The sequence below is a fragment of the Pseudoduganella ginsengisoli genome (genome assembly GCF_009720865.1).
Lineage (GTDB): Bacteria > Pseudomonadota > Gammaproteobacteria > Burkholderiales > Burkholderiaceae_D > Rugamonas > Rugamonas ginsengisoli.
On the sequence record NZ_WNLA01000011.1, the window covers coordinates 1 to 114470 of the forward strand.

The window sequence follows — 114470 nt, forward strand, 5'->3', positions numbered from 1 at the left end:
TCACCAGCAGGATGTCGGGATCAAGCGCCGGGCGCAGGCAGCGGTGCAGGCTGGTTTTGGTGAGCGGCCCGCGGCCGGTCACATAGTCCAGCGTGCGGCCGTTGCGGTCGCGCGCTACCAGGATGCACACTTGTTCATGTGAAATGCCGCGCCAGTGCGCCTTGCCGCCACGGCGGCGCGCCGGGCGCGTCAGGTGGCGCGATCCCTTCTGCGATTCCAGCAAGAACATTTCATCGGCCTCGGCAATGCCGTGCAGCAGCGGCGCGCGGTCGGTGCGGGGCAACGCCAGGAAACGGTGGCGCCAGCGGAAGCTGGCGCGGCAGCGGTAGCGCTGCAGGCCGCTCTCGCGGCCATGCCGGTACCAGCGCGTGGCATGGCAGCGCGGGCAGCACAGTTGCGGCTGGGCCGCCTGGTCAAGCAAACGCCCCACCGGCGGCTGCGGCGCCTCCAGCCCCAGGCAAGCCTGCACTTGCGCGCACTGGTGCGCCGTCAATGCCGATAGCTGCGTCAGCAATAATCCAAAGGCTTGCATTTCCATGATACGTCTCCAATCCCGGGATGTGATTCCTTGGACCGGACGCCGATGGGAAAGTTCCACGATTAACGCGGACAGAGCCTTTTGTTTTACAGTCGGCGCACAGACAACGTCAGGCGCCCATTGGCGGCCGACAGCGTGAAGCAATAATCGCCAGCTTGCTGCACGGATAACGTCATGTTTTCTCCCGCTATGCCGACCACATGCGGCGCGCTGTCGCCGACCGAGGCATCCATGCCGGTGCTGCCCAGATCCACTGTTTTCCAGTCTTCCGACGCCACCTTGAAGACATGGCTGCCAGCCGCCAGGGGCACCGTGACGGAATAGGCGCTGTTGCCGGCCGGCGCCAGCCTGGTGACGGCGCCCCAGTCATTCATGCTGCCCCGCAGATAAATCGGCACCGCATCAAGCGGCGGCAGGGGAGTCGCGGCCCGGATGGCGCGCACGGTCTTGCCTTTCTGCTCCAGCAACAGCGCCGTGGCGGCGCCATCGGCATTGCGCTCGAACGTCAATGCCAATGGCCGCGTATCTGCCATATAGCGGCCGGGGTGCGACGGATCCGGGAAGAGATGCAGCGGCGGCGCGCCGCCGGCCAGCGCCACGGACAATTGCGCCGCTTGCGCCTGCACGGTGAGGTGAACCGGTTTGCCTTTGGCGTCTGCGCCATGGTAATTGCCGCCATAGGCATCCTGCGTCACGTCGGCCTGCCATGCAGACGGTGGCGGCGCCTGGTCCGTGCGCCGGGCCGGCGTCTCGCTGCCCCGCTGGCGCAGCACGACGGACGTGATGCGTCCTCCCTCACGGATAAACGCGAATTCTGCGCCGGCGTCCGGCAGCGCATAACTATCCGTGGCATAGGGCGTCAGCGGGCTGAATGGCTGGCCTGTCAGGCGGCCATACAATCGTCCGTCCTGTTCCACGAACGTGAACGACATATTGCCGGCGGCGCGGTACACGCCCGCCAGTTGAGAGGGTGGCGTGGCCGTGACGCCGGCCTGCGCGGGCGGCAATGGATAGCGTTCCTCGTACAGCGCGTGCAATAACTGGTCCGGTCGCGCATCGGCATTCCCGGCCAGGACAATCAGCGCATCGCCGGTTTTTGGCGCGATAGTCCAGTTGCTGGCATAACCTCCCGTGCGGCCGTTATGGCTGTAGGTGCGGTGGCCTTCCGGGCCACGCATGAACACTGCGTAACCGATCTGGTCGCCGCCATACCGGCCCAGCGGCTGTAATACCCGTTCCGCTGCGGCGCCCAATGGACCATTGCGCCCCGCCAGCATGGCGCCGCTGAAGCGCAGCATGTCGGCCGTGGTGGAGTACAAGCCGCCTGCACTGTTGAAAACATATGAATTCCAATGCGCGGCGGGCCGCTGCTGCAGGTAGCCTGGCGCCAGCTTCCTTGAGCCGGCCGTCGCCAGCACAAACGTATTGTCCATGCCGAGCGGCTGCGTGATGCGTTCGCGCACCAGCGTGGCCCACGGTTTGTTATAGCGCTGCGCCAGCAATTCGCCCAGTACGGCAAAACCGGTATTGCTGTAGCGGGGTTCGCACGGCGCCGCCTGCGGCAGCCGCGTGCGCGCCAGCGCCGCCCATAACTTGGCGCGGGAATAAGCAGGGAAGGGGCGCGTCAGGTCGGGGCCCAGTTTCAGGTCGCCGGGGAATTCCGTCAGGCAGGCCGTATGCGTGAGCAGCTGCCGCAGCGTGATTGCCGCCACGGGTGAGGGTAACCGGGCCGGCAGCAGCGCTCCCAGCTTATCGTCCAGCGCCAAATCACCGTGTTCAACGGCTTGCGCCACCAGTAAGCCGGTAAACACCTTGCTGATCGAGCCAATTTCAAATGCGGCATCCGGTCCGGCGGGGCCGGCTGATCCATATGCCTCGGCGCCGTGGCGCAGCACTCCGACAGCGGCGCTGCCGGGCAGGTTCCCAAGCACATCGCGCGCCAGCTGATCGGGTGGCGTATCGAGGATGGGAGCTGCGCGTACCACGGAAGTGAGCAGCAAGGGAAGGACGGTCAGCAGAATGGGACGGCGCAAGTTGTTCTCCAGGGAAGCCTAGGAAGGATAGCTTAACTGAATTTTTATGCCGGTCAGTTCAGCAGGTGCATCGCTTGCATCGACGGGCCAATATCGACGTAGATGGCGACGGCAGTTTCCCCGTCAGCGCTGACCGGCGGACCCATGCGGCGGGTAACCACACCGGCGCGCTTGAGCATGCGTTCAATTGCGGTAGCAGTCACCGTGACATAGTGGGCAATGCCGTGTTCATGGCCGTAGCGGATGATTTCCTTGATGGACTGCATGGCCGCCTGCGAAAAACCAAACGCCTGTTCCCCACCGCTTTCGATTGCGAAGCGGCTCAATTCCCAGATGTGCGGATCTTGCGGCGCTGCCTGGCCATGCAGGTATTCAGGGAAGGTATCTTTCAGCATATATGGGCCGTCGGTCGGCAGCAGGCGCCAGCATCCCCGCACCACGCCCTGTTCACCCCGCATCAGCATGTAATACGGATCGATGGCATCGTAGCCGTCGATTTCCATGTCACCCAGGATAGGCACTTCCCAGCGCTTGCGGTCGCTGAAGACCTTGGCGCGCAACCGGTGCATGGCGAACAGGTCAGGCTTGGCGATGGCATTGCGGGCGGCGATTTCGACGGTCAATTGCATGGCTGGTCTCCTTTAGGTGTTGTGGTGTTGTTGGAGCCATTTTTATGCAATTCGCATAAGCGGGGTACTAGTAGTTTTGTTAGTGTCGTGTGTGCAAGTTACTAGTGTCGAGGCCCAACGCCGCCATCGAGGCCGCGATGTCGACGCGGATCGCCACCGCGGTCTCCACACCGACTTCCAGCGCCGGGCCGAAACGGCGCAACGCCACGCCGGCCCGTACCAGCATGCGTTCCACCGACGTGGTGGTCACGGTCACATATTCGCGGATGCCCTGCTGGTGGCCGAAGCGGATGATTTCACACACGGATTGCAGCGCCACGCCGGAAAAGCCAAAACCCGGCTGGCCGCCATTTTCCATCGCAAAGCGGCTCAATTCCCAGACGTCGGGCGCGCATGGCGCCGCTTCGCCATGCAGCAATTGCGGGAACGTATTTTTCAACATATACGGACCATCAGTCGGCAGCAGCCGCCAGCAGCCGCGCAGCAAGCCATCGGCTTCGCGCAACAGCATGTAATGCGGTTCGAGCGCGTCGTAGCCATCGATCTCCATCCCGCTCATGACGGGCACTTGCCAGCCCTTGCGGTCGCTGAACACCTTGGCGCGCAGGCGGTGCATGGCGTACAGGTCGGATTGAGGAAATGCTTTGCGGGGGGCGACTTGGACGGACAGTTGCATGGCGGCTCCGGGGTGTGGTGAACAATGGCGCCAAGTTTATGCATGCCGTATAAGCGGGCAACTAGCAGATCTGCTAGGTATCTGCGGCGCAACGGACTGCTAGTCTGAAAAAAGCCGCCATGCGAGTCATGGCTTTTTTTCACCTGTACGGATCGCCTATGAGCCGCATACCTTCATCATTTACATCGTTACCATTCCCCGACCAGCTGCGATGGCTGAGGCGCCACCAATGCGAAAACCAAACCGCATTCTGGTCGCGCTTTGGCGTGACGCAGCCACAAGGCAGCCGTTATGAGCAAGGCTGCGACATCCCCGAGCCGGTGGTATTGCTGTTGCGGCTGTACATCGGCATGCACATCAGCGACCGTGATTTGCTTGCGGTAGGGGCGCTTATCCGAAACGTCCACAGCTGTCAACTCCCAGCGCTGCGAGTAGTGGAGCGATGCGCGCATCTCTAGACTGCAATTGTCGATCTGTACCAACCAATCCGCAGTATCAACCACAGAATCTGGGAAAACGTTTATGAACGCACCGGCAAATACGATGCACCTGGCTCCTGCCGCCTCCGGCGCCGAGCCGCCTATCGATCCGCACATCTACCAGCCCCAGTCTGCGTATGTCCCATCGCGGGAATACCATGACTGCGCCACCGCACTGATGCCCGGCATGTGGCGTTTGCATGTCGGCAGTTTTTGGACGCAGTTGATTGGCCCGGGCAGCCGTCATCCGGTGCAAGGGTGGAAAATCCACATCTCGGCTACGCCATCTTCGGCCAAGCGCATCCTGAGCAAAGTCATGCCGGTCTGCCTGGCGCATCACGTCGAGTTCAAGTTTGCCAGCGATGAAAAGATTTTGCGCCAATTGCTGTCCAAGATATGCGGGCGCCAGTCGAGCGGTAAATTCATCACCATTTATCCGCACAGCGAAGCCATGTTCCGTCAGTTGCTCGAAGAACTCTACCCGCTGCTGAAGGATGAGACCGGGCCGTATGTGTTGTCAGACCGGCGCTACCTTGATTCGCAAGTGCTGCATTACCGCTATGGCGGCTTCACCGCACTGCCCGAAATGGATGTGAAAGGCACAGTCAAGCTGTGCATCCTGGATGAACACTACCAGTATATGGAAGACATCCGTGCGCCCCAGTTCCGCTTGCCATCGTTTGTCAACGATGCGCTGGCGCCGGCGGCGCCGGCCGCGCGCAACGGGGATACCCGCAAGACGGCAATATTCGGCGGCGAATACCGCATCAAGGGCGTGATCAAGCATTCCAACGCCGGCGGCGTCTACCTGGGGGAACAAATAGAGACCGGCGAGCCAGTCATCATCAAGGAAGCGCGTCCGTTCATCGGGATCGACAAGCATGGCGTGGATAACATTTGCCGGCTGCGCAAAGAGCATCGCATGTTGTCCAAAATCGCCGGCGAAGGCATTGCTCCCAAGGCGTACAAGCTGTTCCAGGAATGGCAGCATGTTTTTTATGCCCAGGAAATGGTGCCCGGCAAGACATTGCGCCAATGGACTGTCGCGAACAACCCGCTGATCCACAGTCACGCGGACGCGGAAAAGGTACGTGTGTGGCGCGGACAAGTCTTGCACATTGCCGCGCGGTTGATCGACATGGTGGCGATCCTGCACCGTCACAACATTGTATTCGGCGACCTGTCCGCCAATAACCTGATCATTGATGCTGATACGCTGGCACTGAATCTGATTGATTTCGAAGGAGCTTTTGAGCCTGGCGTTGACGCGCCGACCAATATGTTTACGCCGGGTTACGGGCGCATGTCGCGTATGGAGCGCGACCATATCAGCTTCGCGGATGACTACTACGCGTTGGGCAATATGCTGCTGGCGCTGGTGGCGCCCAATCCTACCGTCAACCAGATCAACGAAGACTTCGCGCGCGCCTACTTCGAAGATGTCCGTATCGCCAGCGGTTTGCCGCAAGCCTATGGCGATTGCATGCAGCATTTGCTGACCCGCGCCGATGCCGACCTGGCGCAATGCGCGGCGATGTTACGCGCTGTGGAATTGCCGGCTGTCGCAGGATGGTCGCTGGAACAGCTTGCAGCAGAGCCCGATATTGAGTTCTGCAGCGTGATGCTGAAGCAAATCTTCGATTACAACCAGAATGTCATGGATGTCAGCCAGAGCGCGCGCATGCTGCCGTCCGGCCCGAAAATGAACAACCCGCTGGCGCCTGACCGCGGCATGCTGGGTGTCGCTTATGCCTGGCACAAAGTACGTGGCGGCATTCCGCCTGAGTTCCGCGCATGGATCGAGCGCCACTGGCAGCCGTCGGCCGCCAGTCCGGGCATGTCCAATGGCCTGGCCGGCTCGGCCTGGATACTGTCGGAGCTGGGCATGGATAAACAGGCGCAAGCAGCAATGCAGGCGGCTGGCATGCACCGCCACTTGTTCGGCAACATGTCGCTGGGTTTTGGCGCCAGCGGATATGGGATGGCCAACCTCTACTTTTGGGAACGCACACGGGACCCGGCGTATCTGGTTCAGGCCCGCAAGATTGCCGACATCCTGTGTGATACGGCCATCACGCATGAGCATGGCGTGGCATGGGAGGATCCCTATGCAAGCCAGGGCGCGGCGGTCGGTCTCCAGCAAGGGGCCAGCGGCATTGCGCTGTTCCTGCTGTACGCCTGGTGCGCTACCCGCGAAGCCCGCTACCTGGAAACAGGGGAGCGTGGCCTGGCATTCGATCTGGCTTGTGGCCGCGAAGTGGGCGGTTCGCTGGGCTTCCCCCGCCGCTCCGGCGCCGGCTCGAGCATTTTGCTGCCTTACCTTGCGGAGGGGAGCGCCGGTGTCGGATGCGTGGTGCTGCGTTACTACGCCGTGACCGGCAACCATCGTTACCGGGATATCGCAGTGCGCATCAAGGCGGCGGTGGCGCAAAAGTACACGGTCGTGCCCGGCTTGCATGACGGTCTGGCTGGGCTGGGCGCCTTTTTACTCGATGCCGCTGAATTCCTGGACGACAAACACTGCCAGGCGCTGGCGCACCGCGTGGCGCAAGGGATCAAGTTATTCCGTATTGAACGGGATGGCGGGTGCATTTTCCCGGGCCTTGATGAAGGCAAGCTGATTACCGATTACGCGGAAGGCTCCGCCGGCATTGCCTTGTTCCTCCATCGTCTGCTGCACGGCGGCGGCAGTTTCGATTTCATGCTGGACAGCCTGCTTGCCGCCGGCGTGCGGGAGGGACAGTGATATGCACGATCAACCGGCATTGCAGGGCGGGCCCGCTGAAGGCGCCAGCCGCAGCGAAGATAAAGTGCGGCAGCTATACCGGCAGCAGGCGATCGATTTTCACCGTACTAAGCAATATGGCACGGTATTGTTGGCCAGTCCGCTGAGCCATCGTGTGCTGACTGGCGTCGGCGTGGCAATCGGTGCAGGCTTGCTGGCGTTTCTTGCATTGTTCAGCACTACGCGGAAAGCGCACTGCCAAGGGGTGCTGCGGCCTGATATCGGTGTGCTGGGAATCCAGTCAGGGAAAGGTGGTTTGATTGCCGAGCAGCGCGTGCGTGAGGGCCAGCAGGTGCGCCAGGGCGATGTCATGTTTGTCCTGACGTCCGAGCGGACTACCGGTGCGGTTGGTTCGACGGAATCGGTGGTCACCAAGCTGCTGCAAAGCCGCCACGAGAGCTATGCGCAGGAATTGGCGCAATCGGCACAGAGCCTGCAGCGGCGGCTGGCGTTGGCCAATCAGCGCAATGCCGACTTGCAAACGGAAGCTGCCCGCCTGGGCGACCAGGTCACGCTGCAGCAACAGCGTGTGACGCTGGCCGAACAAGCGTATAGCCGTTACCGCGACCTGCATGCCACCAGCTATATCTCTGCTGCGCAATTGCAGGATAAACAGGCCGAGTTGATCGATCAGCGCCAGCGCTTGGGAGATCTGCAGCGTTTGCACCTGGGGAAGCAGCGAGAAATAGCAGCCGCCCAGGCGGAATTGCTGGAACTGCGTGAGATGGAAGAGCGCGAGGCCAGGGGCTTGCAGCGCAATATGGCGTCGCTCGAGCAAGACCTGGCGGAAAACGAGGCGCGCCGTGAAATCATCGTGCGCGCGCCACAGGATGGCGTGGTGACGGCCATTGCCGCGAACCCGGGACAAACAGTGGGCGCTAACGCTGTGCTGGCATCACTGCTGCCGTCCGGCGCACGGCTGGAAGCTGAAATCTATGCGCCGTCCCGCTCGGTAGGATTCGTCAAGCCTGGCATGCCGGTCCTGTTGCGCTACCAGGCTTATCCGTACCAGAAATTTGGCCAGCATGCCGCGACGGTGCTGGATGTGACACACACGTCGGTGCCGCCGGAAGAACTGCCGTCGGGGATAGCCGCGGCAGGCAGGGGCGAACCCATGTACCGCATCCGTTTGAAGCTGGAACGCCAGGCTGTCACGGCCTATGGAAAAGAAGTGTCTCTGAAGTCGGGCATGTTGCTCGACGCCAGCATCATGCTGGAAAAGCGCCGCCTTTATGAATGGGTGCTGGAACCCTTGTTCAGTATCAGTGGCCGAGTATGAGCATCTGAAGTGGAGGCATGAACGTATGAATTTATTTCCCTTTCTGAATCTGTCATTCCTGCGGGAGCGGCAATTGCCTGTGCTGCTGCAGACCGAGTCCGCCGAGTGCGGCCTGGCCAGCCTGGGCATGATTGCCGGCTATTGGGGCTATGACGTGGACCTGGCCAGCTTGCGCCGGCGCTTTGCCATTTCCGTCAAGGGCGCTACGCTGCGCGGCGTGGTGGCGATTGCCGGCGGGATGGGGTTGCGCGCCCGCGCCTTGAAGCTGGAGATGCACAACCTGTCCGAATTGAAGCTGCCATGCATCTTGCATTGGAATATGAACCACTTCGTGGTGCTCAAGTCGGTGTCGCCGGCCCGTGCCGTCATCCATGACCCGGCCATCGGCGAGCGCTCGCTCCGCCTCGATGAATTCGCGAATTACTTTACCGGGGTGGCCCTGGAGCTGTCACCTGCCGATGGTTTTGAAAAGCGCGTGGAGAAGCAGCATTACTCGCTATTGTCATTGATGGGGCGCGTAACGGGCCTGAAAAGCGGCATGGCGCGGCTGGTGATACTTGGCCTTGCGCTGCAAGTCTGTGCGTTGATCGCGCCGTTTTACATGCAGTGGATCATCGACGAAGCATTGCTGGCGGCCGACTATGACATGACCACCGTGCTCGGTATTGGCTTTCTGTTGCTGGTCGTGGTGCAGACAGCGATTGGCGGCGTCCGGTCATGGATGACCACCGTGCTGTCGACGGACCTCAACTTCCAATGGCTGAGCAACGCGTTTACCCACCTCATGAAGTTGCCGCTGCCGTACTTCGAGAAGCGCAATACCGGTGACATTGTGTCGCGGTTTGGGTCGATCCAGACTATCCAGCGGCGCCTGACGACGCAATTTGTTGAAGGTGCGATTGATGGGGTACTGGTACTGGGCACACTGGGCATGATGCTGATGTACAGTGCCACGCTGGCCGGTGTCGCCGCCATTGCCGTATCGCTGTACCTGGCCTTGCGCTGGTCGATTTACCATGCGCTGAAAAATGCAACGGCGGAGCAGATCGTGCACTCCGCCAAACAACAGCAGCATTTCATGGAATCGGTGCGGGGCGTGCAAAGCGTGCGCCTGTTCGGCCGTGCCGACGAGCGCCGTGCCGGCTGGATGAACAAGCTGGCTGACCAGTTCAATGCCGAGCTGCGGGTTTCCCGCCTGTCGGTATCCTACGAGACGGCCAATACCCTGTTGTTCAGCGCCGAGCGGGTATTGGTGATCTGGCTGGCGGCTGTCCTTGTGCTCGACAATAAGCTGTCGGTCGGCATGCTGTTTGCCTTCATCAGCTACAAGGACCAGTTCAGCCAGCGGATGTCCAACATGATCGATAAATTATTCGAGTTCCGCATGCTGCATCTGCATGGTGAACGCGTGGCCGATATCGTCATGAGCGATGCGGAAGAAGATGCCGCCCTGGCGGAGGTTGACCCAGATACGATCGAGCCGGTGGTGGAAGTGCGTAACCTGTCATTCCGTTATGCCGACAGCGAGCCCTATATCCTGCAAGGTATGAACTTGCGCATCGAGGCTGGGCAATGCATTGCCATTACCGGTGCATCCGGCAGCGGCAAGACGACACTGATGAAACTGCTGCTGGGCCTACTGGAGCCGACCGAGGGCGAGATCCTGGTGGGGGGATTTGAGTTACGCAAACTGGGCATGTCCAATTATCGGACCCTGGTGGGAACGGTGATGCAGGACGATGGCCTGTTTGCCGGATCGGTCGCGGAGAATATCTGCTTCTTTTCCCCGACGCCGGACATGATGCGGATTCAAACCTGTGCCCGCCTTGCCGCCATCGAAAAAGACATCATGGCAATGCCGATGGCATATAACACCTTGGTGGGTGATATCGGCAGCGGCTTGTCCGGCGGCCAGAAACAGCGGATCTTGCTGGCGCGCGCGTTGTACAAGAATCCCAAGGTGCTGGTATTGGACGAAGCGACCAGCCACCTGGATGTGGCCAACGAGCGCGCTGTCAATGCGGCGATCAGGCAGGCGGCCCTGACCCGCATTATTGTGGCGCACAGGCCGGAAACAATCGCGATGGCGGAGCGCATCATTGTCATGGCCAAAGGCCAGGTCGCCAGCGATACGCTGTCGTCCGCATCGATGGAACGCCGTGCTTGATTGCGTGGTACAGCATTTTCCTCATTCACATTTATACAGGCATAAAAACATGAACAAAATGAATACCACCAATACACAGATGCAGGTGCTGGAATTGCACGAACTTGAGGCGGTCGAGGCGGGGATGGCCGCGGCCCTTTGGGGGGACATTGGACAGGGACAGGACGAACCTGGATGGAGCACGTTGAGTTTGCAATGCCAGGCGCAGCCATACCGTCACGACACGGCCATGTTCTTTGGCATCACGGCGCCTTTATAAAGCGCCTGCAGGACGCCGCTCCAGGCGCGGATCGGCAGCGCCTGCGAAGTCTTTCAACACCACCTTGCGGGAGTTCAGCTCCCGCAAATCATTTCTGCCGTATCAGTCACTTCACCGGCTTCACCGCATTGCCCTCCTGCTGGTTCACCTTCCATTTGCCGTTTGCTGTTGCGTGCCGTCTTGCCCGCTTAAATGGTGCTTGCGATTGCGTGACCGTGCCTGTCCAGGAACTGCGCTTTTATATGCGCGTTGCGCGGTGCTTGGGCGGGCTGCGTCAACTCTTAGTTCTACCAGTACCGCGGCGGTTTATGCAGGCATAGACTGCTTCTGTCGACACACAAAGTAGCGACATTCAACCACCAAAGGAGACGCATATGAAGAACGACATCAAAGTAGAAGACACCCAATCCAAAGTACTGGACCTGCAGGAGCTGGACAATGTGGACGGCGGCGCAGGCGATGCGGGCGAATTGGACTCGTGGAGCACCATGAGCCGGGACTGCCGCCAGCCTGCGCCCAATGAATGGAGCACCATGAGCTCCGGTTGCTAAGACAGGCTTTGCAGCTTGCTGAACCATTTTTTCTTTTGAAGGATTACACCATGAAAAACGACATCAAAGTAGAAGACACCCAATCCAAAGTGCTGGACCTGCAAGAGCTGGACAATGTGGACGGCGGGGCAGGCGATGCGGGCGAATTGGACGCATGGAGCACCATGAGCCGCGACTGCCGCGCGCCTGCGCCAAATGAATGGAGCACCATGAGCTCTGGTTGCTAAGACAGGCTCTGCAGCTTACTGAACGATTATTTCTTTTGAAGGATTACACCATGAAAAACGACATCAAAGTAGAAGACACCCAATCCAAAGTGCTGGACCTGCAAGAGCTGGACAATGTGGACGGCGGCGCAGGCGATGCGGGCGAGTTGGACTCGTGGAGCACCATGAGCCGCGACTGCCGCCAGCCTGCGCCAAATGAATGGAGCACCATGAGCTCCGGCTGCTGATAGTAGTCAGTGCGCTGGCTGCACGGAGTGCGGCCAGCGGCTGCAAAGGCTGCACCAGCTCCGGAATCGCACGGCGGTTCCGGAACATGATCAGGCTGGAACCACCACCCCCTGTTTGATTGCCTTCACCACCGCCTGCTGGCGCGTCTGCACGTCGAACTTGCGCATGATATTCGCCATGTGGAAGTTGATGGTGGCCTCGGAGCGCCCAAGTATGCGTGACACTTCCCACGACGATTTTCCCGCTGCAACCCACTTCAGGCATTCCAATTCTTTCCCGGTCAGCTGGACCGCTTGCTGTTTGTGCTCGGTCTGGGCAAATTTGCGCGATGACTCCACTGCGTAATCGCGCAGCAGCGACAGTGATGACAGCGCTTCCAAAGCATCGCCGTTAGCGGCATGATGGCGTCCCGACGCCACAAAACTCATGAGGCCGAATTCACCCTGGCTGCCATGGATCGGCAACGTGATGCCGGAGCGCAGGCCATAGCTGCAAGCCTGCTCATAAAATTCATTCTGGTCGTTGCCATGGAAGGTGGTAGGTTCCCAAATAATGGGCATGGTGCGCGACAGGCAATGGCCCACGGTTGGATCGACTGCATGCAGGCGCTGTGCATCGTAAGTGGCGCGCCACTGCTCCGGGTAGTTACTGACCAGGAAGGATGATTCGAGCGGCGTTGCGCGGTTGGGAACGATGCCGAACAGCGTGTGTTCGAAGCCAAGCTCCTGGCCGATGTCCAGCAGGGTGGTGCGCCATTCGGTGGCGGATTGCGCATTAAACAGTTCCAGCAAATTTTGTAAGCGGACCATTGTCAGTAGCAGGTATGTTGTGAATTTTTATGCAACACGCATAAAGTAGCAAAATAGTATGATTTGACGCAATGCAACTTTTGCACTTGTGCCGATTTGTTGAAAAAGTGTGAAATTTTTAATATGCCGCTCACAATTCTGGTTGTCGAAGATGAAGCTGCCATCGCGGATGGCATTACCTATGCGCTGCGGACGGAGGGGTATGTGCCCCGGCATGTGGCCTTGGGTGAAACGGCGCTGGACATCATGCGTGGCGCAGCGCCGCCGGATCTGGTGGTGCTCGATATCGGCTTGCCGGATATCTCCGGGCTGGACGTGTGCCGCCGTCTGCGCCAGTTTTCCGATGCGCCAGTGATTTTCCTGACGGCCCGCAGTGATGAAATCGATCGCATCGTCGGACTGGAAATCGGTGCCGACGACTATGTGACGAAACCCTTTTCTCCGCGCGAGCTGGTGGCGCGCGTCCGGGTGATCTTGCGCCGCTTAAATCCACCGCCACGCTTGCATGCAGCCGCCATCCCCGCCGGTTTCGAGTTGCGCGCGCAGGAAGCGCGCATCCTGTTCCGCGCCCAGTTGCTGGACCTGACCCGCTACGAATACCTGCTGTTGAAAACACTGATTGAACATCCGGGCCATGTGCTGTCGCGCGCGCAATTGATGGACCGCGTGTGGGCCGATGCGCCCGAAACCCTGGACCGCACGGTCGATGGCCATATCCGCTCGCTGCGGGCCAAATTGCGCGCCATCGATCCGGAGGCGGACCCGATCCAGACGCACCGGGGCATGGGCTACAGCGTCACCCCATGAAAATCGGCCTGCGCATCCTGCTGGGGTACTTCCTGATTGTCGGGCTGTCCGCCTGGTTCCTGCTGAATGTGGCTGTGGATGAAGTCAAGCCGGGCGTGCGGGCGTCGCAGGAAGATACGCTGGTCGATACCGCGCACCTGCTGGCGGAAATGGCGGCGCCCGACGTCAAGGGCGGCGCACTGACGGAAATCGCGCCCCGCATGCGCGAATATGCGCGGCGCAGCGTGACGGCGCGCATCAATGGCATCGCCAAGCAGCATCTTGACTACCGTGTCTACATTACCGATGCGCGGGGCATCGTGCTGTTCGATACCACCGGCGCGGATGTCGGCAAGGATTACTCGCGCTGGAATGATGTGTACCTGACCTTGCGCGGCAAGTATGGCGTGCGCAGCACCCGGTCTGACCCGAACAATGAAAACAGCACCGTCATGCACGTGGCGGCCCCCATCCTCGATCCTGCTGACCGCAGCCGCATTATCGGCGTGCTGACAGTGGCCAAGCCGAATGCCAGCGTGCAAGCGTTTATCGAGCGTGGCCAGCGCATCATCATGCGCTGGGGCATCGCCCTGCTCGTGCTGTCGCTGCTGGTGGGCATTGCATTCGCATGGTGGCTGGCGCGTGCACTGCGGCGCCTGATGGATTATGTGGCGGACGTGGAGGCGGGACGCAAGGCGGCGCTGCCGCGCCTGGGCAACAATGAAATCGCCACCCTGGGACAGGCGCTGGAAGCCATGCGCTCCAGGCTGGAGGGCAAGGAGTATGCGGAGCGGCTGATGCACACGCTGGCCCATGAATTGAAGTCGCCCATTGCCGCGATCCAGGTGTCCGCCGAGTTGTTGCAGGAGCCGATGCCGGATGGGGAGCGGCAGCGTTTCCTGGCCAATATCCTGGAGCAGAATACGCGCCAAAAGCAGTTGATCGACAAGTTGCTGGCCCTGGTGCGGGTGGAGCAGCAACAGCGGCTGGAGCAGGCGGCGCCGGTGGAGTTGCGGGCACTGTGCGCGGCGGTTGCCGGTGATTTCGCAGGCGCGCTGGCGGCGCGTGGCGTCAGGCTGGCAATGGGGGATGCGGGTGGCGATGGCGACGGCAAGGCCGGTTCCGGTCCTGGCCTTGACGCCGGCGCGGACGCAGTCCCGCTCGTGGTCGAAGGCGATGCGTTGCTGTTGCGCCAGGCGCTCGGCAACCTGCTGGATAATGCGATTGGTTTTGCGCCGGTAGGCAGTGTCATCCGCATCCTGCCGGAGCGGCGTGACGGGCAGGCGGTCATTGCGGTCTGTGACAGCGGGCCGGGCATTCCGGCCTATGCGCAAGAGCGCCTGTTCGAGCGATTCTATTCGCTGCCGCGCCCGGACGGGGCCAAGAGCACCGGGCTGGGCTTGCCTTTTGTGCGCGAAGTGGCGGCGCTGCATGGTGGCGAAGTCAAAGTCGCCAATGCACGTCGCGGCGGCTGCTGTGCGGAACTGGTGTTGCCATTGCCACTGGCGTTGTGACAAATACCGGCGCCACGCACACCACACATGCAGCACATTCAGCGCATACAGCCCACATCATCCCCGCACGCTGACTTTCTACACTGGCCGCATTGCAACCCGAGGAATGCGCCATGCAACTGTTTAAAAAAATTGGAATGATCATCGTGCTGATGCTGTTGCTCGGCGTCCCGCTGATGATGATTGAGAATACCGTGGCCAGCCGCATGTCTTACCGCCAGGAGGCAGTGGCCAGTATTGCCAGTGACTCCGTGGGCGAACAGACGGTGACGGGCCCCGTGCTGGTGGTGCCGTACACGGAAGAAGTGGATGTGCGTGAAACCACGGCGGAGGGCAAGGTCAAAATCACCACCAATACAGTGCAGCGCCATCACCTGGTGTTCCCGGATGATTTGCTGGTGACGGGCAGCATCGGTACGGAGCGCCGCCACCGGGGTATCCACGAAGTGCTGGTGTATAACGGCCAGCATCAGTTTTCCGGCAGTTTTGCGTTACCGGTGGAGGCGGACTTGCCGCGCGCCAAAGATGCGCGCGTGGCGGCCGGGCAGCCCTATCTGGCGTTGCCGATCGAGGATGTACGGGGATTGCGCGACATCCCGCAATTGCAATGGGCTGGCGCCACGGTGGAGTTTGCCCAGGATGCCCGCCTTGGCGCCTACAAGCGGGGCTTGCACGCAAAGCTGGGGCCGGCAGTGCTGGAAGGCGGCACGGCGTCGTTTGCGTTTGCGCTGAACCTGGCGGGCATGGAGCGCCTGTCGTTTATCCCGGTTGGCAAGAACAATGTCGTGACGTTGAAATCGGACTGGCCGCATCCTCAGTTCAATGGCCGCTTCCTGCCTGAAAAGCGGGAGATTTCCGATGCCGGCTTTGCCGCCACGTGGCGCGTGCCGTCGCTGGCGGCCAATGTGCGCCAGGAATTGCTGAACATGGCGGCCAACAATTGGGAAGGGCGCGCGGAGACTGCGGCTGCCACGGCGCAGGCCAATGGCGCCCCCGCCGCCAGTGCGCCGGACCGCTTTTCCGTCGCGCTGGCCGAGCCTGTGAATACGTACAGCCTGGCGGGGCGCGCCACCAAATATGGCTTGCTGTTCGTGGCGCTGACGTTTGCCGCCTTCTTCGTATTTGAAATTTTGAAAAGCTTGCCAATCCACCCCGTGCAGTACGCCCTGGTGGGCTTGTCGCTGGCGCTGTTCTTCCTGTTGCTGCTGGCGCTGTCTGAACACTTCCCGTTTGTCTTGGCGTATTGCGCGGCCAGCATCGGATGCATCGGATTGATCGGCTATTACCTGGCGCATGTGCTGTACAACCGCCGCCGCGGCTTTGCGTTCGGTGGCGCGCTGACCCTGTTGTATGGCGCGCTGTATGGCCTGCTTTGCTCGGAAGATAACGCTCTGGTAATGGGCGCCATCCTGTTGTTTGCCGTGCTGGCCGCCATCATGGTTGCGACCCGCAAGGTGGACTGGTACCAGCTGGGGAGCGGTACACAGGATGTGCAACCCGAAGCGCGGCAGCCATGATGCATGCCGGCGACCTGCTGATGCCGGCGCTGGCGGCCAGATGGCTTTCGGGGCCATACCCATTTGCCCCGGCAGGTGGCGGTGGCGCAGGCCGGCTTATTTGGCGGCAGGGGTGTCGGCTTGCGCCACTTTTGCTTCCTGCGGCAGGCGCTGGATCACCTTGCCCTCGTCATCGCGGAATTCCAGCGATGCCTTGCCATCCGGGCTGACCATCATCATGATGCGTGCACGGCCTTTGGCGTCGGCCAGGATCACGGCCGACGACTGGCCCCGGGTGCGGCCGACAAACATGCGGCTGGTTTGCTGGCCTCCCGCATCTTTCCATTTTTGCAGCAGGGCGTCTTTTTCCGGGCCGGGCGCGGCTTTTTCATAGGCTGCATACAGCGGCTCATAGTCGCGCGCCAGGCCCCGGTCATACACTTTCAGCCCGGTTTCCATCACGCCGCCGTTCTCATAGTGGCCCAGCGACAGTTGCTGGTCGCCGCCAAAACGGTCCATCGAGAAATGCATGCCCGATTGCGGCTTGCCTTTGTCATCGAGCTTGCCGTCGAAAATCAGGCCGCCGTTCTCATCGCCCGCCGTGTTATAGAAAATCAGGCCGGGCCGTTCACCCCGTCCGCTTGCCGCCATTTTGCCGTCGATGACAGGCAAGGGGAGGCGGTTCCGGTTGGCGATGACGATGTCTTTTTTGCCATCGGGCGTCACGATATTGATGCGCTCGACATCGATTTCCGTGAACTTGGCCGGCTGGTTGGCGGTGGTGGCGCCGGTCAGTGCAATCAGCGCCAAAGAGGCGCCGGCAGTGGCCAGCAAGCCTTTCAGCAAGCGGTTTTGACGGGTGAGCTGTGCGACCAGTTGCAGGTTCTCGTTGTGCATGGTGTCGGACCGATATGTGGTTGTGGAGCCGTCATCATGAAGTAATTATTGCAACGTTTCCCCTGTTAACTCTGCTAGTACCAACCGGCCAGGAAATTAATTGACATACCTCGTACAAAGCTGTTGCGTCAAGGGTCAAATCACAGTACACTAGCTGGCTTCGGTATGGAATCGTCTTTTTTGTTCATACCATTTTTAGTAGTTCAATAGACTCCACCCAATCGTAGGTGGAATTGGAGAAAATATGAGCCTTGGCCTCCTCGGTCGCAAGGTTGGTATGATGCGTATCTTCACCGATGACGGGGATTCGATTCCTGTCACCGTGCTGGACGTGTCGAACAACCGTGTTGCGCAAATCAAAACCCCTGAAGTTGACGGTTACTCCGCTGTTCAGGTTGTCTTCGGTCAGCGTCGCGCTTCCCGCGTGACTAAAGCAGCTGCCGGTCACTATGCTAAAGCTGGTGTTGAAGCTGGTACTCTGTTGAAAGAGTTCCGCGTTGACGCTGCTAAAGCCGCAGAATTGAAAGCTGGCGAAGTTATCGCTGCTTCGCTGTTCGAAGTTGGTCAAAAGATCGACGTTCAGGGCACGAGCATCGGTAAAGGCTACGCCGGTACCATCAAGCGCCACAACTTCGCTTCTGGCCGCCAAACCCACGGTAACTCGCGTTCGCACAACGTACCAGGCTCGATCGGTATGGCGCAGGACCCAGGCCGCGTGTTCCCAGGCAAGCGCATGACCGGTCACATGGGTGACGTTACTGTTACCACCCAGAACCTGGAAATCGCTCGTATCGACGCCGACCGTCAGCTGCTGCTGGTGAAAGGTGCCGTACCAGGCGCGAAAAACGGCCAAGTTGTCGTGTCGCCTGCTGTTAAAGTTAAAGCAAAGAAAGGGGCTTAATCGATGGAACTCAAGCTCCTGAATGCTCAAGGTCAAGCAGCCTCCAACGTTGCCGCCGCTGACACCGTCTTCGGCCGTGACTACAACGAAGCCCTGATCCACCAGATCGTGGTCGCCTACCAAGCCAATGCTCGCAGCGGCAACCGTAAGCAGAAAGACCGTGAAGAAGTTCACCACACGACCAAGAAGCCATGGCGCCAAAAAGGCACCGGCCGCGCACGTGCTGGTATGTCCTCGTCGCCACTGTGGCGCGGCGGTGGTCGCATCTTCCCGAACTCGCCTGACGAGAACTTCACCCATAAAGTGAACAAGAAGATGTACCGCGCAGGTCTGTGCTCGATCCTGTCCCAACTGGCCCGCGAAGAGCGCCTGGTTGTGATCGAAGATCTGGCGATCGAAGCGCCAAAGACCAAGCTGCTGTCGCAAAAGCTGAACGGCATGGGCCTGGACTCGGTGCTGATCATTGCCGAGAACATCGAAGAAAACCTGCTGCTGGCTTCCCGTAACCTGCCGAACGTGCTGGTTGTTGAGCCACGTCAAGCGGATCCAATGTCGCTGGTCTTCTACAAAAAGACCCTGGTCACCAAAGCGGCACTGGCCAAGATTGAGGAGATGCTGGCATGAGCGCAGTCATCAAACACAGCGAAGAGCGCCTGATGAAGGTGCTGGTAGCTCCGGTAATTTCCGAGAAAGCTACCATGGTCGCCGAGAAAAACGAGCAAATCGTTTTCAAGGTTCTGCCAGACGCAACCAAGCCAGAAATCAAAGCTGCCGTTGAACTGCTGTTCAAGGTAGAAGTGGCCTCGGTACAAACCGTGAACCGCGAAGGTAAAGTGAAGCGTTCCGGCCGTTTCGTCGGTCGCCGCAACCACACCAAGCGCGCTTTCGTGTGCCTGAAACCAGGCCAGGAAATCAATTTCACCGAGGAGGCTAAATAATGGCACTCGTTAAGATGAAGCCAACCTCCCCAGGCCGTCGCGGCATGGTGAAAGTGGTAAACAGCGACCTGTTCAAAGGCCGTCCGTTCGCCGCTCTGGTTGAAAAGAAATCGAAAACTGCTGGCCGTAACAACAACGGTCACATCACCACCCGCCACATCGGCGGTGGCCACAAGCATCACTACCGCGTGGTTGACTTCAAGCGCACCAAAGACGGTATTCCTGCGAAAGTGGAACGTATCGAATACGATCCAAACCGTACCGCGCACATCGCTCTGCTGTGCTACGCGGACGGCGAGCGCGCATACATCATCGCCCCGAAAGGCGTTGCTGTTGGCGACACGCTGCTGAACGGTTCGGAAGCGCCGATCAAACCAGGTAACTGCCTGCCTATCCGTAACATCCCAGTCGGCACCAACATCCACTGCGTGGAAATGTTGCCAGGCAAGGGTGCACAGATGGCTCGTACCGCTGGCGCCGTTGTGGTCCTGATGGCTCGCGAAGGTACTTACGCTCAGGTGCGTCTGCGCTCCGGCGAAGTGCGCCGCGTGCACATCGAGTGCCGCGCAACCGTGGGTGAAGTCGGCAATGCCGAACACAGCCTGCGTAAGATTGGTAAGGCCGGTGCAATGCGCTGGCGCGGTGTTCGCCCGACCGTTCGCGGTGTGGTGATGAACCCGATCGACCACCCGCACGGTGGTGGTGAAGGTCGTACCGCAGCTGGTCGTCACCCAGTATCGCCATGGGGCCAGCACACCAAGGGCAAGAAGACTCGCTCGAACAAGCGTACGTCTTCGATGATCGTTTCGCGCCGCGGCAAGAAATAAGGATAAACCATGACTCGTTCATTGAAAAAAGGGCCGTTCTGCGACGCCCATCTGGTGAAAAAAGTCGAAGCCGCTCAAGCGACCAAAGACAAAAAGCCAATTAAAACCTGGTCCCGTCGCTCGACGATCATGCCTGACTTCATCGGTCTGACCATTGCCGTGCACAACGGCAAGGTGCACGTGCCTGTGTACGTTTCCGAGAACATGGTTGGTCACAAGCTCGGCGAATTCGCGCTGACCCGTACCTTCAAGGGCCACGCTGCTGACAAAAAGGCTAAGAAATAATGGAAACCAAAGCAATCCTCAAAGGCGTGCGCCTGTCGGATCAAAAAGGCCGCCTGGTGGCTGACATGATCCGCGGCAAAAAGGTTGACGCTGCGCTGAACATCCTGCAGTTCAGCCCGAAAAAAGGCGCTGCGATCATCAAGAAAGTGCTGGAGTCGGCAATCGCCAACGCTGAGCACAATGATGGCGCGGATATCGACGAGCTGTTCGTGAAAACGATCTACGTCGAAAAGGGCCCAATCCTGAAGCGTTTCACCGCCCGTGCAAAAGGCCGCGGTGACCGCATCTCGAAACAATCCTGTCACGTGTACGTGACCGTCGGTAACTAAGGAGCCAAGATGGGTCAGAAAATTCATCCAACCGGTTTCCGTCTGGCAGTCACCCGTAACTGGGCCTCGCGCTGGTACGCTGGCAACGGCAATTTCGCTGCCATGCTGAACGAAGACCTGAAAGCACGTGCTTTCCTGAAGAAAAAACTGAAGAACGCCTCCGTTGGCCGCATCGTGATCGAGCGCCCAGCCAAGAACGCGCGCTTCACCGTGTACTCGTCCCGTCCGGGCGTTGTGATCGGTAAAAAAGGCGAAGACATCGAAGTGCTGAAGTCGTCGCTGTCGAAGATCATGGGCGTGCCTGTGCACGTGAACATCGAAGAAATCCGCAAGCCGGAAATCGATGCGCAACTGATCGCCGACTCGATCTCGCAACAGCTGGAAAAGCGTATTATGTTCCGCCGCGCCATGAAGCGCGCAATGCAGAACGCGATGCGCCTGGGCGCCCAAGGCATCAAGATCATGTCGTCGGGCCGTCTGAACGGCATCGAAATCGCACGTACCGAATGGTACCGTGAAGGCCGTGTGCCTCTGCACACCCTGCGCGCCGATATCGATTACGGCACCAGCGAAGCTGAAACCACCTACGGCATCATCGGTGTCAAGGTGTGGGTATACAAAGGTGACCGCAACGCCGCTGGCGAAGCACCGGTGATCGATACCCCGGCTGACGAGAAAAAACCACGCGGCCCACGCCGTGACGACGGCAAACCAGGCCGTGGTCCACGTCCAGGCCCAGGCGCCAAGCCAGGCGCGCCAGCTGCCCGCCGCGCTGCCAAGCCGGCCGCTGCTGAGAAAGCAGGAGAATAAACCATGCTGCAACCTAGCCGCAGGAAGTACCGTAAAGAGCAGAAAGGCCGTAACACCGGCATTTCGCACACCACCGGCACCAATGTGTCGTTTGGTGAGTTCGGCCTGAAAGCCGTGGCACGTGGCCGTATCACGGCCCGCCAGATCGAATCGGCACGTCGTGCCATGACCCGTCACATCAAACGTGGCGGCCGTATCTGGATCCGCGTGTTCCCGGACAAACCGATCTCGAACAAGCCAGCCGAAGTCCGTATGGGTAACGGTAAAGGTAATCCAGAGTACTACGTCGCTGAAATCCGTCCAGGCAAAGTCCTGTACGAAATGGACGGCGTCGCAGAAGAACTGGCACGCGAAGCGTTCCGCCTGGCTGCTGCCAAACTGCCTCTGGCAACCACCTTCGTGGTACGCCAGGTTGGCCAATAATAGGAGTGAAATATGAAAGCATCTGAACTCCGCGGCAAAGACCAGGCAGCTCTGCAAAAAGAGCTGGCCGATCTGCTGAAGGCCCAGTTTGGCCTGCGTATGCAAGTCGCTACGCAACAACTGAGCAACACTTCGCAGCTCAAGAAGGTACGCCGCGATATCGCGCGTGTAAAAACGGTCATGAATCAGAAGGAAGCCAAATGAACCAGCCAGTGAAACAGTCGCTGAAGCGCACGCTGATCGGTAAAGTGGTGTCCGACAAGATGGACAAGACCGTTACCGTTCTGATCGAACGTCACGTGAAGCACCCTCTGTACGGCAAGATCATTGTGCGTTCGGCTAAATACCACGCACACGACGAATCCAACCAAGTCAAAGCCGGTGATACGGTCGAGATCCAGGAAGGCCGTCCGATCTCCAAAACGAAGGCGTGGACGGTGACTCGTGTAGTGCAAGCTGCACAAATCGTTTAATTGAGATTGCCTCCCGGGCGCAAGCCTTGGGAGGCAGTTTCAATTAGTTCTTGCAGGCCCGCAGGTTTTATGTAATACTTGCGGGCTTCGTTCATGTATCGCCGCAAAGTGTCTCTCCGCAGACATGGATCGCGGTCAGTACTTGTATGAAGATCAAGCACCCAAACAGAGGCGGGCGGTAACGCATTGCCGATGGCGGGACCAAGACTGACCGAGAGGTCCATATTGTGTGGATTCTTCGGCTTAAGTTGGGAAAGAGAATACTATGATTCAAACTGAAAGCCGGCTCGAAGTAGCCGACAACACCGGTGCGAAAGAAGTTTTGTGCATCAAGGTGTTGGGCGGTTCCAAGCGCCGTTATGCTGGCATTGGCGACGTGATCAAAGTCACTGTGAAAGTGGCTCAACCACGTGGTCGTGTCAAAAAAGGTGAAATTTACAACGCCGTGGTTGTGCGTACCGCCAAAGGTGTGCGCCGCCAAGATGGTTCCCTGGTGAAGTTCGACGGCAACGCCGCTGTCCTGCTGAACAACAAGCTGGAGCCGATCGGTACCCGTATCTTCGGACCAGTAACGCGCGAACTGCGTACTGAGAAGTTCATGAAGATCGTGTCCCTGGCACCGGAAGTTCTGTAAGGAGTCAGCAATGGATAAGATTCGTAAAAACGACGAAGTCATCGTTTTGACCGGCAAAGACAAGGGCAAGCGCGGCACCGTGCTGCGTCGCGTAGACGCAGAGCACGTCGTGGTTGAAGGCGTCAACGTGGCCAAGAAGGCCGTTAAGCCGAACCCGATGACTGGTGTAACTGGCGGCATCGTTGACAAGACCATGCCTATTCACGTGTCCAACGTTGCTCTGTTCAACGCTGCGACCGGTAAGGCAGATCGCGTAGGCTTCAAAGATGTGGACGGCAAAAAAGTCCGCGTTTTCAAGTCGAACGGCGAAGTAGTGAAAGGGTAATAAGAAATGGCCCGTCTGCATGCAGTTTATAAAGACAAAATCGTTGCCGAACTGACCGAAAAATTCGGTTACAAGTCGGTAATGGAAGTGCCTCGCCTGACCAAAATCACCCTGAACATGGGTGTGGGCGAAGCCATCGCTGACAAGAAAGTCCTGGAACACGCTGTTGGCGATCTGACCAAGATCGCCGGCCAGAAGCCAGTGACCACCAAAGCGCGTAAAGCTATCGCAGGTTTCAAAATCCGCGAAGGTTACCCAATTGGTACCATGGTGACCCTGCGTGGCGCCCGTATGTACGAATTCCTGGACCGTTTCATCACCGTGGCCCTGCCACGCGTGCGTGACTTCCGTGGTGTTTCCGGCAAATCGTTTGATGGCCGCGGCAACTACAACATCGGTGTGAAAGAGCAGATCATCTTCCCTGAGATCGAGTACGACAAGATCGATGCGCTGCGTGGTATGAACATTTCGATCACCACCACCGCGAAGACCGACGAAGAAGCCAAAGCGCTGCTCGCCGCCTTTAAATTCCCGTTCAGGAACTAAGTAGATCATGGCAAAACTCGCACTGATTAACCGTGAACAGAAACGCGTTGACCTGGCAAACAAATTCGCTGCCAAGCGCGCCAATCTGAAGGCCATCATTGATGACCAGTCGAAGTCGGAAGAAGAGCGTTACGAAGCGCGCCTGAAACTGCAGGCCCTGCCACGTAACTCGAACCCAACCCGTCAGCGTAACCGTTGCGTCGTCACCGGCCGTCCACGTGGTACCTTCCGTAAATTCGGCCTGGGCCGTATCAAGCTCCGTGAATTCGCCATGCGTGGCGAGATCCCGGGTATGACCAAAGCCAGCTGGTAATAGGAGAATAAGCAATGAGTATGAGCGATCCTATCGCCGATATGCTGACCCGCATTCGCAACGCCCAAGGCGTGCAAAAAACGACCGTGGCCATGCCATCGTCGAAAGTCAAAGTAGCGATTGCCAACGTCCTGAAGGACGAGGGTTACATTGAAGATTTCGCTGTCGCCGTTGACGGTGGCAAGTCGGAACTGAAGATCGGTTTGAAATATTATGTAGGCCGTCCTGTCATCGAGCGTCTGGAGCGCGTATCGCGTCCAGGTCTGCGCGTGTACAAAGGCAAGGACGAAATCCCAACCGTGATGAACGGTCTGGGCGTTGCCATTGTGTCGACCCCGCAAGGCGTCATGACCGACCGCAAAGCACGCGCCAATGGCGTGGGCGGCGAAGTCATCTGCTACGTCGCGTAAGGAGCAATAATGTCTCGTGTAGCTAAAATGCCTATCGCTGTGCCAGCTGGCGCTGAAGTCGCCATCTCCGCGCAAGCGATCACCGTAAAAGGCCCGCTGGGCGTACTGACCCAGTCCCTGAACGGCCTGGTAAAAGTAGAAAACAACGCTGGCACCCTGACCTTCGACGTAGTGAACGATTCCCGTGAATCGAACGCCATGTCCGGCACGCTGCGCGCGCTGGTCAACAACATGGTTACCGGCGTGACCAAGGGCTTCGAGAAGAAGCTGTCCCTGGTTGGCGTGGGCTACAAAGCCCAGGCTCAAGGCGACAAGCTGAATCTGTCCCTGGGCTTCTCCCACCCAGTTGTACACGACATGCCAGCAGGCGTGAAGTGCGCAACCCCAACCCCGACCGAAATCGTGATCTCCGGTATCGATCGTCAAAAGGTTGGCCAGGTGGCTGCCGAAGTTCGTGCTTACCGCTCCCCTGAGCCATACAAAGGCAAGGGTGTCCGTTATGTGGACGAAGTGGTTAAGCTTAAAGAAACCAAGAAGAAGTAATTAGGGGCTGACGATGGATAAAAAAGAATCTCGTCTGCGCCGCGGACGTCAAACCCGTATCAAGATCGCGCAACTGGGCGTGAACCGCCTGTCGGTACACCGCACTAACCTGCACATTTACGCGAACCTGATCTCCCCGGAAGCCAAGGTACTGGTTTCGGCATCGACCGTGGAAGCGGAAGTACGTGCTGAACTGGCCGGCAAATCGGGCAAGGGCGGCAACGCCGCTGCCGCCGCTCTGGTTGGCAAGCGCGTAGCAGAAAAAGCACTGAAAGCAGGAATCACCGAAGTAGCGTTCGACCGCTCCGGTTTCCGTTACCACGGCCGCATCAAGGCGCTGGCAGAAGCCGCGCGTGAAGCTGGTCTGAAGTTCTAAGGGTACGATCATGGCAAAAATGCAAGCAAAGATGGCAAGCGACAAGCCGGATGATGGCATGCGCGAAAAAATGATCGCGATCAACCGCGTGACCAAAGTGGTCAAGGGTGGTCGCATCATGGGCTTCGCAGCACTGACCGTGGTCGGCGACGGCGATGGCCGCATCGGCATGGGTAAGGGCAAGTCGAAAGAAGTTCCAGTCGGCGTGCAAAAAGCGATGGAAGAAGCCCGTCGCAACCTGATCAAAGTGCCTTTGAAGAACGGCACGCTGCAGCACACCGTCACCGGCCGCCACGGCGCGTCGAAAGTGATGATGAGCCCAGCCAAGCCAGGTACCGGCGTCATCGCAGGTGGCGCAATGCGCGCTATCTTCGAAGTGATGGGTGTAACGGACGTGGTGGCAAAATCCACCGGTTCGAACAACCCATACAACCTGGTGCGCGCCACCCTGGACGGCCTGTCGAAAATGAGCACTCCAGCTGACATCGCTGCCAAGCGCGGCAAGTCGGTTGAAGAGATCCTGGGTTAAGGGGAACTTCATGAGCACTATCAAAGTCAAACTGGTGAAGGGCCTGATCGGCACCCGCCAAGACCACCGCGCCACCGTGCGTGGCCTGGGCCTGCGTCGTGTGAACTCGGTTAGCGAACTGCAGGATACGCCTGCTGTGCGCGGCATGATCACCAAGGTCGCTTACCTCGTTAAAGTCGTATCGTAAGCCTCGGCTGCGATCTGGAGAACACAATGGAATTGAATACCATTCAACCAGCAGACGGCGCGAAGCACGCTAAGCGTCGCGTTGGCCGCGGTATCGGCTCCGGCCTGGGTAAAACCGCTGGCCGTGGTCACAAAGGTCAGAAATCGCGTTCGGGCGGCTTCCACAAAGTCGGTTTCGAAGGCGGTCAGATGCCTCTGCAACGTCGTCTGCCTAAGCGCGGTTTCAAGTCGCTGAACGCCACCTTCAAAGCTGAAGTGCGTCTGTCCGACCTGAACACCCTGGCAGTTGGCGAAGTCGACATCCTGGTACTGAAGCAAGCCGGCGTTCTGAACGTCCTGGCGCGCGACGTGCGTGTGATCGCCTCCGGCGAAATCACCAAGGCTGTCACGGTCAAGGGCCTGAAAGTCACCGCTGGCGCGAAAGCTGCCATCGAAGCGGCTGGCGGTTCGGTAGCCTAATTGGCTGCTGGCTAGATCGGAGCGACAATGGCGACTAACCCACAACTTGCCAAAAGTGCAGCTGCAGGCTTCCCATGGGGCCGTCTGTGGTTCCTGCTTGGCGCATTGGTGGTGTATCGTATCGGCGCTCACGTTCCTGTGCCGGGTGTAGACCCGGCACAACTGGCCTCGCTGTTCAAGTCGCAAGAAGGCGGCATCCTGGGCATGTTCAACATGTTCAGCGGTGGCGCCCTTTCGCGCTTCACAGTGTTTGCGCTGGGTATTACGCCGTACATCTCGGCCTCGATCATCATGCAATTGCTGTCGATCGTGTCGCCACAGATGGAAGCGTTGAAAAAGGAAGGTGAAGCCGGCCGGCGCAAGATTACCCAGTACACGCGTTATGCAACCGTGGGTCTGGCTCTGTTCCAGGCGCTGGGCATTGCAGTGGCGCTGGAATCGCAAGCCGGACTGGTGCTGGATCCAGGCCTCGGTTTCCGCTTCGTGACGGTCGTGACGCTGTTGACCGGCACTATGTTCCTGATGTGGTTGGGTGAGCAAATTACCGAGCGTGGCTTGGGTAATGGCATCTCGATCATCATCTTTGCTGGTATTGCGGCAGGTCTGCCGGGCGCACTGGGCGGCTTGCTGACCCAGGTGGCGAACGACACGATCGGCGCATTCTCGGCCCTGATCATCATGTTGCTGGTGGCTGGTGTCACCTACGTCGTGGTGTTCGTGGAACGTGGTCAGCGCAAGATTCTGGTCAACTACGCTAAACGTCAGGTCGGCAACAAGATCTACGGTGGCCAAACCAGCCACTTGCCGTTGAAACTGAATATGGCTGGCGTCATTCCGCCTATCTTCGCATCGTCGATTATCCTGTTCCCGGCTACCATCGTGGACTGGTTCTCGAAGGGCGCAGATGCTGCCAATCCTGTCGTGCGGTTCCTCAAGGACCTGTCGGCATCGATGGCACCAGGCGAGCCTATTCATGCATTGCTGTATGCCGTCGCAATCGTGTTCTTCTGCTTCTTCTACACCGCTCTGGTGTTTAACAGCAAAGAAACTGCGGACAACTTGAAGAAGAGCGGGGCCTTTGTGCCAGGGATTCGTCCCGGTGAGCAGACTGCCCGTTACATCGACAAGATCCTCATGCGATTGACGCTGGCGGGCGCTGTCTACATCACCCTCGTGTGCTTGTTGCCGGAATTCATGAATGCCCAGTGGAAAGTGCCGTTTTACTTCGGTGGCACCTCTCTGCTGATTGTCGTAGTGGTTACCATGGACTTTATGGCCCAGGTCCAAAACTACGTAATGTCGCAGCAATATGAATCGCTGCTGCGCAAGGCTAACTTCAAGGGCGGAATTCCGACGCGATAAGCGCGGCAGAGAGAACGAATGGCAAAAGACGACGTCATCCAAATGCAAGGCGAGATTCTGGAGAATCTGCCCAATGCAACATTTCGAGTAAAGCTGGAAAACGGCCACGTGGTATTGGGACACATTTCGGGTAAAATGCGCATGAACTATATCCGCATCCTTCCCGGCGACAAGGTAACGGTTGAGTTGACACCGTATGACTTGAGCCGCGCCCGCATTGTGTTCCGGACCAAGTAAATCAAACAAACGTACTAGAAAAGAGTGCAAAAATGAAAGTTAACGCTTCAGTTAAGCGCATTTGCCGCAACTGCAAAGTCATCAAGCGCAAAGGTGTGGTCCGCGTAATCTGCGTAGAACCGCGCCATAAGCAGCGTCAAGGTTAATAACCGTTATTTATCGAGGAATAACGAATGGCACGTATTGCAGGGGTTAACATCCCAAATCACCAACACACCGTTATCGGCCTGACCGCCATCTACGGTATCGGCCGTCCACGCTCGCAGTACATCTGCCAGCAGACCGGCATCGCCACCAACAAGAAGGTCAAAGACCTGGACGACAGCGAGCTGGAAAAGCTGCGTGATGAAGTGGCCAAGTTCGTAGTAGAAGGCGACCTGCGCCGCGAACTGTCGATGAACATCAAGCGTCTGATGGACCTGGGCTGCTACCGCGGTCTGCGTCACCGTAAGGGCCTGCCGGTCCGCGGTCAGCGCACCCGCACCAATGCACGTACCCGTAAGGGCCCGCGCAAAGCCGCTCAATCGCTGAAGAAATAATCTAGGAAACTACTATGGCTAAGCAACAAAGCTCCGCAGCAGCAGCTCGCGTGCGCAAGAAAGTCAAAAAGAACGTCGCTGAAGGTATCGCTCACGTTCACGCTTCCTTCAACAACACCATCATCACCATCACCGACCGCCAGGGCAATGCTCTGTCGTGGGCGACCTCCGGTGGTGCTGGCTTCAAGGGTTCGCGTAAATCGACCCCGTTCGCAGCGCAGGTTGCTGCTGAAGCCGCTGGTAAAGTTGCACAGGAATGCGGCGTGAAGAACCTGGAAGTTCGCATCAAGGGCCCAGGCCCTGGCCGCGAATCCGCTGTTCGCGCACTGAACTCGCTGGGCATCAAGATCACCGAGATCCAGGACGTGACGCCAGTGCCGCACAACGGCTGCCGTCCTCCAAAGCGTCGTCGTATCTAATGGCGCTTCGCCGGCGAGGTTGCCCTTGCCGGTAATGCATCAAGATTACTGCTGGACTAGTTGGTCGGAAACGACTATACTGTCCGGCTGTTTTCGTCTGTCGGAATCAGATCCGCAGGCATCAGCCACCGTTCAGTTGCAAGAAGACTGGACTAGCGCCTAACCACATTCCGATGTGGCTGGGGCGTCATTTAACATTCAAAGGAAATTACTGTGGCACGTTATATCGGACCAAAAGCAAAGCTGTCCCGCCGTGAAGGCACCGACCTGTTCCTGAAGAGCGCACGCCGCTCGCTGGATTCCAAGTGCAAACTGGACGTTAAGCCAGGCCAGCACGGTGTGAAATCGGGCGCCCGTACCTCCGACTACGGCAACCAGCTGCGCGAAAAGCAAAAAGTTAAGCGTATCTACGGCGTTCTGGAGCGTCAGTTCCGCCGCTACTTCGCTGAAGCGGACCGCCGCAAAGGCAACACCGGCGAAACCCTGCTGCAACTGCTGGAAACCCGCCTGGACAACGTCGCATACCGCATGGGCTTCGGCTCGACCCGCGCTGAAGCGCGTCAGCTGGTATCGCACAAAGCCTTCACCATCAACGGCAACGTTGTGAACATTCCTTCGTACGTTGTGAAGACCGGCGACGTGATCGCTGTGCGCGAAAAAGCCAAGAAGCAGACCCGTATCGTTGAAGCCCTGTCGCTGGCTGAACAAGTGGGCATGCCATCGTGGGTGTCGGTTGATGCGAAGAAAATGGAAGGCACCTTCCGTTCGCTGCCAGAGCGTAACGAAATCGCTCAAGACGTCAACGAATCGCTGATCGTCGAATTGTACTCGCGTTAATTCGTAGCTTAGCTGGTCGTTTTACCCGCCCACTCCCAGGAGTGGGCGTTTTCACTAATGCCATCAGCCTTATCGGTGTAACGAGCCGAGGGTAATGAAAAGGACATTTACACATGCAAAACAGTCTGTTGAAACCACGTATCATCGATGTAGAAACCCTGGGTGCCGGCCACGCTAAAGTCGTGATGGAACCGTTTGAACGTGGCTACGGTCACACTCTGGGCAACGCGCTGCGCCGCGTTCTGCTGTCGTCGATGGTTGGCTATGCCCCAACCGAAGTGACCATCGCTGGTGTCGTGCACGAATACTCGTCGCTGGACGGCGTGCAAGAAGACGTGGTTGACCTGCTGCTGAACCTGAAGGGTGTGGTCTTCAAGGTGCACAACCGTGACGCCGTGACCCTGACCCTGAAGAAAGAAGGCGAAGGCGCCGTGCTGGCATCGGACATCGATCTGCCACACGACGTAGAACTGATCAACCCTGACCACGTGATCGCCCACCTGACCGCTGGTGGCAAGCTGGACATGCAGATCAAGGTTGAAAAAGGCCGTGGCTATGTGCCAGGCAACGTTCGCCGCCTGTCGGAAGACACCAACAAAACCATCGGCCGCATCATCCTGGACGCATCGTTCGCGCCAGTACGCCGCGTGTCGTACTCGGTGGAATCGGCCCGTGTGGAACAGCGTACCGACCTGGACAAGCTGATCATCAACATTGAAACCAACGGCGTGATCACGCCGGAAGAAGCGATCCGCCAGTCGGCTCGCGTGCTGGTTGACCAGTTGAACGTGTTCGCAGCCCTGGAAGGCACGGAAGCCGCCGCCGAAGCGCCAAGCCGCGCTCCGCTGGTCGATCCGATCCTGCTGCGTCCAGTGGACGACCTGGAACTGACCGTCCGCTCGGCAAACTGCCTGAAAGCAGAAAACATTTACTACATCGGCGACCTGATCCAGCGTTCGGAAAACGAACTGCTGAAGACCCCGAACCTGGGCCGCAAGTCGCTGAACGAGATCAAGGAAGTGTTGGCTTCCCGTGGTCTGACCCTGGGCATGAAGCTGGAAAACTGGCCGCCTGCTGGTCTGGAAAAGTAATACTTAGTTTTGTAGCACCCGCCTGTGGCATTTCGCCATGGGCGTTTTTACCTTTAACCGGTCCGCGCCCTCGTGCAAGCGTTGGCGATCGAAGAACTCGGATTTAAACACCTCGAAAGGAAATACCATGCGTCACCGTCACGGCCTCCGTAAACTGAACCGTACCTCGTCCCACCGTCTGGCAATGCTGCGCAACATGACTGTTTCGCTGCTGCGTCACGAAGCGATCAAGACCACGCTGCCAAAAGCTAAAGAACTGCGCCGCGTAGTTGAGCCGATCCTGACCCTGGGCAAGACCGACACCCTGGCTAACAAGCGTCTGGCATTCTCCCGTCTGCGTGACCGCGAAATCGTGCAAAAACTGTTCTCCGAACTGGGCCCACGTTTCGCCAACCGTAACGGTGGCTACCTGCGCATCCTGAAAATGGGTTTCCGCGTTGGCGACAATGCGCCAATGGCTTTCGTTGAACTGCTGGACCGTCCAGAGATCACCGAAGCTGTTGAAGTGACCGGCGAAGAGTAATCCTCGTCTTCACAATGAAAGCCGGGCTTGCCCGGCTTTTTTTATTGCAAATCCATTTGGTGCCAGGCACCAAGCGGATTTGCAACATTTATTTGCCGCGGGGGGCGCCTTTGAATTCGGAGCTTGTGTTCCACTGCGGCCACGTCTTGCCCTGCGCGATGTCATAACCTACCTCGAACAGCAGCTGGATATCCTGCACGCCGCCGCTAAAGTCCCAGTCGGCACGCACGTCGTCCGACACCTTGTGGTAGTCATGGGCAACATAGTTGTCCACAACCTGGCGCGCATAGTCGGCTGGCTTGTCGATGTAGTTGCTGCGCGCCTTTGTGTATAACGCCGGCACGCCCACGCGGGCAAATTCCAGCTGGTCGGCGCGGTAAAAGCTGCCCAGCTCAGGCCGCGAATCCGGTTCCGCCTTGCGGCCCTGCAGCGCCGCATATTTGGCCAGCAAGCCATCAATCGTCGAATGCCCCGACGTCACGTTCTCGATCTGCGCCGTCTTGCCCCACGCATTGATGCCATCGATATTGATGTTGGCCAGCGTCTTGTCCAGCGGGTACAGCGGGTTCTTCGCGTAATACTTCGCACCCAGCAATCCCCGTTCTTCCGCCGTCGTTGCCACAAACAAAATCGACCGCTTCGGCGCCTTCGGCAACGCTTTGTACGCCTTCGCCAACTCCAGCAATGCGCTGGTGCCGGACGCGTTATCCAGCGCACCATGGTAAATCTGGCGCGTACGCGGGCCCGGCAGCTTGTCGTCGATGCCGAAATGGTCCCAGTGCGCCGTGTACACGATGTACTCGTTCTTCAGCTTGGGATCCGACCCTTCAATCTTTGCCACCACATTATGCGATTGCACGGTGCGCGCCACGTTGTCGACCCGGAACGATGCCGTGCCATTCAACGCGACCGGCTTGAAATCCTTTTTCAGCGCAGCCTGCTTCAGCGTGTCGAAGTCATAACCGGCCGCCGCCAGCATGTCTTTTGCGCGGTCCAGGTGGATCCAGCCCGGTACCGTTGGCGCATCCGGATCCTGGCCCGCGTTCCCATCTTTCTGCAGCAAGCTGAAGTTCTCGCCCGTGCCGCCGGTTTTCACCACGTCATACGGATACGCAGCCGGCTTGGTTTCATGAATGATGATGGCCGCCGCCGCGCCGAGTTTCGCTGCGATTTCATACTTGTACGTCCAGCGGCCGTAATACGTCATGGCCGCGCCCTTGAACATGGACTTGTCCAGCTGCGTGGGATCGGCAGGATCCGGAATCGCCGGATCGTTAATCAGCATCAGCAGGGTCTTGCCCCGTATATCGACGCCCTTGTAATCATCCCACCCATATTCCGGCGCCTGCACGCCATAGCCGACAAACACGATCTCCGACGAAGGGATCGTCACCTGCGTCTGCGCGGCCGTGGAGTGGGCGACGTAATCATCCGGGAAGCGCAGCGGTACGGTTTTGCCGGCAATCGTGTAGCTGAACGCCGGCGACGGCGTCAGCCCCCGCATTGGCACTTTCTGCACATACGTGCCATCCGGATTGCCCGGCTTTAACCCCAGCTGCCTGAATTGCTGTTCCAGGTAAGCGACGGTCTTGCGTTCGCCCTCGGATCCCGGCGAGCGGCCTTCGAAGTCATCGGACGCCAGCACCTTGATATTGGCCAGCAAACCTTGTTCGGAAATCGCCTTCAGCGCGGCAGCGGGCGCCTGGGCGCTGGCCTGGCTCGCGGCCAGTGCCAGAATAGGGAGAAGCGTGATGCATTTGGCTGCCATGTTTCAACCTCGTTATTAGGTAAATTAACAAGCATATGAGTGTCGCATATTTCATGCCAGATGAAGACCGGTGTACCATAACCTGTTGCTCTGTCACCCTGAAAGCAGTCATGTTCCAAACTATCATCCGCGTGCTGGCCGCGTTGCTGTTGCTGGTGTCCGGCGTTGTCCACGCTGAAGACGAATTCCTCGACCCCGCTGTCGCCTTTAAATTCTCCGCCCGCATGGTCGATGGCAAGACTGCTGCCGTCACCTTTGATATTGCGGACGGTTACTACATGTACCGCGAACGCTTTGCCTTCAAGGCCAGCGGCGCCACCTTGGGCCAGCCGGACATCCCGCCCGGCAAAGTCAAATTCGATGACACGTTTAACAAGGAAGTGGAAACCTACCGCCATCAAGTCACCATCAAGGTGCCGGTTGATGGCGCCGGTCCATTTACGCTGACTGTCACGGGCCAGGGCTGCTCCGATAAAGGCTTGTGCTATTCGCCGCAGGATTCGACTGCCAGTCTGATGGCAGCCGGCGGTACGCCAGTGGCCACCAGCACCGGGCCAGCTCCCGCAGCGCAGATTGCCGCGGATACCGGCGCCGCAAGCCAGCAAAGCGACCTGGGCCAAATTGAATCCGCCCTGAAAGGCGGCCGCCTGCTGGTCATCCTGCCGCTGTTTGCGTTGCTGGGCCTGGGCCTGTCATTTACGCCATGCGTGTTGCCAATGGTGCCTATCCTGTCGTCCATCGTGGTCGGCGACGGCGCTAAAGCCAGCCGTTCGCGCGGCTTGCTGCTGTCGTCCACGTATTCGCTGGGCATGGCCATCGTCTACACGGCGCTGGGCGTGGCGGCCGGCCTGGCCGGTGAAGGCTTGGCTGCCGCGCTGCAAAACCCGTGGGTGCTGGGCGCGTTTGGCTTGCTGATGGCGCTGCTTGCGCTGTCGATGTTTGGCTTCTATGAATTGCAAGTGCCCGCTGCGCTGCAAAGCAAGTTGAGCGCCGCATCGAACCGCCAGTCCGGCGGCCGCCTGGCCGGCGTGTTCATCATGGGCGCGATTTCCGCACTGATCGTCGGGCCTTGCGTGGCGGCACCGCTGGCCGGTGCGCTGGTGTACATCAGCCAGACCCGCGACGTCCTCATTGGCGGCGGCGCGCTGTTCGCCATGGCAGTGGGCATGAGTGTGCCATTGTTGCTGGTCGGCGTGTCGGCCGGCGCCTTGCTGCCACGCGCCGGCATGTGGATGGAACACGTCAAGCGCTTCTTTGGCGTGCTGTTGCTGGGCGTGGCGCTGTGGCTGGTGTCTCCCGTGCTGCCGGTCGCCCTATCGATGGCAGGCTTTGCATTCCTGGGCCTGCTGTATGGCCTGTATTTGCTGGCCCGTTCCGGCCGCACGGGCAAGCTGGTGTCGCTGATCTTCCTGGCGCTGGGCAGCGTGCAGCTGGTGGGGGTGGCGACCGGCGGCCGCGACTTGCTGGCCCCGCTGGCGCACCTGGGCAAAGGGGGCGCCCAGCATGGCCTGCAATTCACGCGCATCAAGACTGTGGCGCAACTCGACGACGCGCTGGCGAAAGCGGGCGGCAAGACTGCGCTGCTGGACTTTTACGCGGACTGGTGCGTGTCCTGCAAGGAAATGGAAAAGTTGACGTTCGTGAAACCGGAAGTGCAGGCGCGCCTGGCCAATACCGTGCTGCTGCAAGTGGATGTGACGGCCAACGATGCGGACGACAAGGCCATGCTGAAGCGTTTCAAGCTGTTTGGCCCGCCAGGCATTATCTTGTTTGATACGCAAGGCCAGGAAATTCCCGATGCCCGCGTGGTGGGCTTCCAGGATGCGCAGAAATTCATGCAGTCGCTGGAAAAATTGAAATGAGGTTGAAGCCTCCCGCCGTGAGCGGCTGGGAGGCGTTCCCCAATCAGGCGCCGTGATGGCGCATCATCATGCCGTGGCCCATGCGCTGGCCCCAGCGGTGATGCATCTTGGCAGCTTCCGCGTCAAACGTTTTTTGCTGTTCCGGCGTCAGCTGCGCATAAAACACTTTGGTGGCCGCCACGCGGGTTTCCATTTTCGCCAAATGCTGCTTGGCCATGGCCAGGTGCTGGTCCAGCCGTTCAGGCGTTGTCATCGATGCCGCTGCAGCGCGGTCTGCCATCGTTGGCAACGTTGGCGTCACGGCAGCAATAAAGGTTTGCCACGCAGGTTCTTGTGCGGCAGTCAGCTTCAGCTTGTCGTGCAGTGCAGCCTGGTGCTTGGCCACCATTTCAGCAAACTTTGCTTTGTGTTCTTCCATCTTGGCAGCGCGCTCTTCCTGGTTCAGCGCATGGCCGTGGCGGCCGGCTGGCACAGGGTCTGCCGCATAAGTGGAGCCGAGGGCGCCCAGGCTCAGCAGGGCAACCATGACGGTTTTTGCAATTGTGGTTTTCATCATCTGTCCTTTCAGTGGGGTGCAGGTCTAATGTTCTGCACATGAGACCATCTTGGCACCGGGCTGTTTCCCTTCCGTGTCCCTTGCCGGAGCTTTTGTATCAAACTGTTTCGGCGTTGCTGATAGTTAACCACCATATACAAGACGATACAATCAGCCATTGGCTATCGCTCCCTGAACTAAGGATAATTGAGGTATGGAACCGATTTCTACCATTCTGATCGTCGACGACGACCGCGATATCCGTACGTTGCTGGCCGATTACCTGGAAGGCAACGGTTATCGCACGCAATGCGCGGCAGACGGCGCCGGCATGTGGAAACAGCTGGAAGAAGCCCGTCCCGACCTCATCGTGCTGGACTTGAACATGCCGGGCGAAGATGGCCTGACCTTGTGCCGCAAGCTGCGCGCCACGTCGTCGCTGCCCGTGATTATGCTGACGGCCCGCAGTGAACCGCTGGACCGCATCCTGGGCCTGGAAATGGGCGCCGATGATTATTTGCCGAAGCCTTTCGAGCCGCGCGAATTACTGGCCCGTATCCGCAGCGTGCTGCGCCGCAGCCATGCGATGCCATCGAACGCGGGCGCCGACAAAGTGCAAAAAATGCGCTTCTCGAACTGGACGCTGGATTTGACGGCGCGCCATTTGGTCAATCCGGACGGCATCGTCATCATGTTGTCCGGCGCGGAATTCCGCTTGCTGAAAGTATTCCTCGAACATCCGAACCGCGTGCTGAACCGCGACCAGTTGCTGAACTTGACACAGGGCCGCGATGCCGACCCGTTCGACCGTTCGATCGACATTCAAATCAGCCGCCTGCGGCAAAAGCTCGGTGAAGATGCGCGCGTGCCGCAAATTATCAAAACCGTGCGCAATGGCGGCTACGTGCTGGCCGGCGCCGTCTCCGTGGAGTCGGCGTGAAAGCGTTCTGGATGTCGATGACGGGCAGGGTGTTTGCTGTCCTGTTGCTGGGCATCGTGGCGTCGGCGTCGCTGACCCAGTACCTGGCCGTCATGGAGCGCCAGCGCACCGTCGAACGGTACCGCGATGCGTATGCGCTGGACCGTGCGGAAGAATTGATTGCCATTGCCGCCGTCATCAAGCCGGAAGCGCGCGACATGTACCAGCGCATTGCCGCCAAGGGCGCCATCAAGCTGGAAACCACGAATGATGTGATCATGGGCGGTTCCGCGCAAACGGATTTTTCCCGCCAGCTGGCGGCCCGCCTCGGCGGCCAATATAAAGTCGTGCCGGTCGGCGACCGTCCAGCCGCATGCGATGAACCGCGCCAGATCAATTCCATCTTCGGCCCCGCTCAATGGCGCGGCACGTGCGAAGCCATGAATGTGCTGATGCACGACGGCACCGTCATGCGCCTGACCGTGCTGCCGCCGAAACCGCCGCCACCAACGGGGCAAAATGAAATCGCCACCTTCGTGCCATTCTTTTTCTCCATCATTGCGCTGGCGTTCCTCGTCACCCGCATGACGGTGCGTCCGCTGAAACAGCTGGCCAAGGCTGCGCGCGATCTGGGCGACGACATCAACCGTCCGCCGCTGGCATTGCGGGGCGCGGCGGAAATCCGCCAGGCGGCTGCCGCGTTCAATGCCATGCAGGCGCGCATCCGCCAGCATATTTTCCAGCGCACGCAAATGCTGGCCGCCATTACCCACGATTTGCAGACGCCGCTGACGCGCATGCGCCTGCGGCTGGAAAAAGTGCCGGACGCGGATTTGCAGCACAAGCTGCTGGGCGACTTGTCCGCCACGCAGCAAATGGTCAAGGAGGGCCTTGACCTGGCGCGCAGCATGGATAGCACGGAAACCATGCAGGCGCTGGACCTGGATTCGCTGCTTGATAGCGTGTGTTCCGACGCGGCCGACGCGGGCCAGGAAGTCACCTTGAAAGGCCGCGCCTCGATGGCGCTGATGGGCCGCCCGCTGGCGATCCGCCGCTGCCTCGTGAATTTGCTCGATAACGCGGTCAAGTATGGCCACAATGCCGGCGTCACCGTGGAACGCATGGTGGGCGCCGCCCGTATCCGCATCCGCGACAGCGGCCCCGGCATCGCCCCGGACCAGCTGGCGCAAGTGTTTGAACCGTTTTATCGCATTGAAAGTTCCCGTTCACGCGAGTCCGGCGGCACCGGGCTGGGGCTGACCATCGCCCGCAATATCGCAGAACAGCACGGCGCCAGCCTGGCGCTGGCCAACCATCCAGACGGCGGGCTGGAAGTCACGCTGGTTGTTCCCGAATACTACGCAGGTAATTAAGGCCCCCGGGCCATCCAATTGATGATGAAGAAATCCACACTGGCCACCCTGGTGGGCGCAGCAGCCGTAGTTGGCGCCGGCGCCTGGTTCTATACGAAACCCGCGCCGCAGGCAGCAGGCTCCCCCGCTGCGCAAGCGCAGGGCCAGGGGCAGGGCAAAGGCGGCGGCCAGCAAGGTCCCACGGCTGTCAACGTGGTGGCGCCGCAGCGCCAGGACGTGGCCGTGATATTGCAGGCCAATGGCACCGTGTCGCCGCTGTCCACCGTTGATCTGCACCCGCAGACCACCAGCACCATCACCAAGGTGCACATCAAGGAAGGCGACTTCGTCAAACAGGGCCAGTTGATGTTTTCACTGGATAGCCGCACCGACAGCGCCAACGTGGAAAAAGCCCTGGCGCAAGTGCAGCGCGACCGCGCCAGCCTGATGGACCTGGAACGCCAGTACAAGCGCAGCCAGGAATTGCTGTCGCAGAATTTCATTGCGCAGGGCGCCGTCGATACCTTGCGCAGCCAGGTGGAAGCGGCCAAGGCGCTGCTGGCTGCCGACCAGGCCGCCGCGCAAGCCGCGCAAGTGGGCGCCGGCTACAACACGATCCGCGCGCCGCTGTCCGGCAGAGTGGGCGCGATCAACGTGTATCCCGGCAGCCTGGTGCAAATGGCAACGTCACTGACCACGGTGACGCAGCTGAACCCCATCAACGTATCGTTCACGTTACCGGAAAGTGCGCTGGGCGCGCTGCTGGCTGCCAAGCAGGCGGGCAAGGTGCCGGTGCAGGTGACGTCCGGCGGCCAGGATTTCCAGGGGCATTTGAGCTTCATCGACAATGCCGTCGATGCGCAGGCTGGCGTCATCAAGGTCAAGGCGGAATTCGACAACAGCGCCACGCGCCTGTGGCCAGGCCAGTACGTGAACGCGAAACTCACCGTGCAAACGCTGAAAGATGCGTTGGTGGTGCCGCAAAACGCTATCATTACCAATACCCGCGGCACGTTTGTCTACACTGTCGCGGAAGACCATACAGCCAAAGTCGCCAACATCGTCCGCGTGCATTCGTTTGGTCCTTATGCTGCCGTCACGGGTCTGAACGGCGATGAAAAAGTCATTGTCGAAGGCAAGCAAAACCTGCGCCCCGGCGCCAAGGTGAAAATTGCCGAAGCGGGCGCCGATGGCGGCAAAACGGATAAAAGCGGCAAGGGCGAAGGCCGAAAGAAAAAGGATAGCGCAGCATGAACCTGTCCGAACTGTGCATACGCCGCCCTGTCATGGTGGTGCTGCTGTCGCTGAGCCTGATCCTGGCCGGCGTGCTGGCGTACACCCACATCCCCGTCGCGGCGCTGCCCAGCTATAACACGCCCGTCATCAACGTCAGTGCGGACTTGCCGGGCGCCAGCCCGGAAACCATGGCGTCGTCCGTCGCGCTGCCGCTGGAAAAGCAGTTTTCCACGATTGCCGGCGTGGCCCTGATCACGTCCACCAGCACGCTGGGCAATACGTCGCTGACCTTGGAATTCGACCCCAGCATCAACGTCAATGAAGCAGCCGTCGATGTACAGGCCGCGCTGCTGCGCGCCCAGCGCTCGCTGCCGCAGGAAATGACGGATATCCCGTCGTACCGCAAAGTCAATCCGGCCGATGCGCCCGTGATGTTCCTGGCCATGACGTCGCCATCGCTGTCGTTGTCGGAATTGAATGATTATGCGGAAAACCTGATTGCACCCAGCCTGTCGACCTTGCCCGGCGTCGCGCAAGTGACCGTCAATGGCCAAAAGCGCTTTGCCGTGCGGATCCGCGCCAAGGCGGACTTGCTCAATGCCCGCAACATGACGCTGGATGAACTGGCCGCCGCCATCAAGTCCGCCAATGCCAATACGCCGCTGGGTATCCTCGATGGCCCGAACCAGACGCTGACCATCCAGGGCAATGCGCAATTGATGAGGGCAGCGGAATTTGCTGAATTGATCATTGCCAACCGCAATGGCCAGCCCGTGCGCCTCAAGGACGTGGCGGCCGTCGAAGACTCGTACCAGTCGATCAAGGCGGCCGGCAGCTATAACGGCGAGCGTTCCATTGTGCTGCAAGTGCAGCGCCAGCCGGACGCCAATACCGTGCAAGTGGTTGATGGCGTGCGCAGTTTGCTGCCACGCTTCCACGCGCAATTGCCGCAATCCGTGCGCATCAACCTCGTCAACGACCGTTCCGTATCGATCCGCGAAGCCATCCACGACGTGAATCTGACGTTGGCGCTGACGGTGGCGCTGGTGGTGCTGGTGATTTTCCTGTTCCTGCGCAAAGCGGCTGCCACGTTCATCCCCGGCATCACGATGCCGATTTCGCTGCTGGGCGCGCTGGCGCTGCTGTACGCGCTGGGTTATAGCCTCGACAATGTTTCCCTGCTGGGCATTACCTTGGCGGTCGGCCTCGTGGTCGATGACGCCATCGTCGTGCTGGAAAATATCGTGCGCCACCTGGAGCTGGGCAAGAAGCCGCTGCAAGCCGCGCTGGCCGGGTCCCGTGAAATGGGCTTTACGATTATTTCGATTTCCATTTCGCTGGTGGCCGTGTTCATCCCGATCTTCTTCATGCCGGGCGTGATTGGTTTGCTGTTCCACGAATTCGCGGTCGTCGTGGGCTTGTCCGTGCTGGTGTCGGCCATCGTGTCGCTGACCCTGGTGCCGATGCTGTCGTCGCGCCTGCTGTCGCACGAAGATGCGCACCATGAACAGGCGGGCGGCTTGATCGGCCGCTGGTTTGAAGCGGGCTTTACCCGCCTGCGCAATGGCTATGCCCGCACGCTCGACGTCGCGCTGCGGCACCGCGCCGTCGTGCTGGCCATTGCCATCGGCACGTTTGCCCTGACGATCTGGATGTACATTGATATCCCGAAAGGCTTCTTCCCGGAAGAAGACTTGGGCCAGATCCAGGCCACGACGGAAGCGTCGGAAGATATTTCTTCAAGCGCCATGCTGGAATTGCAAATGAAGGTGGTGGAAGTCGCCCGCAACAATCCCAACGTGCAGGACGTGACGTCGTTTGTCGGCGGCTCGAATACCGGCCGCATGTTCCTCGTGCTAAAAGCCCGCGGTGAGCGGGACAAAATGCCGCAAGTGCTGGACAGCCTGCGCAAATCACTGCGCCAGGTGCCGGGCATGAATGTGTACCTGCGCCCCACGCAAAACTTGCAGCTGGGTGGCCGCCCGTCGAAGAGCCGCTACCAGTACACCTTGCAATCGGTCAGCCCGGATGCGCTCAATGACTGGGCCAGCAAGCTGCAGGAACGCATGCGCAGCGACCAGGACTTCCGCGACGTGACGAGCGATTCGCAAAACAAGGGCTTGCAGGCGTCGCTGAAAATCGACCGCGACAAGGCCAATACGCTGGGTGTCGAGATCGCCGCCATCCGCAGTGCGCTGTACCTGGCGTTCGGCGAGCGCCAGGTGTCGACGATTTATTCATCGGCCGCCAGCTACTTCGTGATCCTCGAAGCCGCAACGGAAGACCGCCAGTTCGATGATGCGCTGACCAAAATTTCCGTGCGCAACAAGGCAGGCCAGCTGGTGCAGCTGTCCAGCTTTGCCACCGTGGAGCGCACGGTGGGCCCAACGTCCGTCAACCACCAGGGCCAGCTGCAAGCCATCACGATTTCCTTCAACCTGGCGCCAGACGTGCCGCTGGGCCGCGCCACGGGCAAGATAGAAAAAATGGGCATGGAAATGGGCTTGCCGGCTTCGATCATCACGACGTATGGCGGCGATGCGGCCGTGTTCCAGAGTTCGCAAGGCAGCCAGGTCATTTTGATTATCGCGGCGCTGGGCGTGATCTATGTGCTGCTGGGCGTGCTGTATGAAAGCTATATCCACCCGCTGACGATTTTGGCCGGCTTGCCGTCGGCTGCCGTGGGCGCGCTGCTGACGCTGCGCCTGTTCGGGCTGGACCTGACGATGATTGCCATTATCGGCATCCTGATGCTGATCGGTATCGTGAAGAAAAACGCCATCATGATGATCGACTTTGCATTGGAAGCGCAGCGGGGGCAGGGCATGGCGCCGGCCGATGCAATCCGCGAAGCATGTATTTTGCGATTCCGCCCCATCATGATGACGACCTTGGCGGCATTGATGGGCGCGCTGCCGATCGCGCTGGGCCTGGGCGCGGGCGCGGAATTGCGCCAGCCGCTGGGCCTGGCTGTGGTGGGCGGCTTGATTTTCTCGCAAGTCATTACGCTGTACATCACGCCGGTGATTTACCTGTACCTGGATAAATACAGCGGCACGGGACCGATGACGGATGCGCAATTGGCGGAAGAGGCGCCGTCGGCGCCGGGCGTGATTGAGCTGAAAGCAGTGAAAAACCAGGCCGTTGCCACGCCGAATTAGTATCTTGCAGTCTCTCGCTGCTATCATACGACGGGCCGGACTGTTACCGGCCCGTTTGTTTATTTAGCAATCGTAATTATTGCTGAAGTGATACATACGGTTACATCCGTCAAGACCGAGTTTAGGTAAGCTGGCGGCTCAATTCTTCATCTACCGTTAGACGCAGTGCAGAAGGTCCGTCATCTTGTTCCAGCTCAGCCCATCCCATACGGACGAACACCAGGCGCACTCGCACGCTGAGTACTGCCACGCGTGCGGCCAAAAATTGCCCGATGGAAATCAAGTGCGGACGGATGGTTATTGGGGCAAGAAAAAGCCTAACCGCGTCGGCATCGGTATTTCCATTGCCTTGCACGTGGCCTTGCTGGCTTACGTGCTGTTTTCCCCCAGCACCCACATCATCCTGAAACCGCCTGCGAAAGAAGGCGAAATGGTGTGGATCGCGCCGCTGGCGCAGAAACCCACGCCGAAACCAGAAAAACCGGCGAAACCGGAACCGAAGAAGCCGGAACCTGTGCACCAGCAGCGCGTGGCCAAAGCCATTTCCAAACCCGCGCCATCGGCGCCCCGCCAGGAAGTGTACGTGCCGCCCGTGCAATCGCCGATGCAGACGATTACGCCGGTACAGGAAGTCGATATGCAGGCGCGGGTGGAAGCCGCCCGCAAGCGCCGTGCACAGGAAAATCCGCAACCGCAGCAGGCTGAACCGGAAGAGTCCGAAGCCCAGCGCGCCGCCCGCGTGGCGCGCGCCAACATCATGGGGGCGCAGGGCCGCAATGCCGCCGGTGAGCGCGATGAAACAGGCGGCGTGTTCCAGGTGCTGAACCGCACGTCGCTCAGTGCGGACTTCAAGTTCCGTGGCTGGAATACCAACTTCAAGCGCCAGTGGCTGCAGCAATACCACGTGGAAGTGGGCGCGGAACCGGATATTGAAACAGCGGTCGTGCGCAAGATGATTGAAGTGATCCGCAAGGAAAAACCGGGCGAATTTGAATGGGATTCGCAGCGCCTGGGCCACACGGTCAAGATGAATGCCGCGAAGCCGTACCAGGCGGAACTGGAAGCATTCCTGTTGAAGGAAATCTTCCCGGAATACCGGCGCGCCCGAGGGTGAAAATCAGGCTGTTGTAGTTGTAGCCTTTTTCTAGCCATAACTACATTTCAGCAATGTTCTGCCGCTATAATCGCCCAAATTTTCCGCACTGAACTTTGCTTACTCACCCTGAACGATGAACATCACCCTGATTTCTTTTGTCGTGCTCTATTTGCTGGGCACCTTGGCGCTGGGCGTCTGGGCCGGCACCCGCATCAAGAATACGACGGACTTCGCTGTCGCAGGCCGCAGCCTGCCCCTGATTATGGTGGTGACCACCACGTTCGCCACGTGGTTTGGCGCGGAAACCGTGATGGGGATACCTGCGAAATTCGTGCAGGGCGGCTTGAATTCCCTGATCGAAGATCCGTTTGGCGCCGGCACATGCCTGATTCTTGTCGGCCTGTTCTTTGCAACCAAGCTGTACAAGCTGAACTTGCTGACAATTGGCGACTTTTACCGCCAGCGCTTTGGCAAGGGCATTGAAGTGTTTTGCTCGGTTGCGATTATTTTGAGCTACCTGGGCTGGGTTGCTGCGCAGATTACCGCGCTGGGCCTCGTGTTTTCCGTATTGACCAATGGCGCCATGTCGGAAACTGCCGGCATGATCGTCGGTACGCTGGCCGTGCTGATCTATGTGGTGGTGGGTGGTTTCCTGGCGGTGGCGTGGACAGACTTTATCCAGATGATCGTGCTGGTGCTGGGCCTGGCCGTGATTGCAATTTTCTCTGCCGACCTGGCGGGCGGCGCGGGCAATGTCATGGCCATGGTGAATGACCGCAACTTGTGGAATTTCTTGCCGGATGCAAAATTCACGGATATCGCGATGTTTATCGGCGCCGGCGTCACCATGATGTTTGGCAGTATTCCGCAGCAAGACGTGTTCCAGCGCGTGATGTCGGCCAAGGATGCGCCGACTGCCCGCCTGGGCGCCGTGATTGGCGGTTCCAGCTATATCCTGTTTGCTGCCGTGCCCATGTTTATCGTCGCGTGCGCCGTGATCGTGCTGGGCGAGCAGGGCATGGAAATGGCAAAAAGCGATTACCAGCGCCTGTTGCCGACTTTCGTGCTGACCAAGATGCCGCTGGTTATGCAAATCCTGTTCTTCGGCGCATTGCTGTCGGCAATCAAGAGCACGTCGTCCGCAACGTTGCTGGCGCCATCGACCAGCTTCGTGGAAAACATTTTGAAAAACCTGCGCCCGGAAATGGGCGACAAGCAGCAATTGCTGGCCATGCGTACCACCATCGTGATTTTTGCCGCGCTGGTGCTGTCGTATGCGATTGCGATGAAGGGCACGTCGATTTATGACCTGGTGTCGTCGGCGTATCAGGTGACGCTGGTGGGTGCGTTTGTGCCGCTGGTGACGGGCTTGTACTGGAAGCGTGCGACGACGCAGGGCGCGATTTTGTCGCTGGGCGCGGGGATCGCCACGTGGATCGTGTTCTTCCCGCAGGTTTCCTCGCTGGGTGAGCTGTTCCCGGGCCAGCTGGCAGGCTTGCTGGCGGCGTTTGCCGGCATGGTCATCGGCTCGCTGGCGCCGCAAGTGCTGCGCAACCGCAGCGATGCCAAGCACCACGTAAAAGGGCTGGCCTAACGCGGCCGAGTCCGGATAATTCCTATTAGGGCCAGGCCCTTTCCTATTAGGGCCTGGCCCTTTTAGCACTATCGTGCTCCGTGCGAACGATAGTGCTAAAGGGGCCAGGCCCCAAGTGTTTTTTGGCGGCACAAAAGCAAAGCGCCCGGGAGCGGGCGCTTGCGTGCAACAAGAGGCGGCTTCGGCCGCCTTTGTTTATTGAGTTTTCAATTTGCGCGCGATATCCAGCGCAAAGTACGTCAGCACGCCATCCGCGCCGGCGCGCTTGAACGCCATCATGGATTCCATCATGACTTTGTCGTGATCGAGCCAGCCGTTTTGCGCAGCGGCCTTCAGCATCGCGTATTCACCGGACACCTGGTAAGCAAACGTCGGCACCTTGAATTCATCTTTCACGCGGCGCACGATGTCCAGGTAAGGCATGCCCGGCTTCACCATCACCATGTCGGCGCCTTCCGCGATATCGAGCGCCACTTCGCGCAGCGCTTCATCGGTATTGGCCGGATCCATCTGGTACGTATTCTTGTCGGCCTTGCCCAGCGCAGCGGCGGAACCGACCGCATCGCGGAACGGGCCATAGAACGCGGACGCATACTTGGCCGAATACGCCATGATGCGCGTGTGGATCAGCCCTTTGTTTTCCAGCGCTTCACGAATGGCGCCGATGCGGCCATCCATCATGTCGGACGGGCCGACGATATCGACGCCGCATTCCGCCTGCGTCAGCGCCTGGCGTACCAGCATTTCCGTGGTTTCATCATTGAGGATCGACCCCTTGTCATCGACGGTGCCATCCTGGCCGTGGCTGGTATAGGGATCCAGCGCCACGTCCGTCATGATGCCCAGTTCCGGGAAGTGTTTTTTCAATTCGCGCACGGCGCGCGGAATCAAACCTTCCGGATTCGTGGCTTCCACGCCATCATTGGTTTTCAGCGATGGATCGATGTTCGGGAACAGCGACAGCACGGGTATGCCCAAGTTGACGCATTCTTCCGCCACCTTCATCAGCAAATCCACCGATACGCGCTCCACACCCGGCATGGTCAGCACTGGCTCGCGGCGGTTTGCGCCGTCCAGGATGAAGACCGGGTAAATCAAGTCGCCCGCCGTGATGACGTTTTCACGCATCATGGCGCGCGAGAAGGGATCGCGGCGCATGCGGCGCATGCGGATCAGAGGAAAGTTGCTGTTGGTGGGCATCAAAACTCCTTCAAGGGGGAAAGTATTAAGCGTCGTCGTCAGGCGTATCGATCGCCGCCACTTGCGCGGCAGCGGCGTCGTCATCGAGCCCGGCCAGTTCAGTAATCTTGGCCGTGGCTTCTTCGATACCGATACGCTTCAGTGCGGAAAACAATTGCACGGTGAATGGGAAGCCTTCGCCGTCTTCATCCACATAACTGTCCAGTTTGGCCTTGGCCTGGCGCAGCGCATTGGTGGCATCGTTGCGGGTCAGCTTGTCAACTTTGGTGAGTATGCAATGGATCGGCTTGCCGGTCGGCGCGAACCATTCCAGCATTTGCACGTCCAGGTCCGTGAACGGGCGGCGCGAATCCATGATGAGGATCAGCGCGGCAATTTGTTCACGCTGCTGCACGTAGTCGCCCAGCAAACGCTGCCAGTACAGCTTGGTGTCTCCGGACACTTCCGCGTAGCCATAGCCCGGCAAGTCCACGATCATTGCGCGGATTTCATCGACATTCGTCTCGTCCTTGCGGTGCATGGCCACATGGGCGCCGCCAATCGAGAAGAAGTTGATGTGCTGGGTACGGCCGGGCGTTTTCGATGCAAACGCCAACCCTTTCTGGTTGCACAGGGTGTTAATGGTGGTCGATTTACCGGCGTTGGAACGGCCGGCAAAGGCGATTTCAGGCACCGTCGTCTTTGGCAGGTCGCGCAAATGATTGACGGTGGTAAAGAAGCGGGCTTGCCAGAGTTTGGACATGGGATGGGCAGAAATGCAACAAGGGAAGGTATAACGCAGAAAAGCTATTGTACAATAAGGGGTTACGAATTGTTGTTATGCATAAAAGGAATAAGAGGCGCGTTTCTGAATCAGCCACATGCCTCCAATATAAGCAATCCAACCATTTTTTTCACTTGTCTCAGGGTGTTTGAATGAATCGTGCGTTTTCTGTGAAGTCCCTGCTTGTTGCTGTTCTTGCCATTTGTGGCGCCGCATCGGCTGCCGAACATGCCGCAGCACCGGCCAAAGCCGATGCCGCCAAAGGCGCCACCCTGTACGCCGATGGCGATAACGCACGCGGTTTGCCAGCTTGCGCGTCGTGCCACGGCGCCTCCGGCAATTCCACCATCTCCACCAATCCTAAATTGTCCGGCCAGCCGGAAGCGTACCTGTACAAGCAGCTGGAGAATTTCGCCAGCCCGTCGCGTAATAACCCGGTCATGACGACGTACGCAAAAATGCTGTCGGAAGACGAGAAAAAGAACATCGCTGCTTACCTGTCGTCGCAGACGCCAAAGGCTGGCGCTGCCAAGAACAAAGACACGATCGAACTGGGTAAAAAGATTTACCGCGGTGGCATTGCCGAGAAACACGTGCCAGCCTGCGCATCGTGCCACGGCCCGGCGGGCGGCGGTTTGCCGGCGCTGTACCCGCGCCTGGCCGGCCAGCACCAGGATTACACGGCGGCACAGCTGACGGCATTCCGCCAGGATGGCCGCAAGAACAGCGCGGAAATGTCCACCATTGCCAAGCGCCTGTCCGATGATGAAATTAAGGCAGTTTCGGATTACGTGGCCGGCCTGAAGTAATTTCTGGCCTCGCGTAGTCAAAAAAGCGGTTTCCGGAAAGGGGCCGCTTTTTTTTGTTTCTACACATTTTAAGACGGGCTTAAGGACTTTAGCGGGGATGGAATATCAGTGTTATTCTCCGCGGGGCACCCTGGCCGCCGTTTAATTTGAGATAGTTTTCCGCATGAGCACCACCAGCACCGCCGGTATTACCCTGAAAACCCGCCGTCCGGCATTCAACAGTTTCATCGAACTGCTGTCGTCGATGCGTTTCGCCATCGCTGTCCTGGTGGTCATTGCCATTGCCGCCGTGATTGGCACAGTGATGCAGCAAAACCAGCCGATGGGGAATTACGTCAACCAGTTCGGGCCATTCTGGTTTGAAGTGTTCGACAAGCTGGGCCTGTATTCTGTGTATTCGGCGTGGTGGTTCCTGGTGTTGATGGGGACGCTGGTGACGTCGACCACGCTGTGCATCATCCGCAATACGCCGAAAATGCTGCGCGACATGCGTTCGTGGCGCGAAAACGTGCGCGAACAGTCGCTGTTGAACTTCCACGATAAAGCCGACTGGAATGCGCCGCTGCCGCGTGCTGCGCTGGCGCAGCAAATGCTGCAGCGCCTGGGCCATGCAGGCTACCAGGCCAAGCTGGTGGAAAAAGAACATGCCACCCTGGTGACAGCCAAACGCGGCGCCGGCAACAAGTTCGGCTATATGTTTGCCCACGCCGCCATCGTGATTATTTGTATCGGCGGCTTGCTGGATTCCGACATTCCCATCCGCCTGCAGGAATGGTTTCTGGGCAAGACGCCATTTACCGGCAGCGGCTTGATTGCCAACATTCCCGCGCAGCACCGCCTCAGCACGGCCAACCCGACGTTCCGCGCCAATACCGCGATTCCCGAAGGCCAGGCCAGCAATACCGCCATCATTAACCGCGCCGATGGCGTGCTGATCCAGGAACTGCCCTTCACCATTGAACTGAAAAAGTTCAACATTGATTTCTACAGTACGGGCATGCCGAAACTGTTTGCCAGTGAAGTGGAAGTGCGCGACCACGCGTCCGGTGAAAAAGTCAAAGCCGTCATTGAAGTGAACAAGCCGCTGATTTACAAAGGCTTGGCCGTCTACCAGTCCAGCTTTGAAGATGGCGGCACCAGGCTGAAGTTGAAGGGCTACCCGATGGCGGGCGCCAAGCCGGACACGTTTGCGCTGGAAGGCGAAGTGGGCGGCTCGACCAAGCTCAACGAGGAATACACGGTGGAATGGTCGGGCTTCCGTCCATTCAACGTGGAAAACACGGCCACGCAAGATGCACGCGCCGTCACCAAAGGCGAAAAGCTGGAAGACAGCTTTGCCCGCGGCCTCGACAAGCAACTGGGTTCCGCTGCGAAAAATGCCAACAACAAGGATTTGAAAAATGTGGGCCCCAGCGTGCAATATAAATTGCGCGACAAGACGGGGCAGGCGCGCGAATTCCAGAATTACATGCAGCCTGTGCAACTGGAAGGCATGCCGGTGTTCCTGGCCGGTGTCCGCGCCAATCCGAACGACCCGTTCAGCTACTTGCGCATTCCTGCCGACGACAACCATACGGTGGGGGAATGGATGCGCATCCGCGCTGCGCTGCAACAGCCGGAATTGCGCGCGATCGCCGCGGAACGCTATGCACGCCGCGCCACGCCGGCGTCCGGCGGTTCGGACGCGTTGCGCGGCCAGCTGCAGGAATCCGCACTGCGCGGCCTGACCTTGTTTTCCGGTGGGGGCAAAGGCGGCTCCCAGGCCGGCTTCATGGCGATTTCCCGTTTCCTGGAAAAGGTGCCGGAAGCGGAGCAGGGCAAGGCTGCCGATATCTTCATGAAAATCTTGAACGGCAGCATGTGGGAATTGTGGCAAGCCGCCCGTGAAAAAGCAGGCGTTGCGCCGGTTGAAGGTGATGAGGTGCATGGCCGTTTCCTGCAGCAAGCCACCAACGCGCTGTCGGACAGCTTCCTGTATGGCGCACCCGTGTTCCTGCAATTGGATGACTATACGGAAGTGAAAGCGTCCGTGTTCCAGGTCACCAAGTCGCCAGGCAAATCCGTTGTGTACCTGGGGTGCCTGTTCCTCGTACTGGGCGTATTTGCCATGTTTTATATCCGCGAACGCCGGCTGTGGATCTGGATTAAAGACAATGGCGAGGGCAGCAGCCATGCGCTGATGGCCATGAGCACGCAGCGCAAAACCCTGGATTTCCATAAGGAATTCGAGGAATTGAAGCAAAAGCTGCCGCAACCGGCGTAAGCTGGTAAATCGGCAGTGGTATGGGAGACTGAAGATGGACATTACACAGAACAACGTTTCGGCGCAGACATATACGCAAGCGCCCGGATATTTCAAACGCCAGGGCCCGCTGGACTGGCTGTTCGCAGCCGTGCTGGTGGCCGGTTCACTGTTTGCGCTGAACCGCTACGCGGCATTCATGGATATATATGAGAAAGCTATCCTGATTGCAGCGGCGCCTGCCTTTGCCGCGCTGGGCTGGCACTGGAAACCGGTGCGCTGGCTGATGCCGCTGACTTTCCTGCTGGCGCTGGGCGCCGTGGGCATGTATGGCGGCACGCTGGAGGCGGCCAACCAGAAGTTTTGGCTGAAATACATGCTGTCCAGCCAGTCCGCCATCCTGTGGATGAGCACATGCTTCTTCTTGTCCACGCTGTTTTACTGGATCGGCCTGGCGGCCCGTTCGTCGATGGGCTTTACGGTCGGCTCCAAGCTGTGCTGGGCTGCGCTGATCCTGGGCTGGACCGGCATGCTGGTGCGCTGGTACGAGTCGTACCTGATTGGCGCAGACGTGGGCCACATTCCCGTGTCGAACCTGTATGAAGTGTTCATCCTGTTCTCGCTGATCACAGCCATGTTTTACCTGTATTACGAACAGCGCTATGCGACCCGCCAGCTGGGCGCGTTTGTGCTGATGGTGATTTCCGCCGCGGTCGGTTTCCTGCTGTGGTACACGGTGTCGCGCGACGCGGCCGACATCCAGCCGCTGGTGCCGGCGCTGCAAAGCTGGTGGATGAAAATCCACGTACCGGCCAACTTCATTGGTTACGGCACGTTTGCACTGGCTTCCATGGTGGCGTGGGCGTACCTGTTGAAATACGAAAAAATCCGCACCTTGTGGCTGGCGCTGGTGGTGGCCCCGATTGCGCTGATGGCGCTGGCATGGGGCGTGACCTTTGCCGTGGGCGCGGGCGACGCCGTGGTCAAAGGCATGGTCAATGCCACGCGCTTTGCCGGCACCCTGGCCGTCTTGTTTGCCATCACCAACCTGATGCGCGACCGCCTGGCGGACCGCCTGCCGGCCGGCGACGTGCTGGAAGACGTGATGTACAAGGCGATTTCCGCGGGTTTCGCGTTCTTCACCATTGCCACCATCCTGGGCGCGCTGTGGGCCGCCGAAGCGTGGGGCGGCTACTGGTCGTGGGACCCGAAAGAAACGTGGGCGCTGATCGTGTGGCTGAACTACGCGGCGTGGCTGCACATGCGCTTGATGTCCGGCTTGCGCGGTAAAGTGTCGGCCTGGTGGGCGCTGGTGGGCTTGCTGGTGACGACGTTTGCTTTCCTCGGCGTCAATATGTTCCTGTCCGGCCTGCACTCGTACGGCAAATTATGATGTGATTAACGTGGCTTTCAGAAAAGAGGTGTAAGGTTCTTGGGAAATCTCCGACGAATCTCAGAACCTGCCTCTTTCTGGAGTTAGCCATGCTGATCAAGCGTAGTCCCAACGGCATCGATTTGCCATTCCCTTCTGAAATCACCCCGCGCGACGTGTACGAGTCGCGCCGCACCTTTATCCGGCAACTGGCGGTCGGAACCATTGCCGGTGGTTCGCTTCTGGAAATGGCCAACCGCGAAGCATTCGCGCAAGGTTCGTCCCGCGCCAAGCTGCCCGGCAAAGCCAATCCCGCGTATATCGCGCACGATAAAGTCACCGCGTACAAAGACGCGACCACCTATAACAATTTTTATGAATTCGGCACGGATAAAAGCGATCCGGCTGAAAACGCGCATACATTGATTCCGCGCCCATGGACTGTGTCCATTGAAGGCGAAGTCAAAAAGCCCATGACGCTGGACCTCGACCAGTTGCTGAAACTGGCGCCGCTGGAAGAGCGCATTTACCGCTTGCGCTGTGTGGAAGGGTGGTCGATGGTGATTCCGTGGACCGGGTATTCGCTGTCCGAGCTGATCAAGAAAGCCGAGCCGACCGGCAATGCGAAATACGTGGAATTCGTGTCGCTGGCGGACCGCAAGCAAATGCCGGGCGTCGGCAGCCGGGTGCTGAACTGGCCATACGTGGAAGGCTTGCGCATGGATGAAGCCATGCATCCGCTGGCGCTGCTGACGTTGGGCATGTATGGCGAACTGTTGCCGAACCAAAATGGCGCGCCCGTACGCATCGTGCTGCCATGGAAGTATGGCTTTAAGTCCGCGAAATCCATCGTGAAAATCCGCTTCGTCAAAGAGCAGCCCCGCACGGCGTGGAACGTGGCGGCGCCCTCGGAATATGGTTTTTATTCCAACGTGAACCCGGAAGTCGACCACCCGCGCTGGTCGCAGGCTGCTGAGCGCCGCATTGGCGAAGACGGTTTCCTCGCGAAAAAACGTAAAACCCTGATGTTCAACGGTTACAGTGACGTGGCGCCACTGTATGCGGGCATGGATTTGAAGCGGTTCTTCTGATGAATATCGCCAATCCAACAGCGCGGCACATCACGGCCATCAAGGCGGCCGTGTTTGTGCTGGCGCTGGTCCCGTTTTTCAAGCTGGTGTGGCTGGTCGCCAATGACCGGCTGGTCGAGCCGCTGCAATACATCACGCGCGCCACCGGCGACTGGACCTTGTACTTCCTGTGCATCACGCTGGCCGTGACGCCGCTGCGCCGCCTGTTGAAGTGGAATTGGGTGCTTAAACTGCGGCGCATGCTGGGCTTGTATGCGTTCTTTTATGCGTTGCTGCATTTCACGACATTCCTGTGGTTCGACCATTTCTTCGACGTGCAGGAAATGCTGAAGGATGTCGTCAAGCGGCCCTTTATCACGGTGGGCTTTATTGCCTTTGTGTTGCTGGTGCCGCTGGCGCTGACCAGCACCAACGCCATGGTGCGCCGCCTGGGCGGCAAGCGGTGGCAACTACTGCACAAGGCGATTTACGTGATTGCACCGCTGGGTATCCTGCACTTCTGGTGGATGAAGGCCGCCAAGCATGATTTCTCGCAGCCGGTTTTGTTTGGCTTGATTGTGCTGGCGCTGCTGGGCGTGCGGGTGGCGTGGGCGCGCAGCAAGGGGATGGCGGTACGGCCAAGTGTTGCGCGTTAGTAATTATTGGGAAGGGGCGAGCTGCGCTGAATCAAGCTAACGTAAAGCGTAAAAAAAAATGGAAGAAAGCATGCGAAAATAAAAAAAATTTTGATTTTGTAAAAAAAAATGCGAACGCTAGGCTATGAGTTTCTTCGGCAATCGTTGTTGCTGAGCGCATTCCCTCTAAAGCGCCCTGCGCGGGAATTTGCTGTGACGAAAGTTGGTCCGGCAGAAACCAGCCTGGCAGTACCGCCTCATGTGGCGCCGCAAGATGACGATCCGGTATCGCACATCTTATTTGCATTGAAGCATGAAGGCACGAACTTGCAGGTTCTATCAGAAGCATTGCCGCTGATAGATGCAGCAGTCATTCATTCCCATTTGACGGCAGCGCCAAGCAGTGCCTACGTGCGCTTGCTGTGTTATCTGTGGGAAGCATTCAATCATCGTCAGCTGACAGATATACCTGTCATCGGCGGCGCCAATGTTCCATTGTTTGACCCTAAAAAGTATGTCACAGGGCCAGCAGTACGCAATGCCCGCTGGCGTGTTCTTTTCAACGGGCTCGGTAGTTTGCGATATTGCGTCACAGTCGAGCGTACACCGGGTGTGCAGCAGGCGCTGGCTGCCGATCTGCTTGGCCGGGTAGGTGAGTTCCTCGCTTCATTGGATACCGTGGCGATGGACCGCGCGCTGGCCTGGGCATATATGCACGAGACAGAGAGTTCGTTTGCCATCGAACGGGAAGCGCCTACTCAGGACAAAGCCTCGGCTTTTATTGCTTTGCTGCGTCAGGCGCATGAGCCACGTACGCTGGACGAAGATTACTTCGTTGAACTGCAGAATACCGTCATCACCAATCCTTACGAAAGGGCCGCTGCCTATCGCCACGAGCAGAATTGGTTACAGGGTCCGCTGAAAGGGGCTGCCGGCGTCAGTTATGTGCCGCCATCGCCGCAGCTTGTCCCCGAGTTGATGGGGGAATTGGTGGGACTGATTTGGGCCACACAAAAGACAGTTGACCCATTGGTGGTTGCTGCCATTGCTTCGTTTGGCTTTGTTTTCATTCATCCGTTCATGGATGGGAATGGCCGGTTATCCCGGTTCCTGTTCCACCATGCGTTATGCCAGTCGGGTAAATTGGCGCGCGGCCTGTTGCTGCCAGTATCCGTCGCAATGAAACGCAATGAGCCAGCGTATCTGGCAACGCTTCAGCAATTCTCCGTACCGGCGCGGGAACGATGGAAAGTGCTGTGGGTGGATGAAGGCAACTATGCATTTGAATTCAAGGGGAGTGAATCGATCTACCGCTATTGGGATGCGACAGCGTGTGTTGAATTTGGCTACCGCATGGCTGAGCAGGCGCTGGAAATCGACTTACGGAAAGAAACGGAATTTTTAGCGCGCTACGACGCAGTATTCAAGGCGGTCGACGCGCAATACGATGTGCGGGGAAGTGATCTGGCAACGCTTGTACGCTGCTCTCTGGAGAACGACGGACGAATATCGAAAAAGCGGCGCAAACAGTACCAGTACAAGGTGCCAGCAGAAGTTCTTGATGCCATCGAGTTGGCGGCTCAGGCCAGCTTGTCAGGACAAGACGTTGACGAAGATATAGACTGACTTGGCCTGGATATGCCGTTAAAGAGCGTGTCCCGACATAGGCCGGGACACGTACGAATCACTGCTGCCCGTCGCGGAATTGCTGCGCCAGCGTTTGCAGCGGCGCAGCCGGTTGCGAACCGGGCGCCATCGTGGGCGGCAGCGCAGCGCGCATCGGCTGGCTGCGCGTGGCGGCGGACGACAGCACGTTGCCCGTGGTGTCAGGCGCCGCATTCCACACGGGCGCCGCGATGCCTTCAAAGATGGTCTTCAGTTGCTGGCCCCACGTATTGCGGATCATGCGGAAATACTGGTTGTTGTCATCGATAGTGGCAAATTGCGTGACAGCCAGCGCACCATCTTCATAGACCAGCAAGTCCAGCGGCAACCCAACCGAGATATTCGAGCGCAACGTGGAATCCATGGAAATCAGCGCGCACTTGGCCGCTTCATCCAGCGGTGTCGATGGCGTGATGACGCGGTCGATGATGGGCTTGCCGTACTTGGCTTCGCCGATCTGGAAGTACGTGGCTTCACTGTGCGATTCAATGAAATTGCCCGCCGAATACACCTGGAATAAGCGGCACGGCGTGCCCTTGATCTGGCCGCCGAAAATCATGCTGACGTTGAAGTCGATGCCGAATTCCGACAGCGCTTTCGCATCGCGCGCATGCACGAGCCGCACCACTTCGCCGACGATGCGGGCTGCTTCGTACATATCAGGCGCCGTCCACAGCGTATAGCCGCTGGCGCCCGTATGGCTGGACAATAATTCGCGCACGGACTGGGAAATCGACAAATTCCCCGCCGTCATCAACACCATCATCCGTTCGCCTGGATGTTCATATACCTGCATCTTGCGCGCGGTGCTGACCTGGTCCACGCCTGCATTGGTGCGCGAATCGCTGAGGAAAACCAGGCCGGCGTCGAGCCGCATTGCTACACAATAAGTCATCGTTTCAATTCGTGCGGAGCAAAAGCCCCGATTCTACCCTGATCCGCAGGGCGCCCGTCATTGCTGCGCCACCTGCACGGACGCCGCCATGGTTTCATCGCCGCCGCCCCGGCGTATGCCCCGCACCGGCGCAGCGCTGTCGTAGTCGCGGCCCACCGCCAGCCGGCAATACGCATCCGTCATCAGGCGCACGTGGGTTACGTCCACCGATACCCAGCCAACATCGCTGCCATCATCGGCCCACACGTCCACCCACGCGTGGCTGGCTGCATGGCCCGTATTGCCCGGGTCGATATAGCCGGACACGTAGCGGGCCGGCCAGCCATTGACGTGGCAACAGGCGAGGAAGACGTGCGCATGGTCTTGGCACACGCCCGCGCCCAGCGCCAGGGCGGCGCCGGCCGTCGTGCCGACCGCCGTGCTGCCGGACTGGTAGTGGACCGCGCCGGCGATACAGGCGGCCAGCTGCATGCAATCATTCGTCGTGGGAACCGCGCCCGCCGCACAGCCCGCCGCCAGATGCGTGATTTCCGGTGTCACGGCAGTGAGCCGGGTCGGCATCGTATAAACCATAGGCGGCAGCGTATCGTTGCCGGCAATGCGTCCGCCGGGCGGCGCCGTGGTCTCGACAGCGCCGGACGCGACAATAGTGAGCGCCTGGTGCGGCGCGTTCAGCGTCAGCATGTGCGACAGGTTGCCATAGGCATCCGTATAGCCATGCATTTGTCCCGCGGCGCTCAATTGCCACGACAGTACATGCTGCTGCGCTTCCACGCGCGGCGTCAGGTGTAATTGCTGGATGCTGTACGCTTGCGGCGCCGTGTACGCATAAGCGGTTTCATGCCGTATCCATAGTTGCATCGCGCCTCCTATGCCGCCAGTGGAACAAGGAAATCGCGGCTGATGCGGTTGCCCAGTTCATAGATATTGGCGAGGAATTCCGTCAGTGTATCGTGCAAGCCTGTTTTCAAGATATCGTCAATGGAACCGAATTGCAGTTGCGCGTGCAGCCGTCCCGCATAGCGTTCCGTGGAACCGGACACGTCGTTGCGTATTTGCGCCAGGTTGTGCACCACTTCATCCATGCACGCCAGCAGCGAGCGCGGCATGTCGGCGCGCAGCATCAGCAATTCCGCGATGCGTTCCGGTGTGATGACGTCGCGGTACACCTTGCGGTAAATTTCAAAGCCGGACACGGAGCGCAGCAGCGCGGCCCAGTAGTAATAGTCGCGCTGCGTCAAATCATCCGAACGGTGGAACTTCACGTCGAGGATGCGGGCCGTGTTGTCCGCCCGTTCCAGGAAGGTGCCGAGGCGGATGAAGTGCACGGCATCGTCGCGCAGCATGGTGCCCAGCGTAACGCCGCGCGATAAATGCGAGCGGTATTTGACCCATTCGAACACCTGGCTGGGATCGTTCTCCAGCAAATGCAGCCGCCGTTGCCAGTCCAGCCACGTCTGGTTGAGGATTTCCCACACTTCCGTCGTCAAGGTGCCGCGCACGGCGCGCGCATTTTCACGCGCTTCTTTCAGGCACGCGGCGATCGACGACGGATTGTTTGGATCGCGCGCCATGAAATCAATCACGTGGCGCCCCGTGACGGCGCCATGGCGCGCGTCATACGCTTGCTGCAATTCCGAAATCCCCAGCAGCGCGCGCCAACTGTTTTCCACATCCTGCGCCGACTGTGGCAGCATGGCTGCCTGCACGTGGACGTCAAGCATGCGCGCAGTATTTTCCGCCCGCTCCGTATAGCGGGCCATCCAGAATAAATGGTCGGCGGTGCGGCTCAGCATGACAGACTCCCTTCCAGTACCCACGTATCCTTGGTGCCGCCGCCTTGTGACGAATTCACCACCAGCGACCCTTCCTGCAGCGCCACCCGCGTCAGGCCGCCGGGCACCATGGAAATGGTTTTGCCGGACAACACGAATGGACGCAAATCGATGTGGCGCGGCGCCACGCCGGATTCCACGAAGGTCGGGCAATTCGACAGCGCCAGCGTTGGCTGCGCGATATAGCGGTCGGGATGCGCAATCAATTTTTGGCGGAATTCCTCAACCTGGGCGCGGGTTGACGCGGGCCCCACCAGCATGCCGTAGCCGCCCGCGCCATGCACTTCCTTGACCACCAGTTCCGGCAAGTGCGCCAGCGTGTAATCAAGGTCTTCCTTGCGGCGGCATTGCCACGTGGGTACGTTGTTGAGGACAGGCCGCTCCGACAGGTAAAACTCGATCATGTCCGGCACATAGGGGTAAATCGACTTGTCATCCGCCACGCCGGTGCCGATGGCATTGGCCAGCGTCACGCGGCCTGCGCGGTACACCGACAGCAAGCCCGGCACGCCCAGCGCGGAGTCTGGCCGGAACGCCAGCGGATCGAGGAAGTCGTCATCGAGGCGGCGGTAAATCACGTCAACCCGGCGCGGCCCGTGCGTCGTGCGCATGTACACGGCATTGTCGGACACAAACAAATCCTTGCCTTCCACCAGTTCCACGCCCATTTGCTGGGCCAGGAACGCGTGTTCAAAATATGCCGAGTTATACATGCCCGGCGTCATCACGACGATGGTGGGATCATTGACGCCCATCGGCGCCACGGAGCGCAAGTTGTCGAGCAACAAGTCGGGATAGTGATCGACGGGGGCAATGCGGTTGCGGGCAAACAATTCCGGGAACAGCCGCATCATCATTTTGCGGTCTTCCAGCATGTACGACACGCCGGACGGCACGCGCAAGTTATCTTCCAGCACGTAAAACTCGCCCTTGCCCGCCCGGACGATATCGACGCCGGCAATGTGCGCGTAAATGTCTGACGCCACGCTGATGCCCTGCATTTCCGGGCGGTACTGCGCATTGCGGTAAATTTGCTCGGCCGGGATGATGCCGGCTTTCACGATATTCTGGTCATGGTAGATATCGTGGATAAACATGTTGAGCGCTTTGACGCGCTGCGCCAGGCCGGCCTGCAATTGCGCCCATTCGCCGCTGGGGATGATGCGGGGGATGATATCGAAGGGAATCAGGCGCTCAGTACCGGCATCGTCGCCATAGACGGCAAACGTGATGCCCACGCGGCGGAACAGCAAATCCGCTTCGGCGCGCTTGCGCGCCAGCGTGTCGGCTGGCTGTTGTTCCAGCCAGCGGCAGAACTCCCGGTAATGTTCGCGCACGGGCGCGGTTGCCGCGCCATCGTGCATTTCATTGTAAAAAGTTGGCATGATCGGTCCCGGTAGTCTCGGTACCGATACAGACACAAGATTCGTGCCAGCAATTTGCTGCGCAACGGTGGGGCATGCTCGTGTACGCCTGGGCCGCGCCGGTGCATGTGCACCGTACGGGTGCGGCCGTGGCGCATGAATGCTTGAGCTTGGTGCGGCGGCCGAAATGCCGTGCTTAGCGGTGCGCTTGCGGCGAGGCTTCGAGTTGCGCGATGTAAGCTGCCGCTTCGGGCAACTGTGCTTCGCTGAACACGGCAATACCGGCTTGCCGCAGCAGCGCGGCAGTCACGCCGTCGCCGGCAAGGGTTTGCCCGCTGAAGCTGCCGTCATAAATCAACGTGGAACCGCAAGACGGGCTGCCTTCTTTCAGGATCGCCACACGGATATGCTTACGCTGCGCCATCGCCAGCGCCTGGCGCGCGCCATCGATGAATTCCGCCGACACATCTTTGCCGCCCGATTCCACGACGGCCGACCGGCCGGCCAGCACGTGCGCGCCACCCAAGCCATGGCGGATTTCCGCCGGTGGCCGGGGCGTGGGCAAGCCGCCGGCCACTTCGGGACAAAACGGCACGACCCGGCCTTCCGCGATCCAGCCCTGCAGCAGGGCGTGACCGCAGCGCTTGCCCGCGCCGTCATAACGGACGGGATTGCCCAGCAGGCAAGAACTGACCAGGATGGCTTCCATGCGCGTTACTTGATGATGCTTTCCAGCGCGAACAGATCCGCTGGATTTTCACGCTGGCGCACCACGTGCACTTGCGTGCCATCGACAATCAATTCCGCCGCGCGGCCACGGGTGTTGTAGTTCGACGCCATCGTCATGCCATACGCACCGGCAGTTTTCATGGCGAGCAAGTCGCCCGCTTCGACGGACAGCGCGCGGTCGCGCGCCAGCCAGTCGCCGGATTCGCACACGGGGCCGACGACGTCATAGGTCGCCACATCGGCTTTGGATTGTACGACCGGCTGCATGTCCATCCATGCCTGATATAGGGCAGGGCGGGCCATATCATTCATGGCTGCGTCGACAATGCAGAAATTCTTTTCTTCACCGTGTTTGAGGAATTCCACACGGGTCACCAGCACGCCCGTGTCGCCCACGATGGAGCGGCCCGGCTCGAAGCATACTTTGATGGGCTTGCCGTCATAGCGTTCCTTGCGCCACGCATCGATACGGGCAAACACGCGGCCCAGGTAGTCGCCCACCGGCACCGGCGCGCTGTCTTCTTCATCGCCGTAATCAATGCCCAGGCCGCCGCCCAGGTCCAGGTGGTGCAAATGAATGCCTTCCGCATCGAGCTGGTCGATCAGTTCGATCAAGCGGTCCAGCGCTTCCAGCAGCGGCGCGTCATCCAGCAATTGCGAGCCGATGTGGCAATCGATACCCGCCACGTCCAGGTGCGGCAGCTTGGCGGCCGTGCGGTACGTTTCCAGCGCATCCGTGTAGGCCACGCCGAATTTGTTGGCTTTCAGGCCGGTGGCGATGTACGGGTGGGTCTTGGCGTCCACGTTCGGGTTCACGCGCAGCGACACGCGGGCTTTCTTGCCCATGGAACCAGCCACGTCGTTCAGGCGGTGCAATTCCGGGATGGATTCCACGTTGAAGCACAGGATGTCGTGTTCCAGCGCCAGGCGCATTTCCGCCACGGTTTTACCCACGCCCGAGAAAATCACTTTCTTTGCGTCGCCGCCCGCCGCAATCACGCGCAGCAATTCACCGCCCGACACGATGTCGAAGCCCGCGCCGCGCCGCGCCAGCAAATTCAGCACGGCCAGGTTGGAATTGGCTTTCATGGCGTAGCACACCAGCGCATCGCGGCCCGCGCAAGCATTTTGGTACGAATCGAAATTGGCCAGCAGCTGGGCCTTGGAATACACGTAAGTCGGGGTGCCGTATTGCTCGGCAATGGCGGCCAGGGACACGCCTTCGGCGTGCAGCACGCCGTCCTGGTAAGAAAATTGCGACATGATTATTGTTGGGATGCGGGAGGTGTGGAAGGTACCGGAGCGGAAGGGGGCGCTACGCCTGGCTTGCCTTGGGTGTTGGCAGTGGCGGGCTTGGCCGGCTGTTTTGGTAAGTACAGCGGGCCGGTCTGGCCGCAGCCCGCCAAGAGGGCGGAAATGCAGGCCACCGCAGAGATGTGCAGCGCTAAAGTGGACTTCACGATTAAAATCAGGGTTTGACAGAAGATCCTGGAGTTTAGCATGACCGAATCAGAATTTTTGGACGTGGCCGACACCACCCTGTCCGCCATCGAGTCCGCACTGGACCGCCTGCACGAACAGGATATGGTGGACGTCGAGTGCAGCCGCAGCGGCAATGTGCTGGAAATCGAGTTTTGCCACAATGGCTCGAAGGTCATCGTCAACAGCCAGGCCGCCATGCAGGAAATCTGGGTCGCGGCCCGTTCCGGCGGTTTCCACTACAAGCGCGTCGATGGCAAGTGGGTCGATACCCGCACCGGCAAGGAATTGTTTCAGGCGCTGTCGGATATCACGACAGAGCAGGGCGGCGCCCCGGTGGTCGTCAGCGAGCAGTAATCAGCAGCAATCCAACAAGGGCGCGGTTTGCGCCCTTTTCATTTGTGTCGTCAATTGCATGTCGTACTGTGCGCAGCCGTGCGTGTGTTTTTCCCGCACCATTCATAAAAAAATAGCTCCTGGAGACTAAGATGACTGATTCCACATTTGTTCCTTCCCGCCGTTCTTTGCTGGGGGGCAGCCTGGCTGCCGTAGCCGCTGCCGGGCTCGATGGCTTGTCGCGCACGGCGCTGGCCCAGGCTGCCAGCGCTTCCGCGCCTGCCGCCGCACCCGCCGCCAAGCCTTTGCCCGCCTTCGCCGCGTGGAAAGATGGCAGTGTCATGATCGTGCATGGCGCGAATGCGCTGGAAACCCGCCGCGGCGCGCTGGGCTCCAGCGTCATCACGCCGGCAGACCGCCTGTATGTGCGCAATAACTTGCCGGCGCCGGATGCGGCTATCCTGGCCGACCGGGATGCGTGGGTGGTGCAGGTGGACGGTGTGAAAAACCCCCGTGCGCTGACCGTGAAGGAATTAAAAGGGATGGGGCTGGAAACCGTGGCCATGGTGCTGCAATGTTCCGGCAATGGCCGGGGCATGTTCCCCAGCAAGCCGAGCGGCAGCCCGTGGCAAGTGGGCGCTGCCGGTTGTGTGCTGTGGAGCGGCGTGCCGGTGCGCGCCGTGGTGGAAGCGCTGGGCGGTCCGCTGTCCGGATTGAAATACATGACGGGCACGGGCGGCGAGAAATTGCCGGAAGGAGTCGATCCGCGCACGCTGATGGTGGAGCGCTCGGTGCCGCTGGAAGCCATGGGCGATGCCCTGCTGGCATGGGAATTGAATGGCGCGCCGATTCCGCTGGCGCATGGCGGCCCGCTGCGGCTGATCGTGCCCGGTTATACGGGTGTCAACAATATCAAATACATCAAGCGGCTGGCCTTTACTGCCGAGCAAAGCGAGGCGGCCATCCAGCAGCACGGCTACCGCATGACAGCGCTGGGCCAGAAAAGCACCAATGCCGACCCGTCCGTATGGGAAATGGGCGTGAAATCGTGGATCAATGGCCCGTTGCCGGACAGCGGCGCACTGGCGGCGGGGCCCTGCGTCATCCATGGCGTGGCGTTTGGCGGCTTGCATGCAGTAAAGCGGGTGGAAGTGTCGGTGGACGATGGCAAGACGTGGCAGGAAGCCAAACTGGTCGGCCCGGACCTGGGCCGCTATGCATGGCGCCAGTTCGCGCTGGCAGTGAAGTTGCCGGCCGGTATGCACACGTTGCTGTCCCGCGCCGAAGACAGCAAGGGCAACCGCCAGCCGGAACTGCGGGTGGAAAATGCGCATGGCTATGGCAATACCAGCTGGCGTGACCATGGCGTGAAAGTGGTGGTGGCATGATGGGGGCGAAACGGATAACCGCAGCGTTGCTGCTGGCGGCCAGTGCCGGGGCCGGGGCGGCGGATAACGATGCCGCCATGCTGGAAAAAGGCAAGCGCCTGTTTACGCAGACGGCCGCGCCGCCATGCATGACGTGCCACACGCTGCGCCATGCGGAGGCTGCCGGTGAAATCGGGCCGAACTTGAATGAAATGGCGCCGGATGCCGCGCGCGTGGAAAAGGCTGTGCGCAATGGGATCGGCGTGATGCCGGCGTTCAAACTGAGCGAAGCGGACTTGAAATTGCTGGCGCAGTATGTGGCGGCGGCCAGCCGGTTGCCATGACTTGTTCTGGCTGAACTGGTCTATGGCACGCCAGACCTGCGTTCAAATAGCGAACGCAGGCGGGACCATATCCCAGTCATCCACGGTCTAGTTCCGTCCTCTCGCGGCGGCCAGGCTCCGCCGCGTGCAGATAGACTGTAAAGGTATCGGCAGGCCGGGCGCCTTTGGCCAAATCCAGCGCATGGCCAATCGCGCCCCGGTGATACGTGCCGTGATTGACGATGTGAAACAGTATTTCTTGCCGCGTCATGCTGCCCTGTTTGCCATCGACGAACTGGAACGTCACGGGTTCATTCAGCAGGGGAGTTGCTCCAATAAACCGGCCAAACCACAGGTTCGATGCGGTAATGCGCTGGTCGAGTTCGCTGAGCTGGGGCAATTGTTCGGTATTGGTCGACGCATGCGGGTCTGGCTGGCCAGTCAGCCGGGCCTTGAACAATTCTTCGACCCGCACCATGTGGTTGAGCTGCTGGCGCGCAAACGCCATTGCTCCCGGAAACTGGTCTTGGTCAATCGCCGCCACTGCGTCCAGCGTGCGGCGGTCGGCCCATTGCTTGTACTTGAAAATGTCGTTGAACATCAAGATGACGGCCGGTCCTGAACAACGACATTGCGCGCCAGCGTCTTGAACCTGACGCCGTCGGCCTGCACGACGGTAATTGTCACATGACCGGTTTTGCTGGTTTTGATGTCAGTAACCGAGCCGGATTTCCCGGCATGGGTGCCGCCGGTGACTTTGCACCAAGCGCCGTCCGTGACTGTCTGCGCTGCTTCCATCATTCCTCCGTGTAATCAGAACAATTCGTTTTTCACCGCATCCTTGGCTTTTTCCTCCGCCGGCGTGCCCCGTGAAGCGCCCTCCAGACTCTGCACCCCCATCCCTGGTGGATTTTCCGCGTAGTAATACTCGCCATCCACCACCATCATGCCCTCGGGAACCGGGCGCTCTTCAATCGGGATATTTTTCAGCGCTTTTTGCATGTAGCCGATCCAGATCGGCAGCGCCAGGCCGCCGCCCGTCTCTTTATTACCCAGGTTGCGCGGCTGGTCGAAGCCGATCCACGCGACCGCCACCAATTTCGACTGGTAGCCGGCAAACCATGCATCGATGGAATCGTTGGTGGTGCCCGTCTTGCCCGCGATATCCGGACGCTTCAGCACCAACGCCTTGGTCGCGGTACCGTACTTGACGACGTCCTTCATCATGGAATCCATCAGGAACGCATTGCGCTCATCAATGACCCTGTTGGCGGGATCGCCTGCGCGGTCCGGCGACGCTTGCGACAGCACTTTGCCGTTCGAGTCCGTCACCTTGGAAATCAGGTAAGGCGTGACTTTATAGCCGCCGTTGGCAAAGACGGCATACGCGCCCGCTTCCTGCAGCGGCGTCACGGCGCCCGCGCCCAGCGCCAGCGTCAGGTAAGGCGGGTTCTTTTCCGCGTCAAAGCCAAAGCGGGTCGTATATTCCTGGCCGTATTTGGCGCCGATGCGGTGCAGGATACGGATGGAAATCATGTTTTTCGACTTGGTCAGGCCCTTGCGCATCGTCATCGGGCCTTCGTACTTGCCGTCGTAGTTCTTCGGTTCCCACGCCTGGCCGCCGGTCTGGCCCGCGTCGAACGAGATCGGTGCGTCATTGATGACGGTCGAAGGCGACAAGCCCCGCTCCAGCGATGCCGAGTAAATAAACGGTTTAAAGGACGAACCCGGCTGGCGCCACGCCTGCGTCACGTGGTTGAACTTGTTGCGGTTGAAATCGAAGCCGCCGACCAGCGCCTTGATGGCGCCATCTTCCGTCGAGGCCGACACAAAGGCCGATTCGACTTCCGGCATTTGCGTGATTTCCCAATCTTTGCCTTCCTGGTGCACGCGAATCACAGCGCCACGGCGGATGCGTTTATTCGGTGCAGCTTTATCCGTCAGCCACGAGCGGGCCGCTTCCAGCCCTTCGCCGGTAATCGTGATTTCTTCGCCCGACGCGGTCACGGCCACCACCTTGGTAGGCGACACTTGCAGCACCATGGCCGCCACGATGTCGTCGCTATCCGGACGGCCCGCCAGTTCCGTTTCAATGGCTTCGTCGGCTTCTTCTTTATTGGCCGGGATATCGATATACGCTTCCGGGCCCCGGTAAGCGTGGCGTTTTTCATAATCCATCACGCCACGGCGCAGCGCCAGGTAGGCGGCATCCTGGTCGGCCTTGGTAATGGTGGTGAATACGTTCAAGCCGCGCGTGTACGTATCTTCCTTGAATTGTTCATACACCAGCTGGCGCGCCATTTCCGCCACATATTCCGCGTGGACGCCGAAATCGCTGCTGTCGGTCTTGGTTTTCAATTGCTCGTTTTTTGCCGCCACATACTGCGCTTCCGTGATGTAGCCCAAGTCGCGCATGCGCTGCAAAATGTATTGCTGGCGGGTGCGGGCACGCTTCGGATTGACTACCGGGTTATACGCGGATGGCGCTTTGGGCAAACCGGCCAGCATCGCGGCTTCCGCAATGCTAATGTCTTTTAAATTCTTGCCGAAATAAATCTGGGCAGCGGATGAAAAGCCGTATGCGCGCTGGCCCAGATAAATCTGGTTCATATAAACCTCGAGGATCTGGTCTTTCGTCAGGTTTTTCTCGATTTTCCAGGCCAGCAGCATTTCATACAATTTACGCTTGAACGTTTGCTCGCTGGACAAGAAGAAGTTGCGGGCGACTTGCTGTGTGATGGTCGATGCGCCCTGGCGTGCGCCGCCCGTCGCATTGTGGACGGCCGCGCGCAAGATGCCTGTGTAATCGACGCCGCCGTGCTCATAGAAGTTGCTGTCTTCAATCGCCAGCACGGCTTTTTTCATCACGTCGGGGATGTCTTTGATGCGCACCAGATTACGGCGTTCTTCGCCGAATTCGCCGATCAGTACGCCGTCGGCTGAAAAGATTCGCAGCGGCATTTTAGGACGGTAATCCGTCAGGGAATCCAGCTCCGGCAAATTCGGATAAGCCAGCGCCAGGCCGAATACCAGCAACAGCACACCTGCCAGCACCAGGCCGGCGATGGAGGCGAGGACGGTAAATAGCAGGCCGCGCGAACGGGCTGGATTGTCATTGGCAGCAGTGGTCATGCAAGTGGTCTTTCCAGTCTGTGAGTCCGGGCCATTATAAGCGAGGCATGATAGCTTGCGGCGTGCATAGCGGACAGACAACAGGCATGAAATATTTACTATGAGCAACTAAATAAGTGAGTTGAAATCATGGCCACAGAGTGGATTTCAAGTGTGGTACAGGGTGCACAAATGAGCAATTGTGCACGGCAGAAATACCTTTACACTCGCTCAGCCTTATTGCTAGCATCTGATGTACCGTCCCCTTTTTGCCCTCTCCTTATGCGATCAATAATAGTGTGTGACCAGCTGCAACATGGCAGGAACCCGCTATGAACCTGGACCTGAGCACACTGTTCGGCAGGGGCAATGCGCCGCTGGTTGGGGTCGACATCAGCACGTCGAGTGTGCGGCTGGTGGAACTGGCCCAGGGCGGCAAGGAAGGGTTGCGGCTGGAACGCTACGCGACGGAACCCCTGCCGCGCGGCGCCGTGATTGACGGCAATATCGAAAACCTCGACCAGGTGGTGGACGCGCTGCGCCGCGTGTGGAAGAAAAGCGGCACCCGCGCCAAACTGGTTGCGCTGGGGATGCCGCCGGCTTCCGTCATCACGAAGAAAATCACTTTGCCGGCTGGTATGTCGGAAGACCAGCTGGAAGTGCAGGTCGAATCGGAAGCCAGCCAATATATTCCGTTTGCGCTCGATGAAGTCAGCCTCGACTTCGACGTGATTGGTCCGTCGCCTGCGTCGGAAGACGATGTCGAAGTGCTGCTGGCAGCGTCGCGCCGCGAAAAAGTCGAAGACCGCGTGGCCATTGCGGAAGCATCCGGCCTGAAAGCTGCCGTAATGGACATTGAATCGTATGCGGCGCGCGCCGCGCTGGACCGGGTGCTGGCCCAGGTACCGGGCGGCAATGCGGGCCAGATCGTTGCGCTGTTCCAGATTGGCGCGCAAGTCACGCATATATCCGTGCTGCTTGATGGCGTTGCGATTTATGAGCGGGAACAGCCATTTGGCGGCAATACGCTGACCCAGGACATCGTCCGCGCATATGGTTTGTCTTATGACGAAGCGGAAGCAAAAAAGAAGTCCGGCGACTTGCCGGACAGTTACGCAAACGACATCCTGGCGCCATTCCTGGAAAGCGCCGCGCTGGAAGTCACACGCGCCATTCAATTCTTTTACACGTCCACCCCGTATACCAAAGTCGACCAGATATACCTGGCCGGCGGCTGCGCATTGATTCCCGGCTTGCTCGATATCGTGGCCAGCCGCACCAAGATCAATTCCGCCGTGATTTCCCCATTCAAGGGCATGGTGCTGGGACCGGGTGTGCGTGAGCAGGCGCTGCGCAGCGAAGCGCCGGCCTATCTGGTGGCTTGCGGGCTGGCATTGCGGAGGTTCGGCTGATGATCCGGATTAACCTGCTCCCGCACCGCGAGGAAAAGCGCAAACAGAAAAAAGCCGCGTTTTACGCGCTGATGGCATTGGGCGCGCTGATCGGCGCCGGCGTTGTGCTGGTGGTGGGCGGCTATAACGCACGCGCCATTGCGATCCAGGAACAGCGCAACCAGGCCATCAAGGACGCCATCGTGGTGCTGGATAAAAAGATTGCAGAAATCGCCACGTTGAAGCAAGAAATCGAAGCGCTGAAAGCGCGCCAGCAAGCTGTCGAAGATTTGCAGGGCGACCGCAACCAGCCTGTTTACCTGCTCGATGAACTGGTCAAGCAAACGCCGCCCGGCGTGTACCTGAAGAGCTTTAAGCAAGACGGGCAGCGCGTGGTCATGCAAGGCTTTGCGCAATCGCAGGAGCGCGTGTCGGAATTGCTGCGCAACGTGTCGAGCGTGTCGCCGTGGCTGGAAAAACCGGACCTGGTGGAAGTGAAGGCCACGGGCCTGGGCCAGGGCAAGACAGCGAAAAAAGTCGTGGAATTTAATTTGATCGTCAGCATCAAGCGTCCGCGCGACAAGGAACAACTGGAAGACGGCAAGCCGGGCAAACCCGGGGATCACAAGCCGGCCGCTACGATGGCGAGTGCGGGCAATGTTCCCGCCAAGCCCTGAGCAGAGAACGATATGGCCATCGACGTCAAACAATTAAGCGATTCGCTGCAAGCCCAGTTCCAGGGCTTGAATGGCCGCCATCCCGGCATGTGGCCGCTGGCGCCCCGCATCCTGTGCACGGTGGGCGTGGTGCTGGCCGTGGTGGGGGCAGGGTATTTCGGCTATTGGAGCGGCCAGTTCGACGAACAGGAAGCCGGCGCGGCCAAGGAAGCCAAGCTGAAAGCCGAATATACGGAAAAATCGCAGCAAGCCGTCAACCTGGAAGCGCTGCGCGCGCAAAAAGTGCAGGTCGACCAGTATGTGGAGCGCCTGCAAAAGCAATTGCCAAGCAAGGCGGAAATGGCGGCGCTGTTGTCGGATATTAACCAGGCGGGCCTGGGCCGTGGTTTGCAGTTTGAACTGTTCAAGCCGGGCCAGGTGGTGGTCAAGGATTATTACGCGGAACTGCCGATCAATATCAAGGTGACGGGCAATTACCATGACATAGGCGCCTTTGCCAGCGACATGGCCAATCTGCCCCGCATTGTCACGTTGAATAACATGCAGCTGGCGTCGCCTGTTTCCGGCGGCAATATCCTGACCCTCGATGCCGTGGCCAAGACCTTCCGCTACCTGGATCCGGAAGAAGTGGCAGCGCAGCGCAAGGCGGCGGCAGACAAGAAAAAGGCGGCGAAACCATGAAGCGCGTCTCCATCACGTCAATGACGCTGGCCATGGCGCTGGCCGGGTGCGGCGACAGCGATGTCCAGGAAGTCAAAGACTGGATGAAACACACGGACAGCCAGGCCCATGTGGCCGTCAAGCCGATTTCCGAACCCAAAACGTTTATCCCGTTCGCCTATAGCGCGGCAGGGGAAGTGGACCCGTTCAACCAGAACAAGTTGCTGGCCGAACTGGCCCGCCAGGCCAATGCCGGTGGCGGCGTGCGCCCTGATACGACGCGCCGCAAGGAATTCCTCGAAGGTTTTCCGCTTGACGCCATGAAAATGGTGGGGACGCTGGAAAAATCCCAAACCATGTTTGCACTCTTGCAAATCGATAAATCTGTGTACCAGGTGCGTCCCGGCCAGCATCTCGGTCAAAACTTCGGCCTCATTACTGCCGTGACGGACGATAGCATCACCGTCAAGGAAATCGTGCAGGATGCCACTGGCGACTGGATCGAACGCATGTCCAAGTTGGAGTTGCAGGAAAGTAAGGAGAGCAACAAATGAGCCCCCTCATCACTTCTGCCTCGCCACGGCCGGCCTGGGCAGGTTGGCGCCCGGTGCTTGCACTGGCTGCCGCAGCGTTGCTGGCGCAGCCTGCGATGGCCCAGCAGCCCGCCGCGATGCCATCCGCGCAGTCAGTGCAGTCCGCTGCCATGGCTGCCAATGCCATTGAATCCGTGACGGCCAACCAGCAGGGCGCCAATGTGATCGTCAAGATCGCCATGAAAAATGCGCCGGAAAAATTGCCGATGGGATTTACCATCACCAATCCCGCGCGCATTGCGCTGGACTTTGGCGCCACCGTGAATTTGACGGGCAAAAACACGTTTGAATTTAACCAGGGTGATTTGCGCAGCGTGAATGTGGTGCAGGCCGGCGAGCGCTCGCGCCTCGTGTTCAACCTGAAGCGCACGCTGAACTATGCGGCGGTCATTGACGGCAATGCCATCATCGTGACCATCGATGGTTCCGGCGGCCTGGCCACGGCAGTCGATTCCACCGGCTTGCCGGTGGCGCAAGCCAAGCCTGCGGCGCACAAGCAATTGCTGCGCGACCTGGACTTCCGCCGCGGCGTCAATGGCGAAGGCCGCATCGTCGTGGATTTGCCTAACAGCCAGGTTGCCGTCGATGTGCGCGCCAATGCCAGCGGCGTGGTGGTGGATTTCCTGAAAACCGGTTTGCCGGAAACCCTGCGCCGCCGCCTGGACGTGACGGACTTCGGCACGCCGGTGAAGCAAATCACCACGGTGCCGCAGGGCGACAACGTGCGCATGACGATCGAAGCCAAAGGCTTATGGGAACAAAGCGTCTACCAGAGCGATACGCAGCTGGTGGTCGATGTGCGCCCGCTGAAGGAAGACCCGAACAAGCTGACGCAGGGCACGCAGGGCTACCGCGGCGAAAAGCTGTCGTTCAATTTCCAGAACGTGGAAGTGCGGGCCGCGCTGCAAGCCATTGCCGATATCTCCGGCCTGAACATCATCACCAGCGACAGCGTGTCGGGCAACCTGACGTTGCGCCTGCGTGAAGTGCCGTGGGACCAGGCGCTCGACGTGGTGCTGCAAGCGAAGGGCCTGGACATGCGCAAGAATGGCTCCGTGCTGTGGATCGCGCCGAAGGAAGAATTGCTGACCAAGGAAAAGCTGGAACTGGAACAGCGCGCGCAAATTGCCGACCTGGAACCGCTGAAATCGGAAATCTTCCAGCTCAATTACCAGAAGGCCGAGTCATTCAAGACGGTTTTTGGCCTCGATGGCGCGGACAGCAAGAACCGCATTTTGTCCAAGCGGGGCAGCGCGATTATCGAGCCGCGCACCAACCAGCTGTTTGTGACGGATATCGCATCGAAGCTGGAAGATATCCGCAAGCTGATTGCCAAGACGGATATCGCGTCCAAGCAAGTGCTGATTGAAGCGCGCATCGTCGAAGCGTCGGATTCGTTCACCAAGAACCTGGGCGCGAAACTGGGCTTCGCGGATTTGCGCACGTTGCGCGGCGGCGATACGGGCTACCAGATCGGCAACACCAACAACCGCATTGCCATCGGCGGCAATTTGACGGGCGTGGGCCAGGTGACGGGCCAGACGCCGGACAAGGGCGACGGCTATACGAATTCCACGTTCCTGAATTTGCCGGCCGCGCCCATCAATGGCCTGTCGGCGGCAAACCTGGCCGTCAGCCTGTTCTCGTCGGCGGCTAACCGTTTCCTGAACCTGGAATTGTCCGCGCTGGAAGCCGATGGCAATGGCAAGATCATTTCCAGCCCGCGCGTGGTGACAGCCGATAAAGCCATCGCCACCATTGAACAGGGCCTGGAATTGCCTTACCAGGTGGCGACCAGCAGCGGCGCCACGTCGATCGTGTTCCGCAAGGCGAACTTGCGGCTGGAAGTCACGCCGCAAATCACGCCGGACGGCAATGTCGTGATTGACGTGGACGTCAACAAGGATAGCGTGGGCCAGGAAACCCGCGCGGGTTTCGCCATCGACACCAAGCACGTGAAAACACAAGTGATGGTGGAAAATGGCGGCACCGTCGTCCTGGGCGGCATCTATCAGCAAATCGAGCGCACGACGATTTCCAAGGTGCCGGTGCTGGGCGATGTGCCGGTATTGGGCATGCTGTTCAAGAACACGGGCCGCACCAATGAAAAAACCGAGCTGCTAGTGTTTATTACGCCGAAGATTGTCGCCGAACGTCTTTCGGCACGATAATGCAGGCCAGAGAGGAAATCCATGTATAAAACGACAACTGGTTTCATCAAGTCAATCAGGCAATGGCTGGCGCTGCTGTGCTGCGCCACGCTGCTGGCGGCTTGCGGGGGCGGCGGCGGCAATCCCGGCTCGACCACGGGCAATCCCTCGGGCACGGGCAATACGCCCAAAGTCGCCAGTATTGTGCTGATTTCCAGCGCGGATACCATTGCCTCGTCCGGTGCAGACGGCACGGAAGTGACACTGTCGGCGCTGGTCAAGGATGCCAATAACCTGGTGATGGAAAACCAGAATGTCGATTTCAAGGCGGATTCCGGCAATATCGTGCCGGTTAAACTCATCACGGACAATACCGGCATGGCCACGGCCAAGCTCAACGTGAAGGGCGACGCCACGCTGCGCACGATTACCGTGACGGCCACCGTGGGCGGTATTTCCACCACGAAAAAAATCCAGGTGGTGGCCAATGTCCCGCCGCCGACGCCGACCGCCACCATGACCTTGGTGAACAGTTCCGGTGTGGCCAGCAGTTCGCTGTCGGCAGCCACGCCGCTGACGGCCCGCACCTCCGTGCGCGACAAGGACAACAAACCCGTTGCCAATGCGCTGGTGACGTACACGGCCGATTCCGCCCTGGTGGCGTTCTCGCCGTCGGTCGGCACCGCGTTGACGGACGCCAACGGCCTGGCCGAAGTCACGTTGCGCCCGGCCAGCTTGTCGGTTTCCGGCGCCGGTACCGTCAATGCCGCAGTCTCCGTGGCGGGCACGGCGCTGACCACATCCGCCAATTTCAGCGTGGGCGCCACGGCGATTACGCTGGGGCCGCTGAACCTGTCGTCCACCAGCATTCCGGCTTATGGCTCGACCATCATTACTGTCGACGTCCTGGCCGGCGCCGCCAAATATACGGAACAGCAACTGAACATTGCGTTTGCCTCGAATTGCGTATCGGCAGGCAAAGCCACGCTGGCCGCCACCGTGCCGACCTCGAACGGCACCGCGCAAGTGGTGTACCGCGACCAGGGCTGCGGCAATACCGACCAGATCACGGCGTCGGCGTCCGGCATCAGCAAATCCAGCACGGCCAGCCTCGCTATTGCCGCGCCGCAAGCCGCGTCGATCCAGTTCTCGGCTGCCTCGCCGGTGGACCGTTCGATCGTCATCAAAGGACAGGGCGGGATCGGCCGCACGGAAACTGCCACCCTGACGTTCAAGGTATTCGACACGTTCGGCAAGCCGCTGGCCGGCCAGAACGTGAAGTTCTCCACCGCGTCCACCAATGTGACTATCAACAAGGCCAGCGACAGCACCGATGCCAATGGCGAAGTCATCACGACGGTCAATTCCGGCTCGGTGCCGACGTCGTTCCGCATTATCGCCACGCTCGACAATGGCGCATCGACCACGTCCGATTCCATCGTGGTGACCACGGGCGCGCCGGTTCAGCGCGCGTTCTCGCTGTCAGTTGGCAAACCCAATGTGGAAGGCTGGTCCAATGATGATGTGGCGGCGACCACGGTCAATGTGCTGGTGGCGGACCAGGCCGGCAATCCCGTGCCGGATGGCTTGCCGGTCGTCTTCCAGACCAACCTGGGCGCGATTGGTTCGTCCGACAAAGGCGGCTGCAATACCACCAATGGCGGCTGCTCGGTGAATTACCGCTCCCAGGCGCCGCGCATTGCCACCGAGCTGAACTCGCCGGCGACGCCGTGCAATACGTTGGCGACCGGCCCCGAGAAAAATGATTCGGCCCGCATCGGCCTGGCCACCGTGTGCGCCAGCACCACGACCAGTACCGGTACCCTGTACCGGAAGACCAGCATTTTCCTGTCCGGCAGTGTCGCTGAAAATGTGTATATGTCGACCCCGACCGGCGCCACGAAGCTGAGCACGAAAGACGTCACGGACCTGGGCACGGTGAAGTCCACGGAATCCCGGGTCTTCATCCTGCAGTTGAATGACGTCAACAATAATCCGATGCCGGCCGGCACGGCGGTGGAAATCACCAGCGTCGTCAATGCCGTGGCCATCGGCGTCGCGCCGGCGACCGTACAAAGCGTGTTCCCCCATACGGACACCGCGGACGTGGCCGGCGGCCTTGGCTTGGATGACAACAATATCCGGCAGGGTTCGTATCATCAAATTTCGATTGGCAGCGCCCAGGCAAAACCGTGTCTGACCGCGCTGGACAGCACATTCAGTGTGAGGGTAACCACGCCTAAAGGGAGTGTGACTTCGTATCCGTTTAAACTAGCGTTCTCGTGTCCGTAATGATGTCCATAAGACAGGATCCATAAAACGCTACGCGCGCCGGCCTCGAGCCGGCGTTCGTGTTTTCAGAAAAGTTGGTTCAAGTGGCAGAAACTTATCGAGGTAACATCTTTCTTGTGGGGCTGATGGGGGCAGGTAAAACCACCATCGGGCGCCTGCTGGCGCGCAAGCTGGGCATGCAATTCATCGATTCCGACCATGAAATCGAAGCCCGTACGGGCGCGTCGATCCCGTGGATTTTTGAAATCGAAGGGGAGCAAAGCTTTCGCCGCCGCGAAGCGGAAGTCATCCGCGAGCTGACGGCGCAGTCCGGTATTGTGCTGGCCACGGGCGGCGGCGCCATCCTGAATCCGCAATCGCGCCAGTTTTTGCGCGAACGGGGCACGGTGATTTACTTGCGCGCAAGCATCACCAGCATCTTGCAGCGCACGGCGCATGACAAGAACCGGCCGCTGCTGCAAACCGCCGATCCGCGCAAAAAGCTGGAAGAATTGATGGCGCAGCGCGAACCGCTATATGAGGAATTGGCGCACCTGGTCGTCGATACCGGCCGACCTAACGTACAATCGATGGTTCACATGATTTTGAACCAGTTGGATGCCCGGGCTTGCGAGTCGGCGCCCAACTGCATCACGGAAGCACAACCTTCGATGACTGAACAAACCACCATCCTCTTGAACGTTGATTTGGGCGAGCGCAGCTATCCCATTTCCATTGCCCCATCGCAACTGGACGATGGCGCGCTGCTGGCCCGCCACGTCACGGGCAGCAAGGTCGCCATTGTCACCAACACCACCGTGGCGCCGCTGTACCTGGACAAGGTCAAGGCTCCGCTGTTGGCGCAGGGCAAGCAAGTGATCGACATCATCTTGCCGGATGGCGAAGAGTACAAGAACTGGGCCAGCCTGATGCAAGTGTTCGACGCCTTGCTGGCCAACAAGGCCGACCGCAAATGCACGCTGATCGCACTGGGCGGCGGCGTGATTGGCGATTTGACGGGCTATGCGGCGGCCAGCTACATGCGCGGCGTGGACTTCATTCAAGTGCCGACCACCTTGCTGTCGCAAGTGGATTCGTCGGTGGGCGGCAAGACGGGCATCAACCACCCGCTGGGCAAAAACATGATTGGCGCGTTTTACCAGCCGCGCGTCGTGATTGCCGACACGTCGACCCTGGAAACCTTGCCGGACCGCGAACTGTCGGCCGGCCTGGCGGAAGTCATCAAGCACGGCGCCATCATTGACGCGGAATTCTTTGACTGGATCGAAGCCAATATCGGCAAGCTGGTGGCGCGCGACAAGGCATCGCTGGCGTACGCGATTGCCCGCTCGTGCGAAATCAAGGCAGACGTCGTGCGCCAGGATGAACGCGAAGGCGGCTTGCGCGCAATCCTGAATTTCGGCCACACGTTTGGCCACGCGATTGAAGCGGGCCTCGGTTATGGCGAATGGCTGCACGGCGAAGCGGTCGGCTGCGGCATGGTGATGGCGGCAGACTTGTCGCACCGTATGGGCTTCATCGATGCGGACACGGTGCAGCGCGTGCGCAAGCTGGTGAAAGCAGCGGGCTTGCCCACCGTGGCGCCGGACCTGGGCGTGCAGCGCTGGCTGGAACTGATGGAAGTCGACAAAAAGAATGAAGGCGGCGCCATCAAGTTCATTTTGCTGAAACCATTGGGCAAACCATCGATTACCAATGCGCCGCAGGACTTGCTGCTGGCCACCCTGGACGCCTGCATAAAGGAATAAGGAATGAGCTACGAAACCCACCTCGCACCCTATGCCGTACAGTCGGACAAGGACGCGGGGCGGCGTTTCGAAGAAGCTCCGCACGCGTCGCGCAGCCAGTTCCAGCGCGACCGTGACCGCATCATCCATTCCACGGCATTCCGCCGCCTCGAATACAAAACCCAGGTCTTCCTCAATCACGAGGGCGATCTGTTCCGCACCCGCCTCACGCACAGCCTCGAAGTGGCGCAAATCGGCCGCTCGCTGGCGCGCAACCTGCGCCTCAATGAAGACCTGGTGGAAGCTGTCGCGCTGGCCCACGACCTGGGCCACACGCCGTTTGGCCACGTGGGACAGGACGTATTGAACGAATGCATGCACGGCTATGGCGGCTTCGAGCACAACTTGCAAAGCTTGCGGGTCGTCGACGAACTGGAAGAAATGTATGGCGCGTTCGATGGCTTGAACTTGATGTTTGCCACGCGCGAAGGGATTTTAAAGCACTGCTCGCTGAATAATGCGAAGTTGCTGGGCCCCGTTGCGCAGCGCTTTATCGACCGCACGCAGCCATCGCTGGAAGCGCAGCTGACCAACCTGGCCGATGAAATCGCGTACAACAGCCACGATATCGATGATGGCTTGCGCTCCGGCCTGATCACCATCGGGCAGCTGGAACAGGTGGATTTCTTTGCCCGCATCTGGCATGACGTGCAGCGCAGCCATCCGGGGCTGGCGGGGCGGCGCGCCATCTATGAAACCTTGCGCCGCGTGATTACCGCGCTGGCCGATGATTTGCTGGCGACGTCGCGCGAACTGCTGCTTGAAGCCGCGCCCAAGAGTATTGAAGACGTGCGCGCGGCGCCGCCATTGATCCGCTTTTCGCCGCAAATGCGCAAGGATGCGACGGAGCTGAAACGGTTCCTGCGCGCGAATCTCTATTCGCATTACAAAGTCAACCGCATGCGCGTGAAAGCCAGCCGCGTTATCCGGGAATTGTATGAAGCATTCATGCAAGACCCGGTGCTGCTGCCGCCGGATTACCAGGACAAGTCCGGCGATGCACACAGGCAGGCGCGCAAGATTGCCGATTACATTGCGGGGATGACGGACCGGTATGCGTTCAAGGAGTACCGGCGTTTGTTTTCGATGGATGAGTTGTAATTACAGCAAACGCCCCTGGGCGTCGCCAGAGTTGCCCAGCACATCGAGCAACAGCTTCTTGACCGGCGCCGGCAACGCCGCATCCCCCAGCTTGGCCGCATCGAGCCACACATAACGCCCATCACTGGCCATCGGCGCGCGCTGCCGCAGCGTCACCAGCAGCGGCGCAATGTGCAGCTTATAGTGGGTGAACACATGCGTGACATTCAACAGCCGTTCATGCGTATCGATGGCGCCGAACGGCTGCACTGCCGCCAGCAGCGCGGCATCGTCCACGGCAGGAATGGCGTCATCTGCGGCAGGCGTGTGGCCATCGAGTTCCGGCAGCGACAATAAGCCGCCCCAGATACCGGTAGCCGGGCGCTGTTCCAGCAACACTTGTCCGCCATGCACGATGGCCAGCATCACCGCATGCTTTTCCGGCGACGCTTTTTTCGGCTTGCGCACGGGCAGGTCTTTCACACGGCCGGTGGCAAATGCCACGCAGCGCGGTTGCATCGGGCAGCGCGTGCAGTCGGGGCTGGAGCGCGTGCACAAGGTCGCACCCATATCCATCAAGCCCTGCGTGTAGGACTCGATGCCCGTTTCAGGCAACAGCGCTTCGGCCCGCAGCCACATGGCCGCTTCCGTCTTTTTTTCGCCAGGGAAGCTGTCGATGCCAAACACGCGGGCAAACACGCGCTTGACGTTGCCATCCATGATGGCGGCCCTGGCGCCATAGGAAAACGCGGCAATGGCGGCAGCCGTCGAACGGCCGATGCCGGGCAATTCCGCCAGCAGCACCGGATCGGACGGGAAGATGCCGCCATGCTTTTCCATGACTTGCTGCGCGCATTTGTGCAAGTTGCGGGCCCGCGTGTAATAACCGAGGCCGCTCCACTGCGCCATCACATCTTCAACCGGCGCTTCCGCCAGCGATTGCAGCGTCGGGAAGCGCTCCAGGAAGCGCGCGTAATAACCAAGGACAGCGGATACCTGCGTTTGCTGCAGCATGATTTCCGACAGCCACACCAGGTATGCATTGCGCGTGTTTTGCCATGGCAGCGTGTGGCGGCCATGTTGCTGTTGCCAGGCGATCAGGGTGGCGGAAAAGGTGGGATCGGTGTAGTCCGCAGGTGTCAGCGGGTGGTTCAAGCGTTTCATCCCGCCATTTTACGCTGCCGCGTCCAGCTCCACGAATTCTGCATTGATGGCAATGCTGATGGCGCCAGACAGTTCAGACAACTGCACTTTTAATTGTTCCAATTCAGCCTGGCTTTGCTCGAACGCTTCGATTTTCTGTTCCAGGTCGTCCGTCGCATCGTGGATGCGCTGGATCGATGCCTGCCGGTGTTTCAATTGTTCCTTGTGCTGGCGGATTTGCGCCTCCAGCGGCGCCATGATGACTTTCAGCCATGCTTCCGCATCCGCATTGGCAGCCTTGAAACAGCGCTTGACGGACGATGCAATGGAATCAAAGAAGCGCTCGATCAGCACGACGCGGCTGGTGGTCAGCAGCGTCATCGTGCCGAATTGCTTGTCATAGATATCTTCGATGTCGGCGATTTCATCGCGGTATTTGTCGAGCGTGAACGCCATCGGCGGCGCCAGCGACAAGCCATGTTCGGCCGAGAATTTGCGGTACATGACATCCATCATGTCGCGGATTTCATCGATCTTGTGTTCGGACGCCAGCAAATCCTGGCGGATGCCGGCAAAGAATGCCTTGACGGCTTCGCGCATGCCCAGCGTAAAACGGCTGCGCGCCATGGCGTCGCGCACGGCAAGCACGTGGTCGCGCAAGATATCCATGCCCATGTTCGTGTACAGCTCCGTGGACAGCCGCGTAAACACGGCGCGCGTAGCCTGCAGCTTGAACAGGCTGCTGTCGAATTCTTTCTTTTCCGCTTCCACGCGCTTGACCATGTGCGCAATGACGCTCTGGTTCTTGCCCCGCAAGCTTTTTAATTCATGCAATTGTTCGACGATGCCCCGCATGCGGGCGCCAATCAGCGCCTGCTGCGCGGAAGACAGCGTATGCAAGTCATGCGCCAGCTGTTTGCGCACGATGTCTTTTTTTGCCGGTATCAATTCATCGAACAGCGCCCGTTCCAGTTCGCCCAGCCGGCTCTTTTGCAGCAAGCCCGCTTCATTGGTGATTTTCGCCACCAGCGCTTTTTGCGCGGACACGGGAAATACCTGGCGCGGTTCCAGCGACAGCATATGCGCCGCATGTTCCTGTTGCCGGCTGATGGCGCTGTTGACTTCCTCGTCGCTGCGCAACTCGTCCCACATGCTGTCGATTTTATTGAGCACGACGAGGCGGCCGGCGCCGCTGCCGATATGCTGGCGCCACACTTCGATATCGCTCTTGGTGACGCCCGTATCGGCAGCCAGGATAAACAGCACGGCGTGCGCGTGCGGGATCAAATTCAGCGTCAGTTCCGGTTCCGTGCCGATGGCGTTCAAACCCGGCGTATCGAGGATGACCAAACCCTGTTTCAGCAGTGGATGGGGGAAGTTGATGATGGCGTGGCGCCACAGCGAGATTTCCACGAGGCCGTCGTCATCCAGGGTAGCGGCCATGTCGGGATCGTTTTCATCGTACAGGCCATAGCGCTTGGCTTCTTCCACGCTGACATGGCGCGTCAGGCACACCTGGCGGAACACGTCGTGCATGGATTCCGGCGCCTCCAGGTCCAGTGGCAGCATGGTCCACGCGGACGCCTGTTCGCGGTAATCGCTGGTGGACAGGTTTTCCGCCCGCGTTTCTATCGGCAGCAGGCGGATGCATGGCGGCCATGCCGGGTCGTACAGCAATTCAGTCGGGCACATCGTGGTACGTCCCGCGGCGGACGGGAGGATGCGCTGGCCGTAATCGGCAAAGAAAATCGCGTTGATCAGTTCAGATTTGCCGCGCGAGAATTCCGCCACGAAGGCGACCGACAGCTTGTCATCGGACAGCCGCGCCAGCGTGCGGGCCAGGCGCTGTTCCGTGGCCGCATCGGCCAGCTCGGCGCTGGCGATCCAGGCCTGGTATCGTTTCAGGGCGGACATCACGCCGTGCCGCCACGCACTGTATTGTTCCAGGTCTTTTACCACCATATCAACCTTTCAAGGTCACTTCTGGCACTGCACGCAATAAAAAGTCGACCGCTGCCCCTGCTTGATTTGCCGGATCGGCGTGCCGCACACGCGGCAGGGGATGCCAGTACGATCATAGACGAAATATGTCTGCTGGAAATAGCCTGACTGCCCATTCACGCTGATAAAGTCGCGCAACGTGCTGCCCCCCTGCACAATGGCCTCAAGCAGCACGTCACGGATGGCTTGCGCGAGTTTTTCATAGCGGGCCAGGCTGATGCGCCGGGCCGGGGTTTTCGGGTTGATCCCGGCCCGGAACAAGCTTTCCGAACAATAGATATTGCCGACGCCGACCACGATGTCGCCCGCCAGCAGCACTTGCTTGACGGCGGCGCTGCGCTGGCGCGTCTGGTCATACAGCAGTTTGCCCGTGAAACCGGCTTCCAGTGGTTCCACGCCCAGGCCAAGGAGTAAGGGGTTGTGTTCCAGTGCGCCTTCCTCATGGCTATGCCACAGCACGGCGCCAAAGCGGCGCGGGTCGGTCAGGCGCAGCACCTGGATGCCGTCTTGCGCACTTTCCACCACCAGGTCGAAATGGTCGTGTTTAGCCGGCGGTATGCCTGGCGGCAGCACGCGCAGGTGACCGGACATGCCGAGGTGGATGATCAAGGTGCCATGGTCAAAATTGAGCAGCAGGTATTTGCCGCGCCGTCCCGTGCCCAGTACCGTGCGCCCTGCCAGCAATTGCGCCAGCTTGGGCGGGAAGGGCCAGCGCAGACCGCTGCGGCGCATGACGACGTCGCGCACGGTGCGGCGCTCGATATGGGGGGCGACGCCACGGCGCGTCACTTCGACTTCTGGCAATTCAGGCATGTCAACACAAAATCCTTACAGATTTCCTTACAAATGTAAGGGCGGGCAAACGCACGGCGGATGGGCGTTGGCGTAAAATCGAATAAGTTTCCGAAACGTCAGGACCATCCTTTGAAAAATGCATTCGCCATTGTAACCCTGTCGGCAGTGCTGTCCGGCTGCGCTGTTGTGCCTTGGCACGCCCCTGCCGAGGCGCCGGCGGCGCCGCCCGCTGCACCTGTCATTCCCGCCGCGCCGGCGCCGTCGCCGACGGAAGATACGCCGGCCATGCAGGCCGTCGCGGCCGCCGCCGCCGTGCAAGCCAATGAAGCGCTGCCCAGCGTGGATTTGACGGCGGACTTGTTTTACAAGTTGACGAAGGCGGAACTGGATTTCAAGCGGGGACAATGGCAAAGCGCGTACGTGACCATGATGGTGCTGGCGCAGCAGACGCGCGACCCGCGCCTGGCGCAGCGTTCGGCGGAAATGGCGCTGGCTGCCAAGCAGGGCGGCGAAGCCATGGCGGCGATCCGCCTGTGGCGCGAACTGGCGCCGGAATCCGACGAAGCCGCGCAATATTTCCTCGGCTTTGCCGTGCTGGGCGATGACTTGTCGGAAGCGGAACAGGCGTTTACGCAGCGGCTGAAGAAAAGCCCGCCAGCCGCCCGTGGCCTGGCCATGTTCCAGATGCAGCAATTCCTGCTGCGCGCGAAAGACAAGGCAGCGGCTTTTGCCCTGATGGAGCGCGTGCTGGCGCCTTATACGGGCCAGCTGGAAACCCACCTGGTGCTGGCGCAGGGCGCTTTTGCCAATAATGAAGCGCTGCGCGCCGCGGCGGAAGCGCGACGCGCCCTGTCCATCAAGCCGGATTCCGAATTGGCGCTGCTGACGATGGCGCAGGTGACGCCGGATCCGGAAATCGTCAAGAAATTGGTGACGGATTTCCTCGCGAAGTACCCGCAGGCGCGCGAAGTGCGCGCCGCTTATGCGCGCATGCTGGTCGAGCAAAAACAGTATGACAAGGCGCGCAATGAATTCGAGACCTTGCTGAAGGGCCAGCCGGATAATCCTGCCACGTTGTATGCACTGGGCATTATGGCCATGCAGGCGACGGACATCAATGCCGCGGAAGGCTATTTCCAGCACTTTGTCGAAGTGCTGGAAAAAGAAGGCGGCGAAGACCGCGACCCGACCAAGGCGCTGCTGATCCTCGCGCAAATCGCGGAAGAAAAGGGCGACCTGGCAGCCGCGCAGGGCTGGCTGGACCGCGTGGATAACAATGACGCCCGCATGATGCTGACGGTGCGCCTGAAGCGCGCGCATTTGGCGGCCCGCATGGGCGACCTGGAAGGCGCCCGCAAGCAGCTGGCGCAAATCAAGACGGACGATCCGGCGGAACAGGCGCAAATCATCCAGACCGATGCGCAATTGCTGCGTGATGGCGGCCAGCCGCTGGAAGCCTATAAAGTGCTGGAAGACGGCGTGCTGCGCTACCCGAACAGCCCGGACTTGCTGTATGACTTCGCACTGGCGGCGGAAAAAATGGGCAAGGTGGAATTGATGGAAACGAGCCTGCGCAAAGTCATGGAGATGTCGCCGGATAACCACCACGCCTATAACGCGCTTGGTTATTCGCTGGCAGAGCGCAACCAGCGCCTCGACGAAGCATATGCGCTGATCGACAAAGCCATGCAAATGGCGCCGGGCGACCCGTTCATCATGGATAGCCTGGGCTGGGTCAATTACCGCATGGGCAAATTGAAAGAGGCGGAAACCTTGCTGCGCCGCGCGTATGCATTGCGCAGCGATCCGGAAATTGCCGTGCACCTGGGCGAAGTGCTGTGGGCGCAAGGGGACAAGGCGGGTGCGCAAGGCTTGTGGCGCGAAGCGCGCGCCAAGGATCCGCACAACGATGTATTGAAGAGTACGTTGGCACGGCTGAATACCAGCCTGTGATGTCTTTTCTCTTAAAACCTTATGCATAAACTGATACCGCTGCTGCTGGCAGCTGCGCTGGCCGGTTGCGCCAGCGCGCCGGAACGTCCGGCCGGTGCGCCGCCATCCGGGCCCGTGGCGCCTTATACGGACACCATCGAGCTGGCCGGCAAAATCAATGTGGCCTATACCAAGGATGGCAACCAGGAACACTTGATCGGCCGCTTCGAGTGGCGCCAAAGCGCGCAGCGCACGGATGTGACGATCTTGAGCCCACTGGGCCAGACCGTCGCGTACATCACCGTGACACCGCAACAAGCGACACTGCAGGAAGGCAGCAAGCCGCTGCGCACGGCGGAAAACATCGACGCCCTCAGCGCGCAGGCGCTGGGCTGGACCTTGCCCGTCTCCGGCATGCGCGAATGGCTGCAAGGCTATGCAACGGCTGCCCATGGCAAGCATTTTCGTGCCAGTCCCCAGGATACGACAGTGACGACGGCCGATGGCTGGCGTCTCAACTATGTTTCGTGGCACGATGCATCTGCGGCCGGCGAACCGGGTGCACCCAAGCCCAAGCGTATCGACGCGGAGCGGGGCGCGACCGGCCAGATTGACGCGATGACGATCCAGGTGGTCCTTGACGCCCCAGCTCAATAAAGAACACAAATATTGTATGACCAGCCTGACCCATTGCCCGGCCCCTGCCAAACTGAACTTATTCCTGCACGTGACGGGCCGCCGCCCGGACGGCTACCACTTGCTGCAAACCGCGTTCCAGCTAATCGACCGCGGCGACGTGCTGCACGTGCACCTGCGCGACGATAAAGAGTTGCGCCGCACCAGCGACATTCCCGGCGTGCCGGAAGAACAAGACTTGGTGATCCGTGCGGCGAAACTGCTGCAGGCGGAAGTGCTGCGCCGTACCGGCATGCTGCCGCGCGGCGCCAATATCGCCGTCGATAAAGTCTTGCCCATGGGGGGCGGCCTGGGCGGCGGCTCGTCCGATGCCGCGACGGTATTGATGGCGCTGAATAAACTGTGGAACGCCGGGCTGAAGCGGGAAGAGTTGATGGCGCTGGGCTTGCCGCTGGGCGCTGACATTCCCTTCTTTATCTTTGGTGAAACCGCTTTTGCCGAAGGCGTGGGCGAAGCGCTGCAAGCTGTAGACGTGCCGGACTGCTGGTATGTGGTCATAGAACCCGGTGTTTCCGTGCCGACCGCGCAAATATTTACGAGCGAGCATTTGACAAGGAACACACCACCCGTTAATATGGCGGCCTTCTGCAGCTACTACAGCGAACAACGTGAGCTGAAGCAGTTCGGAAAAAATGATTTGCAGCAGGTTGCAACCCGCTTGTACCCGCAAGTAGCAAAAGCCATCGAATGGCTGGCGCAATTTGGCGATGCAAGGATGACGGGTTCCGGAGCTTGTGTATTTTGCGCCTTCGCAGATGAAGGCCAGGCAAATGCGGTGCTTGAAAAAGCACGCGGTGTCTGGACTGCCTGGAAAGCAAAATCACTGAAAAAGCATCCGATTGCCGCAAAGCTGATTTAATAACTAATATAGAAATTAAGTCAGTGCAGTAAAAAAGATTTGCTTAGCGTCAAAAACGGTGTATAATACGCCCCGTCGAAAACGACAAGCAGTAAGTTTCAGCGTAGGGGAATCGCCAAGCTGGTTAAGGCACCGGATTTTGATTCCGGCATACCAAGGTTCGAATCCTTGTTCCCCTGCCACCAATTCTCTCCGGATCTGTCGATGCAGCAGCGTCCAGTCGGAGTAAAATATCAGATACCAAACGGTATCAGCAAAATCCGGGCGTGATGTTCTCATCCTGCCCGGTATTCACGTAAAGAATCACTCTACAATTTTTTTCTCTGGGACTCCCTATGGCTTACGAAAACCTGATGGTTTTTACCGGCAACGCTAACCCTGCGCTCGCGGAGGGGGTCGCAAAGAACCTCGGCATTCCAGTCGGCAAAGCAGTTGTATCGAAATTCTCCGACGGCGAAGTCATGGTCGAAATTAACGAAAACGTCCGTGGTAAAGACGTGTTCGTACTGCAGTCGACCTGCGCACCGACCAACGACAGCCTGATGGAACTGATCTTGATGGTCGACGCGCTGAAGCGCGCTTCCGCAGGCCGTATCACCGCAGCAATCCCTTACTTTGGCTATGCCCGCCAGGACCGCCGTCCTCGTTCGGCCCGTGTTGCGATCTCCGCGAAAGTGGTGGCCAACATGCTGGAAAGCGCCGGCGTGGAACGCGTGTTGATCATGGATCTGCACGCTGACCAAATCCAGGGCTTCTTCGACATTCCAGTCGACAATATCTACGCATCCCCGATCCTGCTGGGCGACCTGCAGAAGAAGGCCGAAGAAAACCTGCTGGTGGTATCGCCGGACGTCGGCGGCGTGGTTCGCGCCCGTGCACTGGCAAAGCGCCTGGGTTGCGACCTGGCCATCATCGACAAGCGCCGTCCAAAAGCCAACGTTTCCGAAGTGATGAACATCATCGGTGAAGTGGAAGGCCGTAACTGCGTCATCATGGACGACATGGTGGACACCGCCGGCACGCTGGTCAAAGCAGCGGACGTGCTGAAAGAGCGCGGCGCCAAGAAAGTTATCGCATATTGCACGCACCCGGTTCTGTCCGGCCCGGCAATCGAGCGCATCACGAATTCGTCGCTGGACGAACTGGTGGTGACCGACACGATTCCGCTGTCCGAAGCCGGCAAGGCTTGCCCGAAGATCCGTCAGCTGACTTGCGCGCCACTGCTGGCAGAAACCTTCAAACGCATTATCAAGGGCGATTCCGTGATCTCCCTGTTCATCGACTAAAAAAGTAGCATATAATACCGATCCCTCGGCGGCGCGACCGGTTTTCCGGTTGCGCCGCTGTTTTTACGAAGCGCCCTGGTCGCGGGGCGCTTTTCACACGAGGCGTGAGCCTTGTATAGCTAGTGGTACCTGACACTTTTGGTATCAGGCACCATACATAAAATTGGAGTTTCAAATGAAAGTAGTTGCATTCAAACGCGAACTGCAGGGCACGGGTGCGAGCCGCCGCCTGCGTAATTCCGGCCAAACCCCAGGCATCATCTACGGCGGCTCCGAAGCCCCAGTGACGATCGCTCTGGACCACAACGCCCTGTTCCACGCTCTGAAAAAAGAAGCGTTCCACTCGTCCGTTCTGGACATGGAAATCGACGGCGTGACCCAGCCAGTACTGCTGCGTGACTTCCAGATGCACGCTTACAAACAACTGGTTCTGCACGCTGACTTCCAGCGCGTTGACGCAAACACCAAAGTTCACCTGAAAGTTGCTCTGCACTTCGTGAACGCTGAAGTGTCGCCAGCTGTGAAACTGCACGCTGCGACCATCTCGCACGTCGCCAACGAAATCGAAGTTCTGTGCCTGCCATCGGCTCTGCCAGAATTCATCACCGTTGACCTGTCGAACGTGGAAGTTGGCCAGTCCGTACACGTGTCCGACATCAAGCTGCCAGAAGGCGTGACCGCTGTGACCCACGGCAAAAACCTGACCATCGCTACCGTTTCGGTACCAGCTGGCCAAGTTTCCGCTGAAGCTGCTGCTGCTCCTGCACCAGAAGCCAAAAAAGGCAAGAAGTAATCTTTGATGCACCGTCTGCGGACGGTACTCAAGTGAAAAAACCCCGCTAGCCGGGGTTTTTTTGTATCCTCACGTTTTTTCACACCAGCACACCAATGTCCATCCGCCTGATCGTCGGCCTCGGCAACCCCGGCCCGGAATATGAACAAACCCGCCACAATGCCGGCTTTTGGCTGGTCGATAATCTGGCCAACAGTTTGCCGGGCGCGCGCCTGCAGCGCGAAACCCGCTTCAATGCGCTGATGGCGAAGACGTCACTGGGGGGCAAGGAATTGTGGCTGCTGGAACCGCAAACGTATATGAACCGCTCCGGCCAGTCGGTCGGCGCGCTGGCCCGTTTTTACAAGATCAATCCCGACGAAGTGCTGGTAGTGCACGATGAACTGGATTTGCCTCCCGGCTCGGCCAAGCTGAAAAAGGGTGGCTCGTCGGGCGGCCATAATGGCTTGAAAGACATCACATCCGCATTGGGCACGCAGGATTACTGGCGGCTGCGCATCGGCATCGGCCACCCGCGCACGTTGAACCTGGCGCAGCCGGTGGCGGATTTCGTGCTGCACCGTCCGCGCCGCGATGAGCAATTGCTGATCGATGAATCGATAGAAAAAGCGCTGCGGATTATTCCGATTGCAGTTGCCGGCGACTTCCCGAAGGCGACGATGGAACTGCATACGGCCTAAGATCAGGCCGCGTCAGGTGTGCCGGACTGTCCGTCAAAGTAATAACTGACCCGCTTGCGCGGGCTCAGGTAACCATACACTTGCGGCGGCACTTGCCCCGGCCGGATCGCATTGATGATCTGTAAGTCCAGTTCCTGTTCCATATCCACCATGATGGCTTCGTGGCGCGGCACGCTGGCATCGTAAATCACCAGCATCGGCCGCATGGGCTTGGCGGTATTCACCGTGGTCACCATGCCCGTCATGTGGTTGGACAATTGCACGATGGTGCCGGGCGGGTACACCCCCAGGCAGCGGATAAACACTTGCAGCAATTTCGGGTCAAAGCGCGTGCGGTGCTTGGCAAACATGATCGACAGCGCTTCGTGCGGCGTCAGCGCTTGCGCGATGCTGACGGGATTGCACAATTCATCGTAGTAATTCGCGATGGCGACGATGCGCGCCAGCACGCCGATCAATTCTCCTTTTAAATGGCGCGGATAGCCGCTGCCATCAAACAATTCATGGTGGTCGCGCACGATGGCGCTGACCGCGCTGGGGAATTGCAGCTTTTGCGCCGTATCGAAACCATATTGCACGTGCATTTCATATAAATGCTGTTCTGACGGTGTCAATGCTTCGATTTTCGTGAGGATCTTGTCGGGGATATTCTTGCGGCCGATGTCGTGGAACAGCGCGCCCAGGCCCAGCACGGAAGCCAGTTCCGCCGGCAGCTGCACTTCGCGCGCAATCATCATCGACAGCATGGTGACGTTGAGCGAGTGGAAGTACAGTTCTTCATTGCCCAGTGCGTCGCCCATTACGTGGATGGCCAGTTCCGGCGCACACAGGATGGAATCGCTGATCTGGCCAATCAATTCATGGGCTTGTTGTGTGGTTTCTTCCGGTTTCGAGAACAGGTTTTTTTCAATGTCGCGGATGGTGCGCGCAGTCTTGGCGAAGGCGCCTTCGATGCGGGCCGCCTCAGCACGGTGCTTTTTCAGCCGCTCCATCATCGCGCGCTTGGCGGCCAGCGCTGGCGAGACATCGGGCGCCGGCGTCGGGTCAGCAGGTGTTTCTTCGGCGTCGCCCGGTTCATGCGGCGCCGGCGTAATATCGCTGAGGCTGGGGTTGTAGCGCACCGTCTGCAGGCCCAGGCTGCGCAATGTGCTGATTTGGTCTTCGCTCTTGATCTTGAAATTGCTGAACGCAAATGGATGCTCAAACCATTTCAGGTCCAGCTCGATGTACAAGCCGACCCGTAACTGGTTCATCGTGATATGGACATCATCAAGCATCTGCGCCTCTTTTGGCCGGGACGGCTTTGTCCTGGAAACTCCACAGTAACCTAGTGTATACGTTCGCCACGCGGCCCGCATCCGTCATGCAGCATGGGTGACATATTGTTAACTTTTATGTTGCGAGGTGGTAACGCGGCTGACCCGCGGCAGGAAATTTTATTGCCGGTGCAAAAAATTGGAGTATCGTGTGTTTTCTTGTTAAAACCGGTACAACAATCCAATAAGGAAGCTTGCCGTGGGACGAACATTAGCCGACCTGGAAGGAACTGAACTCAGCCGTTTTAGTGGCATGTTTCGATGCCAGCAAGAGCTGATGAGAATCACCCCGGCAATTTGGAAAGAAGAAACCAGTTTGTTTGGCAAGAGCCGCAGCAATGCGTTGGAAGGCGTGGACCGGGAGTTGAAGCAGTATTACGACTATGGCCTGGCACATGGCTTGACCTCGGTCGAAACCATTGAAAATCTCGCGATCCGGGCTGTCACGATGTATTACGCGCTCAAGGCATGGAAAGCCGACCGCAATGACAAGGATCCCCGGTACCTGACGCAGCCGGAAGGTTGGAAACATTCATTCCGCAACACCCGTGGGACATTCGAGCGCCTGGACGACGTGCTGGAACGCTCGCTCCGGCTGACACTGGATTACAACACGGGCATCTTGCCGTCGGGAGACGTACAAGCGTTTGCCTTCATCCGGAAAAATAGCGAAGAAGAATTCTTTGCCCTGTGCAAAGGGGCCAAGATGATCGCCAAAGGGTCATTCTTGCGTGAAAAAGCTGCAGAGACTGCGTCCGCTATCGCAGACAAGACGGGTTTGACTGACGCGGTGGAAGACTTGGCTGGCAGCGCCGGGGACGCCGCGGTCAGTGGCATACAGCGCGGCGCCAGTGCCGTCAGTTCTGCCGTGTCCGGCTTAGCCCGCAGTGGCGGCAGTGGCGGCCCGACGATTGCAACGACCAGCGAGTCCAGCTTTGTCCGCCAGTTGATGGATTTGGTGATGCAGCAATTCCGCACTGCCGGCGAAGCGGGCATCGCTGCCTTTAAGGAAGCCGTGCTGGGCTTGGGTATTGCGGAGAAATTCGTTTCCGATTGCCTGAAAACCGCGGCGAAAGAAGTGGGCAAGGTAGTTTATGCCGTGTTCAAAGCCGTGGCGCCGGCGCTTGGCGTATTGGAGGGCCTGGGCAAAGCCGCCGTTGGCTTTTATAAGGCCATCAAGCTGCACATGGAAGGCAACAAGCTCAAGCGCAATGCCTTTGCAATACGTGAAGGCGCGGCCAGCGATGCCTACGGTGTCATCGTCAAATTCTGGGATGAGGAGCGCGATGAAAACTTGAAGAAAGCTGGCACGGCACTGGTGGAATTGATGGTCGATACGATTTGCACGGCAGCGGGCGCGATTGGTTCGGCAGTGCGCGGGATCGGCGCCATGATAGAAAAGGCGTACACCGCGTGCAAAGCCGTGTGGGATACGATCAAGAAGGTGCTCGATGCGGTGGCGGAAGTCCTCAATATCAATGAAGCGCTGGCCACGCTGGAGCGGGACTCCAGTATTGGCCCGAACAATACCGCCGCCATGAAGGCGTTTACCATCAGCCCTTTGCTGGCATGTTATTACTTCCTGTCGATTCCCACGTCGTCGGTCGTCATGCTGGATAACCAGATGGCGGCGCTGGGCGGGTTTGGGCCGGTGGTGGAGCGGTTGATTAAGCAGGTTCAGCCCGTGTTCGACAAGGCGGCAGCGTATCTGTCCAAGCACGGGTTCATGTTTGTCCGCAGCGATGGGTCGCCATTCCCCGTCAAGGCCGACATTGGCAACAGCAGCTTGCGCGAACAAATCAAGGAACTGGCCAAGAGCACGGCGTCGGATGCTGCGGAAAACATCGGGAAGAAGCTTGCGGAGAAGGGCGGGCTGGTCGTCAAAACCAGCTGAGATCACACGGCCGGCCGCGCAGGCCGGCGGATTCACGCTGTGCCTGCCAGCGCCGCGTGCCGCGCTTCCAGCTTTTTGTGCACATTGGCCATGAACGCCGATGCCTTGAACTTCTTGATGGCCGCCGTGAACAGCAGCGACGTCACCACGAAATACAGGCTGCAATACAGGTAGACCGGCACCATCACGTTATGGCCGCTGGCGGCGCTGGTGGCAATCACGGTATTGCTGCGGCTGACCAGTTCACTGACGCCGACCAGCGACGATGCGCTCGACGCGACAAATGAAATCAGGAACACATTGATCCAGTTCGGGATCACCAGCAGCGCCGCGCCGATATCGCCCTTGCGCCACGCGCGGTACGACACCACCAGGCTTTCCGATGTAAACGACAGTGGCGACGCGGACAAGCCAATCACGGCCTTGATCCACTGGGGGATTTGCACCGTGATATCCGTGCCAGGCACCGTCAATTCGGCCGGCAGCACAAACACCACATAGAAAATCAGCGCCAGCGTCGGCACGCCGCGCAGGAAGTGCGATACGCGTTCGGCTGCGCGGCCGGGCCAGCCCGTATTACTGACACGCAGCCACGCCAAGCCGCCGCCCATGACGGAACCCAAGGTCACAGCGCACACGGCAATCAGCACATTCCACAGGAAGCCTTGCAGCAAATAGGGCGACCATGTCACCAGCAAGTTCAGCGTATCGGCGCTCATGCCGGTACCCGTTTCAATAACAGCGTTTCCACGTGGTTGACGATCCAGGTCCACAGTGTGGTCATGAAATAGAAGGTAATCAGCAACACCGTCATGGTCAGGAAAATATTGCCCTTTTCAGCGATCAGCAAGCTGCTGGCGCTGAGCAATTCCGGGATGGCGATGGCGGACGCGATCATGGTTTGCTTGGTCATATTGATCAATGCCTGCTTGGCCGGCCAGTTCGCATACGGGGCCACGCGCGACACGGTTTTCACGTGCAGCTTGAAGGCGGGATCCATCGTGCGGACATGCGCCGCCGCGTCCAGCAGCGACACCATGATCAAGCCCGCCGTGTTATAGCCGGAGCACAGCACCGCCACCAGGAATGCGGGGATCTTGATGCCGAATTCGCTCATGGTCCAGCTGCCCACGCCGAAATACAGCAGGTACATCATCATCAGCGGCGGCGTCAGGCGGCCATACGCCATCAGCGTGCGCACGGTGCGCTGCCAGTAGGGCGGACCGTTTTCAATCCCCACCGCCGACCACAGGCCCAGCTTCAGGCTGACCACCATGCTGCACGCGATCAGCAGCATCGTGTACAAAATGCCGCGCAAAAATTGCGTGCGGTCGTAAGGGTCGTAGACGAAATTCAAGTCAATGCCGGACATCTCCTTGAGCCGCAAGCCGGCTGCTTGCAAGCCCGTCACTTCGGTGCTGGACACATATTCCGCACTGCGGCAATCCGCGCTCCACATGCCGGACTTGCTGCGCACGCAGCGGTAGCCGCCCCCTTCATCCTTGGCCGACCACAGCGCCTTTTGCGCCGTCAGCCAGCCTGTCGTGGAAATGCCCCATTTATTATTGGTTTCCAGCAGCCAGCCACTGCGGTGCATGTCCGCCACGATATTGCCCAGTGTGATATCGAATTCCGTGCCTTGTTCTTGCTTGTCGATGAAAATCGCCATCGACGTCGTCAGCGCATTGGGCAGCGGCATCTGGTAACCGGCCCACTGTGGCTGCTGGCGCGTATTTTCCAGCGCGGCCGTCGCATACAGGAAGCCGGAACACTGGCCATCGCGCAAGGCCATTTGCGCATCGCGCACGGTCTTGTAAGTTTGCAGCGACAGCAGGTAGCGTTCGCTCATGGGCTTGTTGAAATAGCTGCCCTGCACCGCGCAAATAGTCGCTTGCCGGATCTTGCCCCAATCGTTGACGGCTTTACCGGGCGGGAACAGGATATTGACGCTGGTTTCGTTGTAGCCGGGTTCGACAGCCGTGGCGATCTTGCGCCGCTCCGCCGTGTCGCCCACGGTGGCAATCAACAGGTCGACTTGGTCCAGCGCCAGTTTCTGGAAACGGTTTTCCGTCGTGATGGGGACTTTGGCCAGCGTCACGCCCAGCTTTTGCGCGATGGCGGCCGCCACGTCGCTTTCAAACCCGACGACTTCATTGTTGGCATTGAGGGAATTGAACGGGCGGAAATCCGTTTTCACGCCGACCCGTATCACGCCATGCTTGCGGATATTGTCGAGCGTGGGGCTGGGCTTGCCCTGCTGGGCCATGGCGTGACCGGGTCCCAGCAGCAGCATAGCCACGCAGAGCAGGAAGAGTTCTCTCATCAACATGCCGCCCATGCTACCCCAGCCGATACCGCCACGCAACGCTGGGCGGGGCCAGCGGCAGGGCGAAGATTGCCGAATCAGACAGCGCATGCTATCGTCGATCGACCTTGGCTACCTCATCCGCTAACACGCCCTTATGCTGCATCCCCTGGCCAGCTTATGGCGCCATTCCGGGCGCGTGACTTTTTATGAGTCGGGCGGCGCATTTGGGCAATCGCTGTTCCAGGAACACATGGGCCGGTTTGGCCACGCGGCGGGCGCGCGCCGCCGCTTCAAATCCGCCGACGAGGCTTACGCATATTTACGCTTCTGGATGGGGGAGCCTGCCGCGCGCGCCGAACTTCAATGGGTGTTGCAGCGTTCTGGTCCGTCGCTGGCCACTGCGCGCGCCGGGGTAGATGGCTGGCTGCACGCGCTGGCGGGGCGCCTCGTCAATGGCGCCGTGATTGTTTACGAAGAAATGAGCAGGCAGGCAACGCCGGGGCGGCTGGTGGCGCCTTCGACGGCCAGCGCCATGTCGGCCGCCGCCGTGGCGGATTTGCCGGTGCTGGCTGCGCTGCCGCCGACCGTCCCGGTGGTGGAAAACCTGCTGCCCGCGCTCGAAGATATCCGCATCGAAGGCGCGGAAGTGTTGCCGGAATTGAACCAGTCGCTGGATCAGGTGCAGGCTGCCATCGGCACGGTCAGCGAAGCGTCGCTGTCGCTCGATCCCGCTCCCAGCAAAGTGGCAGCCATCCAGTCTGAAATCACGGCGGCAGCATCCAAAGCCAGCAGCACGTTGTCTTCGCTCTAACCGGATCGCCAGCCATGAAAGTCGTCGACCACGCACTGGAAGTTTTGCCGCAAAGCCCCGTGCGTATTGCCGACGCGATGAAGACGGCAGCCGATACCGTGGTTGAACAGGGCAAGACGTTTTCGGACCAGGTAACGTCGTGCGCTGCATCGCTGAAGACGGACATGCAGGCGGTGGCAGACCAGGTGGCCGCCATTCCGGATTTGCTGGACCCGCAACCCATCCTTGATTGCTGCACGGGCGTGCTGGAAAAAGCCGCCAGTGATTTGCGCAAGCTGGCCGATGACGCGGTTGCCATACCCCAGCGCCTGTTAAAGCAAGTGGAAGGCATACAGCCCATCATTGACTCAGCCAGGGATGCCGTCGATGCGATGAGCACCTTGCTGCCTGAACTGAAAGCGCTGGCGCCGGATTTCAGCGCGCAGCTTGCCTTCTTCAACTCCCTGCCATCGCGGGGACAGGCGCTGGCAGACCTGGCTGCGCGCAGCGGCGGCATCGTGCAGCAATATGGCCGCGACTTGCTGCCTCTGTCCCAGCAACTGCAGAAACTGGCGACCTTGCAGGCAGGGCCGGGCGGTGGCGCCGCCATGCTGGAAAGCGTGATGGCCAGGGCCGAGAGCTTGCAAAAAGATAGCCTGGCGCAAATCCAGGCGCTGCGCGATACGCTCGATGGCGACGTCGAAGATTTGAAGGCCGCCATGCAGCAAGCCACGGATGAAGTGGCGGACATGCTCGATGGCGCGTCGGACCTGGCGGGGGAAAAAGGTGCTGCGCTGCTGGCGCCGCTGCAAGCGCAAATTGATTACGTCGGTAACGTCCATGACGCGCTGGGTGACGAAGCGCGCGCTGCCGATGCCTTGTTTAACGATGGCATGGCGCAGCTGGACCGCATAGGCGACATCCTGTTCAAGCCGCTTGCCGAAGCACGGGCCCAGGTAGACCGCGTGATAGACCAGCTGGCGGGGGCGGCCGCCACGGTGGACGGCATGATTGCCAAAGCGCAGGAACCGATCGAGGGATTGAGCACGTTGCTGGACGTGATCGCCAAGGCATTGCAAGACGTGCTCGATGCCATCAAGGCGGAAGTCAATAACGTCGTGCAGTTGCTGATCGAGCTCGATGATGAGGTAGAAAACACCAAGTCCGTGCTGCGCGCACTGCCCGACAATTTTGTGCCTGTGCGGACCGCCATCGGCGATGCGATTGCCATGCTGCAGATGGTCAAAAACAATATCCCGCCATTTGTTGCGACAGCCAATGGCGCGCTGGATGCGGCTTCCAACGAGCTGGACCAGGCGGATGTTTTGTGCGACAACGCCATTGAAATTTGCACGAAATACCAGATGAAAGCGCCACCGCTGATGGCTGCGCGCGCCTTGTTTGTCGGTATCAAGACCACGATCCCAACCGTGAAAACCGCCATTGCCAGCGCGCGCAAAGCAGTCAGTGCAGCCGGTGCGCAGGCAGGCACGCTGATGGATACGGCAATCGGGCTGGTCGATGCGCTCAATCCCGTACTGGACCAGGCCATGGCGCAATTGCAAACGGCGATCGATGCGTTGCTGAATATCCTCGCGCAAATGCAAGCGGCCATGGAAAAAGTGCGCGATGCGGCCGAATCCATTCCACCGCTGTTGCAACAGCAGGCGGACAAAGTCACTGCCGCAGCGCGCCAAGTATTTGACCAGGTGCGCGATGCGGTGGAGCAGTGCCTGGCGAAGTTGCAGTGCGAAGAACTGGTACGGCGCTTGCAGCAAGAATTGTCGGATTTGCTGGACCGCACTTTTAAGCCGCTGGAAGCGCAAATTGCCGCCGCCAGCGCACCGCTGAAGGATGTGTTGCGCAAGGCGCAGGCAGAAGTGGGCAAGGGCGCTGTCGTGGCGCAAAACGGTTTGCAATCGCTGAGCAAGGCAATCGCGGGCGCAAAACAGCAAGCGGAAGTACCGATCCAGCAATTGCGCGATTTGCTGGGGACCGTGCAGGAAAAGATGCAGGCTGCCAGCGGCGCCGCGCAGCAGCAGGTTCGGCAGGGCGCGGATAAAGCATTGTCGTATGTGGACCAGGCTCGCGTTGCGATTGCCAGCCTGGATGTGCGCGCCATGGGCGGGCAGTTGGCGCCGTATGTGCAGCAATATGACGACGTGGCGGCCATGGTCGGGCAAGCGCAGGCGCTGGTGGAACGGGCCAGCACGATGTCCGTCGATGAATGGCAAGCGTTGGCGCAACAGGTGGGCGCCAACGCGCTGCAAATGGCAGTGCAGGCGGCGTCGCAGGCAGGCATTGATGTGGAAGCGGTGCGCGCTGCCGCGCAGGAGGCGCGTGACAGCGCCAAGGCGCAGGGCGAAGCGTTGCTGGACAGTGATGCCATCGCCGCCAAAGTGCAAGCCAGCTTTGACAGCATGAAAGCCGATGCGCAATCCGTCATTGCGGAGTCGGGCGCGGCGCTGGAGCAAATGTCCGGGTCGCTGGATCAGGCGCAGGCGGAGTCGGAAAGCGTGGCGGCGCCTTATGCGGGGGCGGGTGAGGAAGCGCTGGCCGATGTGCAGGCCAATGCAGACGAGGCTGCGGCGCAGGCGGAAGCAGCGCGCGAGGCGGAGCAAAGCCTGGCGGCAAATATCGCGGCTGCTGAAACGGGCGTGGGCGCTGCTGCGCAAGACGCGTTGGCGCAAACCACGGCCATGAAGGATGAGGCGCAAGCGGCCATCAATGCGGCTGCGGCCGATGTCGAAGGCGTCAAGGCACAAGTGAACGCCACGCGGGCGGATGCGATACAGGCGGAAGCTATTGTGGACGCGGAAGTGGTCAAGTATGGCGGGACGTCATCCAATGCCAATGCCAATGCCAATGCGGAGGCTGAGGCTGCAGAGACGGCGGCTGCGGGCGCGGCTGCGGCAGCGTTGGCTGGAGGGGCCGGGGCTGCTGCAAGCGGAGCGGATGATGGTTCTGCAGGCGAGGCTGCGGATCAGGCGAATTCCCGCGATCAGGCCGCTTCGAGCGATCAGGCGGCTGTTGGTGCGGATGCAGTGGCAGATCAGGCTGCGTCAGGCGATCAGGCGGCTACTGGTGCGGATACAGCGGCAGATCAGGCTGCGTCAGGCGATCAGGCGGCTGTTGGTGCGGATGCAGCGGCAGATCAGGCTGCGTCAGGAGATCAGGCGGCTGTTGGTTCGGATGCAGTGGCAGATCAGGCTGCGTCAGGCGATCAGGCGGCTGTTGGTGCGGATGCAGCGGCAGATCAGGCTGCTTTAGGTGATCAGGTGGCTGCTGGTACGGATGCAGCGGCAGATCAGGCTGCGTCAGGCGATCAGGCGGCTGTTGGTGCGGATGCAGCGGCAGATCAGGCTGCTTTAGGCGATCAGGCGGCTGTTGGTTCGGATGCAGTGGCAGATCAGGCTGCTTTAGGCGATCAGGCGGCTGTTGGTTCGGATACAGCGGCAGATCAGGCTGCGTCAGGCGGTCAGGCGGCTGTCGGCATGGATGCCGTAGCAAATGCGGCTGCTTCCAGGGAGCAGGCCGCTATTGGTGTAGATACGACAGCAGATCTGGCAGCGTCCGCCGATCAGGGCGCTGTTGATGCGGATATGGCCGCTGCCGAGGCGGGCAGTGGGGCAGCGGTGGGCGGCGCCGGAGATGGTGCAGTGCCTGAGCCACAAGCGGGGGCCTCAGCGTCTGAACCGCTGGAAGAAGCCGTTGTGGCGGCGCCTGAACAGCAGGCAGAATCTGGCTTGACAGCGGCTGGCTCGGATAGCGGCGACGATTCGTCTGGAACGGCAACTGCCGATGCAGCAGAGATGGCGGCCGGTGAAATGGCGCGTGATTTGAGTGCAGAGGAAGATCTTGCGTTGGCAGCCCTTGCTGCGGGAAGTGCCGCAAAACGTAAGGTATGGCCTGCGGACGGGGCAATGCCCGACGGTGCGTCAAAAGCTGCGCCAGAGGTGGCGCCGGCGGCATCGGATTCCGTATCCGTTACGCCAGCGGAGGAAGGAACAGCGGTGGAAACCGGCTCGGCGGCAGGTACCGATGCCAGTGCAGCCGCAACAGTCACCTCCGTCGCACCGCCAGATGCTGCGGCTGGCGGGCAAAGCAGGGCAGCAGGTACAGCGCCGGACTCAGCCGCCGCACCGGCCGGAACAGCCCCGGATGAGCCAGCGGCCACGAGCGCCGGAAATGGAGCAGGCTCCGCAGGTACGCAAGCTGGTGCTGTGGCGGAAACACCGGCCAGTGCGTCGGGCGAGGCGCCAGCAAGTCCAGCGGCTGGCGCTGGGGCGAATGCAGCGGCAGACTCTGCTGCAAGCGCAAATGCTGATCCTGCTGCGGATAACGCCGGCAGTGCGGCAGCGGATGCGAAAACTGATTCCGGCGCCAGTGCAACTGCCGACGCAAAACCGGGTGCCGCCGCTGGCACGGCGCCAGAAGCGCCGCCAGATTCAGCGGCGGGTACGCAAGCTGCCACTGCCGATACGGCTGCCGGTACAAGCACGAATGCAGCAGCGGGCGCGCCCGCTGGGGCTCAAGCTGACTCAGCAGCAAGTGCGCCGGCTGGATCGGCGCCCGGCTCAGCCGCCGACGCGGCAACTGATACAGCATCCGCTACGAAGCCAGATGCCTCTTCTAAGTCAACGGCAGGTACTCAAACAGGCTCTACTGCGGACGCATCGGCTGATGCGGGCGCAACATCGGCAGCCGGTGCAAAAGCCGAACCGGCCGCAGGTGCGGCACCCAGCACGTCAGTGGAATCAATATCCAATACAAACAATGACACTGCCGCAAGTGCAAACGCCAATCAGGCAGCAGGCTCGACCGTCAGCGCGCCAGCCGGAACGGAATCTGACACCGCTGCAGGTGCAGCATCGAACGTGGCCGCAAGCGCAAATGCCGATCAGGTATCAGGCTCGACTGCCGGAACGACAACCGATACCGCAGCAGGTCCGGCATCAGGTCCGGCAACTGGCGCGCATGCTGACAAGTCATCAGGCTCGACATCAAGTACGGACGCCGGCACAGCAGCAGGTGCTGCATCAAACCCGGCGGCCGGCCAGACTGGCGCAAGCAATACCACAAGTGCCAGCAGCGGCGCCCAAGCCCCCGCTGGCGACGCGTCCAGTAAAGACAGCTGGCTCGCTAAGTTGCGGGCTAAAACCAAGTCCCCCGGCAGCGATATCCAACCACCTTGACAAGGCTATTCAATGACGGTTTTGTAATGTATCCGGCACCGTAAAAACCCTTGTGCACATTGACGCCACAGGGCAACAGCCCGCCCATCGAAAAAGCTTGTTCATGATTTCGTTTACATCTATGATCAATTGCGTATCAGAAATGTAAACATTAACTCCGCTGCAGGCTCGGTCAACCCGACTGTCATTCACGAGTGTTTGCTGACTCGGCTGTTCTGATTGCCATAGCCTGTTTTCCCGTCGACCGCTTAGTCACTAATGTGAGGGTGTGAATGTCAGACAGCTTACAAAAATGGGTGGGACGCAACCGTCCACCGCGCGTACAAATCACATATGACGTCGAAATCGGCGGCGCCACCGAGAAGAAAGAGCTGCCGCTGGTTGTTGGCCTGATGGCCGACCTCTCCGGCAAGCCGCTGGTCCCACCGCCCAAACTCAAGGCCCGACGCCTGATCGAAATCGATCGCGATAATTTCAACGAAGTCATGGGCAAAATTGCTCCCCGCCTCGATATGTCCGTGCCGGACACGCTGAAGGGTGATGGCAATATTAAAGTCGAACTGAACTTCACCGAATACGACCACTTCCACCCAGAAGCTATTGTCAAGCAAGTGCCACGATTGGCCAAGCTGCTCGAAGTGCGCCAGCAATTGCGTGATTTGCTGGGCAAACTCGACGGCAACGATGAGCTGGATGCGCTGCTGGAAAACATCATCCAGAATTCCGAGGAACTCAAGACGCTCAAGGATCAGGGCGGCGGCGCCAACGGTAATGGCGCGGCGCACGCAGAATCCGAAGCGGCGCCTTCCTGATCGCGCGCCACGCGCGTATCCCCCTTATCGTTTGCAGTGAGCTAACTTAAGAGAGCTAACACATGGCCACTAATGAATCCGCTACAAGCGGTGCGTCGTCTGCCACCGCTAATGGCGAACTGAGCCTGCTGGACCGCATTGTTCAGGAAGGCAAGATGGCAATCGAGCCATCGCAAGATGCATATGCAAAAAAACTGCTGGGCCAATTCGCGACCCAGGTGCTGGATGAAGGCATGAAGGCTGCGCCGGACAAGGGCGTAGTTGCCATGATCAATGAGCGTGTGGCGGAAATCGACAAGATCCTGACGGACCAGTTGAACGCCATCATGCACCACGAAGAATTCCAGGAACTGGAAGCGTCGTGGCGCGGCCTGCACGACATGGTGTACGGCACGGAAACCGGCCCCAACCTGAAACTGCGCCTGCTGAACGTATCGAAGAAAGAATTGCTGAAAGACCTGGAAGGCGCCGTCGATCACGACATGAGCGTCCTGTTCAAAAAGGTCTACGAAGAAGAGTATGGCACCTTTGGCGGCCATCCTTATTCGCTGCTGATCGGCGACTACTATTTCGGCCGCCATCCACAAGACATGGCTTTGCTGCAGCGCTTGTCGAAAGTGGCTGCCGCAGCGCACGCACCGTTCATTACCGCCGCAGCGCCATCACTGTTCGACATGGCGGAATTCACCGACCTCGGTGTGCCGCGCGACATGTCGAAAATCTTCGAAAGCGCAGAACTGGCGTCGTGGCGCGGCTTCCGTGAATCGGAAGATTCCCGCTATGTGGCCATGGTGCTGCCACGCTACTCGGCCCGCCTGCCCTATGGCGCCAAGACCAATCCCGTCGAAAGCTTCAACTTCGAAGAAGATGTCGATGGCCGCGACCACAGCAAATACCTGTGGGCGAACTCCGCTTACCAGCTGGGCCTGCGCATCACCGATGCGTACGCCAAACACAGCTGGACCACCGCGATCCGCGGCGTGGAAGGCGGCGGCAAGATCACCGGCATGACGGCCCATACGTACAAAACGGATGAAGGCGACGTCGTGCTGAAGTGCCCAACCGAAGTGACGATCACGGACCGCCGTGAAAAAGAATTGAACGACCTGGGCTTCATTGCCGTCGTCAATTCCAAAGGCTCGGACTACGCTGCGTTCTTTGGCGGCCAGACCGTCAACAAGCCGAAGCTGTACAACCTGGATTCGGCCAACGCCAACGCGGCCCTGTCGTCGCGCCTGCCGTATGTGCTGGCGGCTTCCCGCTTCGCGCACTACATCAAGGTCATCATGCGTGACAAGGTGGGCAGCTTCCAGACCCGCGAAAGCGTGGAAAACTACCTGAACGCATGGCTCAGCTCTTACGTGCTGCTCAGCCCGAACGCGACGCAGGGCGAGAAGGCCCGCTTCCCGCTGGCCGAAGGCCGCGTGGACGTGACGGAAATGGCAGGCAAGCCGGGCGCGTATGCGGCGACCGTGTTCCTGCGGCCGCACTTCCAGATGGAAGAATTGACGACGTCGATACGCCTGGTGGCGGAATTGCCAGCCGCAGCGGCTTAATGCCCGCAATGATATGTGGGCGCCCGGCCTGAAGGCCCGGCGCCCACGTTATCGAATTCATTAAAATTTGGAGCCAGCAATGTCAGACGTACTCATTTTAGATTTGGGCAATACCATCAAGGGCAACTGCATGGTCAATGGCTATGTTGGTAAGATCATCGTGCTGTCGTACTCGCACAGCGCATCGATCCCCTTGCAAATGGACTCGGCCAACACCGAGCGTACCGCCGGCCGCCCAACGTTCTCGGAACTGTCGTTCACGAAAATGTCGGACTTGTCGACCACGGAACTGTACAAAGCCTGTACCCAGGGCAGCAAGATCGGTACCGCGACACTGTACGTGGGCCGCGTGGAAAATGGCGTGTACATGAGCTTCTTCAAGTACGAAATGACCAACGCCATGATTTCCCACATCAGCACGTCGGGCGGCGGCGGCCTGCCATCGGATTCGTTCTCGATCAGCTTCTCCAAGATCAAGTGCGACTACACGCAGCAGCAAGCCGACTCCACCTCGAAGGGTACCGGTACGTGGAACTGGAACCTGGAGACGATGAAAGCGGATTAATGCGGGTGTCTGCGTCAGGTATTGCGCCATGCCGGTGGGCCTCCGCCGGCATGGCGATGTTTTTACTGAGTTCCTATGTCCAAAGCCATTACGGCCGCAACAGTGCCGTTGTTTGACCGGCTTGCCGGCACACCGCACGCTTCATCCGATGGCCGGCTGCTCGATGGCGCTGGCTTGCAGCATTCCCTGCAGACTGATTTGCTACGTCTGTTCAATATCCGCAACGGTTTGACCATTTCCGAATACCTGCAAAGCGAGCCGACCGTTCTTGATTATGGTTTGCCCGACATGCTGGGCTTGTCCGCGCAAAATGACCAGGATTTGCTGGTCTGGTCCGATGTATTGCGCCACTGCCTGGCCCATTTCGAACCGCGCCTGTCGCACGTGCGGCTCGATGTGCGTCCCGATCCCGCCAACCCGTTTGGCGCCCGCGCCACGATCAGCGCAGTGGTGACGATGGGCCAGCAATTGTGCCGCGCTGAATTCGACATCGCGCTCGATGCCCGCTCGGCCGCACCGATAGCGGCATAACCGAGGGAGGAAAACGGTGAGCGACGATATCCTCGAATACTACCGCCGTGAACTGGCGTACCTGCGCACGCAGTCATCCGACTTTGCGCAGCGCTATCCGAAAGTCGCGCAGCGCCTGTCGCTCAGCGGAGGCGAGTCCACCGATCCTCACACGGAACGCTTGATCGAATCCGTCGCCTTCCTGACGGCGCGCGTGCACCGCGACCTGGACCGCGATTTTCCCAGCGTGGCCGGCGCCATGCTCGATAACCTGTGTCCCAGCCTGACGCAGCCCGTGCCGGCAATGACCATCATGCGCATGCAGCTCGATCCGTCGCAGGGCAAGGTCATGGCAGGCATGCCGGTGGCGCGCGGCGCCATGCTGTCGGCCACGGCGGCCAATGGCGAGAATTGCCGTTTTCGCGTCGCGTGGGATACGACGCTATGGCCGCTCGACGTGACCAGCGTGAAAATGGAAGACACGCGCACGCTGCGCCTTGACCTGACATGTGCGGCCGGCGTTGATGTCTCTGAACTGGAACTCGATACCTTGCGCCTGCATTTGGCGGGCGATTTGCTGACCACGATGCCGCTGCATGAATTGCTGGTCAGTGGCGTGGAACGGATTGAGTTGCAGGCGGGCGGCGGTGCGCTGCACCGTCTGGGACCGCGCAGCCTGGCCGAAGTGGGTTTTGCCGAAGATGAAGCGATCCTCGCGCAGCCGACGCACGCGCATCCAGCCTATGCGCTGCTGCAGGAATACTTTGCCTTCCCCCGCAAATTCCAGTTCTTTGACTTGCACGGCTTGCGCGGCATGCTGGGTGAAGGGACAGGCTTTTCCATCCGCTTTGTATTCAACCGCAGCGCCCGCGTACTGTCGCAATTGAGCGCCGATCATTTCCTGCTGGGCTGCGTGCCGGCTGTGAACCTGTTTCCCGTCACCAGTGAACCGATCCGCATGGACCGGCGCAGCTATGAATACTTGCTGATGCCGGACTACCAGCGCGACGCCACGATGGAAGTGCATTCCGTCGTTGCGGTGACGGCATCCGATCCCCGCGCCGGCCGGCCCGACGTGATCCCCAGCGTGTTTTCCGAACTGGATCCGGAAACACCGCTGGATGCCGGTGTGTTCTGGTCGCTGCGGCGTGAAACCAGCCTGCGCAAGGGCATCAGCGGCACGGACGTCTACCTGAGCTTTGTGGACCGCCACGACGTGCGCACGGAGCCTGCCGAACCGGTGGTGTATGCGAGCCTGCTGTGCACCAACCGCAATCTGGCCGAACAAATCGGCCCCGGCACCCGTTTCTATGGCGAAGGCATTTCCACGTCCACGCAAATCCGCGCGCTCTACCAGCCCAGCGCACAGCGACCGCCCGTGGTCGACATCAAGGCGCTGTGGTCGCTGGTGGCGTTGCTGCGGCTGAATCACCGGTCGCTGGTCGATGGCAGCACCAGCGTGCACACGCTGCAGCAAATGCTGATGCTGTTTGCCGGCGACAGCGCGCGCGACCAGGGCCAGGTGCGCGGCGTGAAAAGTATGACGGCCCGTTCAGCCACGGCCCGCGTCGGGCGTGACACGTGGCGCGGCCACTGCCGCGGCATCGACGTGGTGCTGGAATTTGATCCGGATGCGTTTGTCGGCACGTCGCCGCTGGTGCTGGCCGGTGTGCTGTCGCGCTTCTTTGCGTTGTACACGTCGGCCAATTCGTTTGTCCGGCTGGCGGTTTCGCGCAACGGCGAACCGTGGATGCAGTGGCCTGCCATGAGTGGACGGCAATGCCTGATTTGATCGCACAGTTGCGCGAGCAACCCCACGACTTCGACTTGTTCCAGGCCATCAGCCTGCTGGAGCGGGCGGAGCCGGACCGTGCCGCCGTCGGCACGTCGGTGGGGCTTGATGAAGCATTGCGGCTGACGGCCCAGGTCAGCCATTCATTTGCGCCCAGCGATATCGGCGCGTTGCACGACAGCAGGCAGCCGGGGCCGCCGCTGACGCTGGCATCGCCCGTGTTGTCGCTGGCGGGACCGGGCGGACCGTTGCCGACGCCGCTGTCGGAATTGCTGCTGGAGCGGCGCCGCCTGCGCGACACGTCGGGCCTGGAATTCCTCGATATCTTCAACCAGCGCCTGCTGGCGTTCTTGTACCGCAGCCGCCGCAAGCATCACCTGGCGCTGAGCGCCGCCGCTTCCGACCACGCGCCGCTGGTGCGCTGCCTCGATGCCATGGCCAGCCTGGGCCGCGCGGAAGGCGTACGCGGACCGCATGGCGAACAAGTGTGGCTGCGCCATGCGGGCGTGCAAGGCGCGGCGCCCCGTTCGATGATGACCTTGCTGGCCGTCGTGCGCGACCGGCTTGGCGTGCGCTTCGGCGGCAAGCAATTTGTCGGCGGCTGGCATACGCTGGCGCCGGATGACCGGGCGCGCCTGTATAGTCCGGGCAGCTCGGCGCCGCCGCAAGCGGGCCTCGGCATGGGCATGGCGCTGGGTGCGCGGGCGTGGGACCAGTGTGCGGGCCTGGCGCTGGATGCGCCGCCACTGCAACCGGCGCAATTTGCCGCGCTGCTGCCTGGCGGGAAAGACAATGCCATGCTGACGTGGCTGGTGGGCCGCCACTTGCAAAGCGCCATGCAAGTGGAATTGAAACTGGATCTGGCCACCAAGCCTGCGACGCGGCTGGGCGACCGCTCGCCGGTGGCGCCCCGTTTGGGCTTGAGCGCGTGGCTGTGCAGCCCCGCAGGCGAGGGCGCCAGCCGGGAAAATGCCACGGCGTATGCGGTCAATCAGGCGGCAGCGCAAGGCGCCGGTGCGCATCCCGGCGCAGCGGCGAGCCACACGCCGGGCAGTGGCGGCGTGCGCCGCGCTGCCCACTATCGCCAGCCGCGCTTCCTGTTAGCCATTGATGCACCGGAAGGGAATTGACCGACATGGATATTGACATCCGCACCTTGCTGGGCAAGCTGAATCCCGAGTGCAAACGCGCAATGGGCCAGGCCGCGGAATTGTGCGTCAAGCACACGCACTTCAACGTTGACCTCGAACACTTGCTGTTTGTGCTGCTGGAAAACCAGGCGCCGGATTTAAAGCTGATCCTGCAGCAATTCAATATCGCGGACACCGCCGTATCGGCGCAACTGCAGCGCAGCATGGATAACTTCAAGCGGGGCAATGGCCGCACGCCGGCGCTGTCGCCGCATTTCGTACCGCTATTCCAGGAAGCGTGGCTGCTCAGCTCCATGCTGCTGGGCAGCCAGCAAGTGCGCTCCGGCACGCTGTTGCTGGCCATGCTGGAAGTGGACAGCTTGCGCGGCTTGCTGATCGAGACAGCGCCAGACTTATTGAAGCTGCCGCGCGAACAATTGAAAAACGGGCTGGCCACGCTGCTGTCCGGTTCCGCGGAAGATGGCGGCACGGCCGTGGTGGCGCCGGCGGCTTCCGCAGGCGCGGGTGCGGCAGGCAATATGCCGACGTTGAAAGGCAGTGGCGCGACACCGGCGCTGGACCAGTACACGGTGGACCTGACGGCGCAGGCACGGGCGGGCAAAATCGATCCTATTCGCGGCCGCGATAATGAAATCCGCCAGATTGTCGATATCCTGCTGCGGCGCCGCCAAAACAATCCGATCTTGACGGGCGAAGCGGGTGTCGGCAAAACAGCGGTCGTGGAAGGCTTTGCCCAGCGCATTGCACAGGGCCTCGTACCGCCGTCGCTGGCGCATGCCGTGGTGCGTTCGCTGGACCTGGCGCTGTTGCAGGCTGGCGCCGGCATCAAGGGTGAATTTGAAAACCGGTTGAAATCCGTGATTGCCGAAGTACTGGCGTCCACCACGCCCATCATCCTGTTCATCGACGAAGCGCACCAGTTGATAGGCGCCGGTGGCGCCGAAGGGCAGGGCGATGCAGCGAATTTATTGAAACCCGCGCTGGCGCGGGGCGAGTTGCGCACGATTGCCGCCACCACGTGGGCCGAATATAAAAAATACGTGGAACGCGATCCCGCGCTGGCGCGGCGCTTCCAGGTCGTCAAAGTCGAGGAGCCGGAACCGGACGCCGCCATCGGCATGTTGCGCGGCATGGTGGCGACACTGGAAAAACACCACGGCGTGGAAATCCTCGATGAAGCCGTGACGGATGCCGTGCGCCTGTCGCACCGCTATATCTCCGGCCGCCAGTTGCCGGATAAGGCCATCAGCGTGCTCGATACGGCATGCGCCCGCGTGGCCGTGGGCCAGGCCGGGGCGCCGCCGCAAATCGAAGCGCTGGAACACGACATCGTGCTGGCAGAAGAAGCGCTGCGCGTGGCGCGCCAGCGGCATGCGCGCGGCGAAGGCCAGGCCAGCGCCATCACGCAGCTCGATACCCGCTTGACGGCGCTGCGCGAACGGCAAGCCAGGCTGACGCAAAAGCTGGCCGATGAGCGGCACGCAGTCGATGAAATCCTTGCGCTGCGCCGCCAGATCGCGGAACAGCCCGATGCGACGGGCGCCGTGGCAGCCGCCGATGAAGAAGAATTGAAGTCGCGCGGCGACCAGTTGCAGCGGCTGCAAAAAGGGCTGGAAGCCATCCAGGACGATGAACCGCTGGTGCCCGTGTGCGTGGATTCAAAAATCGTGGCCGATGTGATTTCCGGCTGGACCGGCATCCCCGTGGGGAAAATGCTGGCCGATGAAATCCACACGGTGCTGCAATTGAAAGAACATTTATGCGAACGCGTGGTCGGCCAAGACCAGGCGCTCGATGCGATTTCGCGCCGCGTGCGCACGTTCCGCGCCGAACTCGATGACCCCGGCAAGCCGGTCGGCGTGTTCATGCTGGTGGGCCCGAGCGGCGTGGGCAAGACGGAAACCGCGATTGCGCTGGCGGACATGCTGTATGGCGGCGAGCGCAATATGGTCACCATCAATATGTCGGAATTTCAGGAACCCCATTCGATTTCCAGCCTGAAGGGGGCCCCGCCCGGTTATGTCGGCTACGGCAAAGGCGGTGTGCTGACGGAAGCCGTGCGGCGCCGCCCCTATTGCGTGGTGCTGCTCGATGAAATGGAAAAAGCGCACCCGGACGTGCTGGAACTGTTTTTCCAGGTGTTCGACAAGGGCACGATGGAAGATGGCGAAGGCATATCCATCGACTTTAAAAACACGCTGATTTTATTGACGTCGAATGCGGCGCAAGATGTCATCACGCAAGCGTGCGCCAATGGCCAGCGCCCCGACCCTGAAAAGCTGGTGGAACAGTTGCGCCCCCACTTGCTGCGCAAATTCAGTCCCGCATTCCTTGGCCGCCTCGTGCTGGTGCCGTATTATCCGCTGGGCGATGAACAGATCCGCAATATCGTGGATTTGAAACTGGCCAAGCTGGCGGCCCGCTTTGCGGAAAACCATCGCGCCAAATTCACGTGGGATGACCAGGTGACGGCCGTGGTGACGGCGCGCTGCACGGAAGTCGACAGCGGCGCCCGCAACATTGATTACATCCTGACGCAGACTGTGTTGCCCTTGCTGTCGTCGCTGGTGCTGGAGCGCATGTCGATGCAAAAGCCGTTTACAGCAATCCACATGAGCGTGGACGCCGACGAGCAATTCCATTACACGTTCCGTAACTGACTTGGTGAACTCATTCAGCGCACTCATTCAGCGAACTAATTAAGCGAACTCATCCGTGAAGACAGGTTATAAGCAGCCAGGTGGTTTGTTATCCATCACGTCGCCGTTCGGCGCCGATGACTTGCTGCTGGACGCCGTCGAAGGGACGGAAGGCATTTCCGAACTGTTCAAGTTCAACCTGTATATGCGCTCCGGCAGCACCAGCCTGAGCGCGGCCACGGTTGTGGGCAAGACCGTGACGGTTACCATGAACGTGACAGGCGCCACCAAGCGCTACATCACTGGCATGGTGTCGCGCTTTACGCAAAGCGGCTATGACGTGGATTTCGCCACGTATGAAATTGAACTGGTGCCGATGCTGTGGCTGCTGACGTTGTCGCGCGACCGCAAGATTTACCAGGCCAAGAAAGTCACGGAAATCATCGCGGCCGTGCTGGGCGATTTTGGTATCACGTTCGACGACAAGACCACGCAAACCTACACGGCAATCGACTATTGCGTGCAATACGATGAAACCGCGTTTGATTTCATCAGCCGCCTGATGGAGCAAGCCGGCATCTTTTACTTTTTCACGCACACCAGCAGCGCCCACACGATGGTGCTGGGCGATGCGTCGTCGAATTTCGCCGATTGCACCGGGGCGGCGACGGTGCGCTTTTTCCCGTCCACGGGCATGGCGAACGCCATCGATACCGTGTCGCGCTTTGCCTATGAAAATGGCATCGGCGTGAAGAAAGCCACCGTCAATGACTATGATTTCGTCAATCCCAGCACGTCGCTGGAAGGCACGCATTCGGGCAGTGCAGGCAGCGGCGCCGTGTATGAATTTGCTACCGGCCACTTGACGGCCAGCGCCGCCACGGCCATTGCCAAGCTGCGCGTGGAAGCCAGCCAGGTCAACACGGCGGTATTGCGCGGCGATAGCTATTGCTACCTGTTCCAGGCCGGTTCCAAGTTCACGCTGAAAGACCACTTTGTCAGTTCGCTCAATGCCGCGTATGTGCTGCGGCGCGTGCACCACACAGCGCGCGACGACTTGTACATCAACTCGTTTGAAGCGTTTCCCGCCACCGTGCCATTCCGCCCGCCGGTGCAGACAGCGCGGCCCCGTGCGGTCGGCTGTGAAACCGCACTGGTGGTGGGGCCCAGCGGCGAAGAAATCTGGACCGATGCGCATGGCCGCATCAAGGTGCAATTCCCGTGGGACCGCGATGGCGCCAAGGATGACAAGAGTTCACCGTTTATCCGCGTGGCGCAATCGGTGGCCGGCAAAGGGTTTGGCGCACTGTTCCTGCCCCGGGTCGGACAGGAAGTCGTCATCACGTACCTGAACGGCGACCCGGAACGGCCGATGGTGACGGGCTGTGTCTACAACGGTGAAAACACGCCGCCGGTGACGTTGCCGGCGAATCAGACGCAGACCGTGATGCGCACGTGGTCATCGAAGCAGGGCGCGGCCGGCAATGAGCTGCGGTTTGAGGACAAGAAGGATTCCGAACAGCTGTACATGCATGCGCAAAAAGACATGCTGGTGGAAATCGAAAATGCGCTGACCACGACCATCAAGAAAGGGGCGGAAACCCATACGCTGACGGAGGGCGACCGCACAGTCGATGTCCAGAAGGGCAAGGAAACCCACAATGTCAAAGGCACGCGCGAAGTCACGGTGACGGGCGACGAAACGCACACCAATAAAGCCAAGTACACGCACAAGGTGACGGGCGACTATGCGCTGACCATCGATGGCAAATTGACGATTACTGTCACGGGCGCCGTCAGCATCAAGGGCAGCGCCGCCGTGGCGCTGGAAGCGGGAACCACGCTGAATGCAAAGGCGGGGACGGCGTTCACGGCCAAGGCAGGCACGGAATTGACCAACGATGCGGGCACCAACCTGACCAACAAGGCGGGCATGAAGATGGTGAACCAGGGAGGTGTCCAGATGGATAACAAGGCGCCTATCATCAACAGCAAGGCGGACGCCACGCAAACCGTGGAGGCGGGCGCCATGCTGACCCTCAAGGGTGCGCTGACCAAGGTGAATTGACGTGGAACCGGTATTGCTTGAAGAGCACGACGACGAAGGCCGTTTGCTGCAGCGCTGCTGGCTGCGCGACGGTGTGTTGCACGGCGTGCTGGAAAAATACAACCCTGCCGGTCAGGTGATGTTGAAAATCAATTTTGAATCGGGCAAGATGGATGGAACGTCAACGGTCTACGCGGACGATGGCCAGCTGGTGCAGCGCACGCCCTACCGCAATGGCGTGGTGCACGGGGTCGTGGAAACCTATGCGCATGGCCGCTGTATTTCGCGCCAGACCATGCTCGATGGCGTTGCCTGCGGACCGTCGGAATCGTTTGATGAAGCAGGCTTGCTGACCTCATCCGTCACGATGAAGGATGGGAAGATTGATGGCCCGGCAGAGTTTTTCCGCGAAGGGACGCGGGTGCGCAAGTCGTTCTATCGTGCCGACTTGCTGGAAGGGGAGTCCACGGATTTCGATGTGCAAGGCAACGTGGTGCAGGCTTGTACGTACCGTGCGAATTTGCTGCATGGGCCGCTGCGCCGCTACTGGCCGGACGGTACCTTGATGGAGGAAGTGCATTACCGCGACGGCAAGCCTCTGGGACCGCCGGCGCGCTTTGACCAGAAAGGGCGGCGCACCGGCAACGCCGCCGCCACGCCAGCGCTGCTGGACCGCCTGCAGGCACTCGTACGCGGCGATTGACGCCGCGCCAGACCACGGCTCATCTTTGCCAACTGATTTTGCCAACATAGATAGGCGATACCATGGAATACCGATTCAGCCTGACGCCGCGCCTGATTTCACTGGCAGCTTTTGCGCTCGTGGCCCTGATGGTGCTGTTGTTTGCGCTGGGTTACCAGGTCGGCTCCAGCTTGAACCAGCCCGCAACGGCTGCCGCCGTCGCCGCCGAATTGCAGCGCCAGGCCACGGCGAAGGCCGCCAGCGAAGCCGCGCAAGCCGCCACTCCAGTCACTGACAAGGCACACGCCGTGCAGAAAGCCATCCCGTGAAGACGCTCCGCTTATTCAACGCCGTGGCGGCGGTGGTGCTGGCAACGCTGGCGCTGGTGGCGTCCGCGTCGCCGCAAGGGGCCAAGGCTGCCGATGCGGCGCAGCCCTCCCGTTCGCCGCTGGTGAAAGTAGCCGATGGCCGCATGCTGGCGCCCGATATCGCACGCATCGTCAACCAGGGCGAATTGGTGGTGGCCATGCTGTCCACCGACACGCCGCCGTTTTTCTATGCTGAAGGCGGCAATCTGGCCGGCACGGACGTCGATCTGGCCCGCCTGGTCGGCAGTGAACTGGGCGTGCCTGTGCGTTTCGACCGCAGCGCCAAGACGTATGACGGCGTCGTGGAAGCCGTGGCAGAAGGCCGCGCCGACCTGGGTATCAGCCGCCTGGCGCGCACGTTGAAGCGGGGCCAAATGGTGCACTTCTCGAATACGTACATGAAACTCAGCCACGCACTGCTGATCAACCGCGTGAACTTTGCCGCCATCGCGGGCGAACAGCCGCTGCCGCAAGTGATCCGCAATTTCAATGGCACGCTGGGCGTGATTGCCGGTTCGTCATGGGAAGAATTCGGCCGCCGCAATTTCCCGAAAGCGAAGCTGGTGGCGTATCCCACGTGGGCGGACGTCGTCAACGCCGTCAAGAAGGGCGACGTGGTGGCCGCGTACCGCGACGAACTGGAAGTGCTGCAAATCTTGAAGAAGGACCCCGGCCTGGCGCTGACCCTGCGCACCGTGACGTTCAGCGACATGGAATCCACACTGAGCCTGATGGTGGGCGTGCGCGACCCCACGTTGCTGTCGTTTGTAAATGAAGTCATCGCGCAGCGGGCTGACAAGCCTACTGTGAACAGCTTGCTGAAGACGCTCAAATGACGCATGCCATGACCCAAGACGCTGATACTTCGGCCCTGATTCGGCGCTACCAGCGCTGGGCCTTCCACCCTTCGACTGTACTGGGCTGTGTGCTGGTGGGCGGTTTCCTGGGCTGGGCCGCCCCGAATGTCGCGCGGCCATGGGACATCATCGGCGTCGTGTACGTGGATTTGCTGAAAATGACGGTGCTGCCGTTCATGGTGTCGGCCGTGATTTTCAGCCTGCAAAACCTGTACCGCGATGGCGGCGCGGCCCGCGTCTTCAAACGGGTGGTGATGATCTTTGCCGGCTTTTCCCTGCTGACGGCCATCCTGTCGACAGGCGCCTCGCTGCTGTTCCGCCCAGGCGGCAACCTGGCGCCGGAAACCCGCGCAGCGCTGGGCCAGATCGTCAGCGCTGACGGTGAACGCAGCAATACGGCGATGGCCATGTACACGCCGGATGCGCCGCTGCACACGTCCAGTCTGAAGGACGTCATACAGTCGCTGATCCCGCAAAATATTTTCGCATCGCTGGCCAATGGCGAAACCCTGAAGGCGCTGGTGTTTGCCATGCTGTTCGGCCTCGCGGCGGGCCAGGTGCCGAGCCGGATATCCACCGGTTTGCAGCAAGCGCTGGAAACCATTTACCACGCGTGCCAGACGTTGACGCGCTGGGTGAATTTGCCGGTGCCGCTGGTCTTGGTGTGCATGACGGCCAGCCAGGTTGCCGTCACGGGACTGGGGCCGCTGCGGGCCATGGCGGGCTTTGTCGCGACCTTCCTGATTATTTGCCTGCTGTTGCTGGCCCTCGCAGTCGCGCTGATCAGCAAGCGCGCCGGCGCACCGTTTCCCGACGTGGTGGCGGCCATGCGCGAACCGTTTGCGCTGGGGATCGCCACCAACAATAGCGCCACCTGCATGCCGGCCATGATTGAAAGCATGGTGGGGCCATTGCAATTTGCCCGTGCCCGCGTGGAATTGCTGGTGCCGCTCAGTATCGCACTGCTGCGCGTGGGCGCCATTGCGTATTTTGTATGCGGCACGCTGTTCATAGCCGCGCTGTATGGCCGGGCGCTGTCGGCTGCCGACCTGGGCGTGCTGGCGCTGGTTGCCGTGCTGTCCGGCTTTGCATCGAGCGGCATGGCCGGTATCGTCACGGTGTCGCTGATCGGCACCACGTGCCACTACCTTGCGCTGCCGTTTGAAGCGGCATTCGTGCTGCTGGCTGCCGTTGACCCGATTTGCGCGATGGGCCGCACTGCCGTGACGGTGCTGGGCAGCTGCGCCGCCGTGGCAGCCATTTGCAACCCGCCAGTCAAACTATAGGCCCGCCGTGTACCCCCAAGTCACGCCCGCATCCATTCCATTCAAGGAAATTGCCCAGCATCCGGCTGTGTTGCTGGGCATGGTGCTGCTGGGCGGCTGGATCGGCACGCTGTTCCCCGCCAGTGCGCCGCTGCTGGCGGCGGTGACGACGCTGTATCTGTCGCTGATCCAGATGGCGGCGCTGCCGTTCATGATCCTGGCCGTGTATTTTGGCTTGCAGCGCATGCCCGCCGTGCCGGGCGCCGGACCGCGTCTCGTGAAAATGGTGCTGATGTCGCTGCTGGCCATGCTGCTGTGCGCGTTGGCCGGTCTGCTGGCGGCAGGGATCTTGTCGGCAGGCGGCGGCATGTCGCCTGCGCAGGTGGCGGCGCTGGGCAAGCTGACGCTGCGTTCGGAATCCGGCATCGTCATGTCCATGTATGGCACGGATGATAACGCCACGGCGCCGCTGGACGTGGAACCGCTGGTGCCGGACAACCTGTTTGCCGTGCTGGCATATGGTTCCGTGCCTTCCGTACTGATTGGCGTGCTGTGCTTCGGAACCGCCGTGGCCGTGCAGGCGCCCGGCGTGGCCAGCCCGCTCAGCAATATTTTTGAAGGCATTTACCGCGCACTGGAATCGCTGGTCAACCGCTTCAACAGCCTGCTGCCGCTGGCCGCGTGCGTGATGGCGGCTGCCGCCACCGCCACCGCCGGGGTTGAAGCGATTGCCTTGCTGGGCAGTTTCCTCGCGTCGTTTTTCGGCGCGGCGCTGGCGGTCAGTGCGCTGGCGCTGGGCATCATTTGCCGCCGCTTGAAACAGCCCTTGCCGACAGTATTGCTGGCATTGCGGGAGCCGATCACGGTCTGCCTGTTTTCTCCGGCCGCCGTGGCCGCCGTGCCGGCTTTTATCCAGGGATTGAGTGTGCGGCTGGGCTTCAGCCGAGCGCTGGTGGAATTGTTCATGCCGATTGCGCCGACTTTCATCAAAGCAGGCGAAGCCATGTTCTTTGCCGTCCTGGCTATCTTTATCGCCAACTTGTATGGGCACCCGCTGGCGCCAGGCGACCTGGCGCTGATTTGCGGCCTGTCGTGGGCCGCCGCGCTGTGGTCCGTCAGTATTGTCGGAGTGAAATCGGTTTTATTGGGCGGCTTTGTTTTGGGATCGTTTGGTTTGCCACTGGAAGCCGTGCTGCCCGTGTTCTTGTTGGTCGAAGTGTTGTGTGAGGGTGCGCGGAATTTGCTTTCGTTTCTCATCTCGTCCGCTGTGATTGCACTGGTAGCGGATGATCTGTATATTAACATTGAGCAAATTTCTGAAGCGTGGCGTCCGACTACGCTCAAATTGGCATTTAGCCGGAAGCAAGCCATGCTGGCGTTTTTGCTGCTAGCACTAGCCCTGTTTACAGTATTTTGTGCAGGCGTCGGGTTTGGTTTGCATACGGTATTTTGAAGTTGCAAAGATGATGACCCTGACGCCCGTCTTTAACTGGAAATGCCGATGATCCGCCGCAGCATGCTG

General features: G+C 59.8%; 112 protein-coding genes and 1 tRNA gene (1 of these 113 running past the window's edge). 87 read left to right on the forward strand and 26 right to left on the reverse strand.

Features of this window, described 5'->3' with window-relative positions:
• From GM668_RS16265 to GM668_RS16280, 4 genes are all read right to left on the reverse strand, one after another.
• A partial coding sequence (locus GM668_RS16265; protein WP_308506824.1) for an IS1/IS1595 family N-terminal zinc-binding domain-containing protein occupies window positions 1-538 on the reverse strand: 538 nt, incomplete at its 3' end.
• Between the two features lie 86 nt (window positions 539-624).
• Entirely contained in the window at window positions 625-2571 is a 1947-nt protein-coding gene (locus tag GM668_RS16270) for a serine hydrolase (RefSeq protein ID WP_155440020.1), read from the reverse strand.
• Window positions 2572-2624: 53 nt separating this feature from the next.
• Complete coding sequence (locus GM668_RS16275; RefSeq protein WP_155440021.1) at window positions 2625-3200, reverse strand: acyl-homoserine-lactone synthase; 576 nt, start codon at window positions 3198-3200, stop codon at window positions 2625-2627.
• Window positions 3201-3279: 79 nt separating this feature from the next.
• Window positions 3280-3876 (reverse strand): acyl-homoserine-lactone synthase, encoded by a 597-nt coding sequence (locus GM668_RS16280; protein WP_155440022.1) that lies wholly within the window; start codon window positions 3874-3876, stop codon window positions 3280-3282.
• Between the two features lie 158 nt (window positions 3877-4034).
• Here GM668_RS16280 and GM668_RS31760 point away from each other — a divergent pair, with 158 nt between their 5' ends.
• The 8 genes from GM668_RS31760 to GM668_RS16315 all read left to right on the forward strand — a co-directional run bounded on the left by GM668_RS31760 (window position 4035) and on the right by GM668_RS16315 (window position 11850).
• A complete protein-coding gene (locus GM668_RS31760; protein WP_371868712.1) occupies window positions 4035-4334 on the forward strand; it encodes a helix-turn-helix domain-containing protein in 300 nt (99 codons plus the stop codon).
• A 64-nt stretch (window positions 4335-4398) separates the two neighbouring features.
• Window positions 4399-7101, forward strand: a complete 2703-nt coding sequence (gene lanKC, locus GM668_RS16285) for a class III lanthionine synthetase LanKC (protein ID WP_155440023.1) — start codon at window positions 4399-4401, stop codon at window positions 7099-7101.
• A gap of 1 nt (window position 7102) precedes the next feature.
• The gene (locus tag GM668_RS16290; protein ID WP_155440024.1) at window positions 7103-8419 is read left to right on the forward strand and encodes an HlyD family secretion protein; all 1317 of its coding nucleotides are present in this window, start codon (window positions 7103-7105) and stop codon (window positions 8417-8419) included.
• 25 nt (window positions 8420-8444) lie between these two features.
• The gene (locus GM668_RS16295; RefSeq protein ID WP_155440025.1) at window positions 8445-10586 is read left to right on the forward strand and encodes a peptidase domain-containing ABC transporter; all 2142 of its coding nucleotides are present in this window, start codon (window positions 8445-8447) and stop codon (window positions 10584-10586) included.
• 49 nt (window positions 10587-10635) lie between these two features.
• Window positions 10636-10845, forward strand: coding sequence for a hypothetical protein (locus GM668_RS16300; RefSeq protein ID WP_155440026.1), 210 nt, complete (start codon window positions 10636-10638; stop codon window positions 10843-10845).
• Between the two features lie 374 nt (window positions 10846-11219).
• Window positions 11220-11396, forward strand: coding sequence for a hypothetical protein (locus GM668_RS16305; RefSeq protein WP_155440027.1), 177 nt, complete (start codon window positions 11220-11222; stop codon window positions 11394-11396).
• A 50-nt stretch (window positions 11397-11446) separates the two neighbouring features.
• A complete protein-coding gene (locus GM668_RS16310; protein WP_155440028.1) occupies window positions 11447-11623 on the forward strand; it encodes a hypothetical protein in 177 nt (58 codons plus the stop codon).
• A 50-nt stretch (window positions 11624-11673) separates the two neighbouring features.
• Window positions 11674-11850 carry a hypothetical protein gene (locus GM668_RS16315; RefSeq protein ID WP_155440027.1) on the forward strand — a complete coding sequence of 59 codons (177 nt, stop codon included), beginning with the start codon at window positions 11674-11676 and terminating at the stop codon, window positions 11848-11850.
• 90 nt (window positions 11851-11940) lie between these two features.
• Here GM668_RS16315 and GM668_RS16320 read toward each other — a convergent pair whose 3' ends face one another.
• On the reverse strand, window positions 11941-12660 hold the full coding sequence (locus GM668_RS16320) for a helix-turn-helix transcriptional regulator (RefSeq protein ID WP_155440029.1): 720 nt from the start codon (window positions 12658-12660) through the stop codon (window positions 11941-11943).
• Between the two features lie 123 nt (window positions 12661-12783).
• Here GM668_RS16320 and creB point away from each other — a divergent pair, with 123 nt between their 5' ends.
• The 3 genes from creB to creD all read left to right on the forward strand — a co-directional run bounded on the left by creB (window position 12784) and on the right by creD (window position 16477).
• The gene (gene creB / locus GM668_RS16325) at window positions 12784-13467 is read left to right on the forward strand and encodes a two-component system response regulator CreB (RefSeq protein WP_155440030.1); all 684 of its coding nucleotides are present in this window, start codon (window positions 12784-12786) and stop codon (window positions 13465-13467) included.
• Window positions 13464-14960, forward strand: coding sequence for a two-component system sensor histidine kinase CreC (gene creC / locus GM668_RS16330; RefSeq protein ID WP_155440031.1), 1497 nt, complete (start codon window positions 13464-13466; stop codon window positions 14958-14960). The genes creB and creC overlap by 4 nt, the downstream gene beginning before the upstream one ends.
• 113 nt (window positions 14961-15073) lie before the next feature.
• A complete protein-coding gene (creD, locus tag GM668_RS16335) occupies window positions 15074-16477 on the forward strand; it encodes a cell envelope integrity protein CreD (protein WP_155440032.1) in 1404 nt (467 codons plus the stop codon).
• A 96-nt stretch (window positions 16478-16573) separates the two neighbouring features.
• Here the strand turns inward: creD and GM668_RS16340 are convergent, their stop codons facing one another.
• On the reverse strand, window positions 16574-17353 hold the full coding sequence (locus tag GM668_RS16340; RefSeq protein WP_155440033.1) for a hypothetical protein: 780 nt from the start codon (window positions 17351-17353) through the stop codon (window positions 16574-16576).
• A gap of 244 nt (window positions 17354-17597) precedes the next feature.
• Here GM668_RS16340 and rplC point away from each other — a divergent pair, with 244 nt between their 5' ends.
• The 28 genes from rplC to rplQ all read left to right on the forward strand — a co-directional run bounded on the left by rplC (window position 17598) and on the right by rplQ (window position 31668).
• On the forward strand, window positions 17598-18254 hold the full coding sequence (gene rplC, locus GM668_RS16345) for a 50S ribosomal protein L3 (protein ID WP_155440034.1): 657 nt from the start codon (window positions 17598-17600) through the stop codon (window positions 18252-18254).
• Between the two features lie 3 nt (window positions 18255-18257).
• Complete coding sequence (gene rplD, locus GM668_RS16350) at window positions 18258-18878, forward strand: 50S ribosomal protein L4 (RefSeq protein ID WP_155440035.1); 621 nt, start codon at window positions 18258-18260, stop codon at window positions 18876-18878.
• The gene (gene rplW / locus GM668_RS16355; RefSeq protein WP_155440036.1) at window positions 18875-19192 is read left to right on the forward strand and encodes a 50S ribosomal protein L23; all 318 of its coding nucleotides are present in this window, start codon (window positions 18875-18877) and stop codon (window positions 19190-19192) included. Before rplD ends, rplW begins: the two co-directional genes overlap by 4 nt.
• Window positions 19192-20019, forward strand: a complete 828-nt coding sequence (gene rplB / locus GM668_RS16360; RefSeq protein ID WP_155440037.1) for a 50S ribosomal protein L2 — start codon at window positions 19192-19194, stop codon at window positions 20017-20019. Before rplW ends, rplB begins: the two co-directional genes overlap by 1 nt.
• 9 nt (window positions 20020-20028) lie before the next feature.
• Entirely contained in the window at window positions 20029-20304 is a 276-nt protein-coding gene (rpsS, locus tag GM668_RS16365) for a 30S ribosomal protein S19 (protein ID WP_093556914.1), read from the forward strand.
• Window positions 20301-20633 (forward strand): 50S ribosomal protein L22, encoded by a 333-nt coding sequence (gene rplV, locus GM668_RS16370; RefSeq protein ID WP_371868130.1) that lies wholly within the window; start codon window positions 20301-20303, stop codon window positions 20631-20633. Before rpsS ends, rplV begins: the two co-directional genes overlap by 4 nt.
• A gap of 9 nt (window positions 20634-20642) precedes the next feature.
• Window positions 20643-21443, forward strand: coding sequence for a 30S ribosomal protein S3 (gene rpsC, locus GM668_RS16375; RefSeq protein ID WP_155440038.1), 801 nt, complete (start codon window positions 20643-20645; stop codon window positions 21441-21443).
• Window positions 21444-21446: 3 nt separating this feature from the next.
• Complete coding sequence (gene rplP / locus GM668_RS16380; protein WP_155440039.1) at window positions 21447-21866, forward strand: 50S ribosomal protein L16; 420 nt, start codon at window positions 21447-21449, stop codon at window positions 21864-21866.
• Between the two features lie 12 nt (window positions 21867-21878).
• Window positions 21879-22070 (forward strand): 50S ribosomal protein L29, encoded by a 192-nt coding sequence (gene rpmC / locus GM668_RS16385; protein ID WP_154379322.1) that lies wholly within the window; start codon window positions 21879-21881, stop codon window positions 22068-22070.
• Complete coding sequence (rpsQ, locus tag GM668_RS16390; protein WP_093556910.1) at window positions 22067-22339, forward strand: 30S ribosomal protein S17; 273 nt, start codon at window positions 22067-22069, stop codon at window positions 22337-22339. Before rpmC ends, rpsQ begins: the two co-directional genes overlap by 4 nt.
• A 265-nt stretch (window positions 22340-22604) precedes the next feature.
• On the forward strand, window positions 22605-22973 hold the full coding sequence (gene rplN, locus GM668_RS16395) for a 50S ribosomal protein L14 (RefSeq protein WP_154379320.1): 369 nt from the start codon (window positions 22605-22607) through the stop codon (window positions 22971-22973).
• Between the two features lie 10 nt (window positions 22974-22983).
• Window positions 22984-23298: a 50S ribosomal protein L24 gene (rplX, locus tag GM668_RS16400; RefSeq protein ID WP_155440040.1), complete on the forward strand. Its 315-nt coding sequence runs from the start codon at window positions 22984-22986 to the stop codon at window positions 23296-23298.
• 6 nt (window positions 23299-23304) lie between these two features.
• On the forward strand, window positions 23305-23844 hold the full coding sequence (rplE, locus tag GM668_RS16405) for a 50S ribosomal protein L5 (protein WP_155440041.1): 540 nt from the start codon (window positions 23305-23307) through the stop codon (window positions 23842-23844).
• A gap of 7 nt (window positions 23845-23851) precedes the next feature.
• Entirely contained in the window at window positions 23852-24157 is a 306-nt protein-coding gene (gene rpsN / locus GM668_RS16410; protein WP_155440042.1) for a 30S ribosomal protein S14, read from the forward strand.
• Between the two features lie 14 nt (window positions 24158-24171).
• Window positions 24172-24567 carry a 30S ribosomal protein S8 gene (gene rpsH / locus GM668_RS16415; protein ID WP_155440043.1) on the forward strand — a complete coding sequence of 132 codons (396 nt, stop codon included), beginning with the start codon at window positions 24172-24174 and terminating at the stop codon, window positions 24565-24567.
• A gap of 9 nt (window positions 24568-24576) precedes the next feature.
• The gene (rplF, locus tag GM668_RS16420) at window positions 24577-25110 is read left to right on the forward strand and encodes a 50S ribosomal protein L6 (protein WP_155440044.1); all 534 of its coding nucleotides are present in this window, start codon (window positions 24577-24579) and stop codon (window positions 25108-25110) included.
• A gap of 13 nt (window positions 25111-25123) precedes the next feature.
• Complete coding sequence (gene rplR / locus GM668_RS16425; protein ID WP_155440045.1) at window positions 25124-25486, forward strand: 50S ribosomal protein L18; 363 nt, start codon at window positions 25124-25126, stop codon at window positions 25484-25486.
• Between the two features lie 10 nt (window positions 25487-25496).
• Window positions 25497-26015: a 30S ribosomal protein S5 gene (gene rpsE / locus GM668_RS16430; RefSeq protein ID WP_155440046.1), complete on the forward strand. Its 519-nt coding sequence runs from the start codon at window positions 25497-25499 to the stop codon at window positions 26013-26015.
• Window positions 26016-26025: 10 nt separating this feature from the next.
• Window positions 26026-26202, forward strand: coding sequence for a 50S ribosomal protein L30 (gene rpmD / locus GM668_RS16435; protein ID WP_155440047.1), 177 nt, complete (start codon window positions 26026-26028; stop codon window positions 26200-26202).
• A 26-nt stretch (window positions 26203-26228) separates the two neighbouring features.
• Complete coding sequence (gene rplO / locus GM668_RS16440) at window positions 26229-26660, forward strand: 50S ribosomal protein L15 (RefSeq protein WP_154379304.1); 432 nt, start codon at window positions 26229-26231, stop codon at window positions 26658-26660.
• A 27-nt stretch (window positions 26661-26687) separates the two neighbouring features.
• On the forward strand, window positions 26688-28022 hold the full coding sequence (gene secY / locus GM668_RS16445) for a preprotein translocase subunit SecY (protein ID WP_155440048.1): 1335 nt from the start codon (window positions 26688-26690) through the stop codon (window positions 28020-28022).
• 18 nt (window positions 28023-28040) lie between these two features.
• Window positions 28041-28259, forward strand: a complete 219-nt coding sequence (gene infA, locus GM668_RS16450) for a translation initiation factor IF-1 (RefSeq protein ID WP_005663428.1) — start codon at window positions 28041-28043, stop codon at window positions 28257-28259.
• 32 nt (window positions 28260-28291) lie between these two features.
• Window positions 28292-28405 carry a 50S ribosomal protein L36 gene (rpmJ, locus tag GM668_RS16455; RefSeq protein ID WP_155440049.1) on the forward strand — a complete coding sequence of 38 codons (114 nt, stop codon included), beginning with the start codon at window positions 28292-28294 and terminating at the stop codon, window positions 28403-28405.
• Window positions 28406-28432: 27 nt separating this feature from the next.
• A complete protein-coding gene (gene rpsM / locus GM668_RS16460; protein WP_154379301.1) occupies window positions 28433-28798 on the forward strand; it encodes a 30S ribosomal protein S13 in 366 nt (121 codons plus the stop codon).
• Window positions 28799-28812: 14 nt separating this feature from the next.
• The gene (gene rpsK / locus GM668_RS16465; RefSeq protein ID WP_154379299.1) at window positions 28813-29217 is read left to right on the forward strand and encodes a 30S ribosomal protein S11; all 405 of its coding nucleotides are present in this window, start codon (window positions 28813-28815) and stop codon (window positions 29215-29217) included.
• Between the two features lie 213 nt (window positions 29218-29430).
• The gene (gene rpsD, locus GM668_RS16470) at window positions 29431-30054 is read left to right on the forward strand and encodes a 30S ribosomal protein S4 (protein ID WP_170305669.1); all 624 of its coding nucleotides are present in this window, start codon (window positions 29431-29433) and stop codon (window positions 30052-30054) included.
• A 113-nt stretch (window positions 30055-30167) separates the two neighbouring features.
• Entirely contained in the window at window positions 30168-31145 is a 978-nt protein-coding gene (locus tag GM668_RS16475; protein WP_155440050.1) for a DNA-directed RNA polymerase subunit alpha, read from the forward strand.
• A 127-nt stretch (window positions 31146-31272) separates the two neighbouring features.
• The gene (gene rplQ, locus GM668_RS16480; protein WP_154379295.1) at window positions 31273-31668 is read left to right on the forward strand and encodes a 50S ribosomal protein L17; all 396 of its coding nucleotides are present in this window, start codon (window positions 31273-31275) and stop codon (window positions 31666-31668) included.
• 88 nt (window positions 31669-31756) lie between these two features.
• Here the strand turns inward: rplQ and GM668_RS16485 are convergent, their stop codons facing one another.
• Window positions 31757-33436, reverse strand: a complete 1680-nt coding sequence (locus tag GM668_RS16485; protein ID WP_155440051.1) for a M28 family peptidase — start codon at window positions 33434-33436, stop codon at window positions 31757-31759.
• Window positions 33437-33546: 110 nt separating this feature from the next.
• Between GM668_RS16485 and dsbD the strand changes: the two genes are divergently transcribed.
• The gene (gene dsbD, locus GM668_RS16490) at window positions 33547-35298 is read left to right on the forward strand and encodes a protein-disulfide reductase DsbD (RefSeq protein ID WP_155440052.1); all 1752 of its coding nucleotides are present in this window, start codon (window positions 33547-33549) and stop codon (window positions 35296-35298) included.
• Between the two features lie 43 nt (window positions 35299-35341).
• On the opposite strand, the gene GM668_RS16495 is transcribed toward dsbD, so the two are convergent.
• Complete coding sequence (locus GM668_RS16495; protein ID WP_229499424.1) at window positions 35342-35854, reverse strand: Spy/CpxP family protein refolding chaperone; 513 nt, start codon at window positions 35852-35854, stop codon at window positions 35342-35344.
• A gap of 193 nt (window positions 35855-36047) precedes the next feature.
• On the opposite strand from GM668_RS16495, the gene GM668_RS16500 reads away from it, so the two are divergent.
• The 6 genes from GM668_RS16500 to GM668_RS16525 all read left to right on the forward strand — a co-directional run bounded on the left by GM668_RS16500 (window position 36048) and on the right by GM668_RS16525 (window position 45191).
• A complete protein-coding gene (locus GM668_RS16500; protein ID WP_155440053.1) occupies window positions 36048-36773 on the forward strand; it encodes a response regulator in 726 nt (241 codons plus the stop codon).
• The gene (locus GM668_RS16505) at window positions 36770-38125 is read left to right on the forward strand and encodes an ATP-binding protein (RefSeq protein WP_371868715.1); all 1356 of its coding nucleotides are present in this window, start codon (window positions 36770-36772) and stop codon (window positions 38123-38125) included. The genes GM668_RS16500 and GM668_RS16505 overlap by 4 nt, the downstream gene beginning before the upstream one ends.
• A gap of 24 nt (window positions 38126-38149) precedes the next feature.
• Window positions 38150-39358, forward strand: a complete 1209-nt coding sequence (locus tag GM668_RS16510; RefSeq protein ID WP_155440185.1) for an efflux RND transporter periplasmic adaptor subunit — start codon at window positions 38150-38152, stop codon at window positions 39356-39358.
• Entirely contained in the window at window positions 39355-42501 is a 3147-nt protein-coding gene (locus tag GM668_RS16515) for an efflux RND transporter permease subunit (protein ID WP_155440054.1), read from the forward strand. Before GM668_RS16510 ends, GM668_RS16515 begins: the two co-directional genes overlap by 4 nt.
• Window positions 42502-42784: 283 nt before the next feature.
• A complete protein-coding gene (locus GM668_RS16520) occupies window positions 42785-43615 on the forward strand; it encodes a hypothetical protein (protein ID WP_371868716.1) in 831 nt (276 codons plus the stop codon).
• A 115-nt stretch (window positions 43616-43730) separates the two neighbouring features.
• Window positions 43731-45191: a high affinity choline transporter 1 gene (locus tag GM668_RS16525; RefSeq protein WP_155440055.1), complete on the forward strand. Its 1461-nt coding sequence runs from the start codon at window positions 43731-43733 to the stop codon at window positions 45189-45191.
• A 195-nt stretch (window positions 45192-45386) separates the two neighbouring features.
• Here GM668_RS16525 and hemB read toward each other — a convergent pair whose 3' ends face one another.
• Together hemB and yihA are read right to left on the reverse strand one after the other, a co-directional pair.
• A complete protein-coding gene (gene hemB / locus GM668_RS16530) occupies window positions 45387-46391 on the reverse strand; it encodes a porphobilinogen synthase (RefSeq protein WP_155440056.1) in 1005 nt (334 codons plus the stop codon).
• A gap of 25 nt (window positions 46392-46416) precedes the next feature.
• On the reverse strand, window positions 46417-47133 hold the full coding sequence (gene yihA / locus GM668_RS16535; protein ID WP_155440057.1) for a ribosome biogenesis GTP-binding protein YihA/YsxC: 717 nt from the start codon (window positions 47131-47133) through the stop codon (window positions 46417-46419).
• A 173-nt stretch (window positions 47134-47306) separates the two neighbouring features.
• On the opposite strand from yihA, the gene GM668_RS16540 reads away from it, so the two are divergent.
• The 6 genes from GM668_RS16540 (at window position 47307) to GM668_RS16565 (ending at window position 54908) form a co-directional block, all read left to right on the forward strand.
• The gene (locus tag GM668_RS16540; protein ID WP_155440058.1) at window positions 47307-47963 is read left to right on the forward strand and encodes a c-type cytochrome; all 657 of its coding nucleotides are present in this window, start codon (window positions 47307-47309) and stop codon (window positions 47961-47963) included.
• A gap of 163 nt (window positions 47964-48126) precedes the next feature.
• Complete coding sequence (locus GM668_RS16545; RefSeq protein WP_155440059.1) at window positions 48127-50226, forward strand: cytochrome c biogenesis protein ResB; 2100 nt, start codon at window positions 48127-48129, stop codon at window positions 50224-50226.
• Window positions 50227-50260: 34 nt separating this feature from the next.
• The gene (gene ccsB, locus GM668_RS16550) at window positions 50261-51598 is read left to right on the forward strand and encodes a c-type cytochrome biogenesis protein CcsB (protein ID WP_155440060.1); all 1338 of its coding nucleotides are present in this window, start codon (window positions 50261-50263) and stop codon (window positions 51596-51598) included.
• An 89-nt stretch (window positions 51599-51687) separates the two neighbouring features.
• Window positions 51688-52668 carry a protein-methionine-sulfoxide reductase catalytic subunit MsrP gene (gene msrP, locus GM668_RS16555; RefSeq protein WP_155440061.1) on the forward strand — a complete coding sequence of 327 codons (981 nt, stop codon included), beginning with the start codon at window positions 51688-51690 and terminating at the stop codon, window positions 52666-52668.
• On the forward strand, window positions 52668-53303 hold the full coding sequence (msrQ, locus tag GM668_RS16560; RefSeq protein ID WP_155440062.1) for a protein-methionine-sulfoxide reductase heme-binding subunit MsrQ: 636 nt from the start codon (window positions 52668-52670) through the stop codon (window positions 53301-53303). The genes msrP and msrQ overlap by 1 nt, the downstream gene beginning before the upstream one ends.
• 192 nt (window positions 53304-53495) lie before the next feature.
• Window positions 53496-54908, forward strand: a complete 1413-nt coding sequence (locus tag GM668_RS16565) for a Fic family protein (RefSeq protein WP_371868717.1) — start codon at window positions 53496-53498, stop codon at window positions 54906-54908.
• 58 nt (window positions 54909-54966) lie between these two features.
• Here the strand turns inward: GM668_RS16565 and GM668_RS16570 are convergent, their stop codons facing one another.
• The 7 genes from GM668_RS16570 to lptM all read right to left on the reverse strand — a co-directional run bounded on the left by GM668_RS16570 (window position 54967) and on the right by lptM (window position 61320).
• The gene (locus GM668_RS16570) at window positions 54967-55842 is read right to left on the reverse strand and encodes a proteasome-type protease (protein ID WP_155440064.1); all 876 of its coding nucleotides are present in this window, start codon (window positions 55840-55842) and stop codon (window positions 54967-54969) included.
• 57 nt (window positions 55843-55899) lie between these two features.
• Entirely contained in the window at window positions 55900-56703 is an 804-nt protein-coding gene (locus GM668_RS16575; RefSeq protein WP_155440065.1) for a transglutaminase family protein, read from the reverse strand.
• Between the two features lie 8 nt (window positions 56704-56711).
• The gene (locus GM668_RS16580; RefSeq protein ID WP_155440066.1) at window positions 56712-57638 is read right to left on the reverse strand and encodes an alpha-E domain-containing protein; all 927 of its coding nucleotides are present in this window, start codon (window positions 57636-57638) and stop codon (window positions 56712-56714) included.
• A complete protein-coding gene (locus GM668_RS16585) occupies window positions 57632-59062 on the reverse strand; it encodes a circularly permuted type 2 ATP-grasp protein (RefSeq protein ID WP_155440067.1) in 1431 nt (476 codons plus the stop codon). Before GM668_RS16585 ends, GM668_RS16580 begins: the two co-directional genes overlap by 7 nt.
• A gap of 175 nt (window positions 59063-59237) precedes the next feature.
• Window positions 59238-59750 (reverse strand): 2-thiouracil desulfurase family protein, encoded by a 513-nt coding sequence (locus GM668_RS16590; protein ID WP_155440068.1) that lies wholly within the window; start codon window positions 59748-59750, stop codon window positions 59238-59240.
• Window positions 59751-59755: 5 nt separating this feature from the next.
• Complete coding sequence (gene lysA / locus GM668_RS16595; protein WP_155440069.1) at window positions 59756-61033, reverse strand: diaminopimelate decarboxylase; 1278 nt, start codon at window positions 61031-61033, stop codon at window positions 59756-59758.
• 2 nt (window positions 61034-61035) lie between these two features.
• Complete coding sequence (gene lptM, locus GM668_RS31765) at window positions 61036-61320, reverse strand: LPS translocon maturation chaperone LptM (RefSeq protein WP_371868719.1); 285 nt, start codon at window positions 61318-61320, stop codon at window positions 61036-61038.
• Between lptM and cyaY the strand changes: the two genes are divergently transcribed.
• The 3 genes from cyaY (at window position 61271) to sorU (ending at window position 63296) form a co-directional block, all read left to right on the forward strand.
• Complete coding sequence (gene cyaY, locus GM668_RS16605) at window positions 61271-61606, forward strand: iron donor protein CyaY (protein WP_155440071.1); 336 nt, start codon at window positions 61271-61273, stop codon at window positions 61604-61606. The two genes, lptM and cyaY, sit on opposite strands and share 50 nt — an antisense overlap.
• A 131-nt stretch (window positions 61607-61737) precedes the next feature.
• On the forward strand, window positions 61738-62973 hold the full coding sequence (sorT, locus tag GM668_RS16610) for a SorT family sulfite dehydrogenase catalytic subunit (protein ID WP_155440072.1): 1236 nt from the start codon (window positions 61738-61740) through the stop codon (window positions 62971-62973).
• On the forward strand, window positions 62970-63296 hold the full coding sequence (sorU, locus tag GM668_RS16615; protein ID WP_155440073.1) for a SorU family sulfite dehydrogenase c-type cytochrome subunit: 327 nt from the start codon (window positions 62970-62972) through the stop codon (window positions 63294-63296). Before sorT ends, sorU begins: the two co-directional genes overlap by 4 nt.
• 76 nt (window positions 63297-63372) lie before the next feature.
• On the opposite strand, the gene GM668_RS16620 is transcribed toward sorU, so the two are convergent.
• Genes GM668_RS16620 through GM668_RS16630 form a run of 3 tightly spaced genes read right to left on the reverse strand, consistent with a single transcriptional unit; the run spans window position 63373 to window position 66407 of the window.
• Window positions 63373-63876, reverse strand: coding sequence for a DinB family protein (locus GM668_RS16620; RefSeq protein WP_155440074.1), 504 nt, complete (start codon window positions 63874-63876; stop codon window positions 63373-63375).
• Window positions 63876-64076 (reverse strand): KOW motif-containing protein, encoded by a 201-nt coding sequence (locus GM668_RS16625; RefSeq protein ID WP_155440075.1) that lies wholly within the window; start codon window positions 64074-64076, stop codon window positions 63876-63878. The genes GM668_RS16620 and GM668_RS16625 overlap by 1 nt, the downstream gene beginning before the upstream one ends.
• 12 nt (window positions 64077-64088) lie before the next feature.
• Window positions 64089-66407: a penicillin-binding protein 1A gene (locus tag GM668_RS16630; RefSeq protein ID WP_155440076.1), complete on the reverse strand. Its 2319-nt coding sequence runs from the start codon at window positions 66405-66407 to the stop codon at window positions 64089-64091.
• 311 nt (window positions 66408-66718) lie between these two features.
• Here GM668_RS16630 and GM668_RS16635 point away from each other — a divergent pair, with 311 nt between their 5' ends.
• The 8 genes from GM668_RS16635 to GM668_RS16670 all read left to right on the forward strand — a co-directional run bounded on the left by GM668_RS16635 (window position 66719) and on the right by GM668_RS16670 (window position 77037).
• The gene (locus GM668_RS16635) at window positions 66719-67798 is read left to right on the forward strand and encodes a pilus assembly protein PilM (protein ID WP_155440077.1); all 1080 of its coding nucleotides are present in this window, start codon (window positions 66719-66721) and stop codon (window positions 67796-67798) included.
• Window positions 67798-68454 carry a PilN domain-containing protein gene (locus GM668_RS16640; protein WP_155440078.1) on the forward strand — a complete coding sequence of 219 codons (657 nt, stop codon included), beginning with the start codon at window positions 67798-67800 and terminating at the stop codon, window positions 68452-68454. Before GM668_RS16635 ends, GM668_RS16640 begins: the two co-directional genes overlap by 1 nt.
• Window positions 68455-68466: 12 nt before the next feature.
• Window positions 68467-69135 (forward strand): type IV pilus inner membrane component PilO, encoded by a 669-nt coding sequence (locus GM668_RS16645; protein WP_155440079.1) that lies wholly within the window; start codon window positions 68467-68469, stop codon window positions 69133-69135.
• Window positions 69132-69668 carry a pilus assembly protein PilP gene (locus GM668_RS16650; protein ID WP_155440080.1) on the forward strand — a complete coding sequence of 179 codons (537 nt, stop codon included), beginning with the start codon at window positions 69132-69134 and terminating at the stop codon, window positions 69666-69668. Before GM668_RS16645 ends, GM668_RS16650 begins: the two co-directional genes overlap by 4 nt.
• Entirely contained in the window at window positions 69665-71878 is a 2214-nt protein-coding gene (locus GM668_RS16655; RefSeq protein WP_155440081.1) for a type IV pilus secretin PilQ, read from the forward strand. Before GM668_RS16650 ends, GM668_RS16655 begins: the two co-directional genes overlap by 4 nt.
• 21 nt (window positions 71879-71899) lie before the next feature.
• A complete protein-coding gene (locus tag GM668_RS16660) occupies window positions 71900-74149 on the forward strand; it encodes an Ig-like domain-containing protein (RefSeq protein WP_155440082.1) in 2250 nt (749 codons plus the stop codon).
• A gap of 125 nt (window positions 74150-74274) precedes the next feature.
• A complete protein-coding gene (gene aroKB, locus GM668_RS16665) occupies window positions 74275-75897 on the forward strand; it encodes a bifunctional shikimate kinase/3-dehydroquinate synthase AroKB (RefSeq protein ID WP_155440083.1) in 1623 nt (540 codons plus the stop codon).
• Window positions 75898-75900: 3 nt separating this feature from the next.
• A complete protein-coding gene (locus tag GM668_RS16670; protein WP_155440084.1) occupies window positions 75901-77037 on the forward strand; it encodes a deoxyguanosinetriphosphate triphosphohydrolase in 1137 nt (378 codons plus the stop codon).
• Here the strand turns inward: GM668_RS16670 and mutY are convergent, their stop codons facing one another.
• Genes mutY through mutM form a run of 3 tightly spaced genes read right to left on the reverse strand, consistent with a single transcriptional unit; the run spans window position 77038 to window position 80973 of the window.
• Window positions 77038-78180 carry an A/G-specific adenine glycosylase gene (gene mutY, locus GM668_RS16675; protein WP_155440085.1) on the reverse strand — a complete coding sequence of 381 codons (1143 nt, stop codon included), beginning with the start codon at window positions 78178-78180 and terminating at the stop codon, window positions 77038-77040. It lies immediately after the preceding gene.
• Between the two features lie 9 nt (window positions 78181-78189).
• Complete coding sequence (locus tag GM668_RS16680; protein WP_155440086.1) at window positions 78190-80121, reverse strand: dynamin family protein; 1932 nt, start codon at window positions 80119-80121, stop codon at window positions 78190-78192.
• A gap of 15 nt (window positions 80122-80136) precedes the next feature.
• Window positions 80137-80973, reverse strand: coding sequence for a bifunctional DNA-formamidopyrimidine glycosylase/DNA-(apurinic or apyrimidinic site) lyase (gene mutM / locus GM668_RS16685; protein ID WP_155440087.1), 837 nt, complete (start codon window positions 80971-80973; stop codon window positions 80137-80139).
• 111 nt (window positions 80974-81084) lie between these two features.
• On the opposite strand from mutM, the gene GM668_RS16690 reads away from it, so the two are divergent.
• From GM668_RS16690 to pth, 7 genes are all read left to right on the forward strand, one after another.
• On the forward strand, window positions 81085-82908 hold the full coding sequence (locus GM668_RS16690; protein WP_229499433.1) for a tetratricopeptide repeat protein: 1824 nt from the start codon (window positions 81085-81087) through the stop codon (window positions 82906-82908).
• A 21-nt stretch (window positions 82909-82929) separates the two neighbouring features.
• Window positions 82930-83544 (forward strand): outer membrane lipoprotein LolB, encoded by a 615-nt coding sequence (locus tag GM668_RS16695; RefSeq protein ID WP_155440089.1) that lies wholly within the window; start codon window positions 82930-82932, stop codon window positions 83542-83544.
• A 16-nt stretch (window positions 83545-83560) separates the two neighbouring features.
• Window positions 83561-84442, forward strand: a complete 882-nt coding sequence (gene ispE, locus GM668_RS16700) for a 4-(cytidine 5'-diphospho)-2-C-methyl-D-erythritol kinase (RefSeq protein WP_155440090.1) — start codon at window positions 83561-83563, stop codon at window positions 84440-84442.
• 105 nt (window positions 84443-84547) lie between these two features.
• Window positions 84548-84624 (forward strand) — tRNA-Gln (locus GM668_RS16705).
• Between the two features lie 153 nt (window positions 84625-84777).
• Entirely contained in the window at window positions 84778-85728 is a 951-nt protein-coding gene (locus GM668_RS16710) for a ribose-phosphate pyrophosphokinase (RefSeq protein ID WP_155440091.1), read from the forward strand.
• 175 nt (window positions 85729-85903) lie between these two features.
• Window positions 85904-86521, forward strand: a complete 618-nt coding sequence (locus GM668_RS16715; RefSeq protein ID WP_155440092.1) for a 50S ribosomal protein L25/general stress protein Ctc — start codon at window positions 85904-85906, stop codon at window positions 86519-86521.
• Window positions 86522-86616: 95 nt separating this feature from the next.
• Window positions 86617-87201: an aminoacyl-tRNA hydrolase gene (gene pth, locus GM668_RS16720; protein WP_155440093.1), complete on the forward strand. Its 585-nt coding sequence runs from the start codon at window positions 86617-86619 to the stop codon at window positions 87199-87201.
• A 2-nt stretch (window positions 87202-87203) separates the two neighbouring features.
• Here pth and GM668_RS16725 read toward each other — a convergent pair whose 3' ends face one another.
• Entirely contained in the window at window positions 87204-88478 is a 1275-nt protein-coding gene (locus GM668_RS16725; protein WP_155440094.1) for a cyclic di-GMP phosphodiesterase, read from the reverse strand.
• A gap of 316 nt (window positions 88479-88794) precedes the next feature.
• On the opposite strand from GM668_RS16725, the gene GM668_RS16730 reads away from it, so the two are divergent.
• Window positions 88795-90411, forward strand: coding sequence for a hypothetical protein (locus GM668_RS16730; RefSeq protein WP_155440095.1), 1617 nt, complete (start codon window positions 88795-88797; stop codon window positions 90409-90411).
• A 32-nt stretch (window positions 90412-90443) separates the two neighbouring features.
• On the opposite strand, the gene GM668_RS16735 is transcribed toward GM668_RS16730, so the two are convergent.
• On the reverse strand, window positions 90444-91130 hold the full coding sequence (locus GM668_RS16735; protein WP_155440096.1) for an ABC transporter permease subunit: 687 nt from the start codon (window positions 91128-91130) through the stop codon (window positions 90444-90446).
• A complete protein-coding gene (locus GM668_RS16740) occupies window positions 91127-92734 on the reverse strand; it encodes a transporter substrate-binding domain-containing protein (RefSeq protein WP_229499436.1) in 1608 nt (535 codons plus the stop codon). Before GM668_RS16740 ends, GM668_RS16735 begins: the two co-directional genes overlap by 4 nt.
• Before the next feature lie 139 nt (window positions 92735-92873).
• Here GM668_RS16740 and GM668_RS16745 point away from each other — a divergent pair, with 139 nt between their 5' ends.
• From GM668_RS16745 to GM668_RS16820, 16 genes are all read left to right on the forward strand, one after another.
• Window positions 92874-93530 (forward strand): hypothetical protein, encoded by a 657-nt coding sequence (locus GM668_RS16745; protein WP_155440097.1) that lies wholly within the window; start codon window positions 92874-92876, stop codon window positions 93528-93530.
• A 14-nt stretch (window positions 93531-93544) separates the two neighbouring features.
• The gene (locus GM668_RS16750; protein WP_155440098.1) at window positions 93545-98704 is read left to right on the forward strand and encodes a hypothetical protein; all 5160 of its coding nucleotides are present in this window, start codon (window positions 93545-93547) and stop codon (window positions 98702-98704) included.
• 272 nt (window positions 98705-98976) lie between these two features.
• On the forward strand, window positions 98977-99516 hold the full coding sequence (gene tssB, locus GM668_RS16755) for a type VI secretion system contractile sheath small subunit (protein ID WP_155440099.1): 540 nt from the start codon (window positions 98977-98979) through the stop codon (window positions 99514-99516).
• A 62-nt stretch (window positions 99517-99578) separates the two neighbouring features.
• A complete protein-coding gene (gene tssC / locus GM668_RS16760) occupies window positions 99579-101072 on the forward strand; it encodes a type VI secretion system contractile sheath large subunit (protein WP_155440100.1) in 1494 nt (497 codons plus the stop codon).
• A gap of 79 nt (window positions 101073-101151) precedes the next feature.
• Window positions 101152-101637 carry an Hcp family type VI secretion system effector gene (locus tag GM668_RS16765; protein WP_155440101.1) on the forward strand — a complete coding sequence of 162 codons (486 nt, stop codon included), beginning with the start codon at window positions 101152-101154 and terminating at the stop codon, window positions 101635-101637.
• Between the two features lie 75 nt (window positions 101638-101712).
• A complete protein-coding gene (gene tssE, locus GM668_RS16770) occupies window positions 101713-102168 on the forward strand; it encodes a type VI secretion system baseplate subunit TssE (protein ID WP_155440102.1) in 456 nt (151 codons plus the stop codon).
• 16 nt (window positions 102169-102184) lie between these two features.
• Window positions 102185-103939, forward strand: coding sequence for a type VI secretion system baseplate subunit TssF (gene tssF, locus GM668_RS16775; protein WP_170305670.1), 1755 nt, complete (start codon window positions 102185-102187; stop codon window positions 103937-103939).
• Window positions 103927-105069 carry a type VI secretion system baseplate subunit TssG gene (tssG, locus tag GM668_RS16780; protein WP_155440103.1) on the forward strand — a complete coding sequence of 381 codons (1143 nt, stop codon included), beginning with the start codon at window positions 103927-103929 and terminating at the stop codon, window positions 105067-105069. The genes tssF and tssG overlap by 13 nt, the downstream gene beginning before the upstream one ends.
• 5 nt (window positions 105070-105074) lie before the next feature.
• On the forward strand, window positions 105075-107750 hold the full coding sequence (gene tssH / locus GM668_RS16785) for a type VI secretion system ATPase TssH (RefSeq protein ID WP_155440104.1): 2676 nt from the start codon (window positions 105075-105077) through the stop codon (window positions 107748-107750).
• A gap of 55 nt (window positions 107751-107805) precedes the next feature.
• Window positions 107806-109797, forward strand: coding sequence for a type VI secretion system tip protein TssI/VgrG (locus GM668_RS16790; protein WP_170305671.1), 1992 nt, complete (start codon window positions 107806-107808; stop codon window positions 109795-109797).
• A 1-nt stretch (window position 109798) separates the two neighbouring features.
• The gene (locus GM668_RS16795; protein ID WP_371868720.1) at window positions 109799-110479 is read left to right on the forward strand and encodes a toxin-antitoxin system YwqK family antitoxin; all 681 of its coding nucleotides are present in this window, start codon (window positions 109799-109801) and stop codon (window positions 110477-110479) included.
• A 62-nt stretch (window positions 110480-110541) separates the two neighbouring features.
• On the forward strand, window positions 110542-110787 hold the full coding sequence (locus GM668_RS16800; protein ID WP_155440105.1) for a hypothetical protein: 246 nt from the start codon (window positions 110542-110544) through the stop codon (window positions 110785-110787).
• A complete protein-coding gene (locus GM668_RS16805; protein WP_371868721.1) occupies window positions 110784-111662 on the forward strand; it encodes a substrate-binding periplasmic protein in 879 nt (292 codons plus the stop codon). Before GM668_RS16800 ends, GM668_RS16805 begins: the two co-directional genes overlap by 4 nt.
• Before the next feature lie 8 nt (window positions 111663-111670).
• Window positions 111671-112969, forward strand: coding sequence for a dicarboxylate/amino acid:cation symporter (locus GM668_RS16810; protein ID WP_155440106.1), 1299 nt, complete (start codon window positions 111671-111673; stop codon window positions 112967-112969).
• 7 nt (window positions 112970-112976) lie between these two features.
• On the forward strand, window positions 112977-114401 hold the full coding sequence (locus GM668_RS16815; protein ID WP_371868722.1) for a cation:dicarboxylate symporter family transporter: 1425 nt from the start codon (window positions 112977-112979) through the stop codon (window positions 114399-114401).
• 48 nt (window positions 114402-114449) lie between these two features.
• A protein-coding gene (locus tag GM668_RS16820) for a hypothetical protein (protein ID WP_155440107.1) crosses the window boundary here: on the forward strand, window positions 114450-114470 show its 5' end (the start). Its footprint extends 480 nt past the window's final position; only the first 21 of its 501 coding nucleotides appear in the window; it begins with the start codon at window positions 114450-114452; its stop codon lies off the right edge, out of view.

Coding starts and splice junctions, on each gene's coding strand:
- GM668_RS16275 (WP_155440021.1), bottom strand. CDS start 3,200: ATGCAATTGACCGTCGAAATCGCCGCCCGCAATGCCATCGCCAAGCCT.
- GM668_RS16280 (WP_155440022.1), bottom strand. CDS start 3,876: ATGCAACTGTCCGTCCAAGTCGCCCCCCGCAAAGCATTTCCTCAATCC.
- GM668_RS31760 (WP_371868712.1), top strand. CDS start 4,035: ATGAGCCGCATACCTTCATCATTTACATCGTTACCATTCCCCGACCAG.
- lanKC (WP_155440023.1), top strand. CDS start 4,399: ATGAACGCACCGGCAAATACGATGCACCTGGCTCCTGCCGCCTCCGGC.
- GM668_RS16290 (WP_155440024.1), top strand. CDS start 7,103: ATGCACGATCAACCGGCATTGCAGGGCGGGCCCGCTGAAGGCGCCAGC.
- GM668_RS16295 (WP_155440025.1), top strand. CDS start 8,445: ATGAATTTATTTCCCTTTCTGAATCTGTCATTCCTGCGGGAGCGGCAA.
- GM668_RS16300 (WP_155440026.1), top strand. CDS start 10,636: ATGAACAAAATGAATACCACCAATACACAGATGCAGGTGCTGGAATTG.
- GM668_RS16305 (WP_155440027.1), top strand. CDS start 11,220: ATGAAGAACGACATCAAAGTAGAAGACACCCAATCCAAAGTACTGGAC.
- GM668_RS16310 (WP_155440028.1), top strand. CDS start 11,447: ATGAAAAACGACATCAAAGTAGAAGACACCCAATCCAAAGTGCTGGAC.
- GM668_RS16315 (WP_155440027.1), top strand. CDS start 11,674: ATGAAAAACGACATCAAAGTAGAAGACACCCAATCCAAAGTGCTGGAC.
- GM668_RS16320 (WP_155440029.1), bottom strand. CDS start 12,660: ATGGTCCGCTTACAAAATTTGCTGGAACTGTTTAATGCGCAATCCGCC.
- creB (WP_155440030.1), top strand. CDS start 12,784: ATGCCGCTCACAATTCTGGTTGTCGAAGATGAAGCTGCCATCGCGGAT.
- creC (WP_155440031.1), top strand. CDS start 13,464: ATGAAAATCGGCCTGCGCATCCTGCTGGGGTACTTCCTGATTGTCGGG.
- creD (WP_155440032.1), top strand. CDS start 15,074: ATGCAACTGTTTAAAAAAATTGGAATGATCATCGTGCTGATGCTGTTG.
- GM668_RS16340 (WP_155440033.1), bottom strand. CDS start 17,353: ATGCACAACGAGAACCTGCAACTGGTCGCACAGCTCACCCGTCAAAAC.
- rplC (WP_155440034.1), top strand. CDS start 17,598: ATGAGCCTTGGCCTCCTCGGTCGCAAGGTTGGTATGATGCGTATCTTC.
- rplD (WP_155440035.1), top strand. CDS start 18,258: ATGGAACTCAAGCTCCTGAATGCTCAAGGTCAAGCAGCCTCCAACGTT.
- rplW (WP_155440036.1), top strand. CDS start 18,875: ATGAGCGCAGTCATCAAACACAGCGAAGAGCGCCTGATGAAGGTGCTG.
- rplB (WP_155440037.1), top strand. CDS start 19,192: ATGGCACTCGTTAAGATGAAGCCAACCTCCCCAGGCCGTCGCGGCATG.
- rpsS (WP_093556914.1), top strand. CDS start 20,029: ATGACTCGTTCATTGAAAAAAGGGCCGTTCTGCGACGCCCATCTGGTG.
- rpsC (WP_155440038.1), top strand. CDS start 20,643: ATGGGTCAGAAAATTCATCCAACCGGTTTCCGTCTGGCAGTCACCCGT.
- rplP (WP_155440039.1), top strand. CDS start 21,447: ATGCTGCAACCTAGCCGCAGGAAGTACCGTAAAGAGCAGAAAGGCCGT.
- rpmC (WP_154379322.1), top strand. CDS start 21,879: ATGAAAGCATCTGAACTCCGCGGCAAAGACCAGGCAGCTCTGCAAAAA.
- rpsQ (WP_093556910.1), top strand. CDS start 22,067: ATGAACCAGCCAGTGAAACAGTCGCTGAAGCGCACGCTGATCGGTAAA.
- rplN (WP_154379320.1), top strand. CDS start 22,605: ATGATTCAAACTGAAAGCCGGCTCGAAGTAGCCGACAACACCGGTGCG.
- rplX (WP_155440040.1), top strand. CDS start 22,984: ATGGATAAGATTCGTAAAAACGACGAAGTCATCGTTTTGACCGGCAAA.
- rplE (WP_155440041.1), top strand. CDS start 23,305: ATGGCCCGTCTGCATGCAGTTTATAAAGACAAAATCGTTGCCGAACTG.
- rpsN (WP_155440042.1), top strand. CDS start 23,852: ATGGCAAAACTCGCACTGATTAACCGTGAACAGAAACGCGTTGACCTG.
- rpsH (WP_155440043.1), top strand. CDS start 24,172: ATGAGTATGAGCGATCCTATCGCCGATATGCTGACCCGCATTCGCAAC.
- rplF (WP_155440044.1), top strand. CDS start 24,577: ATGTCTCGTGTAGCTAAAATGCCTATCGCTGTGCCAGCTGGCGCTGAA.
- rplR (WP_155440045.1), top strand. CDS start 25,124: ATGGATAAAAAAGAATCTCGTCTGCGCCGCGGACGTCAAACCCGTATC.
- rpsE (WP_155440046.1), top strand. CDS start 25,497: ATGGCAAAAATGCAAGCAAAGATGGCAAGCGACAAGCCGGATGATGGC.
- rpmD (WP_155440047.1), top strand. CDS start 26,026: ATGAGCACTATCAAAGTCAAACTGGTGAAGGGCCTGATCGGCACCCGC.
- rplO (WP_154379304.1), top strand. CDS start 26,229: ATGGAATTGAATACCATTCAACCAGCAGACGGCGCGAAGCACGCTAAG.
- secY (WP_155440048.1), top strand. CDS start 26,688: ATGGCGACTAACCCACAACTTGCCAAAAGTGCAGCTGCAGGCTTCCCA.
- infA (WP_005663428.1), top strand. CDS start 28,041: ATGGCAAAAGACGACGTCATCCAAATGCAAGGCGAGATTCTGGAGAAT.
- rpmJ (WP_155440049.1), top strand. CDS start 28,292: ATGAAAGTTAACGCTTCAGTTAAGCGCATTTGCCGCAACTGCAAAGTC.
- rpsM (WP_154379301.1), top strand. CDS start 28,433: ATGGCACGTATTGCAGGGGTTAACATCCCAAATCACCAACACACCGTT.
- rpsK (WP_154379299.1), top strand. CDS start 28,813: ATGGCTAAGCAACAAAGCTCCGCAGCAGCAGCTCGCGTGCGCAAGAAA.
- GM668_RS16475 (WP_155440050.1), top strand. CDS start 30,168: ATGCAAAACAGTCTGTTGAAACCACGTATCATCGATGTAGAAACCCTG.
- rplQ (WP_154379295.1), top strand. CDS start 31,273: ATGCGTCACCGTCACGGCCTCCGTAAACTGAACCGTACCTCGTCCCAC.
- GM668_RS16485 (WP_155440051.1), bottom strand. CDS start 33,436: ATGGCAGCCAAATGCATCACGCTTCTCCCTATTCTGGCACTGGCCGCG.
- dsbD (WP_155440052.1), top strand. CDS start 33,547: ATGTTCCAAACTATCATCCGCGTGCTGGCCGCGTTGCTGTTGCTGGTG.
- GM668_RS16495 (WP_229499424.1), bottom strand. CDS start 35,854: ATGATGAAAACCACAATTGCAAAAACCGTCATGGTTGCCCTGCTGAGC.
- GM668_RS16500 (WP_155440053.1), top strand. CDS start 36,048: ATGGAACCGATTTCTACCATTCTGATCGTCGACGACGACCGCGATATC.
- GM668_RS16510 (WP_155440185.1), top strand. CDS start 38,150: ATGAAGAAATCCACACTGGCCACCCTGGTGGGCGCAGCAGCCGTAGTT.
- GM668_RS16515 (WP_155440054.1), top strand. CDS start 39,355: ATGAACCTGTCCGAACTGTGCATACGCCGCCCTGTCATGGTGGTGCTG.
- GM668_RS16525 (WP_155440055.1), top strand. CDS start 43,731: ATGAACATCACCCTGATTTCTTTTGTCGTGCTCTATTTGCTGGGCACC.
- hemB (WP_155440056.1), bottom strand. CDS start 46,391: ATGCCCACCAACAGCAACTTTCCTCTGATCCGCATGCGCCGCATGCGC.
- yihA (WP_155440057.1), bottom strand. CDS start 47,133: ATGTCCAAACTCTGGCAAGCCCGCTTCTTTACCACCGTCAATCATTTG.
- GM668_RS16540 (WP_155440058.1), top strand. CDS start 47,307: ATGAATCGTGCGTTTTCTGTGAAGTCCCTGCTTGTTGCTGTTCTTGCC.
- GM668_RS16545 (WP_155440059.1), top strand. CDS start 48,127: ATGAGCACCACCAGCACCGCCGGTATTACCCTGAAAACCCGCCGTCCG.
- ccsB (WP_155440060.1), top strand. CDS start 50,261: ATGGACATTACACAGAACAACGTTTCGGCGCAGACATATACGCAAGCG.
- msrP (WP_155440061.1), top strand. CDS start 51,688: ATGCTGATCAAGCGTAGTCCCAACGGCATCGATTTGCCATTCCCTTCT.
- msrQ (WP_155440062.1), top strand. CDS start 52,668: ATGAATATCGCCAATCCAACAGCGCGGCACATCACGGCCATCAAGGCG.
- GM668_RS16570 (WP_155440064.1), bottom strand. CDS start 55,842: ATGACTTATTGTGTAGCAATGCGGCTCGACGCCGGCCTGGTTTTCCTC.
- GM668_RS16575 (WP_155440065.1), bottom strand. CDS start 56,703: ATGCAACTATGGATACGGCATGAAACCGCTTATGCGTACACGGCGCCG.
- GM668_RS16580 (WP_155440066.1), bottom strand. CDS start 57,638: ATGCTGAGCCGCACCGCCGACCATTTATTCTGGATGGCCCGCTATACG.
- GM668_RS16585 (WP_155440067.1), bottom strand. CDS start 59,062: ATGCCAACTTTTTACAATGAAATGCACGATGGCGCGGCAACCGCGCCC.
- GM668_RS16590 (WP_155440068.1), bottom strand. CDS start 59,750: ATGGAAGCCATCCTGGTCAGTTCTTGCCTGCTGGGCAATCCCGTCCGT.
- lysA (WP_155440069.1), bottom strand. CDS start 61,033: ATGTCGCAATTTTCTTACCAGGACGGCGTGCTGCACGCCGAAGGCGTG.
- cyaY (WP_155440071.1), top strand. CDS start 61,271: ATGACCGAATCAGAATTTTTGGACGTGGCCGACACCACCCTGTCCGCC.
- lptM (WP_371868719.1), bottom strand. CDS start 61,320: ATGGCGGACAGGGTGGTGTCGGCCACGTCCAAAAATTCTGATTCGGTC.
- sorT (WP_155440072.1), top strand. CDS start 61,738: ATGACTGATTCCACATTTGTTCCTTCCCGCCGTTCTTTGCTGGGGGGC.
- sorU (WP_155440073.1), top strand. CDS start 62,970: ATGATGGGGGCGAAACGGATAACCGCAGCGTTGCTGCTGGCGGCCAGT.
- GM668_RS16620 (WP_155440074.1), bottom strand. CDS start 63,876: ATGTTCAACGACATTTTCAAGTACAAGCAATGGGCCGACCGCCGCACG.
- GM668_RS16625 (WP_155440075.1), bottom strand. CDS start 64,076: ATGATGGAAGCAGCGCAGACAGTCACGGACGGCGCTTGGTGCAAAGTC.
- GM668_RS16630 (WP_155440076.1), bottom strand. CDS start 66,407: ATGACCACTGCTGCCAATGACAATCCAGCCCGTTCGCGCGGCCTGCTA.
- GM668_RS16635 (WP_155440077.1), top strand. CDS start 66,719: ATGAACCTGGACCTGAGCACACTGTTCGGCAGGGGCAATGCGCCGCTG.
- GM668_RS16640 (WP_155440078.1), top strand. CDS start 67,798: ATGATCCGGATTAACCTGCTCCCGCACCGCGAGGAAAAGCGCAAACAG.
- GM668_RS16645 (WP_155440079.1), top strand. CDS start 68,467: ATGGCCATCGACGTCAAACAATTAAGCGATTCGCTGCAAGCCCAGTTC.
- GM668_RS16650 (WP_155440080.1), top strand. CDS start 69,132: ATGAAGCGCGTCTCCATCACGTCAATGACGCTGGCCATGGCGCTGGCC.
- GM668_RS16655 (WP_155440081.1), top strand. CDS start 69,665: ATGAGCCCCCTCATCACTTCTGCCTCGCCACGGCCGGCCTGGGCAGGT.
- GM668_RS16660 (WP_155440082.1), top strand. CDS start 71,900: ATGTATAAAACGACAACTGGTTTCATCAAGTCAATCAGGCAATGGCTG.
- aroKB (WP_155440083.1), top strand. CDS start 74,275: ATGGGGGCAGGTAAAACCACCATCGGGCGCCTGCTGGCGCGCAAGCTG.
- GM668_RS16670 (WP_155440084.1), top strand. CDS start 75,901: ATGAGCTACGAAACCCACCTCGCACCCTATGCCGTACAGTCGGACAAG.
- mutY (WP_155440085.1), bottom strand. CDS start 78,180: ATGAAACGCTTGAACCACCCGCTGACACCTGCGGACTACACCGATCCC.
- GM668_RS16680 (WP_155440086.1), bottom strand. CDS start 80,121: ATGGTGGTAAAAGACCTGGAACAATACAGTGCGTGGCGGCACGGCGTG.
- mutM (WP_155440087.1), bottom strand. CDS start 80,973: ATGCCTGAATTGCCAGAAGTCGAAGTGACGCGCCGTGGCGTCGCCCCC.
- GM668_RS16695 (WP_155440089.1), top strand. CDS start 82,930: ATGCATAAACTGATACCGCTGCTGCTGGCAGCTGCGCTGGCCGGTTGC.
- ispE (WP_155440090.1), top strand. CDS start 83,561: ATGACCAGCCTGACCCATTGCCCGGCCCCTGCCAAACTGAACTTATTC.
- GM668_RS16710 (WP_155440091.1), top strand. CDS start 84,778: ATGGCTTACGAAAACCTGATGGTTTTTACCGGCAACGCTAACCCTGCG.
- GM668_RS16715 (WP_155440092.1), top strand. CDS start 85,904: ATGAAAGTAGTTGCATTCAAACGCGAACTGCAGGGCACGGGTGCGAGC.
- pth (WP_155440093.1), top strand. CDS start 86,617: ATGTCCATCCGCCTGATCGTCGGCCTCGGCAACCCCGGCCCGGAATAT.
- GM668_RS16725 (WP_155440094.1), bottom strand. CDS start 88,478: ATGCTTGATGATGTCCATATCACGATGAACCAGTTACGGGTCGGCTTG.
- GM668_RS16730 (WP_155440095.1), top strand. CDS start 88,795: ATGAGAATCACCCCGGCAATTTGGAAAGAAGAAACCAGTTTGTTTGGC.
- GM668_RS16735 (WP_155440096.1), bottom strand. CDS start 91,130: ATGAGCGCCGATACGCTGAACTTGCTGGTGACATGGTCGCCCTATTTG.
- GM668_RS16740 (WP_229499436.1), bottom strand. CDS start 92,734: ATGAGAGAACTCTTCCTGCTCTGCGTGGCTATGCTGCTGCTGGGACCC.
- GM668_RS16745 (WP_155440097.1), top strand. CDS start 92,874: ATGCTGCATCCCCTGGCCAGCTTATGGCGCCATTCCGGGCGCGTGACT.
- GM668_RS16750 (WP_155440098.1), top strand. CDS start 93,545: ATGAAAGTCGTCGACCACGCACTGGAAGTTTTGCCGCAAAGCCCCGTG.
- tssB (WP_155440099.1), top strand. CDS start 98,977: ATGTCAGACAGCTTACAAAAATGGGTGGGACGCAACCGTCCACCGCGC.
- tssC (WP_155440100.1), top strand. CDS start 99,579: ATGGCCACTAATGAATCCGCTACAAGCGGTGCGTCGTCTGCCACCGCT.
- GM668_RS16765 (WP_155440101.1), top strand. CDS start 101,152: ATGTCAGACGTACTCATTTTAGATTTGGGCAATACCATCAAGGGCAAC.
- tssE (WP_155440102.1), top strand. CDS start 101,713: ATGTCCAAAGCCATTACGGCCGCAACAGTGCCGTTGTTTGACCGGCTT.
- tssG (WP_155440103.1), top strand. CDS start 103,927: ATGCCTGATTTGATCGCACAGTTGCGCGAGCAACCCCACGACTTCGAC.
- tssH (WP_155440104.1), top strand. CDS start 105,075: ATGGATATTGACATCCGCACCTTGCTGGGCAAGCTGAATCCCGAGTGC.
- GM668_RS16800 (WP_155440105.1), top strand. CDS start 110,542: ATGGAATACCGATTCAGCCTGACGCCGCGCCTGATTTCACTGGCAGCT.
- GM668_RS16810 (WP_155440106.1), top strand. CDS start 111,671: ATGACCCAAGACGCTGATACTTCGGCCCTGATTCGGCGCTACCAGCGC.